We start from the raw sequence: 115343 nt of genomic DNA, 5'->3' as shown, positions 1-115343 counted from the left end.
GTCGGCGGCCGCCCGGTGGGCGCCCGGCGTGGCCCGCGCGCCGGTGGCCATGGCGACCAGGACCAGGGCGCCGTCGCCCGTCCCGAACCGTGCGGTGAGCAGCGAGTCACGCCGCGGCTCGCCCCGGTACCTGGCGGAGTCCCCGCGCACGGAGACCGCCCGCAGGGTGGACGTGCCGTAGCGCGCGCCGTCGAGGACGGTGTCGGCAACCAGGTCCGCCAGGTCGTCGGGGTCGGCGGCGGGCAGCACGGTGGGCTCGGCGTCGTAGGTGGGCGGGCCGTCACCCACATAGGCGACGGCGCGCGGCACTTCGGCGAGGGTGGGCGCGGGTGCGGACGGCGCGGGCGGTTCCGGCGCCTGCTCCGGTTCGTCGGTACGTCCAGACGGCGGCGGGCCCGCGGATTCGTCGGGCGGGCGGGGCGCCGGGACCGCGGTGGTGCGGCTCGGGGCCCCCGCGGGAGGCTTCGGTCCCGCCGGGAAGGTCACAGGACCTGCCGGAGCCGCCGGGGGTTCCCAGGGGCGGGCGACGGGGCCGGGGGCGGACGGCTCGCGGCGGGCGAACGGCTCGCCCGGAGGGGCCGACCCCGAACCCGTGAACGGTTCATGGCGGTCGGACACAGGACGGTCCTCGAACTGGTCGCCGTATATGTCCTGTTGGGCGGGACCGCCCGCAGTATCGGCGCCCCCAGGGGCAGTTCCCGTGGACGACGCGGACACCGCCGAGGCGAATCTGTCGTCGAGGGTGTCGGCCGCCTGCGCCGGGCCCGTGTCGGGTGCGGAGTCGTCGTACAGCTGACCCCACCAGTCGTCTTCCTGGCCGGAGGCCCCGGTGTACTGCTCCCCCTGCTGGCTCATGCCCCTATTGTCCACCGCACGGGCCGTACGAAAACGGTTCATCCGGAAATTCCGGCCGTCGGGCGACGGATTGAGGACCGCCGGGCGGGCCCACCCCCCACGGGAGGACCGCCCGGCGGTGTCTATGTGACTAACGCACGTCGTAGGCGCGGGCCACGGTCTGTGTGACGGAACTGTTGTTCGTGTCCGTCAGTTCGGTTTTGAGCCAGACCTGCTTGCCCGAGGCTCCCGCGTGGTTCACGGTGGCGGTCCATGCCTCCGCGCCGGCGGACGTCTCGGCCTTCGTCCAGGTCTTGCCCTCGTCGTACGAGTACGACAGGGACGCGGACTTGATCGCTCCGGGCTGGTAGCCGGCGTGCCCGGTGGCCGTGAGGGTGATCCGCTGGCCGTCCTCGGCGGCCAGCGTCTTGAGGCCGTCCTCGGGGAGTTCGTAGCGCGGGAAGAGCATCGGGATGCCCTGCGAGTACACCTCCTCGTCGAGGTGCGAGCGGAACGCCCACGTGGTCCGCGTCTCGGTGGACCGGTTCCACACCTTCGACCCGATCTTCCGGGTGTCCAGGGTGAGTTCGTACGCCGAGTCCTCGGCCGGGACCGTGAACACCCCGAACGGCCAGCCGTACTCCCCGACGACCTCGCCGTTCCGCTTCAGCTCCACGGAGCCGATGTCGCCGAAGCCGCCCTGGATTCCCGCGTGTTCGGCATCGGACCAGAAGCCGGGCGCGACCCCGATCAGATTGCCCTGCCGCTCACCGGCGAGGGCCTGCTTTCCCTCGGTGTCACGCGGAGTGCCGGGCGTGAGGACGCCGTCGTACCAGGTCTCAGTGCGGCGCTCCCCCTTCCTGTACGTACGCACCGGATCGATCATGAACTCCCCGAACGGGAAGCTGCTGGAGACCTGGTGGCCCCAGCCCGTCGTACCGGCCGAGTAGTACTCGGTGCGCTTGCCGGGGGCCGGGACGGACTCGATGTCGGCGAAGTAGACCTCGAGGCCGGTGGGGGTGACGGCGCTCGGCAGGTCCACATAGTCCGTCGCGGTGCCCATCGCGCGGTACGTCGCCTCGTTCGCTGCGAGGTCCTCGTCGCGCACCCGGTAGGTGCGGTCGTCGTGGGTCTGGCCGGTCTCAGGGAAGGCGAGGTTGTAGACGTAGGGGCTCTTGGCCGTGCCCTTCCAGGTCAAGTCGACCGGTCCGGTGGCCAGTTGGGAGAGCAGTGAGGCCGCCTCGTCCGCCGGGACGCCGAGCACCGGCAGCGGGGGTCCACTGAAGCCGGCCGACGGGTACCAGCGGCCGGGTGCCGCCCGGTGGGCGATGACGGCGAGCGCCCCGGCCTTCTTGGCGTCGGCCGCCACGGCGCCCACGCGACCGTCGTCCGGGACCTTCACGAGGGCGATCTTGCCCTTGGCTCCCGCGGCCTCAAGCTCTTGCGGCGTACCGGACTTGGCGTCCACGAGGGCCGCCTTGCCGGTGCCGTCGAGGTTGGCCGAGCCGGTCGACGCGGTCACCGGGTGCAGCGATTCGCCGCCCACCACGGCGAGTTCGGAGAGCAGGGGCGCCGCGGCGCGCCAGTAGCTGCCGTACTCGAAGGTGCCCTCGGCGGCCTTGCCCTCGACGGACTGGTAGAAGCCGCGGATGCTGCGCGGACCGGCCGCCGTGCCCGCGTGCACCCAGTTGTCGGCGCCCCAGGTGCGGGCGAAGCCGAGGGTGGCGCCGCGCACTTCGGACTTCTTGTCGGTCTTGACCGTGACGCGGTGCGCCTTGCGCGCGTCGAGCGTGACCGTCATGTCCTTCTTCACCTCGACCTGGGGGCGCGCCAGGTGGGTGAGGGAGTCGGTGAGCGTGCCGCCGCCGGAGTCCGGGGTCGCGACGAACCCGCTCAAGAAATAGGAGCCCGGACGGACTTGGTACGTCTGGTCGTTCGCACCCTCGTTGAAGCGCCGCTCGCCGCTCGCGTCGTCCGTGCCGATGAGGTCGATCGATGACGGTCCGTCAGCGGGCTTGCCCGCGCGGTCGATCAGCTTCACGCGGAGGCTGACGGTCTCGGGCTGGACGTAGAGCGAGAAGGGTGTGGAGACGGCCACTCCGTCGGCGGCCGCGAGGACGCGGCCGGTGACGTCGCCGTACTGGGCGCGCGCGAGATCGGCCGTGGGGTCGAGCTTGAGCGGGACCTTGACGCTCGCGCCCGCCGGGACCTTCACGGAACGCTCGCCGATGCGGGCGACCGATGAGCGCACCGCCGAGCCGTCGTTGCCGGTGACGCCCTTGACCGCGAGCTTCAACTCCACTTGTTTGTCCGTGGTGTTGGTGTAGGGCACGTCGACCGTCGTGCGGTCCGACGCGTCCTGCGGCCAGCCGAAGCTGCCGCCCTGCACGGCGGGCGAGCCGAGCACCTGCTGGTCGATGGCGGCCTTCGCGTCGAGCCTGCCGCCGCCCGTCTCGCGGACGTCACCGGGGATGCTGCTGTCGGCGGACGACACGAGGGCCGCCTTGATCTGCCGGGCGGTCCAGTCCGGGTGGCGCTGCTTGACCAGGGCGGCGGCGCCCGCGACATGCGGGGTCGCCATCGACGTACCGCTCATGGACTGGTACGCGTAGACGCCGCGCCCGCCCGCGGCCGCGGCGGAGATGCCGACACCCGGAGCGGCGATCTCCGGCTTGAGGGTGTGCGAGCCGGAGACGGGGCTGCGGCTGGAGAAGTACGCCGTGGAGTCGTCGCGGTCGACGGCACCCACGGTAAGGACGCTCGGTGCGCAGCCGGGCGACGAGACGGAGTTGAGGGCCGGGCCCGTGTTGCCGGCCGCGATGACGAAGAGGGTGTTCTCGGCGGACCGCGCGAGCTCCTCGGTCGCCGTGCTCATCGGGTCGCTGCAGTCGGTCTTCGCCGGGTTGCCGAGGCTCATCGAGACGACGTCGGCCTTCTCGTCGACGGCCCACTGCATGCCGGCGATGATCCATGAAGTGGCCCCCGAACCACTGTCGTTGAGGACCTTGCCGTGCAGCAGCTCGGCGCCCGGTGCGACGCCCTTCTTCTTGCCGTCGCTCGCCGCGCCGGTGCCGCCGACGGTGGAGGTGGTGTGGGTGCCGTGGCCTTGGCGGTCCTCGCCGTCCGGGGAGTCGGTGAAGTTCTTGGTCGCGCCGATGCGGCCCTTCAGGTCGGGGTGCTCGGCGTCGGCCCCCGTGTCGAGGACGGCGACCTTGGTGCCCTTGCCGTCGTATCCGGCGGCCCAGGCCTCGGGGGCGTGCACCTGCTTGGTCGACTTGTCGAGAGTGGCCTCGACCTTGGCGTCGAGCCAGAGCTTCTTCAGGTCGCCCGCGGCACGGGACTTGGGGGATGCGATGTCCGCCCAGAAGTCGGCGGCCTTCTTCTTGTCGGCCTTCAGGGCGACACCGTCGACGGGCTCAAGGACCGGGCCGCGCTCGGCGCCGCGCGGAGTGGGCGGCAGCGTCCGCGTGACGTCGACGGACTTGTCGTACACGGCGATGAGCGGCAGCTTCTTGGCGTGCGCGTCGTCATAGCCCTGCCGGACGAGCCCGGTGACGTTGAACAGCTCCTCGTCGACGCGTCCTTCGGCGATCGCGTGGACGGCGCCCTCGGGGTAGACGTACAGGTCCTTGCCGGACTGCCGCGTCTGGATCACGGGCACGGTGCCGTCGGCTCCGGGCAGCACGCTCGCCCCGGCGCGGTCCTTGCCGTCCGACGACACCAGGATCCGGTCACCGGTGACGAGCGTGACGACGGAACTTCCCTCGCCCTGTGGAGCGCTACCCACCAGTGGACTCGTGTCAGCCGCCGCACGTGGCTCGGCCACGGACGGCGCCGTGGCCGTGACGGCGAGGACGACGGCGGACGCCGCCCCCAACGCCGTACGCGATATCGGACGCATCGCTCTCCCCAGGGTTGACGGGCATGCAGGACCGCAGGATGAACCGGCCCAAAGGCCGCATTCACCGCTGCGGTTGGTGCTGCGGTGGCGTCACCTTGGCAGAGAGGCGGGTGGTACGGGGATGATGTCCTGGGGCGGGTTTACGCCGTGGCCGTTTTCCGCCACGGAGCCGTCGGAACGGATCCTCGGGGAGGGGCATCGCCGCATGCTGGCTGCGATAGGTCTGGACGAGACACATGAGTCGGCGTACCGGGCGCTGGTGGCGGTGGGGGCCGCCGACGTACCCGATCTCGCGCGGCGGCTGACGCTGGGCGAGCCGGAGACGGTGCACGCGCTGCGCCGCCTTGAGCGGCACGGCCTTGCGGCCCAGGCCTCCGGGAAGGCGGGCCGGTGGGTGGCGGCCCCGCCCGCCGTCGCACTCGGCGCGCTGCTCGCCCAGCAGCGGCACGAACTGGAGAAGGCGGAGCTTGCGGCGACGCTGCTCGCCGAGGAGTACCGCGGGCAGGCCGCCGAGCCCGCGGTGCACGACCTGGTCGAGGTGGTCACCGGCGCGGGCGCCGTCTCGCAGCGCTTCCTCCAGCTGCAGCTCGGCGCGAGCGACGAGGTGTGCGCCCTGGTGACCGGCAACCCGGTCGTGGTCTCCGGCATGGAGAACGACGCGGAGGAGCAGGCGGCGGGCCGCGGCGTCGCCTACCGCGTGGTGGTCGAGCGTTCGGTCCTCGCGCTCCCCACCGGGCTGCTCGAACTGTCGACGGCGATCGGCCGCAATGAACAGGTGCGGGTCGTGGACCGCGTCCCGACCAAGCTGGTGATCGCCGACGGCTCGCTCGCGATGGTGCCGCTGACCTCGCGCACCGCGGAGCCGGCCGCGCTCGTGGTGCACGCGAGCGGCCTGCTCGAATCCCTGACGGGGCTCTTCGAGGCGGTGTGGCGGGACGCGCTGCCGCTGCGGCTCGGCGAGGGCGGCGACACGGTCACCGAGGACGCCCCGGAGGGCCCCGACGGCGCCGACCTCGAGATCCTCTCCCTGCTGCTCGCGGGCCTGACCGACGCGAGCGTGGCCAAGCAGCTCGATCTTGGCCTGCGGACGGTTCAGCGGCGGGTCAAGCGCCTGATGGAGCTGACGGGCGTGACGACGCGGCTTCAGCTGGGGTGGCATGCGTATGAGCGGGGCTGGGTGGCGCGGTAGCGCTCCGCTGGATAGGCGGTGAGGGCGCGTGCGGGCGGGTGGGGGCTTGTCGCGCCCACGCGGCGGAGCCGCATATGTCACAGCCCCGCGCCCCTTACGGGGCACTGACGCGACCTGCGGTTTTCTCCTGGTTCCTGCACGCTTGACAGATGGCAGTGTGGGAACTCCTGCTGGTCGCGGTGGTGCTGCTGCTCGGCCTGTGCGGAGTGCTTGTGCCCGGGATTCCGGGGCCGTGGCTGGTGTGGGCCGCGGTCCTGTGGTGGGCGCTCAAGGACGCCTCCGCGGTCGCCTGGGGCGTCCTGGTCGGCGCGACCGTCGCCCTCCTGCTCGCCCAGGGCATCCGCTGGCTGCTGCCACCACGCCGCTTCCGGCAGAGCGGGGCCACGCGCCGTACGGCCGTGTACGCGGGCGGCGGGGCGCTCATCGGGTTCTGCGTGCTGCCGGTGATCGGAGCGATACCGGGGTTCATCGGCGGGATCTATCTCGGGGAGCGGCTGCGCCTGGGCGGGCACGGCGAGGCGGTGACGGCGACGCGGACGGCCATGCGGGCGGGCGGCTGGAGCGTCCTGACGGAGCTGTTCGCGTGCCTGTTGATCGCGGGGGCGTGGTTGGGGGCGGTGATCTGGGGCTGAGTGGCCGGGGCCGAGCAGCCCGGGCCGAGTAGCCGAAGCAGGTTCACATACATGTCCCGACATCGGATCTCTCCCGACTCATTGACGGGATGGCGCACCCTCTCTAGCTTTCAGCGAGGTAAAGCTCCGATGACTCGGGAGACGCGATGCCAAGACCGTCCAGAAGAACCGTGCTGGCCACCGGATCGGCGGTCGGCGGCGCGCTGATGGCCGGGGGTCTGCCCGCGCAGGCCACGGCGGCACCCCAGGAGGCAGCGGAGGTGAGGACGCCGGACCTACGACTTGATGCTCGTCAACTACCCGGCGCTAAATCGCCGGGCTTGCACAACGGGCATCACTGGCGGTGATGCTGCGTTTGCGTCCAGTCCCGCGTGCTCGGCCAGAGGGCCGTGCGGGCGGGACAGGGGCCGTTGACGGGGCCCCGCATCGCCACAACTCCCACGCTCTCGCGCGGATGTTGCGGGAGCCGTTTCGGTCCGCGTGATCAACGAATCCGCAGGACCGGCACGCGAAGCGGGCCCGAGAGACCCGGTTCGCCCTGTCTATGTGCCCGCATTCGGCGCAGGTGCGCGAGGTGTACGCCGGATCGACGTGCACCACCGGCACTCCGGCCTTACGGGCCTTGTACGCGATGAACTGCCCGAGCTGGTGAAACGCCCAGGAGTGCAGGGTGGCCCGTTGGGGCTTTCGAAGCCGTACCCGTCCGCGGATGCCCGTCAGGTCTTCCAGGGCGATTCCGCGACCGGTGCGTTCCGCCTCGGCCACCAGATGCTTCGCGATCTTGTGGTTGATGTCCTTGGCCCGCCGCGCCTCCTTGCGCCTACGCTTCTTGGCGCGACGTCTGGCGGACGGGGTGTTCTTCCTCTGCAACTTGGCGCGCAGGTCGCGCTCGCGGACCCGAATGCGATTGAGCTCGCGTCCGGCAATGATCTCGCCGTCCGACGTGGTGGCGATGTTCACAATGCCCAGATCGACACCGAGGAAGTCCACCGGGTCGGCATTCAAGGGCGCTTCGGGGACTTCGCAGGTCGCCATCAGGAACCACATGCCGTCCCGGCACACCAGATCCGACTCACCCCTCCGGCACGCCGCAAGAGTGGCCAGCTGCTCCGGCGAGGCAGTGAAGGCCACGTCCTTCACCCGCCCCGCCAGAGTCCACACCGACACCCGCCGCTCGCCCATCAGCCAGGACAGCATCCGGTCGTCATACGGCTGCGCCCCCTCGGCCCGGAAGGAGATCGGCTTCTCACTCGCCGCACGGTAGCGCTTCGAGCCAGGCCTGCCGAGGTTGCCCGCTTTCAGGTTGGCCCTCAAGGTGGCGTAGGCGTCACACGTCTTCTTGATCACGTGCTGGGCGGCCTGCGCGCCCAGACCCCACCGAGCCTTGATCTCGGCGTAGGTGTGCTCGCGCAGCGCGAAGTTCCGCTTCACACCCCGCTCGAACGCCACCCCGCTCACCCACGTCGCCGCCTCGTTACAGGCACGCAGGGTCGCCTCAAGTGCCGCCGCCTGCACGGGCGTCGGCAACAGCTTCACCTGCACCACCAGCTTCACACCCACGACGCTACCCAGTGCTTCCGGCACCGGCATTCGAACGCCGCCAGCTCCCCCGAACGTGTGAACCGAGGTGTCCGGTGCTCCGCACCGCTCACGCCAGGATGCGAGGAATCCCGAGCGTAAGCGCCCGGGATTCCTCGCAGGAACTGCTGAACTGGGGCTGCCGCACACTCCTCGAGGCATCGGAACTCCTGGGCGTGGACGACGAGTTGGCCCCGTGCTGGCGGGAGGTCGGCAGCAGGCTCGCGGCGTACCCGACCGACGCGAACGGCTACATGATCGGCGCGGACATCCCCTTCGCGAAGTCGCACCGCCACTACTCCCACATGCTCGCGGTGTATCCCCTGTACGAGGTGACGGGCCGCACGGCGGACGAACGCGCCCTGATCGAGAAGTCCCTGGCCCACTGGGTCGGCTTCGAAGGGGCCCTGCAGGGCTATACGTTCACCGGGGCCGCGTCCATGTCGGCGCTGCTCGGCAAGGGTGAGGACGCGCTGAAGTACCTCGGGCAGCTGATGGCGCGCTTCATCCAGCCCAACACCATGTACAAGGAGTCGGGCCCGGTCATCGAGACCCCGCTGTCCGCGGCGCAGTCCCTGCACGACATGGTCTGCCAGTCCTGGGGCGACGTCATCCGCGTCTTCCCCGCGCTGCCGGCGGCGTGGGCGGATCTGGTGGTGCACAACTTCCGTACGCAGGGCGCTTTTCTGCTGAGTGCGGTGCGGGAGGGCGGGGCGACGCGGTGGGTCCGGCTCGTGAGTGAGGCGGGGGCGCCGTGTGTGGTGCGGCACGGGATCTCCGGCGCGGTGGAGGTGCGGGACGGGCGTGGCCGTCCGCTGCCGTACGAGGATGTGGGCGGCGGGGCGGTTCGGATCGCCCTCCGGAAGGGCGAGTCGGCGCTTGTCACGGGCAAGGGTGACCGGCCCGATCTGCGGATCGCGCCGGTCGAGGCGAATGCGGCGGCGGCGCGGTGGGGGCTTCCGGGGGACTCCTAGGCCGGGGCGGGGTACGCGTGCGAGGCTCGCGGCATGACCGAATTCAGCGAGGCCGAGCGGGCGTACCTCAAGTCTCAGCAGCTTGGGCGGATGGCGACCGTCGATGCGGCGGGGCAGCCGCAGGCGAATCCTGTCGGTTTCTTTCCGCAGGACGACGGGACGATTCTGGTGGGCGGTTATGCGCTGGGGACGACGAAGAAGTGGCGCAATCTGCGGGGGAATCCGAAGGTTTCGCTGGTCGTGGACGACATTGTGAGTGTGCGGCCGTGGAAGGTGCGGGGTGTCGACATCCGCGGCGATGCGGAACTCCTCACGGGGCCGCACGATTTGGGCCCTCACTTCAGCGAGGAACTGATCCGCATCCATCCTCGGCGGATCCATAGCTGGGGGCTGGAGGAGTAAGGGTGGGGGTTCCTTTCCCCAACCCCACCCCTACCCGAATCCTTTCCGGCTCCGCCGGCCGCGAGCTGACCGTCGATCACCGCCTCCGGCGAGTTCGTCCTCAAACGCCGGACGGGCTGAAAAAGAGCTGCGGCCGGGCCAGAAGGCCTACCGACGGGGTGGACGACCTGCTGACGGGGTGGGCGGGCAACTTCGGGGCAATCGGGTGGGCGGGTGGGCGGGTGGGAAACTCGCCGCGAAGCGGCGGTACGGCGCCGCAGCCGACGACGACGCGTCGGCAGACCGGGGCCGCTGCCGGGCAATCGGGTCGGTGGGCGGGAAAGATTCGCCGCGAAGCGGCGGTCTGGGCGGGGTTCACGTCACCCGCAGATGCCACCCCGCGTAAGACCGCCACGGCCGCCACGTGTCCGGCACCGGCTCCTCCCCCTCCAGCGCCACATCCGGGTCACCCAGCGCCCGCATCCTGATGACCGCCACGGCCCCCGGCTCAACCGGCAGCGCCAACAGCCCCGCCTCCGCGTCATCCCGATCCGCCCCCGCGTCCAGCCGCACCCGACCATCGGCCAGCGCCGCGCCCAGCACGCCCAGAGGGCCCGGCTCCCCGGCCAGCGCCCCGGGCTCGGGGAAGACATGGGTCAGCGTGCCGCACGGCGCGTCCAGGGCCTTGCCGTGGCGCCGCACCAGCAGTGCCGCCTCCTCCCGCCCCACCAGCACCCGCACCGCGAGCTCATCGGGATCCGCCGCCCCGGGCGAACGAAGACCGGGGCGGGCAGCGACCAGCGGGGCAAGGCGCGGGTCGGAGCCGAGGCGCTCGTCCACGGCGTACGGATCCGCGTCCAGGTCGAAGAGCCGGCGCAGCCGCTGCACCGCCGTGGTGAGATCCCGCAGGTCGGTCAGGTGCAGCCGGGTGTCGAGCCAGCCGCCGACCCCGTGGTCGCGCTCCTCCACCGCTGCGATCCCCGTCCCGTACGGCAGCCGCAGCGTACGCCGGTACGTCCGTCCGCCCTGCTCACCCACGACCTGCTCGATACCGTCGACCGCCTCGCGAGCCAGCAGATCGAAGACGGCGCCCGCCTGGTACGCGCCCCGATAGGCCAGCCGCAGCGGAACACCCGCGGCCGGAGTCGCCCGCCCCGCGGCCCCCCTCCGCGGCGCCGCGTCCCGCAGCGCGGTCGGCGTCATCGCGTACACCGCACGGATGGTGTCGTTGAACTGCCGCACGCTGGCGAACCCCGCGGCGAACGCGATCTCCGTGATCGGCAGGCCCGTGGTCTGCAGCAACACCCGGGCGGTGTGCGCCCGTTGGGCCCGTGCGAGGGCAACAGGTCCCGCGCCGAGCTCGGCGGTGAGCTGCCGCTGCACCTGCCGGGCGCTGTAGCCGAGCCGTACGGCGAGACCGGGGACGCCCTCGCGGTCGACGACGCCGTCACCGATCATGCGCATGGCACGGCCGACGACATCGGCGCGTACGTTCCACTCCGCGGACCCGGGCACGGCGTCCGGGCGGCAGCGGCGGCAGGCCCGGAAGCCGGAGCCCTGGGCGGCGGCGGCCGTGGTGTAGTAGCGGACGTTCTGCCGTTTGGGGGTGACGGCCGGGCAGCTGGGCCGGCAGTAGATGCCGGTGGTCTCGACGGCGAAGAAGAACTCCCCGTCGAAGCGGGCATCGCGGCTGCGTACCGCCTCGTACCTGGTCTCTTCATCGATATCGATCACGTCATCCAGTGTGCGGCCTCCCCGGCGACCCGGCTGGCGGGAATCGGACATCACGTTGCGCGTGCCGCGCCCCGTAAGAGGCGCGGGGAACTGCGCGACCAGCCCCCACCGGCCCGCAGCTCCCTCACCGCACTCACAGCGAACCGCTCAGCGCATCCGCCCCCGCTTCGCCTCCATCGCCGCCCGCCCCTCCGCGCCCCGCATCTTCCACACGCGGCGCATGTCCGCACGGACCCGTGCGTCCGTCTTGGCGACGATCCGCTGGTTCTCGCGGATCAGCTTGCGGTAGCTGTCGAGACGGCGTTCCGGCAGTGTGCCGTCCTCCAGGGCGGCGAGCACCGCGCAGCCGGGCTCGGCGGTGTGTGCGCAGTCCTGGAAGCGGCAGTCCCGCGCCAGGTCCTCGATCTCGGAGAAGACCTGGCCGACGCCCGTTCCGGCGTCGTACAGGCCCACACCGCGCAGCCCCGGTGTGTCGATGAGGACTCCGCCGCCGGGCAGCACCAGGAGGTTGCGGGTCGTGGTGGTGTGCCGGCCCTTGCCGTCCACGTCACGGGCGGCATTGACGTCCATGACGTCCTCGCCGACCAGCGCGTTGGCCAGCGTCGACTTGCCCGCCCCGGACTGGCCGAGCAGCACGGACGTACCGCCGGCGACGACGGCCGCGAGGATCTCGACGCCTTCGCCGGTGGTGGCGCTGACGGGGAGCACCTGGACGCCGGGGGCCGTCGTCTCCACGTCCTCGACGAGATAGGACAGGCCCGTGGCGTCCGGCACCAGGTCGGCCTTGGAGAGGACGACCACCGGCTGGGCGCCCGATTCCCAGGCCAGGGCCAGGAACCGCTCGATGCGGCCGAGGTCGAGCTCGACGGCGAGCGAGACCGCGATGATCGCGTGATCCACGTTGGCCGCGAGGATCTGCCCGTCGGACCGCTTGGAGGAGGTGGAGCGCACGAAAGCGGTGCGGCGCGGAAGGAGCGTACGCACATACCTGGGATCGCCGCCCTCGGGGTCGATCGCGGCCCAGTCGCCGGTGCACACCACCTTCATCGGGTCGCGCGGGACGACGAACTCGGTGTCGGCGCGGACGGTTCCGTCCGCGGTGACCACGTCGCACTGACCGCGGTCGACGCGTACGACACGGCCGGGCAGCAGGCCCTGCGCCGCGTACGGGGTGAACTCGGCTTCCCAGTTCTCGTCCCAGCCGTAGGGCGCGAGAGGGTGCGAAGACGAAGGAGAAGCCTGCATGGATGCAGAGAGAGAAGACAAGGGGGACCCTTCACAGGGGTGGCCCCGGCGCACGCGCACGCTGGCGCGCGAAGGTGAAGAGGAAGGTCAGCCGGTGACCACGGAGGTGGAATGAACGGACTTCTCGATGCGGGCAGCGCCCATCTCAACGACAGCCATCGGTCACACCTCCTGGTACGTACGGCGGATCAGGGCCGCGTAGAGCGGCCCCTCCGGAACGGCCCCAACGATAGGCGGGCCGCAGCGCGGGGCGCCAGCCCTTTTTCGGCGGCGCGCCACGCGGCGCGCCAAGCAGCGCCCTACGAGGACGGCAGCAGGAATCCGGTCGGCAGCTCGTCCCGCGGATCGACGACCAGGGTGTTGTAGCCGGTGACGTACGCCGTGCCCTCGACCTCGGGGATGACGGCGGACTTCCCGTACACGGTGGTCGAGGCGGCGATGCGGCCGAGGAAGGTGGTGTCGAGGATGCCGTGATTGACGAGCACGGCGTTCTCGGTGAGCTCCCCGCGCGCGGCGAGGGTGGCGATGCGGGCGCTGGTGCCGCTGCCGCACGGGGAACGGTCGACCTGGCCGTCGGCGAAGACGGTGACGTTCCGTTCCTCGACGCGGCCTTCCGCCGTGGCGATCCTGTCGTGGAAGATCACGCCGTACAGGCCGTTGATCCGGGGGTCCTCCGGGTCGGCCAGGGGGTGGTTCTTGGTGACGTGGGTCTTGATCTCGGCGGCCAGGCCGATGAGTTCGGGCAGCCGGTCGCGGGAGACCTCAAGGCCGAGGGTGCGGGTGTCGACCATGGCGTAGAAGGCGCCCCCGTACGCGATGTCGGTGGTGGTCGTGCCCCGCCGGGTCGGCACCGGTACGTCCTGGGCGTGCAGGTAGGAGGCGATGTTGCGGAAGGCGACCCTCGGGTGTCCGTCCGCGGTGTCGCGGACAGTGCAGGTGACACGGCCGGAGGGGACGTCGATGACGAGTGTGCCGTCGTCGCGCAGCGGGGTGTGGCCCGTGGTGTACGCCCAGACGGCCGCGGCGATGGAGCCGTGGCCGCAGGCCGTGCTGAAGCCCTCGCGGTGGAAGAAGACGAGGCCGAAGTCGGCGCCGTCGTCGTCCGGTTCGGTGACGAAGCAGCCGTACATGTCGGCGTGGCCGCGCGGCTCGTGGGTCAGCAGTACGCGGATGTCGTCGAGGCGGGTGATGGCGTCGTCGCGCTTGTCGAGGACGGTCGCACCGCGTGGGGGCCGGACGCCGCCGAGGACGATGCGGAAGGGTTCGCCCGCCGTGTGGTAGTCGACGGTGCTGATGAGGCGGGACGGCGCGGTCATGGCTGGCCTCTCGGACGGGCGGGTGGTGGTCGCCGGTTCAGGGTGCCCGACATGGGGTGGGCGGGGGCGCGGAACGCCGTGATGAAGCGGAACGCCACGATGAAAACGTACGGCCGTCAGCACAGCACCGTACGGCCGTCGGCGCGGCACCACCGCGCACCCGTCAGCGCGGCACCACCGTCCCCCCGTCAGCGCAGCACCACCGTCCGCCTGCCCTGCACGAACACCCGGCCTTCGCAGTGCCAGCGGACCGCTCGGGCCAGCGCCGCCGACTCCGCGTCGCGGCCGATCGCGGCCAGGTCGTCGGGGGTGTGGCTGTGGTCGACGTCGATGACCTCCTGGGCGATGATCGGGCCTTCGTCGAGGTCGGCGGTGACGTAGTGGGCGGTGGCGCCGACGAGTTTGACTCCGCGGTCGTGGGCCTGGTGGTAGGGCTTGGCGCCCTTGAAGCTCGGCAGGAACGAGTGGTGGATGTTGATCACCCGGCCCGCGAGCTTGCGGCACAGGTCGTCGGAGAGCACCTGCATATAGCGCGCGAGGACGACCAGGTCGACGTCGAACGAGGCGACGGTGTCGAGGAGTTGGGCCTCGACCTCGGGCTTGGTGGCGGCGGTGACCGGCATGTGGAAGAACGGGATGTCGTGCCACTCGACGAGTGCCTGGTGGTCGCGGTGGTTGGAGACCACCGCGACCACGTCGATGGGCAGGTCGCCGCTGCGGGCGCGGAAGAGCAGGTCGTTGAGGCAGTGGCCGTAGCGGGACACCATGACCAGTACGCGGGGTCTGGCGCTGACCGGTTCGAGGTGCCAGCGCATGGCGAAGGGCGGGGCCACGGCGGCGAAGTCGCGGCGCAGGGCCTGCGTGACGTCCTCGCCGCCGGGGGCCGCGAAGCGCACCCGCATGAAGAAGTGGCCGTCCCGGCGGTCGCCGAACTGCTGGTTGTCGATGATGTCGCAGCCCTGCTCGACCAGGAACAGCGAGACGGCGTGGACGATGCCGGGGGACTCGGGGCAGTCCAGGGTGAGGACGTGCTCGGCCGGCGATGAACTCGACGCCATCAGGGCACCTCCGGGGAGCCGTACTCGCTCATCGCGTCGATGAGCCAGCGCGCGAGGTAGTCGGCGAAGGAGGCCCGCGGGAACAGGCGGTAAGTCGGTGCGCCGTCGACCTGACCCTCGACCTGCCAGAGGAGTACGGGGATGGGGCCCACCGTGGTGGACACCGCCCGGCCGGGGCCGAAGGACCGGGGGTGCAGGTCCAGCGGGCAGCCCTTCTCCAGGACCTGCCGGGCGGCCGGTCCTGTCAGCTCCAGCGTGGTGCGGTTCGCCGATACGTCCACCACCGAGCCGGGGTCCGCGCCGAGCGCCGCCCTCAACTCGGCGGCCAGAGCGGTGCCTTCGGCCTGGGAGAGGACGAGCCACTCGTCGGGGCCGAGCCAGGCGGCCGTGTGGGCACCGGCCGCGGTGGTGTGCCCGCACTGCCGGGGAAGCGGCGTCCCCAGGGTCTGCTCGATGCGGGCGGCCGCTTCGGATGCGGGGTCCACGCGCAGGTTCACCATCGTGATGAACGGCCACTCGGTCAGCGCCACGCCACGGGCGCCGGTGACCGTGGCGGCGCGCATCCGCTCGTCCAGATGCGCCAGCGGGCTGCGGCGCAGGCGCGTCGGGCCGGGGGCGGCCTCGGTCGGCTCAGCCATCTCGCTTGGTCCCTTCGGGGTCGTACAGCACGGAGTCGGCCACCAGGACGGGCACCAAGTCGTCGCCCACCGGGGCGATGAGGGTCTCGCCGATCCTCGCCCGTCCGTCGGCGACGAGGGCGAGCGCGAAGGGGCGTCCGAGTGCCGGGCTGTGGTAGCTGGAGGTGACGTGGCCGAGCATCGGCACCGGACCGTCCTGGGGGGTCAACGGCGTGTCCGCTGCGATGAGTTGGGAGCCCTCGGGCAGCCGCGTCGCGCGGTCGGCCGGCAGCAGGCCGACCAGTTGCTTGCGGTCGGTGCGGGCCGTGTCCGCGCGCGTGTACGACCGGTTTCCGATGAAGTCCTTGCGCCGGGAGACCACCCAGTCCATTCCCGCGTCCTGCGGGGTGACGGTGCCGTCGGTGTCCTGCCCGACGATGATGAACCCCTTCTCGGCCCGCAGGACGTGCATGGTCTCGGTGCCGTACGGCGTGATGTCGTACGGCCTGCCGATCGCGTCCACCTCCTCCCAGACGTCGAGGCCGTACCACGCGGATACGTTGATCTCGTAAGCGAGTTCACCGGAGAAGGAGATCCGGCAGACGCGGGCCGGGATGCCGGAGGCCAGGGTCGTCTCGCGGAAGGCCATGAACGGGAAGGCCTCGTTCGACACGTCGATGTCGGGGGCGAGCTGGGCGACGACCTCGCGCGACCGCGGGCCGACGACGGCGATCGTCGACCACTGCTCGGTCACCGATGTGCAGTGGACGTCGAGTTCGGGCCACTCGGTCTGCAGCCACTCCTCCAGCCAGTCGAGGACACCGGCGGCGCCGCCCGTGGTGGTCGTCATGAAGTAGCGGTTCTCTTCGAGGCGCAGCGTCACACCGTCGTCGAAGATCATCCCGTCGGGCTTGCACATGACGCCGTAACGAGCCATGCCGGGCCTGAGCTTCTTGAAGGCGTTGGTGTAGACGCGGTTGAGGAACTCGCCCGCGTCCGCGCCCCAGATCTCGATCTTGCCAAGGGTGGAGGCGTCCATGAAGGCCACTCCTTCGCGGGCCGCACGGCACTCGCGCGCCACCGCCGCGTCCATGTCCTCCCCCGCCCCCGGGTAGTACCACGGCCGCTTCCACTGCCCGACGTCCTCGAACAGCGCCCCGTGGGCCACGTGCCAGGGGTGGATGGAGGTCGTGCGCTCCGGATCGAACAGCTCGCCGCGCTCACGCCCGGCAAGCGCGGCGAAGGCCACCGGCGTGTAGGGCGCCCGGTAGGCGGTGGTGCCGATCTCCCCGGGGGACGCGCCCGCGCCGAGCGCCTCGGCGATCACCCCGATCGCGTTGACGCCGGACGTCTTGCCCTGGTCGTTGGCCGTGCCGAGCGAGGTGTAGCGCTTGACGTGCTCGACTCCCCGCATTCCGGCGCCGGTCGACCGCCACACGTCGGCGACGGTGACATCGCGCTGGAGGTCCACGAAGTGGGTGTCCCAGGTGGCGGGCTCTCCGTCGGGCCCGGGGACCAGCCACAGGGCGCGGGTGGCGGGGCGCGCCTCCTCGGCGGGGGCCGCGGGCACCGGGACAGGGAATCCGGCGTCCGTCGCGGCCAGCGCACCGGCCCGCCGCCCTTCGGCCAGAGTGCTGTCGAGGTCGTACGTCCCGCGGGCCGCACCCACGACGTGCTGGTTGCGTACGCTGCCGTCGGGGACGAAGGCGACCAGGTCCTCGTCCCAGCGGAGCTTGCCCTGGCGCTGGCTGTGCAGGTGCACCACCGGGCTCCAGCCGCCCGACACGGCGAGCAGGTCGCAGTCGAACGACTCGGGGGCGCCCGTGAGTTGACCGCTGCCGTCGAGCGCCTGGACGGTGACGCCGGTGAGGCGCGCGTCGCCCGTGGTGTCGACCACGGTGCTGCCCTTCAGCACCCGCACCCCGGTCGCGGCGGCGACCTCGGAGGCACGGCGGGAGAGGGTGGGGCGCGCGTCGACCACGGCGGCGATGTCGATCCCGGCGGCGTGCAGGTCGGCGACCGTGTCGTACGCGCTGTCGTTGGTCGTGGCCACCACGGCCCGCGAACCCGGGGCCACGGCATACCGGTTGAGGTAGGACCGCACGGCCGCGGCGAGCATCACTCCGGGGCGGTCGTTGCCGGCGAAGACGAGCGGGCGCTCGTGCGCGCCGGTCGCGAGGACCACCTGGCGGGCCCGTATGTGCCACAGCCGTTGGCGCGAGATGCCTTCGGACGGGTCGGGGGCGTCGGCGCCGAGGTGGTCGGTGCGTCGCTGCAGGGCGAGTACGTAGTTGTCGTCGTAGCTGCCGAATGCCGTGGTGCGGGGCAGGAGGACGGCCTCGGGGGCGGCTTCGAGTGCCGCGCGGGCGTCGGCGACCCAGTCGAGGGCGGGCTGTGCGGCGACCGTCTCGGCGCGTCCGGAGAGAAGCGAACCGCCGGGCTCTGGCTGGTCGTCGACGAGGATCACGCGGGCGCCGGACTCGGCGGCGGTGGCGGCCGCCGCGAGTCCCGCCGGTCCCGCGCCGACCACGAGGACGTCGGTGTGCACGTACTTCTTGTCGTAGACGGCGGGGTCGGGGGTCGGGTCGAGCCGGCCCATCCCGGACAGCGTGGTGGCGGACAGGCCGTCGTACAGCTCCACGGTCGTCGCGGGCAGCATGCCTTCGGAACATGAACCCCCGATCTGCACAAGGGCGTTGGGCTCCTCCACTCCCGCGGCGACGATGCCGCGCGGGCGGCCGCGGTAGAGCGAGGGGGCGGCCTCGACGATGCCGTTCGCAAGGATCGCGGATGCGAGGGTGTCGCCGGGGTGGCCGGTCAACTCCCGTCCGTCGACGGTGAAGCGCAGGACGGTGCCGCGGTCGACGCGGCCTCCGTCACCGAGCCGGAAGTGCTGCTGTTCGGTCATCGCTCTCCTCCGGCGGCCGGTGCGGCGGGGTCGGGACGCGGCTCGTCGAGCCGGTAGGTGGCGAGCACCTCGTAAGTGGCCGTGTCGCGCAGGGCGTTGAACCAGCGGCGGCAGCCGTGGGCGTGCATCCAGCGTTCGGCGAAGGGACCCTTGGGGTTGTCGCGGTAGAAGACGTACTCGGCCCACTGCCGGTCGTCGAGCTCCGCGGGCTTCTCCGGGTAGGGGACGTGGGCCTGTCCCCCGTAGTGGTATTCGGTCTCGTCGCGCGGGCCGCACCATGGGCAGGCGATCAGCAGCATCGGATCCTCCTCTCAATGGGCCACGGCGGCGGCGCCGTGTTCGTCGATCAGTGCGCCCGTGGTGAAGCGTTCGAGGGCGAAGGGGGCGTTGAGGGGGTGCGGTTCGCCGGTGGCGATGGTGTGGGCGAGGGTCCAGCCCGCGGCCGGCGTTGCCTTGAAACCGCCGGTGCCCCAGCCGCAGTTGACGTAGAGGTTCTCCACGGGCGTCGCGCCGATGATCGGCGATGCGTCGGGGGTGACGTCGACGATGCCGCCCCAGGTGCGCAGCACGTGCGCGCGGGCGAAGACGGGGAACAGCTCGACGGCGGCGGCCATCTGATGCTCGATCACATGGAAGGAGCCGCGCTGCCCGTAGCCGTTGTACGTGTCGACGCCCGCGCCCATCACCAACTCGCCCTTGTGCGCCTGGGAGACGTACACATGCACGTGATTCGACATGACGACGGTGGGGTGGACCGGCTCGTGCAGTTCAGAGACGAGTGCCTGCAGCGGATGGGACTGCACCGGCAGCCGGACGCCCGCCCGTTCGGCGAGCACGCTGCTGTGCCCGGCGGCGGCGAGCCCGACCCGCCCGGCGTGGATGCGCCCGAGGTTGGTCTCGACGCCGACGACCCGGTCGCCGTCCTTGAGGAAACCGGTGACCTCGCAGCCCTGGATCAGGTCCACGCCCATCTCGTCGGCCCGGCGGGCGAGCGCCCAGGCGACGTGGTCGTGCTTGGCGATTCCGGCCCGCGGCTGGAAGGTGCCGCCGAGCACCGGATAGCGGGTGTGGGGCGAGACGTTGAGGATGGGGCAGACCTTGGCGACCTCGTCCGGTTCGAGCCACTCGGCGTCGACGCCGTTGAGGCGGTTGGCGTTGGCGCGGCGCACGCCTTCGCGTACGTCCTGGAGCGTGTGCGCGAGGTTGAGCACGCCGCGCTGGCTGAACAGGAAGTCGTAGTCGAGCTCTTCGGGGAGCCGCTCCCACAGCTTCAGGGCGTGCTCGTAGATCCCCGCGCTCTCGTCCAGGAGGTAGTTGGAGCGGATGATCGTGGTGTTGCGGGCCATGTTGCCGCCCGCCAGCCAGCCCTTCTCCAGTACGGCGACGTTGGTGATGCCGTGGTTCTTGGCGAGGTAGTAGGCGGTGGCCAGGCCGTGGCCGCCCGCGCCGACGATGACGACGTCGTACGACGAGCGGGGTTCGGGGGTGCGCCAGAGGAAGTCGGGGTGCTCCGGCAGCGGCTCGGCGGTCATGCCGCGGCTCCGTTCGGGTGGGGCAGGTGGGGATAGAGAGGGAACGCGGCGGCGAGCTTCTCGACCCTGTCACGCAGCAGTTCCGCGCGCTCGTCGCCGAACTTCTCGTCCTTCAGCGCCTCGGCGATGACGTCGGCGACCTCGCGGAACTCCGTCGCGCCGAAGCCTCGGGTGGCCAGGGCCGGGGTGCCGATCCGCAGGCCCGAGGAGACCATCGGGGGGCGCGGGTCGAAGGGCACGGCGTTGCGGTTGACGGTGATGCCGATGCGGTGGAGGCGGTCCTCGGCCTGCTGTCCGTCGAGGGCCGAGTTCCGCAGGTCGACGAGGATCAGATGGACCTCGGTGCCACCGGTCAGGACCGTGATGCCGGCCTCGGCCACGTCGTCGGCGAGCAGCCGTCCGGCGAGGATGCGGGCGCCGTCCAGGGTGCGCCGCTGTCGCTCCTTGAACTCCTCCCCCGCCGCCACCTTGAAGGCCACCGCCTTCGCCGCGATGACATGTTCCAGGGGGCCGCCCTGCTGGCCGGGGAACACCGCCGAGTTGATCTTCTTGGCCAGGGCGGCCCTGCTGAGGATCACCCCGCCGCGCGGGCCGCCGAGGGTCTTGTGCGTGGTGGTCGTGACAACGTCCGCGTACGGAACGGGACTTGGGTGCAGTCCGGCCGCGACGAGACCCGCGAAGTGCGCCATGTCGACCATCAGGTACGCGCCGACCTCGTCGGCGATCCGTCGGAACGCGGCGAAGTCGAGACGGCGGGAGTACGCCGACCAGCCGGCGACGATCAGCTTCGGCCGGTACTCGCGGGCGAGCTCCGCCACCTCGTCCATGTCGATCCGCAGGTCGGATGCGCGGACGCGGTACGGGACGACGTCGTAGAGCTTGCCGGAGTAGTTGATGCGCATCCCGTGGGTGAGGTGCCCGCCGTGCGCCAGGTCCAGGCCGAGGATCGTGTCACCGGGGTCGAGCAGGGCGAACATCGCTGCCGCGTTGGCCTGGGCGCCCGAGTGGGGCTGCACGTTCGCGGCCTCGGCGCCGAACAGTTCCTTGACCCGGTCGATGGCCAACTGCTCGATGACGTCGACGTGTTCACAGCCGCCGTAGTAGCGGCGGCCGGGGTAGCCCTCGGCGTACTTGTTGGTCAGTACGGAGCCCTGGGCTTCCATCACGGCGGCCGGTGCGAAGTTCTCCGAGGCGATCATCTCGAGGGTCGACTGCTGACGGTGCAGCTCGGCCTCGACGGCGGCGGCGACTTCCGGGTCGATGGCGGCCAGCGGGTGGGCGAGGGAAGAGGCGACTGTGGTGATCGACGGGGCCGTCTCCATCGGGTTCGTTGCCATCTGTGCACCATCCTGAGAGCCAGCTAATGGACAACTGATATATCAGCCTGTGCGGTAAGGTATGGGAGCTCGCGGGACAGGTCAAGGGGGCATTCGGCAAGGGGGATTTTCATGCAGCAGCTGGACACCGCGCCCAAGGGCGAGGAGCTGTCCCTTGCCGAGCGCGCCTACCGCGCCATCCGTGACTGGCTCGTCATGCTCGAGATCCGTCCGGGGGCGCCGATCAACGAGGACCAGCTCGCGCAGTCCCTCGGCGTCGGGCGGACCCCGGTGCGCGAGGCGCTCAAGCGGCTTCAGTACGAGCGTCTGATCACGACGTACCCCCGGCGCGGCACCTTCGCCACGGACGTCAACATCACCGACCTGGCCCACATCTCAGAGGTGCGCCTGGAGCTGGAGCCGCTGGCCGCCGCCCAGGCCGCGCGGCGTGCCACGGCCGCGGACCGGGCGACCCTGACAGCGCTCCGGCGGGAGCTGGCCGGCGTGGACTCACGTCCCCACGACCCGGACGAGCTGATGCGCCTCGACCTCCAGGTCCACCGCGCCATCTACGCCGCCACGCACAACCCGTACCTGGAAGACACCCTGGTCCGCCACGACAACCTGGCCACGCGCATCTGGTGCCTGTTCATCGACCGGCTGCCCGGCATGACGGGGCACGTCGTGGAGCACGACCCCTTGCTGAAGGCGATCGTCGACGGCGACCCGGACCAGGCGGCGCGGCTGACCCGCAGCCACGTCGAGGGCTTCGAACGGGCCATTCGCGAGGCCATCTGAGGCCGAGGCCATTTGAGGCGGAGGCCATTTGAGGCGGAGCGCCGCCTTGTCGCCGCTGCGGGTCAGCGCCCGGTGCCGCCGAGCGGATCCGCCGGACGCAGCCGGGGCCGGCCCGCGACCTGGGGCGGGTCGGTCACCGAGCGGCCTCCTCACGGGGCCGCTCCGTCTCCGCCGCCGCCCGCGCCCGGCGCACGGCTGACGCCGGCGTCGGCGCCAGCGTCCTGCGGAGGTTCGTCCGCAGCGTCGACGCCGCGTCGAGCACATAGTTCTGCCGGACCTTCCAGGGGCTCTTGTCGCCCTGCCGGGGGAAGGCGTCGATCGACCGCTGGACGTATCCGGAGGCCAGGTCGAGCAGCGGGCGTTCGTTCAGGGCGCCCGTCGGTGTCGGCTCCACCGCCGCGTAGTCGTTCTCCCGCATGTGGTTGAGGACCTTGCACACCAGACGGGACGTGAGATCGGCGCGCAGGGTCCAGGATGCGTTGGTGTAGCCGATGCACACCGCGAAGTTCGGTACGCCCGTCAGCATCGCGCCGCGCCACACGAACTGGCGCTTCAGCTCGACCGGTTGGCCGTCGACACTGGGTGAGATGCCGCCGAACGCGAGCAGTTGGAGTCCCGTGGCCGTCACGACGACGTCGGCCTCCAGGACTCGGCCGGACTTCAGGCGGATGCCCTCGGGCACGAAGCGGTCGATGTGGTCGGTGACGATCTCGGCCGCGCCCGTCTTGAGGACCTTGAACAGATCGGCGTCGGGCACCACGCACAGCCGCTGGTCCCACGGGTCGTACGCCGGGGTCAGATGGTCGGCGACCAGCCGGTCGTCCTTGACGATGCGCTTGTTGAGGCCGGTGAGCACGCGCCGCGCCGCCTTCGGGCTGCGGCGGCAGAACTGGTAGAGGCCGATGGCGAAGAAGATGTTCTTCGTCCGTACGACCCGGTGGGCCGCGCCCGCGGGCAGTACGGCACGGATGCCGTCGGCAAGGCGGTCCCGCGAGGGCAGCGAGCCGATCCAGGTCGGGGAGCGCTGCAGCATGGTGACGTGCGCGGCGCTCTGCGCCATCGCAGGCACCAGCGTGACGGCGGTGGCGCCGCTGCCGATGACCACGACCCGCTTGTCGGTGTGGTCCAGGTCCTCGGGCCAGAACTGCGGGTGCACGACCGTGCCGGAGAACGAGTCGACGCCCTCGAACTCGGGGGTGTGCCCTTGGTCGTAGTTGTAATAGCCCGCGCAAGAGTAAAGGAAATCGCAGGTGACGGTGGTCTGCGTGCGGTGGCCGTCCTCGGCCGTGCGGTGTCCGTCCTCGTCCGTGCGCTCCAGCGTCACGGTCCAGCGTGCCGTCTCGCTCGACCAGTCGGCGGCGACGACCTTGGTGCCGTAGCGGATCCGGCGGTCGATGCCGAACTCCGCGGCGGTCTCCTTGATGTAGCTCAGGATGGACCCGCCGTCGGCGAGCACCTTCGAGTCGCGCCAGGGCTTGAAGGCATAGCCCAGGGTGAACATGTCGGAGTCCGAGCGCACGCCCGGATAGCGGAACAGGTCCCACGTCCCGCCCATGGACTGCCGCGCCTCGATGATCGCGTACGAGCGCTCCGGGCACTCGGTCTGCAGCCGGTAGGCGGCGCCGACACCGGAGAGACCCGCGCCCACGATGACGACGTCGATGTGCTCGGCCGGTGCCCCGGAGCCTACGGTGCTTGAGCCTGGGGAGCTGGAGTCTGCGCTTTGCGTCATGGTCCTCAGTGTCCGGAGGCACACCCGCCAGGAATTGACCTGGGACGACAGATCTTTGACCCTGTACGACATGTCCGTGATCAGATCGGCGGGGCTGCGCGGCTTCCGTGCCACGGTGGCGGAGCTGGGCGGTGACGCCGAGGCCTATGCCCGGCAGGCGGGCTGCCCGACCGCCGCGCTCGACACGGACGATCTACTCGTCCCCGAAGAGGCGATGGCCACGGTACTCGAGCTGGCCGCCGCCGATCTCGGCTGCCCGGATCTGGGCCTGCGGATCGCCGCCCGGCAGGACCTGGGCATGCTCGGCGCCCTCGCCCTCGCCATCCAGAACTCCGCGACCCTCGGGGACGCCCTGGAGTGCACGACGCGCTACCTCTTCGTGCACGCACGCTCGCTGAGCCTCAGCCTGGAGCCCGATCCGTACGGCACTCCGGGGGTGGCCGCGCTGCGGTACGGCGTGCGCGACGGCGTTCTCCAGGGCGTGGAGGCGCCGCCCCAGGGCATCGACCTCTCCCTCGGTTTCATGCACCGGGCGATCGGCTTTCTCGTGGGCCACCCTTACGGGCTCGGCTCCGTAGAGCTGCCGCACCCCCTCCTGGCTCCCCTCTCCACGTACGAGGACTTCTTCGGCGTACCCGTGAAGGGGAACCGCCCTGCGGCGCTGCTCCGTGTCCCGCTGAGCCTGGCCAACCGGTCGCTCGGCGGCTCCAACGCCGAGCTGCGCCGCCTCGCGCTCGCCTACCTGGACGAGCAGTCGCTCAGGGAGCGCACGGACGTGGTCGGCCGTGTCCGCGCCGTCGTCGCGCGCTCGCTGGGCACCGCGCCGCCCGAGATCGACACCGTCGCCCGCCTCCTCAAGGTCCACCCCCGGACCCTGCAGCGGCGGCTGCGCGACGAGGGCACGACGTTCGCCGGGATCATCGACACGGAACGCCGCGGCGCCGCCCGCCGCTATCTCACGACAACCGACCTCCCGCTGGGCCAGATCGCCCTGCTCCTCGGCCTCTCCGAACAGTCGGCCCTCAACCGCTGCTGCCGCCGCTGGTGGGGGGCGACGCCGCGGGCGGTGCGGCGCGGAGAGGTCGCGGGCGTCTGAGGCGGTCAGGCAGCCGGGGTGCCCGTGTCCGTGCCCGTGAGCAGTCGCGTACGGAAGAGGTCGAGGACCTCGTCGAGCGCGGCCCGGGTCGGCTGGCCCGGCTCGTCGATGAGGTGCTCGGTCAGGACGGAGTGCGGCGGCAGGACGGCATCGGGGTCGGCGTCGCCGTCGTCGAGCTCGACGGCGGTGAACGCGTCGCCGAGCTGCTCGCGCAGGAAGGCGAAACGGTCGCCCGGAACCAGCCGGTCGCCGCGGAAGCGCATCCCGAGCACCCGGAGCCCGTCCCGCTCGCAGCGGCCCTTCACCACGGCGAGCTCATCGGCGGAGATGTCGATGCCGCAGGCACGGCGGGAGTTGACCGCGAGCGGCAGCGAGGGCTGCGAGAGGACCGGGGCGAGCAGCCGCTCGTCGGTGGCCATCGCCAGGGCGAAGCCGCCGGTGAGGCACATGCCGACGGCGCCGACCCCGGGGCCGCCGCACCGCTCGTGCTCGTGTGCGGCGAGGGCGCGCAGCCAGGCGACCACGCGTGAGCTGCGGCCGGTGGCGAGCAGGGTGAACTCCCGGCTCACACAGACCTTCAGGGTGGTCGACGCCGCGTAGAGCCCTGCCTTCAGCTGCCCGTGGGTCTTGGGGTCGGGGTCGAACCCGGGTTTCCCGAACAGCACGGGGAGCACCGCCGTGCAACCGATGGCGGCCACCTGCTCGGCGAACGCGAGGACCTTGGGCGTGATGCCGGGTATCTCCGCCATCACGATGACGGCGGGCCCTTCCCCGCGCCGCAGAACCCTGCGGGTGGTGCCCTCGTGCGTGAAGAGACCCCGGGTGAACCCCGTGAGGTCATGGTCGGCCATGCGATACGCCCTTCCAACTCGGCTCCGGCCAGGGGACATTGCCGTACGACGACGACTGCCCGGGCCCGCTTCCGGCGGCCATGATGACGGAGTGACACTCAATCCGGCCACTGCGGCGATCATCGGAATGAGCCTGGGCGCCGTCGCCTCCTTCTCGGGGGCGTGGCTCACCCAGCACGCGACGAACAAAAGAGAGCGTGAAAACCGTGTCTGGACACGGTGCATGGAGGTCTACGAGGAGGCCATGATCGTCGTCCATCAGATCGGCGATCTGCGCACGGAACTCAGCGCGACAGGAGAGTTGCCGGTCGACGCCCGCGCGGCCATGGCCGGTACCCATGCCCTCGCGGCCCGTCTCGAGATCTACGCGACGAAGCCCGTCCTCGACGCCCACTGGAAGCACTTCAAGGCGATGCATGCGTGGAAGTCGGCCCTTGAGGCCTGGGACGCCCAGGAAGGGACCAATCCGCGGGCCAGCCGGGCGGACCCGCTGTGGCGGAAGTTCACCGATCGCGTCAAGGAATCGGAAGAAGCCGACCGGCAGTTCCTGAGCACCCTGCGCACGGAGGTGCACGGGGAGCGGGAGCGGCGGAATGCGCCATGGAAATGGCGCCCTTTCCGGTGAAGGAATTCGGAAGGATCTCCTCAAGCCGGTTTCCGACAAGGAATCTTGCTCGGCCACTCCCGGCCCGGATCCGATCCTGGCTACCATTGCATTTTCCACCGGCAAAGGCGCCGCACGCTTCTGGGATCGGACGGGGGACGAACCCATGACGCAGCAGAAGCACTTGATCCAGATACACCGAAGCAACGATCACTTATGCCCCGGCGTACGCCTCACCAGGTACTACGCCCTCACCGCCGCACACTGCCTCGGAGGCAACAAGGAAGAATGCAAACAGCCGGTGACCCTCTGCCTCGCGGACGGCAGGGAACTGGAGGGAGAGGTCGAGGATTTCGACCTCCTCACCGACATGGCTCTCCTGAAGATCGTCTTTCCGAAGGGCGAGCGCGTGCCGCTCCCCCACATCACGTTCGGCTTCGCGCAGAAGAACGAACCCTGGGCCGCCGCCCACCGGCCGTCCGACAACTGCGTCGCGCTGAAGGGAACCGTGAGTCACGTATCGGTCATCTACCAAAGGACAGACGGTCAGACCGCCAGCTCGCACCGCCTGTGGCATGACGGTACGTGCGACGAGGTGCACAAGTTCTACGGCAGCCCTGTCGACCGCGACGAGTCCGGCCGCTCCACCGCCGTCATCGGCCTCCTCGTCGGTCGGCCCGCCGACACGGACGCTCCGCAGGAAACCCTCTTCGCCGGGACCATAGAGGAGGCGGTGCTGAGGTTCAGGGAACTCGATTTCCAGCACCGGCGGGCCGGGCACGAGCCGTCCGATCCCGGACGTGTCTACACGGTCATCCAGGACCCGCAGACGGAGGCCAAGGCCCGCAAGGACAACACGGTGCCGTCCGCACTGGAGAGGGCCGGCGTGGCCGACTACGTGAACCTGCGCTGGCACCGGCCGTGAAGGCATGCGGGCCCGCCCGTCTCCAGGAGGGGACATGACGACGATGACGCATCTCGCCGAGGCGATAACGGCCGCGGAGGACGCCCTCCTGACGAACGGCACCGCGCGGCCGGACATCGAGGAGACCCTCACCGACTACGTCGAGCGCCTCAAGAACCGTGAACTGTCCCACCCGCCACGCAGGGGCATCACCGGACGGCGCATCCACCTCGCGCGGCTCCTCCTGGCGCTCGGCATGCGGGAACTCTCCATCGAGGTAGCCGATGTGACTCTGCAACACATGGAGCTCTCCGAGGCGGACCGGTCGTTGTTCACGCCCGACACCTGGAACGAACTCGGCTCACTGCTCGCGGAGCACGACGATCTCGACCGCGCCCTCATGGCCCTCAACCGCGCCCGCGATCGGGCCCAGTGCACGACGTCTCCCGTGCTCGCCAAGATTCTCGCCAACCTGAGCGCGGTGGACCTGCGGGCCGGCCATCTGGAGGACGCCTGGTCCTGGGCGCAGGAGGCGGTCACCGTACTGGGGAGGCACTGGAGCAGCGACCCGGAGACGCTCCTCACCGCCGAGTGGGTGCGCGTCGAAGTGGCCACGTTCCGCCACGACATGGCCGAACTCTCTGACGCACTGGAGCAGTTCGCGGAAGCCGTGGACCAGTTCACCGACCTCAAGGGCGAGAGCCATCCCAAGGCCATAGGGGCCAGGGCGGCACTGGCGGCAGCCAGGTTCCAGGAGGCAAGGGCGGGGCAGGACGACGAGCGCGGCGGCGAGCAGGAGCTCGGAGACCTGGAGATCGCCCACTTGCGCGCGTCCGCGTTCCTCGGCCCCGATCATCCGCAGACGCTGGTCGCCCAAGCAGCCCTTGCCGCAGCCGAGTTCGAGTCGGCCGAAGGAACGGAGCTCGGCACAGCGCGCCGGCAGCAGGCCATGGCGGTGCTCGAAGCGGCCACGGCCAGGGCCGCGGACACTCTGGGCCGGGCACACTCCCAGACACGTGAACTGCGCACGGCGCTCGCCGACATGCGGGTGATCACGACTCCGCCCGACCAGCTTCCGTATCTCATCGAGCACACTTACACACCTCAGGAGAACGAGGCCCGCAACGACGCCAAGCGCTGGGCGCTCCAGCGGGAGAAGAACATGATCAGGCTGATCGCGCACGCGGGCGCGTCCTTCTATCTGTCGGACCTGGCGCTCTTCCGTCCCGACATCATCAACGCCCTGCGCCGGGGCAGCTATTTCTACGCGATCATCAGCAGTCCCTGGAATGCCAGCGCCCAGTTCACCAAGCACGACGCGACGGCGGAGCGCCCCAACTCCCACAACATCGTGGACATCGTGGCCGCGAGCGACTACTACAGCAAGACCTTTCTTCCCGTGATCGAGGCCTATCGCGCACTGCGGGAAGAGTACGGATACGGAATCGAGCTGCGATTGACGCACATGGACCTTCCCGGATCGACCCTGCTCACCACGGACATGGGGTTCTTCGAGCCGTACATCACCTCGAATCCGGAGCGCAGGACCCGACGCAAGCTCAATGTTTTCGAGATGGAATTCCACAAGGACAGCAGGTATTACGGAGACAGCCGGAGCGAGTTCGAGACCCAATGGGAACTGGCAAGCCCCCTCGACCAGTTCGAGGCGAGCGAGCCGGAACACAAGGCGGCCCTGCGCGACGCCGTACGCGCACAGTCCGACGACGGGTCGCGCAAGCCGAGGGCCCGGCCCTCGATCAGGGAAGATGGAGAGCGCCGCCCCTGACGCTGCGCAGCACCCCCGCCGATCCCACGAACACCGCGTCCGGCAGCGCGTCCAGGTGCCAGAACTCCCAGCGCACACACCGCTCGGGCTCTCTGACCCGGGGCTCACCGGCGAAGTCCAGGATCTCCACGCCGATCTGCATGTGGTGGTTGGCCGCCGGGTCGGGATCGGTGACGCAGGCGACGCGGGTGCCGATCGCGCGCAGCCCCGTCTCCTCCTCAAGCTCCCGGCAGGCGGCACCGGCCAGCGACTCGCCCACTTCGAGATGGCCGCCGGGCAGCCCCCACGTGCCGTGGCCGAAGGTGTTCGCCCGCAGCCCAAGCAGTACGCGGCCGCCCGCCCGGACGATGGCCTGGACCCCTACGCGTACCTGTGTCGTCATGGCGGCCCTCTCATGCGTCGGGGTAAGTGCCGGTGAAATTCTCGGTGTTCCTTGATCCCTCGACCGGGGCCGGCGACTCGTCGGAGCCCTCCGCGATCCGGTCGAAGAAGTTGCCGAGCCGCCGCTCGCCGCCCTCGTCGATGACGACGACCTCGCAGTCGGGATCGATGAAGAAGTAACTGCCCTTACGGGTGCGGTTGCGGTACACGCGCAGGGCAACACCGCGCTCGCGGGCGGCGTCCTCGCACCGGTGGACCACGTCCTCGAACTCCTCGTCGCCGAGGGAGAGCCAGTCCCGGTTGTCCGCACCGTAATTGGTCTCGGACATTTGGTACACCTTCCACACATCGGGCAGGCAGGCGTCCTTGATCAGGTCCAGGACACGGGGCGCCCCCGCGACATTCACCCTGGTCACGACCGTGCCGAGCTTCACGTGGACGTGCCGGTGGTTCTTGCGCACCTCGCCGAGCAGGCGGAGCATCCGCTCCCGGTGCGGCGCGACGCCGGTGCGCAGCGCACGGTGCTCGTCCGCGTCGGCGGACTCCAGGGGCAGCGCGATCCAGGAGAGGCTGGGCAGCACCCGCTCCATCGTCCGCAGCGGGGCGAGGCCGTTGGTGCTCAGGACGACCTTCGGGGGGCTGCCGTCCGCGTCGGGTTCGCGCAGCACCGCGGCGAGCTCGTCGAGGTAGGAGAGCAAGGTCGGTTCACCCCCGGAAATGACGACGCCGCGCACGCCTCCGTCCTTCAGCGCGGCCGCGACCTTGAGCGCGTCGCCCCGGGACATGGAGGGGATCTCATGCCGCGGACCAAAGCAAAAGGGACAACTGAGATTGCATCGCCCAATGGGTCGCATATCGACGAAGGCGGGGATGTGCATGGAGGGACTGTAGCGATTCAAGACGTACGGGATGGGCCATTCCTGAGGGACAGTCAGGGCCCCGTCGCCCTCACGGGGGCGCGGACGAACTGACGAACCCCTGCCCGCCCTGCGCGCCCATCAAGCCCTCCCCCGGACCACACGCCCCCGCGACGCGCCCGTACGCCTCCGCGTGCACCCGGAGTCACGGACGCAAGAAGGTTGAGCGGACGGAGCGATTCCGGCCACCCGCAGCCGCCGAAACCGCTCCCATCTGGCCTGTCTTGCGGTGTACGAACTAGATGCCCCAGGCATCTAATGGGATCCGGAAAAGGGAGCCTCTCCGCTTGTGAGGTACATCCATGACGGACTCAGCCGCAGCCACATCCATCTCCTTCCCCCAAGACCGCACCTGCCCCTACCACCCGCCCGAGGCCTACGAACCGCTGCGCGAGGAGCGGCCGCTCTCCCGGGTCACCTTCTTCGACGGGCGTTCCGTCTGGGCGGTCACCGGACAGCGTGTCGCCCGCGAACTGCTCGCCGATCCACGGCTCTCCAGCGACCGCGAGAACGAGGCGTTCCCCGCGCCGACCGAACGCTTCGCCCAGGTCCGCAACCGCCGTATCGCCCTGCTCGGCGTCGACGACCCTCTGCACAACGCCCAGCGCCGCATGCTGATCCCCAGCTTCTCGGTCAAACGCGTCGCCGCGCTGCGGCCCCGGATCCAGGAGATCGCCGACCGGCTCCTGGACGCCATGGCCGAACAGGGGCCGCCGGCCGAGCTGGTCGGCGCGTTCGCGCTGCCGATGCCGTCCATGGTGATCTGCGCCCTGCTCGGGGTGCCCTACGAGGACCACGACTTCTTCGAGGGGCAGTCCCGGCGGCTGCTGCGCGGCCCGCGCGCCGATGACGTACAGCGGGCACGGGACGAACTCGACGCCTACTTCGACGACTTGATCGAGCACAAGCGGCGCACGCCGGGCGACGGTCTGCTCGACGAGCTGATCCAGCGGCAGCTCGCAGCGGGCGCCGTGGACCGCGGCGAGCTGCTCAGCCTGGCGACGCTGCTGCTCGTCGCGGGGCACGAGACCACGGCGAACATGATCTCCCTCGGTACGTTCACCCTCCTCCAGCACCCGGAGCGGCTGGCCGAACTCCGCGCCGAGCGGGCCCTGGTGCCGGCCGCCGTCGAGGAACTGCTGCGCTTCCTGTCCATCGCGGAAGGGATGCTGCGGGTGGCGAAGGAGGACATCGACGTCGCGGGCCACACCATCCGCGCGCACGACGGCGTCGTCTTCTCCACGTCCCTCATCAACCGCGACACCGCGGCCTACGACACCCCGGAGGAGCTCGACTTCCGCCGCGAGAGCCGCCACCACCTCGCCTTCGGCTTCGGCGTGCACCAGTGTCTGGGCCAGAACCTGGCCCGCGCCGAGCTGGAGATCGCCCTGCAGAGCCTCTTCGAGCGCATGCCACAGCTGCGCCTCGCGGTGCCCGCGGCGGAGATTCCCTTCAAGCCGGGCGACACCATCCAGGGGATGCTGGAACTCCCCGTGACGTGGTGACCGACAGGAGATGAGCATGCGGGTCCATGTGGACAAGGAACGGTGCGTGGGCGCGGGCATGTGCGCGCTCACCGCGCCGAGCGTCTTCACCCAGGACGACGACGGCTTGAGCGAGGTGCTGCCAGGCCGCGAGGACGGCGGCGGCGACCCCCTGGTGCGTGAGGCGGTCCGGGCGTGCCCGGTGGGGGCCGTCACCGCAGACGACTCCTAGCCGCGCAGCCGCACCGTGAAGCTCCGCCCGTACGCGTGCCGGGTCCGCACGTCGATGCGGGTTCCGCCGTGCACGCGGCGTACGCGTACGCCGTCGTCGGCCGTGACCTCCCGCAGCGAGCGGCCGCGGAGCAGGACGCTCACCGTGTCCCGGTCCATGGTCGGGTCGGACACGGCGACCGTGGTCTCGTCGCCGCGCCCGGTGCGCCGCACCAGCACGGAGGAGGGGCCGTCGAGCCGTACGCCGGCGGCCTCGTGGCGCCCCGCGGTGAAGCTGTTCGCGGCCGTCAGGCCGAGGCCCGTGTGCGTGACGGCCTGCAGCCGCACCGTGTTCGCGAGGATCTTCAGCGGTCGCCCCGAGCCGTACGACCGCAGCGCCGCATCGGCCGCGTTCGGCACCAACGCGTAGGCCAGGCACGCTGGTTGGGCCCCGGCCGCGCCGTCCACCGTCACGCCCAGGACGTTGCGCGTCACGGGCGTGTCCGGGTTCGCGGTGCGCACGACCCGGCGGCTCCGGGTCACCTGGTCGAGGGCGACCCGTACCTTCGGGGTGTCCAGGAAGACGTAGCCGACGGCGGTGCGCTGTGTGGCGTTGGCGTACCGCAGCCAGGCAAGGTCGCCCGTGCCCGCGCCGGTCCATGGGCGGCCGTCACACAGCATCCCCGTGACGGACACCTGGTCGTCCGGCGCCGCGGTGCGCGCGTCGACCGTCGTCGTCACGGCACGCCCCGCGTCGTCGCCGACCCCCGCGGCGAGCACCACGATCTCCTCGTCGAGCAGGAACCAGGATTTCGTCGCCGTCGCGTTGCGGTACACCACGAAGTCATCGGGCAGCAGCTTCTGGTCCCGGTGGGCGACATCGCTCGACTGGACCATCCCCACGGCCCCGTACGCCCCGAGCACGGCGCCGCCGGAGTGCCCTTCGGTGCCGCGCGGGAAGTAGACGTACTTGTTCTGCGACTCGGAGGAAGAGGTGAAGTTCAGGGGGTGGCCGGGGTTGTCGTAGTACGGCTTCCCGTACAGCTCGGGGACGGTGCGGCGCCGCTCGACGGGCGCGGTGACACCGGCGAGGCCGTACGGCGAGACCGTGGTGAAGTAGTCGACGCCGTACGCCTGGGTCTGGTCCTGCCCGGCGAGGTAGAGGTAGTGGGCGCCGTCGCCCTGGAACCACGGCATGAGGTTCTCGCCGCTCATGTACTCGTACTTGCTGATCCGGCCGGAGCTGCGCGCAAGCGCGAAGGCGTAACCCGGTCTGCGGTGCACGGTCTTGTCCATGGCGTTGAAGGCGACGCTGCGCGCCGCCGGGTTGAGGTCGGCGGGCGGCACCGAGGCGTCGCCGATGATGTCGGCGTAGCGGACGATGCTGACCGGGGAGACGAAGCCGGTGGGGTTGAGGGCGGTGCGCGAGGTCGCCCGGACGTGCTTGACGTAGCTCTTCAGGGCGGTGGCGTCCGCGCCGGTGGAGAGGGAGGAGAGGTCGACGACGGCCTCGACGACGACCGCGACATCCGCGTAGCCGCCCTCCGGACGCGACACCGCGCGTCCCTTGACGATCTCCATCATCCAGCCCTCGAAGACGAGCGGCGCGAAGCCGTCGCGCACCCACTTCTGGACGGTCGGCACCAGCTCATCGCCGTGCGCGAAGCCCGTGCCGTCGAGGATCTTGAGCGTCTGCACGACCCGGGTGAGCAGGCCTTTGCCGTACGAACCCGTGTACGCGACGGAGGCGTGCTGGATGAAGGAGCCGTCGGCGTAGTAGCCGTCCGTGACCCCGTGGTTCAGGTGGTACGGATCGATGGTGACGAAGACCGTCAGCTGGTCGGTGAGCGCCTTGCGGATGCGGGCCTCGCCGCCATCGGGCAGCAGCGCGCCCTGCAGGATCCGGTTGGTGGTGATGTCGGCGAGGTTGGCGCCGGTGTGGAAGCGCGAGTCGAGGTTCACGTCCCCGTCGATGCCGTTGCGCAGGTAGGCATCCATCGAGGCGACGTATGTGGCGATGAGGCCGGGCCTGTGGGTCCGCACCTCGTCGACGAGGAGCGCGAGGGTCTTGCTGATGTGCTGGGAGATGCCGATCTCCCAGTGGAACCAGTTGCCGTAGTAGCCCTTGGCCTGGTCGCCGTAGTGGCGCTCGTGGAGCCAGCCGAGTCCGTCGATCACACGGCGCTGCACGGCCGTGTTCCCGTAGAGGTCGGAGGGGGTGCCCGGGGTGCGGGTCGCCAGGGCGATCTCGTACAGCCGTTTGAAGGCCGTGTTGAGGTTGGTCTCGTCGGTGCCGAGCACGAGACCGGCGAACAGCTCGCCGTCGGCCGCGTCGTCCATCGACTTCAGGTTCGTCCGCGCGGTCTTCTCCACGGCGGCGAGCTTGGCGGCCGTCTCGGGGCGGGCGTTGGACTCGGCGGTGCCGGCGAAGACCGCCACGGTGTTGGCGATGAGCCGGGCACTGTCCTCGGCGGCTTCGGCGGCGGAGACCGGCACTGAGGGGATCACCGCCAGGAGACCGGCCGCCGAGAGGGCGGACAACAGGCGTCTGCGGGTGATCTCCATGGCGACCTCCGCCGGTGTGTTGGCGATCTGGCGTTCTGGCGGGCGGAGTCAAGCAGATGCCATGACCGGCGACAAGAGGACGTGCCGCCCCGCGCGGACCCGCCAGTGTGCCGCGCAGCGACTAGGCTCGGCATATGACGTCCGAACAGCACACATCAGGTCAGTACGCCGTCGTGGCTGTCGCGTCGTCCGCCGGCGGCATCCAGGGTCTGGGCGCGCTCCTGGGCGCTCTCGGCCCCGATCTGCCGGTGCCGGTGCTCGTGGTCCAGCACCTCGATCCACGCCACCGGACGCTGCTGGCGGAGGTCCTCTCCCGGCGCACGGAACTCGACGTCAAGCTGGCCGAGGACCATGAGAGCATCCGCCCGGGGACGGTGTATCTGGCACCGCCCGACCGGCACCTCCTCGTGAGCCCCGAGGGCGTCCTTTCCCTGTCGGACAGCGAGCTCGTGCACTTCGTGCGCCCCTCCGCCGATCTGCTCTTCGAGTCGGTGGCCGGCGCGTACGGGCCGCGGGCCATCGCCTGTGTGCTGACCGGCACCGGTGTGGACGGCGCCATGGGCGTGGACGCGGTCAAGTCGCGCGGCGGCACCGTGATCGCCGAGGATCCCGAGACCGCGCAGTTCGCGGGGATGCCGTCGGCGGCGGTCGGCACGGGGTCCGTCGACTTCGTACTCCGTCTAGAGGAAATCGCCGCGGCCGTCCGCGGACTCGTCGAGAGCAAGAGGCAGTGATGAGCAAGTCGTCCGGCGCCGGGAGCGGGGCAGCGCCCGAGCAGAGCACCGGCACCGAACAGGAGGCCGGCGGCAAGCGCGGGTCCGTGCCCGAAGTCGCCGTCAACCAGGGCCTGGAGGACCTGCTCGGCTTCATCCGCGACTCCCGGGGCTTCGACTTCACCGGCTACAAGCGGTCCACCCTGGGCCGCCGCATCCGCAAGCGGATGGACGACGTCGGCGTACAGGACTACGCGGACTACCGCGATCTGCTCGAGACCGACACCGTCGAGTTCCGCACGCTCTTCAACACGATCCTGATCAACGTCACTTCGGTGTTCCGCGACCCGGACGCCTGGGAGCTCCTGCAGCGTGAGGTGGTCCCCCAGCTGATCGCCGATCTGGGGCCCGACGAGGAGATCCGGGTGTGGAGCGCGGGCTGCTCAAGCGGCGAGGAGGCGTACTCACTGGCCATCATGTTCGCCGAGGCGCTCGGCATCGAGGAGAGCCTGAACCGCGTCAAGATCTACGCCACGGACGTCGACGAGGAGGCGCTGCGCGAAGCCCGCTCGGGCCAGTACCCGGCGAGGAACCTCGAATCGCTCCCCACCGAGCTGCGCGACAAGTACTTCGAGCGGCACGGCGGTCACTACGTCTTCCGCCCCGATCTGCGGCGCCGGGTGATCTTCGGCCGGCACGACATCACCCGGGACGCCCCGATCTCCCGCCTTGACCTGCTCGTCTGCCGCAACACCCTGATGTACTTCAACGTCGAGGCGCAGACCCAGATCGTCGACCGCTTCCACTTCGCGCTGCGCGAGGGCCGCTATCTCTTCCTCGGCAAGGCCGAGATGCTGCTGAGCGACGGCGAGCGGTTCGAGGCGCTCAGCATCCGCCAGCGCATCTTCCGGCGCCGTCCCGGCGGCAGCGCCCCGCCGTACCCCGCGATCCCCATGAAGATGCGCCCCGGCATGGGCGCCGAGATGCAGGCCGTCTCGCGGACCCGCCAGCTGCGCGACCTGATCCTCGACGCCGCTCCGGGTGCCGCCGTCGCCCTGGACGAGGACGGCCTCGTCGTCATGATCAACAACGAGGCCCGTGTCCAGTTCGGCCTCACGACCCATGACATCGGCCGCCCCTTCCAGGACCTGGAGCTGTCCTACCGCCCCACCGAACTGCGTTCCCTGATCGACCAGGCCACCCATGAGCGCCGGACGATGCGGGTGAACGGGGCGGAGCGGCGCATCGGCAGCGAGGTGCAGAACTTCGACATCGTCATCCAGCCCATCTCCGGGGGACAGGGACTGCCGGTCGCCACCAACATCACCTTCACGGACGTCACCCTCTCGACCCAGCTCAAGGCGGAGGTCAAGCGGGTGCGCGAGGACCTGGAGACCGCGTACGAGGAACTCCAGTCCACCAACGAGGAGTTGGAGACGACCAACGAGGAACTCCAGTCGAGCATCGAGGAGCTGGAGACCACCAACGAAGAACTCCAGTCCACGAACGAGGAGCTGGAGACCACCAACGAAGAACTCCGGTCCGGCAACGAGGAACTGGAGACCATGAACGACGAGATGCGGCTGCGCTCCACGGATCTGAACGAGGCCCGCGCCTTCCTCGAGGGCGTGGTCAGCAGCATCGCGGCGGGCGTGGTGGTCCTCTCTTCCGACAGCCGGGTCAGGAGCTGGAACCGCGGCGCGATCGACCTGTGGGGGCTGCGGGCCGACGAGGTCCTCGACCAGGAGTTCTTCGCCCTTGACTTCGGGCTGCCCACCGACGGTCTGCGCCAGATCGTCCGGGAGTGCATCGCGTCGGGGAAGCGGTCGGGACCGGTCGCCATCCCCGCCGTGAACCGCATCGGCAGAACCATCGACTGCTCGGTGATCTGCTCTCCGTTCGACGGGCACAACGGAGGTGTCGTGCTCCTCATGGAAGACGTCGCCGAGTCGGGCGGCGGCTGACCCCGCGAGCCGTATTCTGGTGAACATGAAGGCCATGGAAGGCAGTTCGTCGTCCGCGGACGACGGCCAGGCCGAAGCCGCCTGGCAGCGTGCCGTTCGTGCCGCCGACCGCGCGGCGCGCGAGACGGCGACCGCCGAGCGCCATGACCGGCGCTTCCTGGAGACCGGCCGTGTGTTCCACTCGGCGATGGCCGCACGGCACCACGCGGTCGCCGAGCGGCATCTGACCACGGCCCGCCTCCAGGAGTCCTATGCCCGCCGGGTGCGGGAGTGGGCGAACGGCCACGGCCCCGGGCGCCGGGAGGCCACGAGCGTCGACCGCCCCTTGTTCATGGCCGGGGTCGCGGAGGCCTGCGGCACCCCCAGCGCCGCGCTCACGCTGATGGGCGACGATCTGAGCCAGCTCGCGGTCGCCGCATCGGACCGGCCCTCGCGCGGCGCCCAGGATCTGGAGTACGTCCTGACCGCGGGCCCCGGACGGGAAGCGGCCCGCGCCGGCAGCGCGGTGTATGTGTCCGGCGCCGCCATAGAGGAGCTCTGGCCCGGCTACGGCTCCGGGCTCGCCGCCCTTGGCCTGAGCTCGGTGGCCGCACTGCCGCTGACGGTTCCGCCGCGCTGCATCGGCGCGCTGACCGTCTTCGATCCCCCCTCCGCCCTCGCCGGGTCGGGGGCGCTGGACGAGGTCGCTGCGGCGCTGACCGCGGGCGTGCTCCTCGGCCCCGACGCGGATCCCGGACTGTACGGCGGCGCCGACATCAGAGCCGCGGTGCACCAGGCGGCGGGCGCCCTGTCCGAGCAGACGGGCGGCTCGATCGGCGACTCCCTCGCGCTCATCAAGGCGCGGGCCTTCGCCCTGGGCGAGTCCCCCGAGTGGGTGGCGCAGAGCTTCCTGTCCGGGAAGCTGAAACTCCACTAGCCCAATAGCCCACTAGCCCTCTAGCCCTCGCCCCAGGGCATGCTCACCGGTTGATAGCGTCGCTCTCCTGATCATGTACACGGGGAGGGAGAGCGCCATGCCCAAGCTGCGTGACGTCCGCAGGCGTACGTGGCTGCTTGTCGCCGGGGTGACGGTGCTCGCCGTCGCGGTGGCGGGCACGGGGATCGCCGTGTCGCGGTCCATGGAGCACAGCGAGCAACTGGCCGCGGACAAGGAGCAGTTGGCGGATGCCTGCGCGGGCCTGCTCCCCGAAGGAGTGGGCTACCTGCTGCCGGACGACACGGCGGGCGAGCTGCGCGAGTACGGCACGATGCTGCGGCCGGGGCAGCAGAGCCGGGCGCTGCTCGACTGCACCGTCCGGTGGGGCGAGGACGAGGCCCAGGTTCGGGTGCGGGCGGAGGCGGTGCTGGGCCAGGCCGCCGCGCCCGGCGGCGGCTTCGCGGTGCCGCTGCCGAGCAGCGCGCTCGGCGGCGCCGGCGGCACGGACGGGATCGGCCCCCAGCAGGTGTCGGCCACCCTCCTGGCCTCCTGCCCGAAGGGGCTCACCGGGCGGGTCCGGCCGTCCGAGGACCTGCTGGTGTCCGTGGATCTGCCCTCGTCGGCCGACAACTCGTACGACGTGCCGAAGAGCGAACGGCTCGACGCGTCCCGTACGGCGGTACGCGCAGCCGACTGGGTGAGCCGGAAACAGGGCTGTGGCGGGCAGTCGCTGAACGTCCGTAAGGCAGCCGACGGCTCCGCGCTCTGCCACTGGCTCTCGCCCAAGGCGCTGAAGTTCTCGCCGGGCCGCTGGCGGTTCGACGGCAACGACAAGACGTACAGCGAGCGCGCGGGCTCCTGCGGCGGCGAGTGGGACGACACCGCGGGCTGGGCCGAGGAGCGGAAGGTCAAGGCGGCGAGCGCGGAGAGCTGGTCGGGGATCCTCGCGGCCGGTGCGTACGAGAGCCATGCCGGCTCCGGCTACGTACCAGGGAGCAGTCAAAGCACCCACAAGCCGGACAGCGAAGGACAGTTGAGGATCGAGGAGTCGGGCGACGATCCGCAGTTCGCGCTCTGGGCGCGGTCGGCTTGCGAGGCCGGGCCTACGTATCACCGCGTCACGGTAGTACCGGCCTTCGACTTCCAGCACCAGGACGCGGTCGTCCTCGACAAGCAGGACCGGCGGCGGTTCTCCGCACAGGCGCGTGCCGTACTCGACCGCTATCTGGCGGCAGCGGACGGCTGGCCGCGGCGTTCGCACTGCCGGAACACCGAGATCATGGGAGAGGTGGAGGAGTGGCAGGGCTGACCTGGCGGTCCGGCGCGGGACGGAAGCTGACCGTGGCGGCCGGGGCGGTGCTCGCCCTCGCACTGCTGGCGGGCGGGTGGTTCTGGTTCGGCGGGGGCTACGACAGGTGGGTGGCGCAGCGCCAGATCGACGAGGCCTGCGACGGGGTGCTGCCGGGCGCTGAAGTGCGTGACGTCCTTGGCGACGGGCCGTTCGAGGACGACACCGACGGCCGCTCGGAGGGTGAACTGGCCGACGCCTCGCTGCGGGTGGAGTGCTCGCTGGCCCTCGAAGTCGAAGAGGGCTCGGTCACGGTCAACGTGCACGCGGTGCCGGAACGGCGGGTAAAGGACGACGACAGCTTCGCCGCGCGGCAGCAACGGCGCGAGGACTTCACCGGCCGGTACGACGGGGTGTATCCGGAGGCGGGCACCGTGTTGCCCCCTGCCACGCTCGGCCACGGGTGGAACAGCGTCTTCAGCGCCGGCTCCGACGACGATGGCGACGCCAGTGCCACCACCGCAGTCCTCCTCGACTGCGCGCGCGGCCGCGGCGGGCTGCTCGTCACGGTCGGCGTCGAGGACGAGGGGACGACCGTCGAAGACGCCGCCCGGCGCACCGCCTTCGCCCGGATCGCCACCGCCACGGCGGCGAACGCCTCCGACCACTGGGGCTGCGACGCGGAACTCGGCGAGCGCCCGCGCACGGTGCCGCTGCCGGTGGACGAGGAGGAGAACGTGCCGCTGGCCGACGCCACCGCGTCCTGCGAGGGCGTTCCGGCGCGCGGCTCCGCGCTCTCCTGGGCATGGGAGGGCGCACGTCGCGGGACGCCGCTCGAGGTGTGCGTCCTCGGCGCCGGGCCGGTGGACACGGAAGGGCGGCCGGCACCCCGGACCTCGTCGGACATCAGCGGCCGGTACCGCCTCAGCGCCTACTACGGCCCATACGCGCAGGACGAGCGGTACGGCTACCAGGAGCGCCACGACTACCTGGAGCCGGACCGCATGCTGGGCGTGGCCCCGGCCGGACCCCTCGTGTTCGGCGGGTACTGGGCGAGCGCGGAGTGCGAGAAGGGTGGCGAGCGCGCCCTGTTCACCATCGAGCCGCCGGGCTCCGGGTCCCCCTCGTACGGCAGCGACAAGCGGGACAAGCCCAGCGCCGCCGACCGCGCCTACCAGCGCGCCGCCCTGAAGGCGTTCGCTGAGAAGTCGGCCGAGACACACGGCTGCAAGGCCCCCGTGCAGCCCTGAGCCGACCGGCCGCTCAGCCCTGCCGGGTCCCGCCGCGCTCCGCGATGTGCGGCGGGACCCCGATGTCCGGGGCGAGCGCCGGGTCCGGCACCGGAGTGCCCCAACTGGCCGTCAGGGGAAGGTTTCCGGCCCAGACTCCGAGCGCGGCGTCCGGTCCTTCGCCGTCGTCGGGCGGGCCCACGCTCGTCTTGACGGACGCCTCTTCGAGGGACAGGGCGAGCAGGGTCGTCGCGGCGAGTTCCTTGCGGCTCGGGCGCCGCGCGTAGTCCCACTGGCCGGGCGTCGCATGCTCGGTCAGCAGCCGCAGGCCCCGCAGCTTCCGCTCCGGGTCGGTGACCTTGTGCGGTACGCCGTAGATCATCGCGCTGCGGTAGTTCACACCGTGCTCGAAGACCGAGCGGGCCAGGATCAGGCCGTCGACATGGGTCACGGTCACACAGATCTCGGCGTCCGGGTCGGCGGCCATGCTGCGGCTCGCGACCGAGCCGTGCAGATACAGATGGGTGTCGTCGCGGCCGTACACGGTGGGGACCACCATGGGGTGGCCGTCGACGACGACGCCCAGGTGGCAGACGAATCCCGCGTCGAGGATCGCTTCGAGCTCCGCACGCTCAAGGCCGCCCTGCTCGCGCAGCCTGCTGTGGCGGGTGCGGCCGGTCTGCGGGAGCTGGGCGGGCAGGGTCGCGGACGGGGACGGCTGGCTGATGGTCACAGCCGGGGACACTACCGATATCGCGCTCGGAGTGCCATACCTCAGATGATTTCCACTGAGCGAGCAACCTCATTCAACGAAATCCGCACCCAGCGCGTCATTCGTCCAAACCGCTCGCCGAGAATCCAACAACCCCCGCCGCGTGAGTGTTGTGAGGCCCCGCCTCGCCGCTGTCTGATGGAAACCATGGATCTCCCCTATTTCGAGGACGTATCCCCCGGTTCCGGCTGCCTCCCGCCCCGCGCCTGGTACGCGCGGTCGGACGCCGCCTCCCTCTCCCTGAACGGCAGTTGGCGCTTCCGCCTCTCCGCCACCGCCGGTGACACCGACGACTCCTTCGCCTCCGACGGGTACGACGCCGCCTCCTGGGACGACATCGCCGTGCCCGGCACCTGGGCGCTCCAGGGCCACGGCTCGCCCGCCTACACCAACGTGAACTATCCCTTCCCGGTCGACCCGCCCCGCGTACCGACCGAGAACCCCACCGGCGACCACCTGCGCGTCTTCGACCTCCCGGACGACTGGCCCACGGACGGCGGGAACGTGCTCCGCTTCGACGGTGTCGAGTCCTGCGCCCGCGTCTGGCTGAACGGCACGGACCTCGGCGAGTTCAAGGGGTCCCGCCTTCCGCACGAGTTCGCCGTGGGGCAGCTGCTGCGCCGCGCCGGCAACGTCCTCGCGGTCCGGGTCCACCAGTGGTCGTCCGGTTCCTACCTGGAGGACCAGGACCAGTGGTGGCTGCCGGGCATCTTCCGCGACGTGACGCTGCTGCACCGCCCCGAGGGCTGCGCGCTCGACTTCTTCACCCATGCCTCGTACGACCATCGCGCGGGGACGGGCACGCTGCGGGTCGCGTCCGACGTGGCGGGGCGGGTCACCGTGCCCGAGCTGGGGATCGACGTCGCGACCGGCGACGCAGTGACGGTGGCCGTCGAGCCGTGGACGGCCGAGACGCCCCGCCTGTACGACGGGGTGCTCGCCACGGCGGGCGAGCGGATCCCGCTGCGGATCGGCTTCCGCACGGTCGCCGTCGAGGACGGTGTCATCAAGGTCAACGGCCGCCGCATCCTGTTCCGGGGCGTGAACCGGCACGAGTTCCACCCGGAGACGGGCCGCACCCTCGACCTCGCCACGATGCGCGCCGACATCCGCCTGATGAAGCAGCACAACATCAACGCGGTCCGCACCAGCCACTATCCGCCGCACCCGGCCTTCCTCGACCTCTGCGACGAGCTGGGCCTGTGGGTCATCGACGAGTGCGATCTGGAGACCCACGGCTTCACCGTCCAGGACTGGCGCGCCAACCCCGTCGACGACGACCGCTGGACGCCCGCCCTCCTGGACCGCGCCGCCCGCATGGTCGAGCGCGACAAGAACCATGCCTCGGTGATCATCTGGTCCCTGGGCAACGAGTGCGGCACGGGCCGCGGCCTGACGGCGATGGCCCGCTGGATCCGCGAGCGGGATGCCGACCGCCTGATCCACTACGAGGGCGACCGGTCCTGCGCGGACACCGACATGTACTCGCGGATGTACGCCGATCACGCCGAGGTCGAACGGATCGGCCGCAAGGAGGACGACGACGGACCGGCCTCGCGCCGTCAACTGCCCTTCATTCTCTGCGAGTACGGGCACGCGATGGGCAACGGACCCGGTGGCCTGAGCGAGTACCAGAAGCTCTTCGAGGCGCACGAGCGCAACCAGGGCGGCTTCATCTGGGAGTGGATCGACCACGGCATCGCACACCCGGAGTTCGGCTTCGCCTACGGCGGCGACTTCGGCGAGGAGCTGCACGACGGGAACTTCGTCTGCGACGGGCTGCTCTTCCCCGACCGGACGCCATCGCCGGGCCTTGCGGACTACAAGGCGGTCATCCAGCCGGTGCGTTTCGCGTACGACGGGGCTGCGGGGACGGTCCGGATCACCAATCTGCACGACTTCGCCGACCTCTCCCATCTGGCCTTCGAGTGGACGTACGTAAGTGACGGCGAAGCTGGCGAGGGCGGTGAACTGGCCGTACCGAAGGACCTGGCGGCGGGCGAATCCGTCGAACTCAAGCTCCCAGACGTGCCGTTGGAGTTCCGTGACGCCGAGACACGCCTGCACCTCACGGCGATGGTCTGCGTGGAGACGAACTGGACGAAGCTCGATCACGCCGTCGCGCGGGCCGACTTCCCCATCACCGCACGCCCCGTGCCCCGCGCCGCGACCGGAGCACGCCCCACGCCCGACACGGGCCCCGTCATGCTCGGCCGCGTCACCCTGGGCCCCGGCACCTTCGCCGCCCGCACAGGCGAGCTGCACACCCTCGGCTCCATCCCGCTGCGGGCCGCCCCGCGTCTGGACGTCTGGCGCGCCCCCACCGACAACGACGACGGGGCGTCCTGGCAGTCCGACCGGCGCAACGGCGTGCTCTGGCGCGAGCTCGGCCTGCACCGCATGCAACACCGCCTGGACGCCGTCGAGTTGACCGACGACGCGCTCACCGTCCGCACCCGCGTGGCGCCCGCCGCGCGCGACATCGGCCTGCGCACCGTGTACCGCTGGGCGTCCGACGGCTCCCGGCTGCGGCTCACGGTCTCCGTGGCGCCCGAGGGCGAGTGGCCGGTGCCGCTGCCCCGGCTCGGTGTCCGGCTCGGGCTTCCCGCCGCGTACGGGTACGCGCACTGGTTCGGCGGCGGGCCCGGCGAGGCGTATCCGGACACGGCGGCGGCCTCCGTCATCGGCAGGCACTTCATGCCGGTCGACCGGATGCAGACCCCGTATGTCCGCCCGCAGGAGAACGGCGCCCGCGCGGACGTCCGTTGGGCCGAGCTGCGCACCGCCTTCGCGGGTGACGGCGTACGCGTCGAGGGCGATCCGGCGTTCTGGTTCACGACGCGGCGCTGGACGACGGAGCAGCTGGACGCGGCCAGGCACCGCACGGATCTCGTCCCCGGCGACACGGTGTGGGTCCATCTCGACCACGGGCAGCAGGGCATCGGTTCGCAGTCCTGCGGGCCCGGCGTACTGCCCCCGCATGAACTCCACGCCGCTCCCGCGGAGTTCGCGTTCACCTTCACCGGGGTTTCCGGGTGACTCAGCACTAGACTGGGATCAACGACGAACCACGTGCCGCCTTGGGGGGAGGGAGCACCCCTTGTCACAACCGCGGCTGGGCCGCGGCCCGTTGCGGCCGCCCGCCACACCTCCTCCCCCGCCCGACGACTCCCGCCCCGGCCGCTTCGTGGGCTGGCTCGGCGGCTTCGGCTGCGCGGCGGCGGGGTACGCGGTGTTCCAGTCCCTGGTGGGCGTGTTGCCGGACGCGCTGTCCGGCGACACCGCCCGCTATGGCATCGCGGCGGTCAGCGGCATCGGGACGGGCGTCGCCGCCTGGCTCGCGGCGGCGCTGATGCGGGCCAGGGCCGGGGCGGACACCACCATCCGCGTCCCTGAACCCCGTACTCCCGCCGCCGTCGCGCCCGCCCCCGGACCGCTGACGCACCTCATGGCGGCCACCCACACGACGCTCACCGCCGAGCTCGCCGGCTTCGACGACCCGGAGCGCGGCCGCCTCACCGGCTGGGCCCACGCGCTCGACGAGCCGACCCGGCCGGTGCGTCCCACGCCGACCGGCACCGCGTACGGCCTGCACATCGCGCTCGAACTCGGCCTGTCCGACGGCCGGTTGCGTACGTCGGAACTGGTGGAGACCCTGTGGCGGCTGCGCCTCGCGGACGGCGGCTGGGCGGCCCGCTCGCAGGGCTCCACACCGCGCCCCGAGGTGACCGCGCTTGTGCTCGGTGCGCTCGCGCGGGCGGGCGCGGACCCGGTGCGGCTCGCGGCGGAGGCGACGCAGTGCTCGGCACGCTTCACCGAGGAGCTCGAGCCGTCCGGGCTCGGCAGGACCCATGTCGTGACGACGATGCTGCGCGGGCTGCTGCGCGCCGCGCCGGAGTCGCCCGCCCTGACGCGCCTTCGGGCCGAGCTGGTCGACCGGACGATCACCGATCCCCAGCGGGAGCACCGGCGTTGCTGGGGCCCGGCCCTGCGCGCCCCCGTCACGCGCCCGTCCTCGGTGCACACCGCTCAGGCGGTGGTCGCGCTCGACCGCGCGGCGCGGGTGCTCGGCGAGGACAGCAACACACGGGCCGCCCGCGAGGACGGCATCCGCTGGCTGCTCGCCTGCCCGGCCCCGGACCACGAGGACTGCGCCGACCTGCGCAACACCCAGGAGGAGGTGCGCCGCCCGCACCCCGTCGACTCCTGGCGCCAAGAGGTCCTCGCCGTACGGCACTTCACCGCCGCCTGGATGGTGCGGGCGCTGCTCACGCCGGACGCCTGGGAGATCGCCGCGGACGAGGGCCGCGAGGTGGCATGGCGTTCGCTCCTGTCGGGCGCGGTGGGCGCGGTGTGGCGGCAGCAGGACGACGGCATCTGGAACTGGGACGGGTACGATCTCGGCCGCCCGATGTGGATGACCTATCAAGGCCTTTCGGCGCTGCGGGCACATGCCGTATGGATGTATCAGCCGGGTAGGTGATCCTCCGGCGCGCTCGCGACCAGGGGGAGTGACCATGGGTGGTCGGCATGTGCACGGGGCCCGGCGGCTGCTCGAAGGGACCCTGGAGGGGCTGCCCGAGGAGGACCTGGTGCGGGCGGCGCGCACGGTCGTCGCCCGGCTCGGCGCGCCCGAGCGGCTCCCGGCCCTGGTGCGCGAGCTGGCGACGGGCGTCGGCGACCCCGCGGGCTGCGCGCTCCTCTCGTACCGCCATGTGCTCGGCTTCGACAAGCTGCTCCTGGTCGACGGCGGTCCGCGGCACATGCTGCGCGCCCACATCTGGCATCCGGGCACCCGCGCGACGGGCCGCGAGGACATCCACAACCACCGTTCCCCGCTGGCCTCTTACGTGGTGCGGGGCACCCTGGGGATGGAGCTGTACGAGCCGGTGGAGGACGCGGGCGGCGGCGGGCTCGCGGCGTCCTGGTACCGCGAGTCCCTGTCGGACGAGGAGGGCCACTGGCTCCTGGAACCGGCGGGCCCCGCGCGGCTGCGGCTCACGCAGAACGCCGAGTACGCGGCGGGCAGCGGCTACGGCCTTCCGTCGTACGCGCTGCACCGGGCGTGGTGCGCCGCGCCGGAGACGACGGTGACGCTGTTCCTGGAGACCGGGTCGGGGCGGCGGACCTACACGGACGTGTTCGCCGAGGCCGAGGCGGAGGCCGACGCGGGCGGCCGCGCGGAGGCGGTCGCCAAACGGCCGATGGAAGTCAAGGAGTATCTGGCCGAACTGGAGTCACTCCTTGCACTGATCAGCGCCAGGAGCTGAACGCCGTCGCGCTGAACGCCTGCTCCACGATGTCCCGGTTGTAGTCGTCGATCTCGACCGTGCGGATGTCGGCGGGGGCGAGCCAGCGGTACTCCTGGTCGGGCAGCGGCAGCGAGACGTCGAAAGTGAGCGGTCTGACAAGGAAGTTGTCCTGCCAGTTCTTCACCTCGTGCCCGCGATACCGGCTGACGAAGGACGACTCGCCGACCTTGCGCAGCACCTCGCCGAGCAGCCCGGTCTCCTCCTTGAGCTCCCGCAGCACACCCGCGCCCGGACTCTCGTCCGGATCGAGCTTCCCGCAGGGAACGCCCCACACCCGAGGCAGGAATCGCTCCGTCTCACTGCGCCGCACGAGCAGCACACGGCCTCGGTGGGCCACGACGGCAGCCGCCAGTCGGTTGTCGCTCGGCAAGTCCATGGCTCCCACCGTAGCGAGGATTCGCGGACCGGGACAGTCAGCCAAGGGGCTCCCGCTCCCCCTGATCGAGGCGGTACGGCGGATACACGTCCGTGAGCAGCAGGCCGTACGCCATGACGCGCGCGACCCAGCGGTGCAGACCCATGTTGAGGTCGTACATGCCCCGCGGGTAGCGGCCCGTGAAGAGCAGCGAGACTCCGGCGTAGAAGGCGAGGAGCCCGGCGAGCCCGCCGTTGAAGCGGTAGCCGCCCGACATCAGCGCGGCCACCAGGAGCTGGGGCAGGACGAGCAGCCAGCTCTTGACGAGGACCAGGCCGCGGGAGAGGTGCTCGGGGTGCGCGATGTCCAGGTGGGCCGGATAGTCGGGGACGTCCCGCAGGGTGAAGGGCGGATAGCGGTCGGTGCCGAGCGATCCGTACGCGTAGTACTCGACGCGCCAACTCCAGCGCAGCACACCGACGTTGAAGTCGAACAGCGCCCGCGGATAACCGCCGGTGATCAGGACCGCGAAGAACGCCACGACGGTGACCAGGAGGAAGCCGATCCAGAGGAAGAGCAGCACGACGTAGTGCGGTATCGCGAGCAGCCACTTCACCAGCCAGAGCCAGCGGGAGAGCGCGGGGGCGTAATCGGCCTCCAGGCGTACGGGGCTAGGCGGGTACTTGCTCGGTGCGGTCGCCGTGGGCATGGCGCACATGTCGGTCATCTCCCGTGTCGGCCCGTACGTGCCTTCTCTGCACATGTACGACCGTGAGCGGGCGGCGGCAAGGAGTGGCGCGGCGTCCGTTTCCTTCAAGACCGGGGCCGGGGCCGCTGCCTACGCTGCGAGGCATGAACACGAACATCACGCCCCGCTTCGATCTCGTCGGCCTCGTCGTCTCGGACATGGCCGCCGCCCTTGAATTCTACCGCCGCCTAGGTCTCGACTTCCCGGCCGGATCTGACCGCCAACCGCATGTGGAGGCGGCACTGCCGGGCGGTCTGCGGATCGCCTTCGACACGGAGGAGACGATCCGCTCGTTCGTCCAGGACTGGGAGCCGCCGCAGGGCGCGGGCCGCATCGGTCTCGCCTTCCACTGCGAGACACCCGGGGGCGTCGACGCCGCCTTCGCGGAGCTGACCGGTGCCGGATATCGCAGTGAGCTCAAGCCGTTCGACGCGGCGTGGGGCCAGCGGTACGCGACCGTCCTGGACCCGGATGGCAATGGCGTGGACCTGTTCGCGCCTCTAGCGTCCGCGCAGTAGTTCGCCCAGCGGCATTCCCGTCAACTCCTTGACGTCGCGGGCCAGATGGGCCTGGTCGGCGAAGCCCGCGACGGCCGCGGTCTGCGCGTACGGCACTCCTTCCCAGGCCAGGGCGAGTGCGCGCTGCAGTCGCAGCACCCGGCCGAGGGTCTTGGGGCCGTAGCCGAACGCGGCGAGTGAACGCCGGTGCAGGAGGCGGGTGTTGACGCCCGCCTCCGCGGCGGTCGCCGCGATGCTCCGCCCCGCCTCAAGGGACTTGACGACGTACGCGATCAGCGGGTCCGGCGGCTCCGCGCGGCCCGCGCGCTCCAGGGCGAGGGACTCCAGGGCGGTCACCGGGTCCCGGGCCGCGTCCATCCGCTCGGTCAGCCTGCGCGCCTCGGCGGACGGCCACAGGTCGGCCAACTCGACGCGCCGGTCGCGCAGTTCGTGCGCGGGGACACCGAGGAAGGCGGGGGCGGTGCCGGGGTAGAAGCGGATGCCGACGTAACGGTCGGCGGCCGCCTCCGGACCCGGGTGGTACGCGCGGGTGTCAGGGCCCGCGACCAGGAGCCTGCCGCCGGACCAGAGCAGGTCCATGCAGCCGTCGGGCAGGACGGGCCGCACGCTCCGGGCGTCGGCGGCGCCGGTGCGGGTCCACAGCACCGCGCCGGCCACGCGGGACGGCCGCTCGGCGTACACCATGCCTGCCACGCTACGCCGCTCGCGACCGGTGTTCCTGGGGGCTGACCCCGTACACCCGCTTGAAGGCGCTGGACAGGGCGAACGCGCTGCCGTACCCGACGCGGCGGGCGATCGCGGCGATCGTCTGCTCGCCGTCCCGCAGCAGATCGGCGGCGAGCGCGAGCCGCCAGCCCGTCAGATACGCCATCGGCGGCTCGCCCACGAGTTCGGTGAACCGCCGGGCGAGCGCGGCCCGCGAGACCCCCGCCTTCGCGGCGAGCGCGGCGATGGTCCAGGGGTGCGCCGGATCATCCTGGAGCAGCCGGATCGCCTGCCCCACGACCGGGTCGCCCATCGCCTTGTACCAGGCGGGGGCCGCCGCCTCCGGCCGCGAGAACCAGGCGCGCAGCGAGGCGATCATCAGCAGGTCGAGCAGCCGGTCGAGGACGACGTCCTGGCCCGGCTCGTCCTTGGCGATCTCGTCGGCGAGCAGCGGGGTGAGCGGGCAGTCCCACACGTCGGTGGGCAGCACGAGCAGCGGGGGCAGCGCGTCGAGCAGCCGTCCGGTGATCTCGCCGCGCGCCTGATAGGTCCCGATCAGCATCTCGACAGGACTGTCGAGCGACTGCCCCCAGGCCCGCAGACCCAGATCCTTGTACTGCCCGAACGGGGCGCCGCCCAGCGGCGTGCAGCGCTCGCCCGGCTGGATCTCGGCGAGCGGTCGCGTCGCCGGGTCGTCGGCGCAGGTGTAGTGGTCGGGGCCGCGGGCGATGGCGACGTCGCCGGGGCGGATCAGCTGGGGCGCGGCCCCGTCCTCGGGCACGATCCAGGCAGTGCCACGGACCATGATCATCACCGAGAGCGGCGCTTCGTCCGCGATGCGGACCGACCAGGGCGGTTCGAAGCACGCCCGGATCATGAAGGCTCCCCGCGCGCGCGGGCCCTCCAGCAAGCCTGCGAGTACGTCCATACCGGAAGCGTAGACGCACGCGTATGGGGGTGAGCCCCTGACGGATGGTTACTTGTGGCGCGAGGCAGTTCACTGAAGTCATGACAGAGAACGCGTTGAACACGCAGCAGGCACAGCAGTCGCAGAACAAGACGGTGTTGGTCACGGGCGCTTCCGGCAAGACCGGGCGCCGGGTCGCGGAGGCCGCCGAGGCGGCCGGGTTCACGGTGCGGGCCGCTTCGCGGTCGGGCGCGGTGCGCTTCGACTGGTACGACCCCACGACGTGGGAGGCAGCGCTGCGGGGCGCGGACGCGGCGTACCTCGCGTACCAGCCGGACGTCGGGGCGCCCGGCGCGGGCGACGCGGTGGGCGCGCTGGCCCGGCAGGCGGTGGCGCTCGGTGTGCGCCGGATCGTGCTGCTCTCGGCACGGGGCGAGGACCAGGCGGAGCCGGCCGAGCGGGCGGTGCGGGAGTCCGGCGCGCAGTGGACGGTCGTACGGGCCAGCTGGTTCGCCCAGAACTTCAGCGAGGCGCCGCTGCTCGACGGGATGCGGGCCGGGGAGCTGGTGTTCCCTGCCGGGGAGGTGCTCGAACCGTTCATCGACACGCGGGACATCGCGGATGTGGTGGTGGCGGTGCTGGGCGCGGCGGACGACCGCTACGCGGGGCAGGTGGTGGAGGTATCCGGGGGACGCTTGCTGTCGTTCCGGGACGCGGTGGCGGAGATTTCGGCGGCTGCGGGGCGGGAGATTCGGTATGTGCCGGTTTCCGCCCGGGAGTACGGGGGTGCTCTCACGGAGTACGGGGTGCCGGCGGAGGAGGCGGAATTCCTGATCGAACTCTTCGAGACGAATCTGGATGGGCGCAATGCGCGCCTCTCCGAGGGGGTTCAGCGGATTCTGGGGCGTGCCCCGCGTGACTTCGCGGATTTCGCTCGGGAGCATGCGGAACTGGGCATCTGGAAGGCGTGAACAAGATGCCCTCAAACGCCGGACGGGCTGGAGAATCCAGCCCGTCGAGGGGGTCCCCCCTGCTCTTTAAGAGCTTGGGGGAGTTTGAGGACGAACTCGGCGAAGCCGGTGATCTGCGGTGCGCTACTCCGGCGGCGGCTCCTCCTCGCCCCCGTTCCGCTTCGCATGCGTCCGCAGCCGCGACGACACATCGTCCGGCGGAAGGAACCGCGACCAGCGCTCGGGGAACTCGGAGGGCATGTCCGGATCGTCGGGGTCCGCCGCTTCCCGCGCGGCGGCGGCGCGAGCAACCATCTCCACCGCCCGCGCCTCACGGATCCGCTCATTCGCGGCCCGCGCCGCCGCCGTGGCGACGGACGGCCACACCCGGTCGATCGCCGCGTTCACGGCGGCGCCCACGAGGACCGCGAACGCCGAGACGCCGATCCACAGCAGCACCGCCACCGGCGCCGCCAACGAGCCGTAGATCGTGGGGCCTTCGACCGTGCTGGTCAGGTAGATGCGGAGAAGGAAGCTGCCGAGGACCCACATGCCGAGGGCGATCAGCGCGCCCGGCATGTCCTCCACCCAGGGCGAGCGCACCGGCACTGACACGTGGTACAGCGTCGTGAGGAAGATGATCGACAGGAGTATCACCACCGGCCAGTACACGATCTGCACCACCGTCGTGGAGCCCGGCACCAGTTGGACCACCGCGTCGGGCCCCGCCACCATCAGCGGCAGCGCCACCGAACCGATCAGCAGCGCCACGATGAACAGCCCGAAGGCGAGCAGCCGGGTCTTGACGATGCCGCGCGCGCCGTCGAGGCCGTACATGACCGTGATCGTGTCGATGAAGACGTTCACCGCGCGCGAGCCCGACCACAGGGCGAAGAGGAAGCCGATGGAGATGACATCGGGCCTGCCGACCCGCATCACGTCCTCCAGTATCGGCTGCGCGATCTGGCTGACGCCCCTGTCGGACAGGACCGTGCGGGACGCCTCCAGGATGTTGTTCTCCACGCTGGCGATCGTGTTCGCGCCGGTCCAGCGGTCCACGTACGCGAGCAGGCCGATCAGGCTGAGCAGCAGCGGCGGCACGGAGAGGAGGGTGAAGAACGCCGCCTCGGCCGCCAGGCCCAGGATCCGGTATTCCACGCATGAGTTGACCGTGTCTTTGAGCAGCAGCCAGGCAGTCCTGCGCTTGGAGACGTTGCTGTAGAGAGCGCGGGCCCGGTTCCAGCGGCCCGACGGCCGCCCGGGTGTTTCTTTTGCCTGGTGCACCTCCTTACCGTAGCGGCATGGCAGCCACCACCCACACCGTGACCAACCAGGCTCCGCCCCTGGTGGGATATGACGTCTTTACGGCGGACCGGGCACTTGTAGAGGGAATCGAACGGCATCTCGACCCCGCGCTGCTCAGTACCGCGCAGGAGCAACTCTCCGAACTCGGGCGCGCGGCGGGCTCCGCGCAGGCGCGGGAATGGGGCTTCCTCGCCAATGAGAATCCGCCCGTTCTGCACACCCATGACCGATACGGCCATCGCGTCGACGAAGTCGCCTTCCATCCCTCGTGGCACAGGCTGCTCGGAAAGGCCGTCTCGTCGGGGCTCACCACCGCGTGGGTGCGGCCCGGCGGGCATCTGCGGCGCGCGGCCGGATTCCTGGTGTGGTCGCAGGTGGAGGCGGGTCACGGCTGCCCCGTGTCGATGACGCACGCGGCGGTGCCGGCGCTGCGGGCCGATCCCGCGCTCGCCGCCGAGTGGGAGCCGAAACTGACTTCTCTGGTGTACGACGAAGGTCTTCGGCCCGCATCCCAGAAGGCCGGAGTGCTCTTCGGCATGGGGATGACGGAGAAACAGGGCGGCAGCGACGTACGGACGAATACGACGCGTGCGCGGGCCCTTGCCGAGGAAGGCACCTATGAGCTGACGGGGCACAAGTGGTTCTGTTCCGCTCCTATGTCCGACGGATTTCTCGTGCTCGCGCAGACCGACGCGGGACTCACGTGTTTTCTCGTACCGCGTGTGCTCGCGGACGGAACGCGTAACGCCTTTGCCATTCAGCGGCTCAAGGACAAGCTGGGCAATAGGTCGAACGCGTCGAGCGAGGTCGAGTTCGACGGGACGTGGGCGCGCCGGGTCGGCGAGGAGGGGCGCGGGGTGCGCACCATCATCGAGATGGTGGCGGCGACGCGGCTCGACTGTGTCGTCGGCTCGGCGGCGATCATGCGGCAGTCCGTCGCGCAGGCCGTGCACCACGCCACGTACCGCGAGGCGTTCGGCGGCAAGCTCGTCGACAAGCCGCTGATGCGCAACGTCCTCGCGGATCTGGCCCTGGAGTCGGAGGCGGCCACGACGCTCGCGCTGCGGCTCGCGGCCGCGTACGACGACGGGAGCGAGCAGGAGCGGGCGTTCCTGCGGATCGCGGTGCCGGCCGCGAAGTACTGGGTGACGAAGCGGTGCACGCCGCACGCGGTGGAGGCGCTCGAAGTCCTCGGCGGCAACGGCTACGTCGAGGAGTCGGGTATGCCGCGGCTGCTTCGCGAGTCGCCGCTCAACTCGATCTGGGAGGGCTCGGGGAACGTACAGGCGCTGGACGTGCTGCGGGCGTTGCAACGGGAGCCGATGGCGCTGAACGCCTTTCTCCAGGAGGTCGGTTCGGCCCGCGGCGCCGACTACCGCCTGGACGGCGCGATCAAGGGCCTGCTGACCGAACTGGCCGATCTGGAGGGCGTCGAGGCGCGGGCGCGGCGGCTCGTGGAGCGGATGGCGACGGTGCTGCAGGGCTCGCTGCTCGTGCGGTACGCGCCCCCGGAGGTGGCCGACGCGTTCTGCGCCTCGCGGCTCGGCGGGGACTGGGGCGCGGCGTTCGGGACGCTGCCGCACACGCTCGATCTGGCGGCCGTGGTGGAGCGTGCCGCCCCGCGCGAGGACTGACCGAGGTCACGGGGGAGGACTGACCGGGGGCACGGGGGTGGTGCTGCGCCGACACGGCACCACCCCCGCTTTCAGGCCCCGTTGAGGAGCGTGAACGCCGCGCGAACGGCGTTGGGCCAAGCTTCGACTCCCGCACGGCTGTTCGCGAGGGTTGCATGAGGTTGCAAGTCAATTGTTTATTACCGAACTAATACCCTTGCGGGCGTCGAAGGGGCACGATTGAGTACGGGCCCCGACTGAGTACGGGCCCCGACGCACTGGTCTGTTCGGGAAGGACTCAGTGATGACCGCGACGTCGACGATCAACCTCGCGAGGATCGCCACCATGGACTGCACGCAGGCCGCGCGGCTGCTCGCGCATGTCCGCCACGCGGCGCTCTCCGGGCAGCGGCCGCGCGTGATGCCGCGTCCGGTGATCGGTGAGTCCTGGGGTCGCATGCTGAACGACGGGGTCGATCCGGACCGGGACTTCAGGTCCCGGCTGCTCAGCGTCGAGGAGCTGGAGGAGCGGCGCCGCACATCGCCCCTGGTAGAGGTCCTTCCGCTGCTGCGGAACGCGCTCGTCTCGGTGGCGGACGCGGCGCATCACATCATGGTGGTCTGTGACGCCGACGGCCGGGTCCTGTGGCGCGAGGGAAACTCCACGGTGCTGCGCAAGGCCGACTCGCTCGGCTTCGAACTGGGCGCCGACTGGGGCGAGAGCATCGTCGGCACGAACGGCATAGGCACGCCGCTCGTGGTGCGCAGGCCCGTGCAGGTGTTCTCCGCCGAGCACTTCGTGGAGACCCACCACGCGTGGACGTGCACGGGCGCGCCCATCACCGATCCCCGCTCCGGCCGGCTCATCGGCGTCGTGGATGTCAGCGGCCCGCTCAACACGATGCATCCGGCGACGCTCGCCCTGGTCGACTCGGTGGCCAAGCTCGCCGAGGCACGGCTGCGGGAGAACCATCTGACGACGCTCGACCGGCTGCGGACGGTGGCGGCGCCGGTCCTGGCCCGGCTCGACGGTCGCGCCGTCGCGGTGGACGGCGACGGCTGGACGGCCGCGGTCACGGGGATGCCGCCGATGGACCGGATATCCCTGCCCAAGTCCCTTGCCGCAGGACACACTTGGCTGCCCTCGCTCGGCACCTGCGCGGTGGAGCCGCTGCCCGGCGGCTGGCTGCTGCGCGTCGAGGAGGAACCACGGCCGCTCGCCGCGACCCGTGTGGTCCTCGACGTGAGCGGTCCGCGCCGCTGGTCGGTCACCGTCGAGGGCGGCGGCGTCGGCAACTGGACCCACGAACTCAGCCCGCGCCACGCAGAGTTGCTCTACCTCCTCAGTACGCATCCGAAGGGGCGCAGCGCGTCGGACCTGGCCGAGGACATGTTCGGCGACCCGGCTCGCACGGTGACGGTCCGCGCCGAACTGTCCCGCGTACGCCGCTACTTGGGCGGTCTGCTCGCCCACCGCCCGTACCGCTTTCCGGAGGACGTGGACGTCGAGGTGCTGCTTCCCGACCGCCCGGCGAACCTGCTCCCGCACTCGACGGCGCCCACGGTGCGCAGGGCGCGACGGGTCCCGGAGCCTTGAACGCCGAGCACCGGATGGCACGGCCCCGCCGCCGGGCAGACCCTCCCGACGGCGGAACCCCACCGACTCACTCACTCAGTCAGTCAGTCAGTCACACGCCAGGTATCTCCCGAGCCTGGAACGCCTTGCGCACCGCGTCCGCCGCGCCCTTGCCGTACATCTTCTGCGCGGTCGCGATCGTCGTCACGGCCGCGTCCTCGAAGCTGGTGTCGGGCGCGAAGCCGAACTGGGCGTTGACGATGATCCGGTCCGCGGTGCGGGCACCGAGCTTGCCGCGGATGTCGAAGAGCGCGCGGGACCAGATCTCACCGTCCGCGTGCACCTCGCCCTCCCGGTCGGCGTACGTCTTGTCGCTGTCGATGCGGCGCAGGCAGTGCGGGGCGTCCGAGTACGAGGCGGAGTCCCAGTCGGCGACACAGGCGAGGTCCGCCTTCGCGGGCCAGCCGTACTTGGCGTCCGCGTACGCGCCGACCGACACCGCCAGATAGTCGCCCCAGGCCTCGCCGATCGACCCGGCTTCCAGGGAGGTGCCGAAGCCGGGCACCTGTGCGTGGTGGACGGCGTGCCCGTACTCATGCACGACAACCTCCGCGTCCTCGGCGTCGTCGACACCGCCCTTGCCGAAGCGGATCTCGGCCTTCTTGTCCGTGAAGAAGGAGTTGTCCGCACCCCACTGGTTGATACGGACGGGCTGGGCACGGTCGTTGGCACCCGGAAGCTCGGTCCCAAAGCCGAGGCTCTGCAGATACTCCTGCGACTCATTCACCCAGAAATACGCCATGACCTGCTCGAACTGGTCATCGTGGCGGGTGTACGTCCCGGCGTCCGCGATCTTGGCGGAGGCACCGGTGTCGGATCTGACGTACGCCCACTTCCCGTTGAGCCCGCCGCTCGCGTCGAGATGGCGCAGGGCGGCGGTGGCATAGGCGCTCTCGGGAACGGAGCTCGCGGAGTCCTTGTCGTCGGCGAGGGTCTGGTCCCCCGACGACTGGACGGGGTTGACCATGAAAACGCGGGCCTGCGGGTCGGCCGAGGCCGAAGCGGGTGCGGCAAGCGTCGCGAGGGCCACGGTGACGGTGGCCGCGGCGAGCAGGCCGCGGGGTGTGCGGCGGACCATGGAACATCCTCCAGGTAGAAGAATGCGGGGGGTGGCAGAGCGCTGCGGGATCTTCCCGCATCCCGAACCCCTTTGGCCAGGGTGCGCGGCTCATGATTCGCTGACCCGCATGAGCATCACTGTCACCACGTGGTCCCTGGAGCAGACCGCTCCCACCGATCTGCTCCCCGCCGCCGCGCCCGAGGGCGACGACCTGCGGATCGTCCGGGCCGAGATCCCCTCCCCCGAGTTCAGCCGCTTCCTCTACGCCTCCGTCGGCGGCGACATCCGCTGGACGGACCGGCTCTCCCTCTCCTACGACCAGTGGCAGGAGGAGCTCGGGAAGCCGGGCGTCGAGACCTGGGTCGCGTACGAGAAGGGGACGCCGGCTGGATACGTCGAACTGGCGGCGCAGGAGGGCGGTGTCGTCGAGATCGTCTACTTCGGCCTCATCCCCGCCTTCCGCGGCCGCCGCATCGGCGGCCACCTGCTCTCGCAGGGCATCCGCCGCGCCTGGGACCTGGCCGAGCGGTGGCCGGAGCTGACGCCGACGAAGCGGGTGTGGCTGCACACGTGCTCCAAGGACGGGGAGCACGCGATGGACAACTACCTGCGGCGCGGCTTCAAGCTTTTCGATACGAAGGTTGAGCAGGAGCCGGATGTGGCTGCGCCGGGGCCTTGGCCGGGGGCGTAGCTGAGGCAGGGGGCGGGAACGCGGGGCGGGTTCAGGGAGGCGAGGGTCCACCGCTCCGCAGGCCGGCGACGACCAGGTTGGCCACCTGACCGGTGGTGAGGTGCTCCCGGTGGGTGGGGTAGGCGGCCGTCCGGCAGGTGATGAGCATCCCGGCCCGGGGGTACTACCTCGCCACGTCCTTGATCCAGTGCACCACGGCGTGCCGAGCCGCCGCCGAGAGCTCGTCGAGGCCGTCCAGGTATAGGGTGACGCGCCCGGCGAGCAGCCGTAGCGGGCGCCCGCCCTGCTCCTCCCGCACCGCGGAACCCGCCCGCCTGAGGTACATGCTCTTGCCCGAAGGGACCGCGAAGGGGATCGGCACCTCGTGATGCCGGAGGTGCAGCTCGGCGGAGTACCGCCGCAGGAAGCGCCGCTCACCACCGCAGGTAAAGAGGAGCCGCCCGGGCAGTGCCTTCAGGCCGCCCGAGAAGGCATCCTTGAGTACGCCCGTGATAGGGGAGATGGGCGTCCGAGTGACCCACGTCACTGTGTCTCATCAGGTGGGACGAGAGTGTCCAGATTACGGGCACTGGTGGACTGGGTCTAAAGTCCCGTGACACGCTTCCGCCATGGATCGCACTGGAATTGCCTTGGTGAGTCGACGTCACGTCGATCTCTGCCGCATGTCCAGCGCCATGTGTCCGGCGAGCTGACAGCACCAGCGCCGACGACTCCCCCTGCTTGACCGATTTCTTGCGCACCGCCGCGCCCTTAGCGCGAAGTGTGCAGGTCAGAGCCGCCCTCAGCCCGCCTTGAAGGACGTATAGCCATGGCTGCCACCCCTGAAAACCCCACGACTGCCGCGCCCAAGCGCAAGGTGAGCCGTCACCGTGGTGAGGGCCAGTGGGCCGTTGGCCACTTCACGCCGCTCAACGGCAACGAGCAGTTCAAGAAGGACGACGACGGTCTCAATGTGCGGACACGCATTGAGACGATCTACTCGAAGCGTGGGTTCGATTCCATCGACCCCAACGATCTTCGCGGGCGTATGCGCTGGTGGGGGCTCTACACCCAGCGTCGGCAGGGGATCGACGGCGGCAAGACCGCGATCCTTGAGCCGGAGGAGCTGGACGACGAGTACTTCATGCTGCGGGTGCGGATCGACGGCGGACGGCTCACCACCGAGCAGCTGCGTGTCATCGGCGAGATCTCGCAGGAGTTCGCGCGCGGCACCGCCGACCTCACCGACCGGCAGAACGTCCAGTACCACTGGATCCGCATCGAGGACGTCCCCGAGATCTGGGAGCGGCTGGAAGCCGTCGGGCTCTCCACCACCGAGGCCTGCGGTGACACGCCCCGCGTCATCCTCGGCTCGCCCGTCGCCGGTATCGCCGAGAACGAGATCATCGACGGCTCCCCCGCCATTGATGAGATCCAGCGCCGCTTCATCGGCAACCCGGACTTCTCCAACCTGCCGCGCAAGTTCAAGTCCGCGGTCTCCGGATCGCCGCAGCTCGACGTCGCTCACGAGATCAATGACATTGCTTTTGTCGGCGTCAACCACCCCGAGCACGGGCCCGGCTTCGACCTCTGGGTCGGCGGCGGGCTCTCCACCAACCCAAAGCTGGGCGTGCGGCTCGGTGCCTGGGTGCCGCTCGACGAGGTGCCGGACGTGTACGGCGGTGTCATCGGCATCTTCCGTGACTACGGCTACCGGCGCCTGCGCAACCGCGCCCGGTTGAAGTTCCTGGTCGCCGACTGGGGCCCGGAGAAGTTCCGGCAGGTCCTGGAGGACGAGTACCTCGAGCGGAAGCTCGTCGACGGGCCCGCGCCCGAGCAGCCGACCGGCACCTGGCGCGACCACCTCGGCGTGCACAAGCAGAAGGACAGCCGCTTCTACGTCGGGTTCGCTCCTCGTGTCGGCCGTGTGGACGGCACCACCCTCACGAAGATCGCCGAGGTCGCCGAAGCCCACGGCTCGGGACGGCTCCGCACCACCGCCGAGCAGAAGATGATCGTGCTCGATGTCGAAGAGGCGCAGGTCGAGTCGCTCGTCGCCGGGCTCGAAGCGCTCGATCTGCGGGTCACTCCCTCCCCCTTCCGGCGCGGCACCATGGCCTGCACCGGCATCGAGTTCTGCAAGCTGGCGATCGTCGAGACCAAGGCGCGCGGCGCCTCGCTCATCGATGAACTGGAGCGCCGCATCCCGGAGTTCGACCACCCGATCACCATCAACATCAACGGCTGCCCGAACGCCTGCGCCCGCATCCAGGTCGCCGACATCGGCCTCAAGGGCCAGCTGGTCCTGGACGCCGACGGCAACCAGGTCGAGGGCTTCCAGGTGCACCTGGGCGGCGCGCTCGGGCTCGAAGCCGGGTTCGGCCGCAAGGTCCGTGGCCTGAAGGTCACTTCGGCCGAGCTGCCCGACTACGTGGAGCGGGTCCTCAAGCGCTTCGAGAAGGAGCGTGCGGACGACGAGCGCTTCGCCACCTGGGTCGCGCGCGCCAGCGAGGAGGCCCTCTCATGAGCGAGCGTGCCGCCCCCTTCCACTGCCCCTACTGCGGTGACGAGGACCTGCGTCCCAACGAGACCGGCCACGGCGCCTGGGAATGCGCCGCGTGCAACCGGGCCTTCCAGTTGAAGTTCCTCGGGCTGCTCGCCCGTGGGGTTCAGCGCAACAGCGGTGGAGGGGAAGAGATATGACGGCTGTTCAGGCTACGGAACAGCGTACGAACGACGAGTTGAAGGCGCTCGCCGAGCAGGCCGGGCGGGATCTGGAAGACGCTTCCGCGCTCGAAATCCTCCAGTGGGCCGTCGACACCTTCGGCACCCGCTTCTGCGTGACCTCCTCCATGGAGGACGCCGTCGTCGCCCACCTCGCGTCGCGCGCCCGCCCCGGCGTTGACGTGGTGTTCCTCGACACCGGCTACCACTTCCCCGAGACCATCGGCACCCGCGACGCCGTCGCCGCCGTGATGGACGTCAACGTCATCACGCTCACGCCGCGGCAGAGCGTCGCCGAGCAGGACGCCGAGTTCGGCGCGCAGCTGCACGACCGGAACCCCGACCTGTGCTGCGCCATGCGGAAGGTCAAGCCCCTTGAGGAGGGCCTGACTTCGTACGCCGCGTGGGCGACGGGCCTGCGCCGCGACGAGTCCCCGACCCGGGCGAACACCCCGGTCGTCGGCTGGGACGAGAAGCGGCAGAAGGTCAAGGTCTCGCCGATCGCCCGCTGGGCACAGGACGACGTCGACGCCTACGTCACCGAGCACGGCGTCCTCACCAACCCCCTCCTCATGGACGGCTACGGCTCCGTGGGCTGCGCGCCCTGCACCCGCCGCCTCCTGGAGGGCGAGGACGCGCGCGCCGGACGCTGGGCCGGCAACGCCAAGACCGAGTGCGGGATCCACTGATGACGGCCACTCGGACAAGCGCTCAGGACCAGACACACGCTCAGGACCAGACACACCCTCAGGAGAAGCACGTGACCACCGGAGCCACCATCTGGCTCACCGGTCTGCCCAGCGCGGGCAAGACCACCATCGCGTACGAGCTCGCCGGCAAGCTGGGCGAGGACGGCCACCAGGTCGAGGTGCTCGACGGCGACGAGATCCGCGAGTTCCTCTCGGCGGGCCTCGGCTTCAGCCGCGAGGACCGGCACACCAACGTGCAGCGCATCGGCTTCGTCGCCGAACTGCTCGCCCGCAACGGCGTGAAGGTCCTGGTGCCGGTGATCGCGCCGTTCGCCGACAGCCGCGAGGCGGTGCGGGGACGCCACCAGAAGGGCGGCACTCCGTACATCGAGGTCCATGTGGCCACGCCGGTCGAGGTCTGCTCCGTACGCGATGTGAAGGGTCTGTACGCCAAGCAGGCGGCGGGCGAGATCTCCGGGCTCACCGGGGTCGACGACCCGTACGAGGCACCCGAGTCGCCCGATCTGCGCATCGAGTCCCAGGACCAGACCGTGCAGGAGTCCGCGGCGGCCTTGCGCGCGCTGCTCATCGAAAGGGGTCTGGCATGACGACCACCGTGGCCACCGTGACCGAGGGGACGGACAGCCCGTACGCGCTGTCTCACCTGGACGCCCTCGAATCCGAGGCGGTGCACATCTTCCGTGAGGTGGCGGGCGAGTTCGAGCGGCCGGTGATTCTGTTCTCCGGCGGCAAGGACTCGATCGTCATGCTGCACCTGGCGCTGAAGGCGTTCGCCCCCGCGGCGGTGCCCTTCTCGCTCCTGCACGTCGACACCGGGCACAACTTCCCCGAGGTCATCGAGTACCGCGACCGCGTGGTCGCCGAGCACGGGCTGCGGCTGCACGTCGCCTCCGTGCAGGACTACATCGACGCCGGGAAGCTGCGGGAGCGGCCCGACGGGACGCGTAACCCCCTCCAGACCGTGCCGCTCACCGAGAAGATCCAGAGCGAGAAGTTCGACGCGGTCTTCGGCGGCGGGCGCCGCGACGAGGAGAAGGCGCGCGCCAAGGAGCGGGTGTTCAGCCTCCGGGACGAGTTCTCGCAGTGGGACCCGCGCCGCCAGCGCCCCGAGCTGTGGCAGCTCTACAACGGCCGGCACGCCCCCGGTGAGCACGTCCGCGTGTTCCCGCTGTCCAACTGGACCGAGCTGGACGTGTGGCAGTACATCGCCCGCGAGGGCATCGAGCTGCCCGAGATCTACTTCGCGCACGAGCGTGACGTGTTCAAGCGTTCCGGCATGTGGCTGACCGCCGGCGAGTGGGGCGGCCCCAAGGACGACGAGACGGTCGAGAAGCGGCTCATCCGCTACCGCACCGTCGGCGACATGTCCTGCACCGGTGCCGTCGACTCCGACGCCACCACGCTGGACGCCGTGATCGCCGAGATCGCCGCTTCGCGGCTGACCGAGCGCGGCGCGACGAGGGCCGACGACAAGCTCTCCGAGGCCGCGATGGAAGACCGCAAGCGCGAGGGGTACTTCTAAACATGACCAGCACCACCGAACCCGACAAGGCACAGCCGCTCTCCACGGAGCAGCTTTCGGCCACCACCCTGCTGCGGTTCGCCACCGCCGGGTCCGTCGACGACGGCAAGTCCACCCTGGTGGGCCGGCTCCTGCACGACTCCAAGTCGGTCCTCACCGACCAGCTTGAGGCCGTCGAGCGGGTCTCGCTCGGCCGCGGCCAGGAGGCGCCCGACCTCGCGCTGCTCACCGACGGTCTGCGGGCCGAGCGCGAGCAGGGCATCACCATCGACGTCGCGTACCGCTACTTCGCCACCGCGCAGCGCCGGTTCATCCTGGCCGACACGCCGGGCCATGTGCAGTACACCCGCAACATGGTCACCGGCGCGTCGACGGCCGACCTGGCCGTGGTCCTCGTCGACGCCCGCAACGGCGTCATCGAGCAGACCCGCAGGCACGCCGCCGTCGCCGCGCTCCTTCGTGTCCCGCACGTCGTGCTCGCGGTGAACAAGATGGACCTCGTCGCGTACGAGGAGACGGTCTTCGCGAAGATCGCCGAGGAATTCACCGCGTACGCCGTCGGGTTGGGCGTCCCGGAGATCACCGCGATCCCGATCTCGGCGCTGGCCGGCGACAACGTCGTGGAGCCGTCCTCCAACATGGACTGGTACGGCGGCCCCACCGTCCTCGAGCACCTGGAGACGGTCCCGGTCAGCCACGACCTGACCTCCTGCCACGCGCGCCTGCCCGTCCAGTACGTGATCCGCCCGCAGACCGCCGAGCACCCGGACTACCGGGGCTACGCGGGGCAGATCGCGGCCGGCACCTTCCGGGTCGGCGAGTCCGTGACGGTGCTGCCCTCGGGGCGTACGTCGAAGATCGCGGGCATCGATCTGCTCGGTGAGCCGGTGGACGTGGCCTGGACGCCGCAGTCCGTGACGCTGCTCCTGGAGAGCGACATCGACATCTCGCGCGGCGACCTGATCGTGCCGAGCGGCGACCAGCCGCCGACCACGCAGGACATCGAGGCGACGGTCTGCCATGTGGCGGACCAGCCGCTCGCCGTCGGCCAGCGGGTGCTGCTCAAGCACACCACGCGTACGGTCAAGGCGATCGTCAAGGAGATCCCCTCGCGGCTCACCCTCGACGACCTCTCCCAGCACCCCGCCCCGGGACAGCTCGTCGCCAACGACATCGGCCGGGTCCTGGTGCGCACCGCCGAGCCGATCGCGCTCGACTCGTACGCCGCTTCGCGCCGCACCGGTTCCTTCCTGCTGATCGACCCGGCGGACGGCACGACGCTCGCGGCGGGCATGGCGGGCGATGCGTTCGCCACCGGCGACGAGGCGGCCGACGAGGCCAAGCCGGCTGCCGACGACGAGGGTTGGGACTTCTGACCATGATCTCGATCGACTACTTCTCGACCTTCGCGAAGGAGGGCGGCCGCATCGGCAGCGGCGCCCTCGGCAGCGGTCAGGGCGGGGTCGGGCGATGTGCGGCATGACGTACGCGCACCGCTTGCGCGCCCTCACCCCCCACGAGATCGAACTGCGTAGACGAAAACCTGCCGACCTTCCCGGCCACGACCTGACGGCGTAGACACGACCCGACGGCGTGCGATCCGGGCCGACGAGAGGATCCCCTCCCGTGCCTGCCAGCTTCCGCACTCCACGCACCACCGGCGGCCGACGCGCCCTGGCCGCGGTCACCGCCCTGCCGCTGCTCGCGGTGGCGCTCACCTCCTGCGGTTACGGTTCCGAGTCGACCGACAAGAACGACAAGGCCAATGTGGCCGCCGGTGCGAAGAAGATCGAGGGCCTCGACGAGGTCAAGATCGGGTACTTCCCCAACCTCACGCACGGCACCGCCCTCGTCGGCAAGCAGGAGGGCCTCTTCCAGAAGGAACTGGGCGCCACCAAGGCCGAGTACGCCCAGTTCAACGCCGGCCCCTCGGAGATCGAGGCGCTCAACTCGAAGTCCATCGACATCGGCTGGATCGGCCCGTCCCCGGCCATCAACGGCTATGCGAAGTCCCAGGGCAAGGGCCTGCGCATCATCGGCGGCGCGGCCTCCGGCGGCGTCAAGCTGGTGGTGAACCCCGACAAGATCAAGTCCCTGGACGACGTCAAGGGCAAGAGCATCGCAACGCCGCAGCTCGGCAACACACAGGACGTGGCCCTCCTCAACTGGATCAAGGAGAAGGGCTGGAAGGTCGACCCTGAGAGCGGCAAGGGCGATGTGTCGGTGGTCCGCACCGACAACAAGATCACCCCGGACGCCTACAAGTCCGGCTCCATCGACGGCGCCTGGGTGCCGGAGCCGACCGCGTCGAAGCTGGTCGCCGAGGGCGGCAAGGTGCTGCTCGACGAGAAGGACCTGTGGCCGGACAAGAAGTTCGTGATCACCAACATCATCGTGCGGCAGGACTTCCTCGAGGAGCACCCGAAGGTCGTCGAGGCGGTGCTTCGCGCCTCTGTGAAGACCACCAAGTGGATCAAGGACAACCCGCAGAAGGCGAAGGCCGCGGCCAACGCCGAGCTGGAGGCGGCCTCCGGCAAGCCGCTGCCGGCCGAGGTCATCGACCCGGCGTGGAAGTCCATTGACTTCACCAACGACCCGCTCGCCGAGACGCTCGGCAGCGAGGCCGGGCACGCGGTCAAGGCGGGCCTCCTCGAGAAGCCCGACCTCAAGGGCATCTACGACCTGAGGCCGCTGAACAAGGTCCTGAAGGCGGCGGGCGAGCCCGCGGTCGAAGACGCCGGTCTCGGCGTCAAGTAAGCCCGGAATCCGACCAGTTCCCAGGAGGTGACGACCATGGCAACCGCAACCACCCTCGCCAAGGCGGCGGACAGCACCGAGACCAGCGGGTACGCAGCCCGGATCGAGCACGTCTCGAAGTCCTTCGCCACACCCGCCGGTCCCCAGCTCGTCCTGGACGACATCACGCTCGATGTCGCTCCCGGCGAGTTCGTCACCCTCCTGGGAGCCTCGGGCTGCGGAAAGTCGACCCTGCTCAACCTGGTGGCCGGGCTCGACAAGCCGTCCGTGGGCGACATCACCACGGACGGCCGCCCGGCCCTCATGTTCCAGGAGCACGCCCTGTTCCCGTGGCTGACCGCGGGCAAGAACATCGAACTCGCCCTGAAACTGCGGGGCGTGGCCAAGGCCGACCGGCGCCCCCGGGCCGAGGAGCTCCTCGAACTGGTCCGCCTGGGCGGCGCGTACGGCAAGCGCGTGCACGAACTGTCGGGCGGCATGCGCCAGCGCGTGGCGCTGGCCCGCGCCCTCGCCCAGGAGAGCAAGCTGCTCCTGATGGACGAGCCGTTCGCCGCGCTCGACGCCATCACACGGGACGTCCTGCATGACGAACTGACCCGCATCTGGCGGGAGACGGAGGTCTCCGTCCTCTTCGTGACGCACAACGTCCGCGAGGCGGTCCGGCTCGCCGAGCGTGTCGTGCTGCTCTCCTCGCGCCCCGGCCGGATCGCCCGGGAGTGGACGGTGGACATCCCGCAGCCGCGCCGCATCGAGGACACGGACGTCGCGGAACTCTCCGTCGAGATCACCGAACAACTGCGTGGGGAGATCCGCCGCCATGGCCAGCACTGATACGAAGACGGCCGACGGCGGCGCACCGGACGCGCTCGCCAAGCCGACCGGGCACGGGGACCTCGCGGGGCTCGAAGCGGGACTTGACGCGCTGGAGACGACCGTCTCCGGCCGCACCCCGTTCCGCAGGACCTTCGTGGACAAGATCCTGCCGCCGGTCATCGCCGTCGCCGTGATCCTGGTGGTGTGGCAGGCGCTGGTCTCCTTCAAGATCGTCGATGATCCGAGCAAGCTGCCCACGCCCGCCGACGTAGGGCAGGAACTGCGCAGCGCCTGGCTCCAGGGCAAGCTGCTCGACTACATCTGGACGTCCGTCTCCCGCGGGCTCTTCGGCTTCCTGCTCGCCCTGGCCATCGGCACGCCGCTCGGCCTGCTCGTCGCCCGGGTGAAGTTCGTGCGGGCGGCGATCGGCCCGATCCTCTCCGGCCTCCAGTCCCTGCCGTCGGTCGCCTGGGTGCCGCCCGCCGTGATCTGGCTGGGCCTCAAGCCCGAGGCGATGTACGCGGTGATCCTGCTCGGCGCCGTCCCGTCCATCGCCAACGGCCTGGTCGCCGGCGTCGACCAGGTGCCGCCGCTGTATCTGCGGGCGGGCCGCACGCTGGGCGCGACGGGCTTCCGGCACACCTGGCACATCGTGTTCCCGGCGGCGCTCCCCGGCTATGTGGCGGGCCTCAAGCAGGGCTGGGCCTTCTCCTGGCGCTCCCTGATGGCCGCGGAGATCATCGCCACCCACCCCGACCTGGGCGTGGGCCTCGGCCAGCTCCTGGAGGCGGGCCGCACCAACAGCAGCATGTCGCAGGTGTTCCTGGCGATCCTGCTGATCCTGATCGTCGGCATCGCCATCGACCTGCTCATCTTCAGCCCGCTGGAGCGGCGCGTGCTGCGCGGCCGCGGCCTGCTCACGAAGAGCTGATTGCCATGCGTGTTCCCGCCCGCCCCGCCCTCGTCGTGGTCGCCCACGGCAGCCGCGACCCGCGGCATGCCGCGACGGTGCGTGCCCTGGTGCGGCGCGTGCGGGTGCAGCGGCCGGGGCTGCGGGTGGAGACGGGCTTCCTCGACTTCAACTCGCCGTCTGTTCCCGAGGTGTTGGAGTCCCTGGACGCGGAAGGTGTGCGCGATGTGGTCGCGCTGCCGCTGCTGCTCACCCGGGCGTTCCACGCGAAGGCCGACATCCCGGCGGTCCTCGACCAGGCCCCGCCCCGGCTGCGTATCCGGCAGGCGCCGGTGCTCGGTCCTTCGCCGCTGCTCCTGACCGCCCTGGAACGGCGGTTGTACGAGGCGGGCCTGACGCCCGCCGACAAGTCCTCGACCGGGGTCGTGCTGGCCTCGGCGGGGTCCACCGACCCGGAGGCGATCGCAGTGATCGCTGAAATCGCGCGGGAGTGGCGGCACACCGGTTGGTGCGCCGTGCGGCCTGCGTTCGCCTCCGCATCTCTGCCCCGCACCGAGGACGCGGTACGCGCGCTGCGCGCGCAGGGCGTCCGGCGCGTGGCGGTCGCCCCCTATGTCCTGGCCCCCGGATTTCTGCCGGACCGGATCGCCCGGGGTGCCAGGGATTCCGGCGCCGATGTTCTCGCGAAGGAACTCGGCCCTTCGCCCGAGGTGGCACGACTGCTCATTCAGCGATACACGGAGGCGCTACTCCGAGAGCGTATGGCGGTCAGCGCCTGAATTATCGCGGACAAACAGCGAATCCCCGCCTCGGGCCCAATTGCCCGGAGACGGGGACTCTTTTCCGTTTCGCTTTTCAGCGGCGCGGCGAATTGCCTACTTCACCTTGAAGATCTGCCCACCGCTGACCTTGCTGTTGCACTTGGACGTGCCCACCCAGGTGCCGCTCGACTTACGTCCCTTGTAGGCGCCGAGGCAGAGCTTGCTCTTGACGTTCTGCGGGTTGAAGTACGCGCCCGGGTTCGAGCTCACGTACTGCCACTTCTGGGAGGCCGAGCTGTTGCACTTGGTGACGTGCGACAGCCAGCCGCTCCTGCCCATCCGCTCCGTCTTGGCGCCGTCGAGGCACAGCTTGGTGTTGGTGGCGGGGTGCAGCTTGGCGACCGCCCTGCCGTTGTACTTGGAGAAGTCGATGCGCCAGAGCTGGTACACACCGCCGGTGCACCCACGGACCCGCTCGCGCTTGCCCTTCTTGGTGCTCGCCTTCGCCTGCACGCTCAGGCAGATGTTCTTGCCGTGCTGGAACTTGAGCGAGCGCCAAGAACCCGCCGCCTGGGCTTCACCGGCACTTACGGCACCGGCGGCCAGGCAGAGAGAAGCCGTGGAAGCGAGCACGGCGAAACGCTTTCTTGCAGCCATGAGGAAGACCCCCGTCTGTTCAGTTCTCATTGACAGAGAAATTTCTATCAACAAGATCCTTTACAGACAAGGGAGTTCATGGAATTACACTTCCACTACACGGATACTTGAGGTTCTTCTGAGCATGGCGAAAAGCCGAGCGAAGAACTGCCGGAAAAACGGCGGCATTTCGCCCGTGGCACCGTCGACGCGGACGTACAAGCACCAGGTTTTGGACCCCGCGCCGGAGTTGGCGCGGCTTCAGCTGCGGCGCCATGACGAGCCATGTGCGGCCGGGCGGGTGGCGCGGGCACTCGCGCTGGCCTAGCTTGTGGGTCCATGACCCTCACCAGATCCCGCACGCTCTGGCTGCGGACCGAGCCCCTGCACGCCGTGATCTACTTCGAGGAAGGCTGCCGCGCCATGGGCCGGGCGCTCGGCCTCAAGGGCTTCTGGATGGGCTACTTCGCGGCCCGCACCGCCCCGATGGGCCCCGTCGAACCGGGTGCCGCGACGGCCGCGCTCGGTGTCTTCGCCCCCGGCATGGTGGCGCGCGCCCTCCCCTCCGCCTGGCAGTACGCGCACCCGGGCCGGATCGTGGAGGAACGCGCGGCGTACTCGGAACGGGCCCTGCGCTCCCTCGTCCCGGACATCGAGAAGCGGGCGGCCGAACTCTGCCCGCCCCTCGCGGCGATGGTCGAGGACGCCCCGTCGCCGGCCCGCCCGCTGTTCACGGCGAACCGCGAGGTGAGCGAGCGCACCGACCCGGTGCAGCGCCTGTGGCAACTGGTCACCTGCGTACGGGAGTTCCGGGGCGACGCACATGTCGCGGCGCTCGCCGACCACGGCATCGACTCCTGCGAGGCGCTGGTGCTCGCCGCGGCGACGGACCGGGTGGACCCGGGGACCATCCGCCAGGACAGGGGCTGGAGCGAGCAGGAGTGGGCGGAGGCGGTGGACCGGCTGCGCGGGCGCGGCCTGCTTGACGGCGAGGGGCACATCACCGAACACGGGCGCACCGAACGGGAGTCGATCGAGGACGCCACGGACCGCCTGTCGGCACGGCTGCTCCGCCCGCTCGGCGCACGCGACGCGGACACCCTGCTTGCCGCCCTCGAACAGCCCGTGCGGCAGATCATCGCCGCCGACGTGCTGCCCTTCCCCAACCCGATCGGGCTGCCGCGACCCACCGGGTGAACTCCCTTGCTCAACGGCAGAGTTCATCCCCGAGCCCGGTCCGGCTGTACCGCACGCTGCGGCCATGACGCGTGCGGCCGAGCAGCCCGGCGTCGTACAGGACCGCGAGGTGCTGGCTGACCGCGCCCGGGGTGACGCCGAGGCGGTGGGCCAGCTCGGTGGTGGATGCGGGCTCGGCGAGCAGGAGAAGGAGCCGGGCCCGCGCCCGGCCGAGGAGGCGGATCAGAGCGTCGCCGGTGACCGGGGGCGGCTCCTCGGAGATGGCGGCGCGGCCCCGCAGGGGGTAGAAGAGCAGCGGCGGCAGGGAACTGTCGATCATCGGCTGGGCGCCGCCCGCGAAGAGCGTCGGGGCGAGGACCAGGCCACGCCCGGCGATCCGGATGTCGTCCGAGTGCCATGGCCGCATGCCGCCCCGCTGGACGAGGCAGAGCACGTCGCCGGTCCAGGAGAGGCGCGGGTCGAGGCTCGCGAAGAGGGCCCCGGTGCCCTGCTCGGCGAGCACCCTCCCCCGATAGGCGAGATCGGCCTCCATGAGGCTCTGGACGCGGGGCCACCAGTGGGGGGCGAGGCAACTGCTCCAGTAGCCGTCGAGGGCGTCGGCGATACGGGTGAGGAACGCGGCGGGGTCGGCGAGTCCCTCGGCCACCACCGGTGGCATGGGGTCGAACTCCCCGTACGCGGCGGCGAATTCGGGGGCGAGCAGCTCGGGCGGGGTGGCTCGAAGCAGCGCGAGCTCCTCGGCGAAGGTGGACCGGGCGCGGGCCGGGCGCGGGGTGAGGAAGTCGGGCACCCACAGGCGCGGTGTGACGAGGGCGGCCAGGAGCTCGGTGTCCTGCCGTTCGAAGGCGGGGCGCAGCCGCCGCAGCCAGGGCCGTTGATGCGGGTAGCGCGCAGGGTCCCGCCAGGAGCGGAGCGAGAAGGCCGCTTCCTGGAGCGGTGAGTACGCGAAGGACGTACGGGCGAGATCGTCGACGCCGAATCTGAACGTGATCACCTGGCCCGCTCCCCTCCCCCTGGTCCGGCCTGGTTCGACCGTTTAGGTGCACGCTAAATGAATGCCGCCGGGGTGGTGGCGGCGGGTTGGGTGAGCGCATGAGCACTCCATCACGCGAGACGACGGAGCCGGAACCGATAGGGCAAGCGAACCCGGCGACTCCGGAACCAACAGGCCGTGCCACCAAGGCCGCAGGGTTCCTCCCCGCCGACCCGATTCTGCGCCGCCTCTCCGTCCTCACCTTCCTCAACGCCTTCGGCAACGGCCTCTATTACCCCATCGGCGTCCTCTACTTCACCCGCGTCGTCGGCATCGACGCGACCGCGGTCGGACTCGGTCTGACGGTGGCCGGTGTGGTCGGCGTGCTCGCCGGCGTACCGGCGGGGCGGGCGGCCGACCGCTGGGGCAGCAGGCGCGTCGGGGCGCTGCTGTGGGGCGGGACCGGGCTCGCCACCCTCAGTTACGTCTTCGTGGGGTCGTACGCGGCATTCCTCCTTGCCGTGGTCTGCACGACCGGCCTGATGCAGGCGAGCCGGGGCGTCATGGGTGCCGTCTTCGCCGAGGTGCTGCCCGGTGCGACACGTGTGGAGTCCCGCGCCTACCTGCGCATGGTGACGAACGTGGCCATGGGCGTGGGCGGCGCGTGCGGCGCGCTCGCCCTGCAGGCGGACACCCGGGGCGCGTACACCGCGGTGATCGTGACGAACGCGCTGACGTTCGCCGCGCCCGCGCTGATGGTGGCGCGCCTGCCGCTCGGGGCCCACCGGCGTGACGTGCCGGCCGCCGCCGTGGAGGCGGGCAGCCGCTGGCGGGCGGTGCGGGATCTGCCGTATCTGGCCGTGACACTCCTGAACGCGGTGCTCGTGATCCAGTACACGCTCCTCGAAGTGGGCCTGCCCCTCTGGATCGTCGAGCGCACGGACGCACCGCGCTGGACGGCGGCTCTCCTGCTGATCGTCAACTGTGTCCTGGTGGCGCTGCTCCAGGTGCGGATGAGCCGGACCGTCTCCGATGTGCCGGGTGCGGTACGGGCGATGGGCAGGTCGGGGGTGCTGCTCGCGGTGGCCTGCGCGGTGTTCGCGGTGTCGGCCGGGCTCCCGCCGGTGTGGGCGGTGGTGGTCCTGGTGGTCGGCGCCGTCATCCAGGTGCTCGCGGAGGTCCTCTCCTCCACCGGGGGCTGGACCCTCGGCTACGAACTCGCCGACGCGCGCGCCCACGGCGTCTACCAGGGAGTCTTCAACTCGGGTACGGCGATCGGCCTGATGGCGGGCCCCGCCCTTGTCACCCTGACGGCGGTCCGGCACGGCCCGGTGGGCTGGGTGGCGCTCGCGGTCCTGTTCGCGGGGGCCGGCCTCGCGATGCGTCCCGCGGTGCGGTGGGCGCAGCGGGACGGGGAGTGGCGGGGAGAGGCCGCGAAATAGCCAACAGGGGCGCATCCCGGCCATCCGGTTGCGAACCGTCACTCCTGCCCCTACCGTCACGCCGATGACCCCCGTACTGCGTTCAGCACGCCTGCGTCTTTCGCCCTATGTCGCCGCCGACGAAGGGCAGTTCGTGGCCCTTCTGCAGGACGAGGCCGTGGGCCGCTGGTTCGGGGACGGGATGCAGAGCGCGGATCAGACGCACGCGCTGTTCCGGCGGATCTTCTCTCTCGTGTACGCGGAGAACCACTTCCCGATCTGGGCGGTGCGGCACGAGGGGCGCTATGTCGGCCACGCGGAGATCAAGCCGTCGCCCGAGACCTGGCTGGACGGCCACGAGATCGTGTACGGCCTGTCGCGGGACAGCTGGGGGCTCGGCCTCGGCACGGAGCTTGCCGGTCTGCTCACTTCGTACGGCCATGAGACCTTGGCCCTTGCCGAGGTGCACGCGACCGTCGACGCGCAGAACACCGCATCGCTCGCCGTCCTCAAGCGCCTGGGCTACGAGCAGGGCCGCGCGGTCCCCGAGGACAACGGCCGCACCACGCTCCTGATGACCTCCCGCGTCCCGGCCCCGCGGCCGAAGGACGTCAGCTGAAGTCGAGGCCTCCGGTACGGGTCCGCTTCAGCTCGAAGAGGTCCGGGCAGCCCGCCAGGACGCGGAAGCTGTCGAAGAGCCGCACCGCGTCGTCGCCGCGCGGAATCGCCCGCAGGACCGGGCCGAACCAGACGGTGCCGTCGACGTGGAGGGTGGGCGTGCCGACGTAGGCGCCGGCCTCCGGGTCCCTGCCCCCGTCGTGGCTGAGCCGCAGCACGTCGTCGTACGCGCGGTCGTGCGCGGCGGCCGCGAGCCCGGCGGGCAGTCCCGTCTCGGCCAGGGACTCGGCGACGACCTGGTCGAAGTCCTCGTACTTCTCCTGGTGGATGCGGGTGCCGTAAGCCGTGTAGAGGTCCCGCAGAACGCCCTCGCCGTGCTCCTTGGCCGCGGCGGCCGCGACCCGGACGGGGCCGATCGACTTGTCGACCAACTCGCGGTACCAGTCCGGGAGTTCGTTGCCGGTGTTGTGGAAGTAGAGGCTCATCACATGGAAGCGGAGGTCGAGCTCGCGGGCGCGCTCGACCTCCAGGATCCATCGCGATGTGATCCAGGCGAAGGGGCAGGCCGGGTCGAAGTAGAAGTCGATGCGGGTGTCGGTCGTCGTCATGTCCTCGACACTAGTGACCAGTGGCGCACGCCCCTGGGCCATTTCCCCTCTGCCCATCTGGGCCAATTCCGCGCTATCCGGCGGATGCCACCAGCGCCACGAGGCCGGCGACCGGCATCGAGCCCGCGGTACGTCGCTCGCGCGCGAAGGTGTTCGCGATGTTCTGCAGGGCGTCGTTCACCGGCGTCGGCACACCGTGCAGCCGCCCGAGGAGGGCGATCTCGCCGTTGAGATAGTCCGCCTCGATGGTGCCCGTGCCCCGGCTCAGGCTCTGCCAGGACGATCCGCCGCCGCGCTCCGAGCGGTCGAAGGGCTCGAAGCGGATACGGTCGCCGCGGGCCTCCTTCTGCTCCTGCTCGCCGACCGCCTCGATTCCGGCCGCGGCGAGCACCGCCTCGCCCTCGGCACGGGCCCGCCGGAAGAGCTCGATGGCCTCGTCGCTGGTGATGAGACCCGTGACGGCTTCGATGGAGTTGGCCAGGTTCGAGAGGAGTTTCCCGTACTTCCAGCGCATCACGTCCGGCACGACGGGCGCGATGAGCTTCGACTTCTCCAGATCGGCGGCGATCAGGCGGGCCGTCTCGTCCTCGCCCGTCGGGTAGCGGCCGATGTGCAGCATGCCGGTGTAAGGAACACCCGCCGCGGAGACCGCGCCCGGCTCGACATGGGTCGCGGGCAGCCAGACGCAGACGCCGTACACCCGCCGGAAGCGGCGCAGCGCGATGCGTTCGCTCTCCACGCCGTTCTGCGCGCAGACCAGCGGAAGGACCTCGGCCGCCGTTCCGCCGCCCGCCACCGGGCGGCCGCCCCAGGCGTCGACGGCGGCCTGGCAGTCCTGTGTCTTCACCGCGAGGAACAGGACGTCGTCCACCCTCAGCTCACCGAGGTCGGCGGGCTGCCGGACGACGGGCAGCCGGTGCGTACGCGTCCCGTCCGGCGTGCTGACCCGCAGTCCGCTCTCCACGAGCGCGTCATGGTGCGCGCCCCGCGCGACGAGAACCACGTCGTGCCCTGCCTCGGCGAGCCGCCCGCCCACGGTACCGCCGATCGCCCCTGCTCCGATGATGATGTAGCGCATGCCGTCGAGCCTCGCACAGGGGATCCGGCCACTCCAGGCCACGTGGGTAAAGATCAGACTTCCGCCGCGGCTTCCTCGCTGAACGGGGTCCCCTGATGGAACCAGAGCAGCCACTCGCCCTCGTACCGCCGCCACAGCGAACTGCGGTGCGCCAGACGGCCGTTGCTGTCCGTGTCGAAGGTCAGGTGCACCACGTCGTCCGCCAGCCGAACGCCCCGCATGCGCGATGCGATGAGCGGGCGGGCTCCCGCCTCGGTGCTCTCGGTCAGCGCCTTGATGATCGACGCCCGGTCCCAGCGGGCCCCCGAGGCGCCGAACTCGGTGAACTCAGGGTGCAGCAACTGTCCGAGGAGCTCGGGCGACGAGCGGACCTCGGGGGCGAGCAGGCGCAGTTCGGCCTCGATGGCCGCGTCCACGGCGGCCGTGCGGTCAGCGGTCATGGTGCGGCTCCCCGGCGATCCCGGTCGTCCCGGTCATCTCGACCAGCTTGGCGACGGTGTTCCAGTTGCGGCTCGTGGCGACGACGCCCTTGAACAGGGCCGGGCGCGAAAGGACCTCGCCCAGCTTGGAGCGGCCGAGGCCGTCGGGAGCGTAGAGATAGAGCGCGCGGTCGCCGAGCCGGAACTCCTCCGGCAGGAAGGCCGCCGGGTCGATCCCGTCGAGGCGTGCGGCGTCGACCGGCTCGGAGAAGTACGTGACGTGCAGCTGCTTGCCTTCGAGCGATTCCGCGGGGAAGGGGCAGGCGTCCGCGACCGCCTTCAGATACGGGCCGCCGCGCACCAGGACGTCCACGGGGAAGCCGAAGTGCTGCTCGATGGCCGCACCGACCCGCACCGCCAGAGCGTCCTCATCGCCGGTGTCACTCGTGAAGACCGCGTTGCCACTCTGCAAATAGGTGCGTACGTTGCCGAGACCGAGCCCGGCGAGCAGCGTACGCAACTCCCCCATCGGCACCTTCTTCTTGCCGCCCACGTTGATGCCGCGGAGGAGCGCCGCGTACGCCTTGACCGTCATCCGCACACCATAGGACGGCCGCCGCGCCCCGTGGGGGTGGGCGCGACGGCCGTCGGTTCACTGGGTGTTACTCAAGGGAGCAACACAAGGGCGTTCGCCCTGTGCCCTACTCGACCACCTTGAGCAGCTTGTTGGGCGTGCCCTCGCTCGGGTTCGAGATCTTGTCCGGGGTCGCACCGTCGGTCAGCGCCTTGGCGACGGCGTCCGGCTTGGCGTCCGGGTGGGCGGCGACGTAGACGGCGGCGGCGCCGACGACGTGCGGGGTGGCCATCGACGTACCGGAGATGGTGTTGGTGGCGTCGTCACCGGTGTTCCAGGCGGACGTGATGTCCGAACCCGGGGCGTAGATGTCCACGATCTCACCGTAGTTGGAGAAGTCAGACTGCTCGTCGTCCTTGGTGGAGGAGGCGACCGTGATGGCCTCCTTCACACGGGCCGGCGAGCCCTGCGAGGCGTCGGTCGACTCGTTGCCGGCCGCGACACCGAAGGTCACACCGGCCGCGATGGCCTTCTGGACCGCGGCGTCGAGGGCCTCGTCGGCGCCGCCGCCGAGGCTCATGTTGGCGACCGAGGGGCCCTGGTGGTTCTTGGTGACCCAGTCGATGCCCGCGACGACCTGCTCGGTGGTGCCGGAGCCCTGGTCGTCCAGGACGCGGACCGCGACGATCTTCGCCTTCTTGGCGACACCGTGCGCCTCACCGGCGATGGTGCCGGCGACGTGCGTGCCGTGGCCGTTGCCGTCGTCGGCGTTGTCGTCGTTGTCGACGGCGTCGAAGCCGGAGACGGCGCGGCCGCCGAAGTCCTTGTGCGAGACACGGACACCGGTGTCGATGACGTACGCGGTGGCGCCCTCACCGGCCGCGTCCGGGTACGTGTACTTCTTGTCGCCCGCGGTGTCCGCCTGGTCGATGCGGTCCAGGCCCCACGACGGCGGGTTGTCCTGGGTGGCGTCGATGGTGAACTTCTTCGACTGGACGACCTTGCCGACGGCCGGGTCGGCGGCCAGCTGCTTGGCCTCGGTCTCGGAAAGACCCTTGGCCGAGAAGCCGTTGATCGCGGAGGAGTAGTTGCGCTTGAGCGAACCGCCGTACTCCTCGGCCAGGTCGGACTTGGCGTCCTTGTTGGCCTTCTCGTCCAGCATCACGATGTAGCTGCCGGCGACGGCACCCTTGGCGTCCGCGCCGTAGACCTTGCCCTCGGCGGGGGTGGCCGCACCGGCGAAGGAGGTGGCGAAGACGGTCACACCGATCGCGGTTGCGGTCGTGGCTATCGCAGCGGTGAGCTTCAGCGTGCGAGCGCGCTTGTGAGTTGCCATGAAGAGGGGTCTCCTCGTGGTGAATGTGGGGGGATGTGGGGGATTTCAAAACTTCACTGCAACACCTGCTGAGATCCGGAAGATCTCCGGGTGTTGGGACGAAACACTGTCTGATTGACGCGCGCAGATCAATACCTACATACACCTGTGACTTGTTCAACAAGGTTCTGTAATAACAAAACGGACCCCTGTCCGCAGATCGGACACCGAGCTGCCGAAGCGCCCCAAGTGCCCTTAGATGTAAGGGGATTGTTACAGCCACCTCACACTTGACTCGACGTGGCCGGTCCGTAACAGAGATGAACTCAAACGCCGGACGGGCTGGATTTCCAGCCCGTCCGGCGAATTCCCCGCAAGGTCCCCTATGCCGCGGCCACGACCTTCCGCTCCTCGAAGGAGTCGATGGTCCGCGTGAAGTCACGCGTGGACAGCAGCAGCTTGTAAATGATGGCCAGCTCGAAGACCAGCAGCAGCGCCCCGGAGACAATCGTCGCCGGCAGCACCACGTCGAAGAGCGGCCCGATCATGAAGACACCCATCTGGAACTCGATCCCGCTCACCAGATGCGTACGGATCCGGTGCCGCAGCAGGAAGGACCGCGCCCGCAGATACGCGGGGAACTTGTGCCGGAACTCCTGGTGCAGGTCGATGACCTGAGGCTTGGCCACGGGGGCGGCCTCCGGCGCCTCCGGAATCCCCGCCTCGGACCGCGCCTTCTGCAGATCCTGCTCCACGTCGGCCTCGGGATTGTCCCGCAGCAGATCCTCCATGAAGGCGAGCTCGGCCTGGTTCTCCGCGCGCCGCGCGGCCTTCAGGCGCACCTTGATCTGCTTGCGCATGGAGTGGCGGATCTTGAAGATCTCGAGGGAGTTGATGTAGCGCAACGTGTCGAGTCCGACCACGGCGACCGCGGCCCAGATGTACAGGGACTCGCCGGTGCGGTCGTACTGACCCCACATCAGCGCCACCGCACACGCCATCACGCGGATCCGGTCGAAGACGAAGTCGAGCCAGGCGCCGAACACCGAACCGGTGCCGGTGAGTCTGGCGACCTTGCCGTCCATGCAGTCGAGGATGAAGCTGAGGTGGTAGACGACGGCGCCGGCGATGAGCCACTGCCAGTCACCGAGCGCGAAGAACGCCGCGGAGCCGAGCCCCAACAGGAACGCGCCCCAGGTGATCTGGTTCGGTGTGATCCGTGTACGCATGGCCGTCAGTCGCACGAGAGGCGTGGCGACCGGGTCGACAAGCAGCACGGTCCACCACGCGTCGCGCTTCTTCTGAGTGATGCGGCGCACCTCGTCGAGGGGCGGTATGTCTCGTCGCATGGGGTCAACTTCCTGGCGTTCGTGGAAAGTTCACCTCACGCTAAGAAGCGATTGGTTCAAGGAACAAGAACCTGCCCGTGCAACCTTTCACCGGGGGTAACGGTCAACCTTTCAGGGCGAGTCAATGGCCCCACCAGAACAACCCTGCGTTACCTGAGCGTTATCGAATGACCTGGGCGTTACCGAAACGCTTCACAGAGCGTTACGCTCCAGCGCCTTCGCCAGCTCCTCCTCGATGAGGTCGGCCGCCATCTTCGTACCGCCCTCCCCGGCCATCCCGGCCTGCACCTCGCCGAGCCTGCGCGCCACTTCGGGGTCCCCGACAAGGGTGAGCACGGCCTCGCGCAGGGCGGCCGCGGTGGCCCCCTCCATCGGCAGATGCCGGGCCACGCCGAGAGCCTGCAGCATGTCGGCGTTGCCGAACTGGTCGGCGGCCTGCGGCACCGCGACCATCGGCGTCGCCGTGGCGAGGCCCTCCTGGCTGCCGCCCGCGCCGGCGTGGGTGATGAAGGCGTCGGCCTGCTTGAGGACCGCGAGCTGCGGAACCCAGGTGCGCACCTCCACGTTCGCGGGTACGTCCCCCAGCTCGGCCGCGTCGACATGCGCGCCGATCTGCAGGACCACGTGCCAGCCCGGCAGGTCCCCGAACGCCTCGATGCACTCGCGGTAGAAGCCCGGCTGCTTGGTGAAGGACGAGCCGAGCGAGACCAGGAGCACCTTCTCCGCGTCCGCGGGCCGCTGCCAGTCGCCCTGCGCCGCACGGTCGCCCTGGCAGGCGCCGACGAAGGTGTGCACGCTCTCGTCGACCCGGTCGGCGTTCGGCTGGAGCGCCTTGGGGATGAGCACGAGCGAGCGGGGCGGGCGGCCGACGAAAGGGTCGGGGTGCTGGGTGACCCCGTTCGCCTCCAGCCAGGCGTGGAAGCGCTCGTAGTAGGCCTGGCCCCGCTCGGACGCCTTCAGCCCGGCGTACATGGGCTCGGCGACCTCTTCCTCGTAGCCGTCCCAGGCCGCCAGGTTCGGCGAGAGCGAGACCTCGGGCACGCCCCAGCGGCGGGCCAGGACACGCGCCGGATAGGAGGTGATGTCGTGCAGGACGAGGTCGGGCTCGTCGCCTTCGTACGCCGCCGCCAGCTGGGGCAGCGTCTCGACCGCCTCGGTGAGGAACGGCTCGATGTTGTCGATCAGTTCGGTCCCCCAGGCCTCGGGATCGGCGTCCGGGCCCGGCAGCGTCGTCATGTACAGGACGGGCTCGGCGCCGGTCTCTGCGACCTTCTCGGCGAAGAGGTGCGGGATGGCGTAGGTGACGCGGTGACCACGGGCGACGAGCTCTCGGATCACTTCGAGGCTCGGGTTGACGTGCCCGTGGGCGGCGATGGAGAACATGGCGATATGGGCACGCTGGCGTGAGGTCATGCACCGACTCTAAACGAGACGATACGTCTCGTGCAACACTGCTCGATATCCGTGCCGCTCCGCGTGGCGGTGCCGCGCCCCGTAAGGGGCGCGGGGAACTGCGCGACCAGCCACGACGAACCTGCAGCCGAAGCCAGTTCCCCGCAGCGCTTACCTCTGATACCGCGCAAGCACCAAGTTGCCGTCCTTCACCAGGCGTTTGCGCAGTTCGTCCAGGCCGATCGCCCCGCTGTAGTACTCCTGGAGCGCCGGGGTGGCCACCTTGTCCTTCCACTCCGGGTAGCCCCGCACGGACTGCGCCGGTGCCGGTCGCAGATCCTCGGCGAGGGCCGTGCCCGCGGCCCAGTCGTCCTTCTTCGTACGCAGGGCGGGGTCCTTCAGCGCCTCCGTGCCCGTCGGCAGCATCCAGTCGCCGCGCGCGAGTTTCACCATGTTGTCCGGCTGCAGGAAGAAGTCGATGAACTCGGCCGCCTCCTTCTTGTGCGGGCTGTCCTCGGAGACGGACAGGGTCTGCGGGCTGACGCCCTGCGCGAGCCCCTCCGCGCCGGCCGGGGCGGGAAGGACCTGCCAGTCGAAGCCCTTGGGTGCCTGCTGGACGATCTGCTGACGGTAGGAGAAGCCGAGCGGGACCATCGCGTACTTGCCGCCGAAGAAGCCGGGCAGGGTGTCGGAGCCGCCCATGCCGAGAGTCGTGCCCGACGCGCTCTTGTCGTTGTCGACCTGGTCGTGGACCGTGCGCGGCATGATCTCGTCGGCCTCGTCGAATCGGACGTCGACCTTGCCGTCCGCGCCCCGGTGGAACATCTTCCCGCCGGTCGAGAGCGAGAGGTTGAGCGTCGCGGAGACCGGCTCCTTGAGCGGCCAGGCGACGCCGTACTTCCCGTCCGTGCCGTCACCGAGCTCCTTGGTGACCGCCCGGAACTCCTCCCAGCTCCACGGCTTCTCCGGCGTGGGGATCCGTACGCCCGACTTCTTGAGCCACTTCGCGTTGGCGATCAGGACGCGCGGTTCCTGCAAGAACGGCACTCCGTAGACCTTGCCCCCGAACGTCGTCGTCTCCCAACTGCGCTTCGGGATGTCGGACTTGAGGCGCGCGGGGAGCAGGTCGCCGATGTCCGCGAGGTAGCCGCCGTACGCGAAGTCGGCGAGGTCGTCCGACGCGTCATGGATGATGTCCGGCGCCTCGCCGCCCTCGAAGGAGGTGAGCAGCTGGTCGTGAACGCTGTCCCAACTGCCCTGGACGTACTCGACCTTGACGTCCGGATGGGTGGCGTTCCACTCCTTGACGAGCGCCTTGTTGGCGTCGACGGACTCCTTCTGCCAGGCCAGGGACTGGAACTGAAGGGTGATCTTCCCGTCGTCGTCCCCGGAATCACCGCTGCAGCCGGTGAGCAGCAGCGCGAGGGCGGTGGCGGCCGCGGTCACCAGGCGTGGGCCGAGGCGTGCTGCCGTGCGCATCAGGCCTTCACCGCCCCTGCCAGCATGCCGCCCGTGATCCGCTTCTGGATGATCGCGAAGATGACGAGGGAGGGGATGGTCGCGAGGAACGCCGCCGCGGCGAGCGGGCCGAGGTCGGCGACGCCCTCCGTGCCGATGAAGCGGTTGAGGATGACCGGCAAGGTCTGCTTCTCCGGGGTCTTGAGCAGGACGAGTGCGAAGAAGAACTCGTTCCATGCGGTGATGAAGGCGAACATCGCCGTGGCCACGATGCCGGGCGCGAGCAGCGGCGCGACGACCGAGACGAACGTACGCACCTTGCTCGCGCCGTCCACGGCGGCCGCCTCCTCCAACTCGGCGGGTACGGCGCGGACATACCCGACGAGCATCCACAGCGCGAAGGGCAGCGACCACACCACGTACACCATGATCAGGCCGAGCAGCGAGTTGATCAGGTGCAGGTTCTTCAGGATCAGGAAGAGCGGAATGATGATCAGGACGAACGGGAACGCCTGGCTGATCACCACCCAGCCCGTCGCCGCCTTGGAGACGCGATTGCGGTGCCGCGCCATGACGTACGCCATGGGGGTCGCGATGACGACCGCGATCAGGGACGCGCTGAGCGCCGCGATCAGGGAGTTGCCCGCGGCCTGGAGGAGCGGCTGCTCGTCGAAGGCCTGCCGGAAGTTCTCCAGGGTCGGGTCCTTGGGGATCCAGGTGGGGTGCAGACTGCCCAGTTCCCGCGCGGGCTTGAAGGCCGTGGAGATCAGCCAGAGGAACGGGAAGGCGAGGAAGACCAGATAGGCGGCAAGCGCCGCGTACTGCGCGGCGCGCGTCGTCTTCTTCGTACGCATCATGCCTCGTCGCCTCCCTTCAGACGGCCCACGAGGTAGAAGGCGAGGATCACGGAGATCACGGCGACCATCACACAGCCCATGGCCGCGGCATAGCCGAACTGGCCGTAGCGGAAGGCTTCTTCGTAGGCGAAGAGCATGGGCAGGCGGGTGCGGCCGCCGGGGCCGCCCTGGGTAAGGACATAGACCAGGGCGAAGGAGTTGAAGTTCCAGATGAAGTTGAGCGCCGTGATGGCGAGGGCGATCGGCTTGATCGCCGGCCAGGTGACGGTGCGGAAGCGCCGCCAGGCTCCGGCGCCGTCCATCGCGGCGGCCTCGTGCAGTTCGCGCGGGGTGTTCTGCAGTCCGGCGAGCAGCGCGACGGTGGTCTGCGGCATGCCTGCCCAGACCCCGACGACGATGACGGCGAAGAGCGCGGTGGCCGTCCCCGTCAGCCAGTCCTTCCCTTCCCCCAGGCCGAAGTTGGAGAGCGTTTCGTTGAGCACGCCCGCGTCCGGGTGGTAGACGAGCCGCCACATGATGCCGACGACCACCTCGGGCATCGCCCACGGGATGATCGCGAGGGCTCGCGCGAGCCAGCGCATCCGCAGCGGCTGGTTGAGCAGGAGCGCAAGGCCGAGCGCGAGGAAGAACTGCGGCACGGTGACGCCGAACGCCCACAGCAGGCCGATCCGGAACGAGTCCCAGAACAGCGTGTCGTGCAGCAGGTCCTGGAAGTTGAGGACGCCGACCCACTGGGTGGGTTCGGTGCGGCCCGACTGGGAGTCGGTGAAGGCGAGCGCGATGCCGTAGAGCAGCGGGCCCACGCTCAGGATCAGGATCGGGATCAGCGCGGGCAGCACCAGGAACCAGGCGCCGTGGTCCGTCCGTCCGGGGCCGGGTGCGCGCTTCTTCGCTGACCGCTTCGTTGCGGTCGCCAATGTCACGGAATCGGCTCCTTTGGGCGGCTCATCGAGGTATGGCCGCCCAGGCGGCCCCCGTCATCGTGCTGAGGGGATCTTGATACGTCAAGCAGGTGCGCAGGGCTCACGGGCCGCCCTCGCACGCCACTTGGCCAGTGCGAATGCGAGACTGTCGGCGAACGAGGCACGTGGTGCGGGAGGCAGTGGATGGACGAGGCACGGGCACGGGACGTACTGGGCGCGGCGGGTCTGGAACGGGACGCCGAGCTGCTCGCCCTCGGCGAGAACGCGGTGTTCGGCAGCGGCGAGCTGGTCGTCAAGGTCGGCCGCGCCGCCCCCGAGCTGCTCGACCGCGCGCGGCGTGAACTGCGCGTCGCCCAGTGGCTCGAGGAGTCCGGTGTGCCGGCGGTCCGGGCGGCGGAGGGCCAACCCCGCCTGGTGGACGGTCATCCGGTGACGCTCTGGCACCGGCTTCCGCCGGCCGCCCGGCCCGCCGAGCCGCGCGACCTCGCCGCACTGCTGCGCCTTGTGCACGCACTGCCCTCCCCCTCCTTCGAACTGCCGCGCCGCGAGCTGCTCGGCGGTGTCGAGCGATGGCTGCGGCTCGCCGGTCCAGCGATCGACCGCGAGGACGCGGACTATCTGCGGGAGCGGCGGGACGGCTTCGCCGCGGCCGCAGCCGCGCTCACCCCGCAGCTGCCGCCAGGACCCATCCACGGGGACGCGCTGCCCCGCAACGTCCTCGTGGGCCCCGAAGGGCCGGTCCTCGCGGACCTGGAGACCTTCTCCTCCGATCTGCGGGAGCACGACCTGGTGGTGATGGCGCTCTCCCGCGACCGGTACGGACTGCCCGCCGATGCGTACGACGGGTTCGTCGCCGAGTACGGGTGGGACGTACGGGAGTGGGAAGGGTGCGCGGTGCTCCGGGGAGCCCGGGAGACGGCGAGCTGTGCGTGGGTCGCCCAGCACGCGCCGGCCAATCCGAAGGCCCTGGCCGAGTTCCGGCGCCGCGTCGCCTCGCTGCGTGACGGGGACTCAGCCGTGCGGTGGTATCCCTTCTGAGCTTCCGCTCGCCCCCGGACGCCGCTCTCACACGCCGGACGTGCTGAACTCCTCGCGCAGCGGCCAGGTGCCGTCCACCACCGCGTCCGCATTGCCCTTGCGGCGCAGGAAGTTCTGGAAGTCCGCCGCCCACTCCGCGTACCACTCGATCTGGCGGCGGTGCAGCTCCGCCGGGCCGAAAGCCGCCAGCTTGGGGTGGCGGCCGGCTATCGCGATGGCGAGCCGCGCCGCGGCCAGGGCGTCCGATGTGGCGTCGTGCGCCGACTCCAGGAGCACGCCGTACTCCGTACAGACCGCTTCGAGGTTGCGCTTGCCCTTGCGGTAGCGCTCGACCGAGCGGTCGATCGTGTACGGGTCGATGACCGGTGCGGGCTCCGATCCGCCAAGCCGCTCACGCAGCGAGGGCAGACCGTGCCGCCGCAGCTCCGCGGAGAGCAGGCTCAGATCGAACGTCGCGTTGTAGGCGACCACCGGCACGCCCGTCTGCCAGTACGAAGTGAGGACGCCCGCGATCGCGTCGGCGACCTCCGCGGCCGGTCTGCCGTCCGTCGCCGCCCGTTCGTTCGAGATGCCGTGGACCGCCACCGCGTCCTCGGGGATCTCCACCCCCGGATCCGCGAGCCACTCCCTGCGTCCGAGCACCTCGCCGGCCCTGACCTCGATCACCGCCCCCGTGACGATGCGTGCCTCGCTCGGATCCGTCCCTGTCGTCTCCAGGTCGAAACCGATCAGCAGCTCCCGGTGCCAGCCCATGGCCGCCCCCTTCTCTGTGGTGCGTTCCCCCAATGACCACCACGATCCCACGCGCCACTGACAATCAGAGGGGCGCGTTCCGCTTGGCGGCGCACCGTGGCTGCTCGGCGGATCAGGAGACCGGCCGCGAGTCCGCCCACGCCAGTTCGAACTCCTCCCGGTACGTCTCGAAGAGTCCGCTTTCGCCCGGATCGCCCGCTTTCACCACCCGGCGCCCGCCGCGCAGCACGAGCACCGGCGCCTCCATCCCCCGCGTCCTGCGCAGATACGACTGGACGACCGCGACACCGTCCGCGCCGTCCCCGTCGACCAGATAGGCGGTGAAGCGCGGCGTCTCGTCGAAGACCTGGATCTCGAAGGCCCCCGGGTCGCGAAGCCGGGCCCGCACCCGGCGCATGTGCAGGATGTTCATCTCGACGGAGCGGCTCAGCTCGCCCTTCTTCAGGCCGAGCTCGCGCTCCCTGCGCCGGACCGCGCTGCTCGCCGGGTTGAGGAAGAGCAGCCGCACCCGGCAGCCGGACTCCGCGAGCCGCACCAGACGGCGGCCCGAGAAGTTCTGCACCAGGAGGTTCAGGCCTATCCCGATCGCGTCGAGGCGCCTCGCCCCGCCAAAGATGTCCTCGGCCGGGAACTGGGTGAGGAGCCGCACCCGGTCCGAGTACACGCCCACCACATCGGCGTACCGGTCGCCGACCAGGGACTCCACGGCGTCCACGGGCAGCCGGCGCGCGGACGGCGCGTCGGTGCCCGCGCCGAGTATGTCCAGAAGCCTGGACGACGCACGCTCCGCCTGGGCGAGCACCGCCTCGGACAGGGCGCGGTTGCGCGATACGACGTTCCGGGTGACTTCCAGTTCGTCCAGGGCCAGTTCGACGTCGCGGCGGTCGTCGAAGTAGGGCTCGAAGCACGGCCAGTGCTGCACCATCAGCTCGCGCAGCTGGGGCAGCGTGAGGAAACTGAGCACGTTGTCGTCGGCCGGGTCGAGCAAGTAGCCCTTGCGGCGGCTCACTTCGCGTACGGCGACGGCGCGCTGCACCCACTCCTGTCCCGCGGGCCCCGCGGCCGCGACCACCCAGTCGTCGGCGTGGACGGGTTCGTAGATGGGACGGAGCACAGCGGCCACGACGGCACGCAGCCGCTGCTCCACGAGGTTCAGCCAGATGTAGGCCCGCCCGGCGCGCTGGGCGCGCGTACGCACCTCGCGCCAGGCGTCGGCGCCCCAGTCCAGTTCGGGTCCGATCTGAGATCCCATCTCCATCGGCCGCGCCAAGGACACCGCTCCGGGCGGGCCGTCCGCGGAACCCCCCTCGTGACCCTCGTCACCAGGGGGCAGTTCCCGCCCTCCCGAGCTCACCCAGCGCACCCCTTCCGCTCCCCCGAGCACTCCCCCGTTCAACGATCAAGGAAGGGTACTCCGGGAGCGGCGGCCGGTGCAGCAGGATGGGGAGGGTGCTTTCTCAACTACCGCCTTCTGTATTGCCGTTCTGGTCGGCGAGGTCAGCGGGAGTGAGCGGATTCATAGCGGTCACGTCGCGCGGGGCCAGCGAGAAGCCCTGCCAGTGGACCGGCATGGGCTGCTGGTCCTCGTCCCGTGCGATGTGGTGGAAGCCGACGTTGACCCAGGTGACGGGGTGCTTCAGGGTCTCGCCGTTCACCCACTTGTCGACGCTCTTGGGACCGCAGTTCTCGGACAGATTGTCGCTGGTGTACTTCTCGCACTTCTTGTACTCGGTGAAGTACACGTCGTGGTTGCTGTAGTTGCGGCCGGGGTGCTTGACGCTGTGGCCGGGCACGATCTCGTACGAACGGGGATGTCCGTCCTCGTTCTTGCCCGCCGTGCTCACCACGCGCCACCAGCGCATGCCCTTGATGTCACCGATGAGTTCCTTGGTGATGGGCGTACGCGTCGTCTTCGTCTTCGGCTTCCCGTTCCCGGTGGGCGGCGTCACCTTGGAGTCGTACTGCTCGACCTTCGACTTCGGGGAGCCGTCCAGGCCGAAGTTGAGCCGCCAGGAGACGTTGTGGCTGTGGCTCTCGGCGTAGTCGCGTGCGCCCTTGCCGATGGGCCAGCCCTTGCCGTCCGTGCCGTCGAAGTCGCCGGGCGAGAGGCTGCCGGTGGCGCCGACGTTGGAGGTGATGGTGCCGTCCGAGGAGAAGCGCCACTCGGTGATGTACTCGTACCAGGACGCCTGGTTGACCGTGTAGATCAGCAGGTCCTTGCCCTGCGCCTGGTAGACCTTGTTCGGGTTCTGATAGATGTCCGGCGTCATGCGGTACGCGTGGCCCCGCGCGCGCGTGGTGGTGCACAGGCCCTTCACCTTGCCGCCGGGTATGGGCGATCCCGCCACCTTGACGGTCTTGATGGTGCCGCCGGGACACTCGGCGGGCTTGAGGGGCAGCAGGTCCGTGCCGAAGGAGGCGCCGGTGATGTCCTGGTACTCGTCCTCGCCGTCGTCGTAGGGGACATGGACCTGCGCGAGCCGGGCGCTGGTGAGGACGGGGATCGGCTTGGGCTCGTTCTTCGGCTGGTACGAGATGTTGTCGAGGACGAGACCGGCGTTGGTGTTGTAGTGCCAGCACATCCGCCAGGTGGTGCCGCCGTCGACGGTCTGCTCGATGCGGTAGTCGGCGCTGCAGGCCGGCGCGGGGGCCGCGGGGGCGTCCTTGGCGGACTTCGGGGCGGCACCGGCCGGTCCTGCCGCGGCCATGACGGTGCCCAGGAGCGCGGTGACCGCAAGCCCGATGGCGGCGCGCTTGCGGGCGCGCGTGAGTCTGTTCACGTGCATACGAATTGAACTCCCTCGTGCGGGAAGTGAGATGGGGCCGCAGCGGGTCGCTGCGGGCCGCTCAGCGAAGGCGGGTGACGGTGCGGGCGCTCAGGTCGACGATCAGGTCACGGGTGTCGATCCAGGGGCCGTTGACGACCTTGCTGACGATGCTGAGGCAGCGGTGTTCGCCGCACTTGGCGAGCCCGGCGGGCAGTTGCTCGACGGTCTCCTTGTGGAAGACGAAGGCGCTGAGCCGCAGTTGGTCGGGCGAGGTGAGCTCCTTGCCCATGGCTTTCTTGTAGTCGCTCTTGAGGTCCTTGCCGAGCGGGTCGGCGATCAACAGCTGGGCGGCCTCGTTCAGTTCGTCCCTGGCCGCGGGCGGCTGGACGCCGTGCGAGGTGTCGGTGTCCTCCACCTTGCCGGTGTCGAGGTTGACCGTCCTGGTGACGAGAGCGTCGTCCTTGTAGTCGTAGTAGACGATCTCCGCGCGGCGCGGCCGCTCGGCGTCGGCGGCCTCGGTCGGGTCCGCCTCGCTCAGGTTGTTGCTCAGGAGCTGCGGGCCGCGGTCGCCCTCCACGTCCCTGGCCGACCTCCGCAGATCGCCGCCGCCCATGGCGATCTTCTCGGCCCGTTTCATCTCGTCGTCGGTCAACGGATCGCTGCCGATGCCTTTTTCGCCCTCTTCGGGAGCGGCCTCGACGACGCCGTCCTTGGGCACGGCGTTCTGCTGTGCCGCACCTGCGGCCGCACTGCGGTCCTGATCCCGGGACTCCCCCGCCCCGGCCGTTCCCGGCAGTGTTACTCCCACCATGACGGCGGTGGCCGCCACGGCGACCGCGGCACCCGCCATCATCTTCCCCAGATGGCGTCTGACTATTTCGCGCACATCCTCCCCCTACTTCCCCTGGTGTCCCCACGAATGGGCATACGAGTATGTGGTCGGCCCGTTAGACGGCCTCAACTCCTGGGTGGTTGCCCCACTTTCGGGGAGACTCTGGCCAAAGTGACCCCGGGCCGAGGGGGCCGTAGTGGAAGAGTCATATGCATGCAGGTGTGGCCAGGGCAGGCGTATCCACTGGGTGCCACGTACGACGGCGCCGGGACCAATTTCGCGGTCTTCTCCGAGGCCGCCGACCGCGTAGAGCTCTGCTTGTTGCACGACGACGGCTCGGAGACCGCCGTCGAGCTGCGCGAGTCCGACGCGTTCGTGCTCCACGCGTACGTTCCGGGCGTGATGCCGGGGCAGCGCTACGGCTTTAGGATTCACGGCCCGTACGCGCCCGCGCGCGGGCACCGCTGCAACTCCGCGAAGCTGCTGCTCGATCCGTACGCACGGGCGGTCAGCGGACGTGTCGACTGGGGCGAGGAGGTGTACGGCTACCGCTTCGGGGCCCCGGACAGCCGCAACGACATGGACTCGGCGCCGCACATGATGACCTCCGTGGTGGTCAATCCGTACTTCGACTGGGGCGACGACCGGCCGCCGCGCACCCCGTACAACGAAACGGTGATCTACGAGGCCCATGTGAAGGGCCTGACCATGCTCCACCCGGAGCTGCCCGACGACCTGCGCGGCACGTACGCGGCGCTCGCGCATCCGGCGGTCATCGACCACCTCACCCAACTGGGCGTCACGGCGATCGAGTTGATGCCGGTCCATCAGTTCGTGAACGACCACCGCCTGGTCGACATGGGCCTGAACAACTACTGGGGCTACAACACCATCGGTTTCTTCGCGCCCCACAACACGTACGCCTCCTGGGGCGACCGGGGCGAGCAGGTACTGGAGTTCAAGCAGGCCGTGAAGGCGCTGCACGAGGCGGACATCGAGGTGATCCTGGACGTCGTCTACAACCACACGGCGGAGGGCAACCACCTGGGGCCGACACTCTCCTTCAGGGGCCTGGACAACGCCTCGTACTACCGGCTCTCGGACGACCAGCGCCACTACACGGACACCACGGGGACGGGCAATTCGCTCCTGATGCGCTCCCCGCACGTGCTCCAGCTGATCATGGATTCGCTGCGGTACTGGGTCACGGAGATGCATGTGGACGGCTTCCGCTTCGATCTCGCGGCGACGCTCGCGCGGCAGTTCCACGAGGTGGACCGGCTTTCGTCGTTCTTCGATCTGGTGCAGCAGGACCCGGTGGTGAGCCAGGTGAAGCTGATCGCCGAGCCGTGGGACGTCGGCGAGGGCGGCTATCAGGTGGGCAATTTTCCGCCGATGTGGACGGAGTGGAACGGCAAGTACCGCGACACGGTGCGCGACATGTGGCGCGGCGAACCGCGCACGCTCGCGGAGTTCGCGTCGCGTCTCACCGGCTCCTCGGACCTCTACCAGGACGACGGGCGGCGCCCGCTGGCGTCGATCAACTTCGCCACCTGCCACGACGGCTTCACGCTGCACGACCTGGTCGCGTACAACGACAAGCACAACGACGCCAATGGGGAGGGCAACCGGGACGGCGAGAGCCACAACCGGTCGTGGAACTGCGGCGCCGAGGGCGAGACGGAGGATCCGGACGTCCTCGAGCTGCGCGAGCGGCAGATGCGCAACTTCATCGCGACGCTGATGCTCTCCCAGGGCGTGCCCATGCTCAGTCACGGCGACGAGTTCGCGCGGACCCAGGGCGGCAACAACAACGCGTACTGCCAGGACAACGAAGTCGCCTGGGTGCGCTGGCCGCAGGACGGCTGCACACAGCTGGCGTTCACGCGCGCGATGGCGTGGCTGCGCCGCGACCACCCCGTCTTCCGGCGCAGGCGGTTCTTCCACGGCCGTCCGGTCGAAGGCACGCACGACGAGCTCTCCGACATCGCCTGGTTCACCCCGGAGGGCGAGGAGATGACGCAGCGGGACTGGGACGCGTCGCAGGCGCGGGCGCTGACGGTGTTCCTGAACGGCAACGCGATCTCTGAGCCGGGCACGCGCGGCGAGCGGATCGCCGACGACTCGTTCCTGCTGATGTTCAACGCGTCGGATCAGCCCCTGGAGTTCGTGGTGCCGGTCAATCACGGCCGCCAGTGGCAGGTCGTGGTCGACACCGCGCGCTCGGACGGCGTGCCTCCGGACACCGGCCCGAAGGCGGGGGCCGGCGAGCGTCTCACCCTCGCCGACCGGAGCCTCACGGTCCTGCAGCGCCCGGCGTGACCTCGGCGGTGCCGCCGGCGCGGGTCCCCGGGCGGGCGATCAGCGCGACCAGGAAGGCGACGGCGGCGGCCGCGCTGCCGAGGGCGAACGCCGCGCCTGGGCCGTGCGACTCGGCCAGGCGTCCCGCCACGGCGAGCGTGACCGCCTGGCCGCCGACGAAGGCGCTCGCGGCGAACGTCATCCCCTCGGCGAGCCGTCCCGGCGGGCAGGCGCGCTCGGTCAGGCCGAAGCCGGTGATGAGGTTCGGGGCGTAGACGGCGCCGAACACGGTCACCACGAGGTACAGGCCCGTCATGCTCTGCGTCCACACCAGCGGCAGCGAGAGGAGCGCCGCGGCGGCCGTGGCGAGGCGCCAGCGCGCGTACAGGCCGAACCGCTCGGGCAGCGCGGCCATGGAGAGCCCCACGACGGCGCTCATGACCCCCATGGCGGCGTAGACGAGCCCCGCCTGGCCCGGCTGCCCCAACTCCTCGGTGAGGGCCGTGATGCCCGCTCCACAGGCGCCGAGCAGGACGCCCAGGAAGACGAGCCCGACGCGTACGACGTAGACCTCGCGCGGGAGGCGTCGGCGGCCCTCACGCCCGCGCGCCGCCTTCTGCCCGGCGGCGGGCACCGTCCGCCCTGTGGGGTGCAGCGCGAAGCCCGTGCCGCAGACGGCGACCAGGAGCGCGGCCGCCGCGAAGGCGTACGCCGGGTGGGCGGCGACGGCGGCGAGGCCCACCAGGGCGGGGCCGAGCACGAAGGACAGCTCGTCCATGGTGCTCTCCAGGGACAGCACGGTGTTGACCAGACGGTCGTCACCGCCCGCGCGGCGGACCAGCGGAACGGCGCGCGCACGGGCCAGCGGGCCGATCCCCGGGATGCTCGCACCGGCAAGGACCGCGAGGACGACGAGGGCGGGCGTGGACAGCTCCAGGAGGGCGCCCAGCGTGTACGCGGCGATCGCCACGGCGTTGAGCAGCGAGAAGGCGAGCACGACGGCACGCTGGCCGCGCCGGTCCGCGAGGCGGCCGACGAACGGGCCCATGGTCACCTGGCCGAGAGCGAGCGCACACGCCACGACGCCTCCGGTGGCGAGCGATCCGCTGGTCTCCGTCACCAGCAGGACGCTGCCGAACTGGATCATGGCCACGGGGAGCCTGCCGAGGAACGAGATCACCGGAAGGGCCGCTCCGGTGTGCCCGATCACTTCCCGGTAGGTGTCCAGGAGCCCTCGTGCGCCCGGCGTGTCCCGTTCACTCTGTGCGTCCCGTGCGACCTGTGCCTTCGTAGCCATCGTCCGAAGCTAGCGACGACCTGGCGGCCGAACGCATGAGTCGATGGCACGAAAGCCCGCCAGGCGGGTACGTACGTTCGCATGACGCCAGAGCGCTCAGTGCCCGTGGTTCCGCCTCCGCCGACCGCCACCTACCGGCTGCAGCTGCAGCCGGAGTTTCCGTTCGCGGCCGCCGAGGCGGCCGTGCCGTATCTGGCCGCGCTCGGTGTCTCGCATCTGCATCTGTCGCCGGTGCTCGAAGCCGTGCCGGGGTCCGCGCACGGCTACGACGTCGTGGACCACGCGCGCGTGCGCGGCGAGCTGGGCGGCGAGGAGGGGCTGCGGGCGCTCTCGCGCACCGCGCGGGCGCACGGCATCGGTCTGGTCGTGGACATCGTGCCCAACCACATGGCGGCCGTGCCGCGGCACAACCACGCCCTCTGGGAGACCCTCCGGGAAGGCCCTTCGTCGCCCTGGGCACGGTGGTTCGACATCGACTGGGAGGCGGGCGAGGGCCGGGTGCTCCTGCCGGTCCTCGCGCGGGGCATCGGGGACGAGCTGGAGCGGCTGCGGGTCGACGGGGACGTCCTGCGCTACCAGGAGCACGCGTTTCCGCTCCGGGAAGGCACCGAGGAGCTGCCGTTGCCGAAGCTGCTGGACGCGCAGTGGTACCGGCTCGGATGGTGGCGCCTGGCTCGTACGGAGCTCAACTACCGCCGCTTCTTCACCATTTCGGACCTCATCGGGGTGCGGGTCGAGGACCCGGAGGTGTTCGACGCGACCCACGGGAAGGTGCTCGGACTGCTGCGGGAGGGGGTCGTGGAGGGGCTGCGGATCGACCACCCCGACGGCCTCGCGGACCCGGGGGCGTACCTCCAGAGGCTGCACGAGGCCACCGGCGGGCGCTGGACGGTCGTCGAGAAGATCCTCGCCGACGGGGAACGCCTGCCCGCCGCGTGGCCCGTCGCGGGCACCACCGGGTACGACGCGCTGCGCCACCTGGACGGCCTGTTCACGGACCCCGCGGGCGCCGGTGAACTCCTCGGCCAGTACCGGCGGTTCACGGCGCCGCCCGCCGACCGGGGCGGCGACTGGGGGGCCACGGTGCGGCGGGCCGCGTACAAGGTCATCACCCATGAGCTGGCCGCCGAGACCGACCGTCTCACCCGCGATGCGGCCGCGCTGTGCGCCCCGCACCCCGCACTGCGCGACCACGCGCCGTGGGCGCTGCGCTCCGCGCTCCAGGAGCTGCTCGTGCGGCTTCCGGTCTACCGGCCGTACGTCTCCGGGGGCGCCGAACCGGCCTCCGTCCTGACGGTGGCGGCCGCCGACGACGCCAAGGCCGCGTTCACCGTGCGCGAGGAGGCCGAAGCCGTCGATGTCGTACGGGACCTGGCGCTCGGCAAGATCGGGTCGGGTCCGGGAGTCGACGCCTTCCGGGCGCGGTTCGCGCAGACGTCGTCGGCACTGCGGGCCAAGGCGGTCGAGGACACCGCGTTCTACCGGCACGCACCGCTCCTGTCGTCCGCGGAGGTGGGCGGCTCTCCCGAGCGTCCCGCGGTTGCCCCGGAGGCCTTTCACGCGTACTGCGCGCGCGTGCAGCGCGACTGGCCGTACACGGGGACGGTGCTCAGCACGCACGACACCAAGCGCAGCGCCGATGTGCGGGCGGGCATCGCCGTGCTCACGCAGTGCCCGCAACGGTGGGCCGACCTCCTGGCCGAGGTCACCGAGCAGACCTCGCGCGTGGGCGGCACCTGCGCGCCCGATCCCCAACTGGCGTGGGCCGCCTGGCAGACGGCCGTCGGGTTCGGCTTCCCCTACGACGAGCGGCTGCAGCAGGCGCTGCTCAAGCATGTGCGCGAGGCGGGCCTGCACACGAGCTGGACCGAGCCGAACGAGGCGTACGAGAAGGCCGTGACCGCGTTCGCGGAGGCGGGTCCTTGCGGGCCGCCGCTCTACACGGTGGCGGAGTTCGCGGCCGGGCTGCGGCCGCATGTGCGGGCGAACGTCCTCGGGGCGACGCTGCTCCAGCTGACGATGCCGGGGGTGCCCGACCTGTACCAGGGCACGGAGGGCGAGTGCCGCACCCTGGTGGACCCGGACAACCGGCGGCCCGTGCGGTTCCAGCCGCACGTCCTTGAGCACCTGGAGGAGCACCGTGACCACTGGGACCTCTCGGAGGAGAAGCTGGCCGTGACGGCGGCCGCGCTGCGGCTGCGCGGCCGGCGCCCTGAACTGTTCGGCGGCGCGGCGACGTACGAGCCGCTGTCGGTGCGCGGCCCCGGCGCGACGCACTGTGTCGCCTTCGCCCGCTCCGGAGAGGTGGTGACGGCGGTGACGCGCCTCTCCCTGCGCCTCACGGACGCGGGCGGCTGGCGCTCGACGGAGCTGGTGCTTCCGGAGGGTCGGTGGACGGATCTGCTCACTCCGGGGCGGGAGTTCACCGGGCACGCGCGCGTGGCGGAGCTTTTCGGGGAGCTGCCGGTGGTGCTCCTGGAGCGGGTCAAGCGGGTCGGTCCGGACGTACGAGAAGCTTCCGGGGAGCCCGGGTCGTCAGTCCCTGGGGAACCGGCCTGAAGCCCGGCGCCCAGCGCAGGCCCGGCATGACGTCGAGCAGGGCCTGCAGGCCCCGTCGGGCGGTGAGGGCGGCCAGGGTGGTGCCGAGGCAGGGGTACGGGACCCCGCCGAGCGCGAGGCTCTCCGGTCCGCGCGGAAGATGTCGTAGCGGTCGGGGTCGGCGAAGCGGTACGGGTCGCGGCCCGCGGCGCCGACGAGGCAGGCCACGACGGCGCCCTCGGGGAGCGTGGTGCCGCCGACGGCGATCGGCGCGGTCGCCCGTCGCAGCACCACGGGCGTGGGCGGATCGCGGCGCAGGGACTCCGTCCAGGCGCCCGGTATCAGTTCGGGCCGGGCGCCGACGAGGGCGAACTGTGCGGGGTGGTCGAGGAGGTTGGCGAGGAACGAGGCGAGCGCGAGGGCGGTGGCCTCGCCGCCGCCACCGATGAGGGTTCCGGCGAGGCGCGTGACGGTCTCGTCGGACAGCGGCCGCCCGTCCACCCGGGCGCCGCACAGCACGGACAGCAGGTCCGCCCCGGGGTGGGCACGACGCCGCGCGATGAGCGGGCGCAGCAGGCCCGCGAGCTCCGGGTGCCCCTCCGCGTCGCCGACCCCCGTGAGGCCCGCACGGCACCACTCCTGGACGCGCGCGGCGTCTTCGTAGGGCAGCCCCAGCGCGGCGACAGCGGCCGCGGCGGGCAGCCACCCGCAGAACTCGGCGACAAGGTCGACCTCCCTGCGCCCCGCGATGCGCCGCGCAAGAACATAGGCGGTCCGCTCGACCGCGGCGTCGACCGCCGCGACGGCCCGCCGCCCCACGGCGTTCCCGGGGCCCCTCTCCGGGGGCGGCGCACCGAACCGCACATCCCCGAGCACGCCCCGCACATCCACGTACCGACTGACGAGCCAGGCCCCGAAAAGCTCGTCCCGAACGAGCGGGAAGTCCTCCCGGAGGACGCGATAGAACGGATACGGATCAAGCTCGACGCCGGGAGACAGCAGACTGGGCGTGGCAACTACAGCCCGTCCGTCGCTCGACGACGAACCCGGCGGAGGCAATCCAGCCCGTCCGGCGTCCGACGACGAACCCGGCGGAGGCATTCCAGCCCGTCCGGCGTTTGAGGACGAACTCGGCGAAGCCGGTGACAGACGGTGCCCAAGAGGGGCCGAGCTGCCAAAGCCGGACGGGGACTGCACCGCCGGGGGTATCCCGCTCACGCCTGGAAGGCTACGCACCGCCGGCTACCGCCTCTGGCTCAGCGCGGCGGGTGCCGTGCGTTGGGGTTTCAGGGGACTTCCTGGGGTATCAGGGGACCACCACGGGCCACCGCACGCAGTTCCCGTACGACCGTTCGGGTGAGGCGAGCACGCAGGCCAGGCGTGGCGCGGTGACACCGCTGCGCCGGACGCTTGACACCCGCCCGACCCCGTGGCGTACTGCCCAATGCGTCAGCGGACAAGACGGGGGTGAGTCAACTGGCGGAGCAGCGCTATCCCAATGTGGCCGAACTGGTGCTGTCCGCAAGGGAGTTGGCGGCACACCGCCCCGAGTTGAGCACACTGCGTCAGGTCGGCGCATCGCGCGCGGGCCGGCCCCTGTACCTGCTGTCCGTCGGACGCTCCCCGCACGCCGTCCTGGTCGTCGCGGGCGCGCACTCCAACGAACCGGCGGGCGGTTCGACGCTGCTGCACCTCGCGGAGTGGACGCTGCGGGACCAGGGCCTGCGCGCCGACACCTCCTGGCACTTCCTCCTGTGCGCCGATCCGGACGGCGCGGCCCTGCACCGCACGCCCGCCCCGCGCACCCTCCTCGACTACCACCGGCACTTCTTCCGGCCCGCAGGACCGGAGCAGCCGGAGTGGTCGCCCTCCGTGCTTCCGCCCGACCGGCTGCCGCCGGAGACCCGCGCCCTGACCGGCGTCATCGACGAACTGCGGCCCTACTTGCAGGTGTCCCTGCACGGCACCGACCTGGGCGGCAGCTGGGTGCAGCTGACCAGGGACATCCCTGGGCTCGCCGAGCCCTTCGCCAAGTCGGCGGCCGAGCTGCACATCCCGGTCGAGACGGGGGCGTCGGACGCCGCGGGCTGGCCGGTGTCGGGACCGGGCGTCCATGTGCTGCCGGGCCCCGGCTCGGCGGCCGCCTATCCGAGCCTGCCCGAGGACGCCCGGCACACCACCTGGCATCACGCGCACCGCTACGGCGGCCTGACCGCGATCGTCGAGGTCCCGATGTGGGCGAGCGACCTCGTGGACGACATCGCCGTCCATCCCGCGCCCGTGCTCGCGCTGCGCGGCATGGCACAGCGGCTGCGCCACGACGCCCGTCTCGTCGAGGAGATTCTCGGCGACGCGCTGCCGCGGCTGCCCCGGGCGCAGGGTCCGCTGATGCGCGCGGCGCGCTGGGCGCTCGACCTGGTGCCCGGCCTCGCCGACGACTGGGACACGCTGCCGCCCGCGGGGACCTCCATGGCGTACATCGGCAGCGTCGACGCCTTCGGGCGCCGGCTGCCGCTGCGGGCGGCCGCGATGGCGCTGCGGGTCCTGGACGCGGCGGGCGACCAGGCCGCTCCCCGGCTCGAACGGCTGGTCGTGCACTGGAGCGACGCGTTCGCCGAGCGGTTCAAGGCCCGTTGGGTACCGGTCGAGCACCAGGTCGAGCACCAGTCACGGACGACGGTCGCGGCGGCACGGCACGCGCGCGTGCGGGGCGACTGACCCGACCAGCCCTCCGCTTCAGGAAACAGCGAGCCGGAACGACATCGTCCCGAAGCTCACCTGATCGCCGTCCTGCACCACGGCGGCGCCGATCACCCTGCGGCCGTTCACGGACGTGCCGTTGGTCGAGCCGAGGTCGCGAAGGACCCACATGCCGCCCTGCCGGCTCAGCTCGGCGTGCACCCGTGACACCGTGTCATGGCTCAGCCGCAGGCCGTTCGCCGGGTCACGGCCGATCCGCAGCGGATGCGGATTGCCCGGCACCGGAAGCAGCAGCTTCGGCAGCCGCTCGGCCTGCCAGGCCCTGCGCAGCCGGACGGTGAATCCGGATACGGCGCCGACGGTGCCGAACACGAGGCGCGAGAAGCGGCCCTCGGAGCGCAGATCGGCGGTGAGCGCCGCGAGTTCGTCGGGCTGCCGGGCGGCCAGCGCGAGCTCCATGCGCCGCACGAACGTCTCGTGCGACAGCTTGCCGAGGGCAGCGCCTTCTCTGAGCACGTCAAGCGCCCTGTCGCGCTCGGCATCGGTCAGCCGCGCGGGGTACGTGTGGATCTCAAAGGACGACGTCACCCTGGTGATTGTCGGGCAGGTCGGCCGGGGTGTCCAGAAAACGCGGAACGACCGCGGGACGATCACTTCTGAAGCACGATGGTCGGGCGTACTGACGGACGGGACAGTATGACGGGCAGGACGACGAACGAGGGGGAAGTGTCAGTGGAGTTCGAGGTGTGGGCACCGGAGGCCGAGCGGGTCACGTTGCAGTGCGACGACGCCACGCACGCGCTGGAGCGCGCCGACGGCCGCCCCGGATGGTGGACGGCGGAGGTCGCGGCGCAGGACGGGGCGCGGTACGGCTTCTCGCTCGACGGGGGTCCCGTCCTGCCCGATCCCCGCTCGCGGCGCCAGCCGGAAGGACCCGACGGGCTCAGCGCGGTCGTCGACCACGAGCGGTACGCGTGGCGCGCGCCGTGGACGGGCCGCGCGGTGCGGGACGCCGTCCTGTACGAGCTGCACGTGGGGACGTACACACCGGACGGCACGCTCGACTCGGCCGCCGGGCGGCTCGGCCATCTCGCGGAACTGGGCGTATCCCACGTGGAGTTGATGCCGCTCTGCCCGTTCCCCGGGCGGCACGGCTGGGGATACGAGGGCGTGTCGCCGTGGGCCGTGCACGAGCCGTACGGCGGCCCCGAGGCACTGAAACGATTTGTCGACGCGGCGCACGCGCACGGCATCGGTGTCGTGCTCGACGTGGTGCACAACCACCTCGGCCCGTCGGGCAACCACCTGCCCGCGTTCGGGCCGTACTTCACCGAGACCCACCACACTCCGTGGGGCGCCGCCGTCAACCTCGACGCACCCGGCTCGGACGAGGTCCGCGCGTATCTGATCGGCAGCGCGCTCGCCTGGCTGCGCGACTACCGTCTGGACGGTCTGCGCCTGGACGCGGTGCACGCGCTGCGGGACACGCGCGCGTGCCACTTCCTGGAGGAGTTGTCCGCCGCCGTGGACGGACTCTCCGAAGAGCTCGGCCGACCGCTCGCGCTGATCGCCGAGTCGGATCAGGGCGACCCGCGGACCGTCACCCCGCGCGCGGAGGGCGGCCTGGGCCTGGACGCGCAGTGGAACGACGACTACCACCACGCGCTGCACGCGGCGCTCACCGGTGAAGCGCACGGCTACTACGCGGACTTCGCCGAGGCACCCTTCGCCGCGCTCGCCAAGACGCTGACCGGTGGCTTCTTCCACGACGGTACGTACTCGACGTTCCGGGGGCGCCGGCACGGCCGCCCCGTGGACCGCGCCCGGACGCCCGGATACCGCTTCCTCGGCTATGCGCAGACCCACGACCAGGTGGGCAACCGCGCCCAAGGAGACCGGCTCTCCGCGACGCTCTCCCCCGGTCTGCTCGCCTGCGCGGCCGCGCTGACCCTCACCGGGCCGTTCACGCCGATGCTGTTCATGGGCGAGGAGTGGGGCGCGGCCACACCCTGGCAGTTCTTCACCGACCACACCGACGCCGAACTCGCGGACGCCGTGCGCCGGGGCAGACGGCGGGAGTTCGCGGAACACGGCTGGGCGGAGGCGGACATCCCCGACCCGCAGGACCCGGCCACCCGGAACCGCTCCTGTCTCGACTGGGCGGAGCCGCTGACCGACCCCCACGCGCGCGTGCTCGCCTGGCACCGCGAACTGATCGCCCTGCGGCGCTCCCGCGCCGACCTCATCGACCCGGACCTGGCGGCGGTCCGGGTCGCGTACGACGAAGGGGCGCGGTGGTTCGCGGTCCGGCGCGGCGATCTGCGGATCGCCGTGAACCTCGGCAAGGAGGCGGCCGACGTCCCCGTGGGCGGCCGGGGCGCGCGGGTGCTCGCCGCGTGGGAGCCGGTCACGGCGCCGGGCGCGGACGGGCTGCTGCGACTGCCCGCCGAGTCGTGCGCGGTCGTCGCGACGCCATGAGCCCGAAGGCCGGGGTCAGTCGACGATCGCCAGCTCGCGAGCGGTGGCGTTGAGCCGCCGACCCCCGTCATCCGTGACCGTCACGATGTCCTCGATGCGCACTCCGAAGCGGCCCGGCAGATAGATGCCGGGCTCCACGGAGAAGCACATGCCCGGCACGAGCGGCAGTTCCTCGCCCTCGATCATGTAGGGCGGCTCATGGGTGGTGACGCCGATGCCGTGCCCGGTGCGGTGGATGAAGCGATCGCCGTAGCCGAACTCGGTGATCACCGCGCGGGCCGCCCGGTCGACGTCCTGGCAGGCCGCCCCGGGCCGCACCGCCGCACAGCCCGCCGCCTGCGCCTCGCGCACCACGTCGTGCACCCGCCGCTCCTCGGCATCGGGCTCGCCGACGTGCACCGTGCGCGAGGTGTCCGAGCCGTAGCCGTGCATCAGGCCGCCGAAGTCGAGTACGACCATGTCGCCGTGCTCGATGACGCGATCGCCCGCCTCGTGGTGCGGATTGGCGCCGTTCGGTCCCGAGCCGACGACGGTGAAGTCGACCTGGGAGTGCCCGAACTGCCTGAGCAGATCGGCGAGATCGGCCGCGACGTCGGTCTCCTTGCGGCCCGCGAAGCGCACCTTCTGGATCTCTTCGTACGTCGCGTCGGCGGCGGCACCGGCCGCCGCCATGCGCTCCAGTTCCGCGGCGTCCTTGACCGCGCGGAGCATGGGGAGTGCTTCGGTGAGGGACGCGTAGGAGGTGCCCGGCAGCTCCTTCTGGAAGCCGATGAGGTGCATCGCCCAGGCGTTGTCGCTGATCCCGAAGCGGCCGTCGGCGTCGAGCAGCGGCGCGGTCACGGCGTAGGGGTCCTTGCCGTCGGTCCAGTCGCGCAGGGAAAGCGCGCCCGCGCCCGCGGCCCGTTCGGCGTCCGGGGCTTCGAGCGTGGGCACCACGAGCACCGGGTCCTGGCCCGCGGCGAGCACGAGGACGGTGAGCCGCTCGGTGGCCGCGGTCGGCTGATAGCCGGTGAGCCAGGCGAGGTCGGGGCCCGGCGCGACGAGCAGCCCGGCGAGCCCCGCGTCCGCCGCGGAGGCCGCGGCGCGCTCCATGCGGGCCCGGTAGTCGTCGGCGGTGAAGGGCGCGGGGGCGCCGGTGGTGCCGGTCATCGGGTTCCTCCAGGGCGGCTCGCTGCGGGCGTACGGCGTGGTCCTGCTGCCGATCCTGCCCGCACCGCCGCGCGTCCGCGAGGCGATTACCCGCTCCCCCCGGCCGTGCTCACGTCACGAAACCGGGCGTGACGGACAAGGACTGCAGGTCGCCCCTCTCGTGGCGGACGGTCAGCGTGACGCGCCTGCCCGGATCCGCGGCGGCCACGGCGGCCGCGAGACCCCTGGCCGAGCCGATGCGGGTCTCGCCGAAGGCGAGGAGCACGTCGCCGCGCACCAGGCCCGCGGTGTGGCCGGGGCCGGGGCTGTGCACGCCGACAAGGAGCGCTCCCGGGCCGCCGGGCGCGTCCACGGCCTCCACCCCGATGGCGGACCGCGCCACGGCCGGCCCCGGCTCCTGCCCCTTGCCCGACTCCTTGCCGGACTCCTTGCCAGGCCCGCTGCCCGGCTCCTTGCCCGGGTCCTTCTCCGGCGGCTTCGCGGGAACGCCGGGCTTGGACGGCCCCGGCGCCGCAGGACCACCCGGAGCTCCCGGCCCGCCGCCGGGCGCACCCGCCGCCTTCTGCATCTCGGCGAGCTTGCTCATGCCGATGACGGTGGCACTGACCGTGCCGAGGCCCACGCCCGACAGCACGAGGACGGCCGAGCAGAGCACCCCGAAGAGCAGGGTCCGCAGCCGCCGGCCACGCCTGCGGGCGGCATGCGGCCGCCGCCCGGCACCGGGCCCGCCGCCGCCCGCGCCGGGTGTCCGGGCGGCACCGCCGAGCCGCCGCCTGATTCCGACGCCGAACCTACGGCCGCTCCCGGAGTCCTGCCCGGGCATCGGCTTGGGACGCAACGCAGTCTGTTCCATGGCTCGCCTCCGGCCACAGCCCTACCCGGCGTGACCCCACGCGACGATTCCCGAAAGGGTGATGTCGGGCCCGCTCGTTCGGGGTTGCGTGCGGCAACGAAAGACAACTCCTGATGAGGGTCTGCTGTCAGTTGCCGCTGTTACTTTCGAAGCATGACCGAACGTGCACTCCGTCTGCTGCGACAGGACCCGCGTCTGGCCGAGCTGGCCGCGTTCCCTTTCGCATTCGACCTGTCCCGTACGGACCACGTCGAAGAGGTGCGCCTCGCATCCGGCGGTCCGCTGGAGGCGATCGCGGGGGACGACTCCGGGGGCACGTACTTCGTGTGCGCGGACGGATCCGTCCTGTACGCCGACTCCGAGGGGTCGGCCGGGGTCATCGGGGACAGCGTGGACGAGGCCCTGGAGATCCTGGTCGGCCTGCCCGGCTGGCACGACTACGTGCGGCTCTCGCCGGACGACGGCGAGGCGCGCATCCTGGCCGAAGTCGCCGACACCGAGGGCGACTTCCGCGAGGACTGCGTGCCCGAACTCGACGCACACCGCGCCGAGCTGCGGGCCGCGCTCGGGTTCCCGGAGCGCTCGCCCGTGCAGCTCGTCGCGCGCCTGCACGCCGCGCTGCTGCGCACCGAGCCGGACCACCTCCTGCTCAACGCGGTCGAGCACCTCGCGTACCGGCGCCTCGACCCCCATCCGCGCCCGCCCCTGTGGGAGCAGGTGCTCACCAGGGGGCGCACGGACCTGGCCCTGCTGCGGACCGGCGACCGCGCGACGTGGGACGCGGTGGCCGGAAACCGCGCGCGCCGGGTGGCGGCGCTGCGGGCCGCCCAGTACGACCGGCGGAACACGGACCGCGCCCTCCTGCGCCATCTCCTGAAGCACGAGGCGAGCGCGTCGATGTCCGACGAACTGCGGCTCGCGGTCGTCCTGGTGGGTCTCTACGGCCTCGCGGAGGACCTGCCCCTGCTGCGGGAGGTCCACGAGACGACGTACGACACGTGGTGCGGCCTCGCCGGACTCCCCGAGGAGGCGGACCAGGTCCGGGCATGGGCGCGCTCGTTCGACGATTCCAACTTCGGGGTGGATCCCGACGACGAACCGGAATCCACCTGGCTGGAGCTCGCGCGCGACCTGGGACTGATCGAGACGGCCCGCACCTACCTGATCCGCGAGCTGGACGACACGGGTCCTGACGCGGCCCAACTCACCTTCCTCAGCGTCGAGTTGGCGCTGATCGGCGACTACACCCAGGCGATACGGGCCCAGCGGCTGCATGTGTCGCTGCAGGACACCGAGCACGGCCGTGCGGCGGCACGATCGCGCCTCGCCGAGCTGGAGCGGAAGGCGATCGACGGGGCGGCGGCGGAATCGTAGGTTTCCCCGCACGAGCCCGTCCGGCGCCTCTAGGCTGCGGGACTGAACTCGGCTCCGGAAGGGGCCTGGACCGGCTCCGGGGAAGGAATCGCCTACATGACCGAAGCGCCGCTGCCCGCGGAGCTGCTCCTGGACCGGGACGCCTCCGACGATCTGCGGCACGAGCTCGTGTCGGCGCTCGAAGGCCTGGGGGTCCGTACGGCACGGGTGCGCCGCGCGGTCGACCACCGGGGCGCGGCGGACATCCCCTGGATCATGCTGGCCTCGCTCCCCCTGCAGGCCTTCCTCAGCGGGCTCGGCGCGGAAGCGGTCAAGGACTCGTACACGGCGTTCAAGAATGTCGTACGCCGGTCGTCGGGCGAGGCCGATCCCGCTCCTCCCCGGCCGCTGGTCCTCCAGGACCGGGGCACCGGCCTGCGGGTGGTCCTGGAGCCGGGGCTGCCGGGTGAGGCGTACGACCAGCTCCTCCGCCTCGATCTGACGGGGTTCAGCGAGGGGCCGCTGCACTACGACCGCGAACAGGGCCGCTGGCGCTCCGAGCTGGACGAGGCGGCCGGCTGAGCCGCCGCCGGGAACGGGGAGAAGCGCCGTGGGCCAGCCGCACGTCGACGTGAGCCGCGCTGAACAGGCGTGCGCCGCCGGGGAGTCCGCCCTGGAGCGCGGCGACAGGGCCGGTGCCGAGCGTGAGTTCGGGGCGGCGCTGGCCCTGGCAGGTGACGGGGCTGACGCCGGCGTCCAGGCGCGGGCCCACATCGGTGCCGGCCGCCTCCGCCTGGCCGCGAAGGAACCCGGAGAGGCCGCCGCGGAGTTCCGGCAGGCTCAGGAGCTGCGCCCTGACGAGGCGGGCCCCCTCCACTGGCTGGGTTGCGCGGCGGCACACCGGTCCGCGTACGAGAGTGCGGATGCGCACTTCACCTCGGCACTCGGTTGCGTGCCGCCGCATCACCGCTCGCTCGTCCAACGTGCGTACGTACGTGTGCGATTGGGCCGTCACGACGAAGCGCTCGAGGACCTGCGAACCGCTGCCTCACAGGACGGCTCACTCGACGCCGAGGCACGCCGGGTGATGGCCGCGCTTGCGGGCGCGACCACTCAGGAGGTGGCGCCTGCGCCGCACGAGAGCGAGTCCGTGCCGCGGTACGCCGTCGCGCTGGTGCTCGGCGGACGGCGCGAGGCGGCCGTCGAACTGCTCGACGAGGCGACCCGGCGGAACCCCGCCGACCACCGCATCACCCACACGCTCGCCATCGCTCTCCTCAACTCGCCCACCGGGCAGGGCGAGGCGGCCGCACGGCGCTGGGAGCGTGCCGTGGCCGCCTGGGGCGCGCTCCTGTACGACGACGCCTTCTGGGCGCACCGGCGCGCCTGCGCCGCGGCGAGGTACGGCGTACCGGTCGATGCGGCGCTCGACGCGGAGCTGCGGGCCGACTTACGGGAGCTCCTTGAGGGACGCATGCCCGACGACGCGGAGGGCCGGGTCTCGCCGGGGTCCCTGTTGCGACGGGAGGCGGACGCCGCGAGGGTCCTCGCGGGGGTGGGCGGCTTCCCCACCGGGCACGGCGACCCGCTGGCGTGCGGGCCGTTACGCATCGCGGAGTTGCGCATGGTCGCGGAGTTCGGGGTGTTCGCGGCGGGGGGCGAGCCCGCGAGGCCGGACTTGAGAGCCGCAGGAAGCGAGACCCGCGGGACGGACACGACCGCCGCAGGGGGTGAGACCGGTGGCGCGGGCGCGACCGCCGCATGGGGTGAGACCGCCGGGGCAGACACGACCGCCGCAGCGAGCGAGCGCGGCGGGGCAGACACGACCGCCGCAGGAAGCGAGACCCGCGGGACGGACACGGCCGCCGCAGGGGGTGAGACCGGTGGCGCGGGCGTGACCGCCGCAGAGACCGAGCCCGCCGGGGCAGACACGACCGCCGCAGCGAGCGAGCACGGCGGCACCGCGGGCAGCCCCGCTCACCAGTCACGCGCGCACGCCGCAGGCGGCGAGACCTCCGGGACAGACACAGGCGCCCAGGACGGCCGCACCGCACCGCCCCCGCACACCGGGGCCTCCACCCTCACCCACGCCTTCTCCGAACTCGGGCTCGCCCAGCTGCTGTTGAAGCAGGAGCAGCCCGCCGAAGCCCTCGGCGCGCTCGCCGAGCTGCGGTGTCCCGGCTGTCGGGAGCGGCAGCGGCAGCAGGGCAGTGGTGTGGGTGCCGCCGTGTGTGATCCGGGGTGTGGCCGGTTCGACGAGCTGAACCCCGCCTATGCCGGGTACCCCGACAAGCACCGTCGTCTCGCGCTGGACGCCCGCGGGCTCGCGCTGCGGGCGCGGATCGATCTGGGGCGTGGTGAACTCACCGCGGGGCGGCCGGACTTCGGTGCCGCAACCGCGTCCTGGCGGCGCGCCCTCGTGCACAGCAGGGAACTCGACCGCTACCAGGAGATCCACCGGACCGTCGTCGACCTCGCGCTGAGCGCCGCGCGGGCGGCGCATCGCGCGGGCGATCTGACGCGCGCCGTGACCACGCTCGAAGCGGTGCGCGAGATCACCGGAGCCAACGAACGTCGCCGCCTGGAAGGGCAGTTGGCCCGGCTGCTCGCCGACCGTGGCGTCGCCGCCGCCAACCGGGACGGCACACTGCTCGACGGGCCCGCCGCCGACCTGCGGCGTTCCGTCGCGTTCAATCCGCATCTGCTGCGGGCCCAGGTCAGTCTCGGCGTCGTACTGCGCGGCCTCGCCGCACGCCGCTGGCACTCGGGGAGCGCCTCCGGGGCCCGCGCGACCCTGCGGGAGGCGATGGATCAACTCGCCGCCGCGCTCGACCACTTCCCCGGCGATCCCGAGCTGACCGAGCAGCACGCGGCGGCGGTGGCCGACCTCGGCCACGTCACGGCGGGCCAGCACGAGCACGTGCACGAGCACGAGAGCGGGAGGTGACGGCGCCGCCGATGCTCGCCTACGAGGAACTCCGCATCCGGGTCCGCCCCATCGGCACGTCCCGCTACCTCGTCACCGCCAACGGCCCGGCGTGCGCGACCGAGGTGATCGCAGTGAACGGCGAACCCGCGGCCTTCCGCGACCAGTGGGACGAGTTGATCGAGACCGAGCTCGGTCTCGCGCCCCTGAGCGACCAGCACACCGTGAACCAACTGCGTGACCTGGGACGCGGGGTGTTCCGGCTGCTGTTCGGCGAGTGCGATCAGACTGTCCCGTCGGGATGCGCTCCCTCCGACGCGAACGACGCGCGCGGCGGCGACCGCCCGCAGGGTGTCGGCGCCTGCGTCGGCCTCGCCCTGGAGCGTGCGCAGCGGATGCGGCCGGCCCGCGGCCTCCGGATCCGCTTCGACCTGCCTCAGGAGCTGCGCGATCTGCCCCTGGAGTCGCTGTGCGCGCCGCCGGGGATGCCGCAACAGTCGCTTGCCCTCAACCACAGCTATTCACTGGTGCGTTCGCTGCCCGGAGGACCGCTGGGCCGGCGCCTCCCCGACGCGGCGGACGAGCCGAGCCTGATCCGCCTCCTGGTGGCCTGCGCCTCGCCCGACGACCCCGGACTCGCCCCGCTTCGTGCCGACGCGGAGGTGGCCGCGCTCCGCCAGGAGCTGCCGGAAGTGGCCGTACAGACCACGGTGTTGGAGCGGACGACCCGCGAAAGCCTGGAGGCCGCGCTCGGCGCCGAGTCCGATCTGCCGACCGCGGTCCTCCTGATCGCACACGGGACGTACGACCAGGAACTCGGCAAGGGCGTGGTGACCCTGGAGACCGAGAGCGGCGGCATCGACCGGGTGCCCGCGGACCTGCTCAGCGGGATGCTCCTGAAGGCACCGGGGCTTCGCCTGGTCGCCCTCAACCTCTGTTCCGGCGCGGACAGTTCGCTCACCGAGCCGTTCTCCGGTCTCGCCCAGGCGCTGATCGGCGGGGGTGTGCCCGCCGTGGTCGCGATGCGGGGGCGGGTCAGTGACCTGTCGGCGGGGCAGTTCGGCCCGGAGCTGTTCAAGGGGCTCGCGGCGAACCGGACCATCGACGAGGCCATGGGCGCCGCGCGCCGCCGCATCTCGCATCTGCCGGGTCACACGGCAGTGGAGTGGGCGACGCCCGCGCTGTTCCTGCACGAGTCGTGCAGGCAGGGCTGGCTGTTCAAGGCGCGGGAGGTGCGGGACGACGGTGGCGCCGTCGCGGATCCACTGCGGGAGGGCGCCGACGCGCTGCGGTCGTTCCAGAACCCCTTCGGGCACGTCGACTCGACGGTGCTCATCGGGGCGGCACGGTTCCAGCGCGACCTGGGGCAGTGGGCGCAGGTGCAGCGGATACTGCGCGCCGAGACCCGCCAGTTCGAGGACGAGCAGCGGCGGCTGCGCGCCGAGGCGTCGTTCGAACTGGCCTGGGAGGACCTGGAGAAGCTGTGTGGGCTGCTCGCCGCGGAGCTGGACCCCGACGCGGCCGCCGAGCGTTTTGCCGCCCTGCGCGACGCGCTCCCCGCCGCGCCGGCCGCGTGCATCGCCGCCGAGGTCGAGCGGCTGCGGCAGCTGACCGCCCTGGCCGAGCGGGCCCGCGCGGCGGAGGCCGCCGGTGACTGGGCGGAGGCGATCGCCCGCTACGAGGAGCTGCTCACCGCCCGCCCGTCGGGCATCCGGGACACGGCCGACCGCCTGGCCGCGGCACGCGACGAACTCCACGTGGCCCGCACGGTGGAGACCGCCGAACAGGCCGCACGCCAAGGAGATTGGGCGAACGCCGCCACCGCGTACGCCGATGTGCTCGCCCGGCGGCCCGGCCACCAGGGCGCCGCCGGGCGCGCGGCGTACGTGAACGGCAGGGCGGCGCAGGACGCCGAGGACTGGGGCGCGGCCTGGTCGGCGTACACGGCGTGCGCGGGGCTCGACGACGCGGCGGCGAGGGCGGCGTACGTCCAAGGGCGGGCGGCGGCGGACGCGGAGGAGTGGGATGCGGCAAGGAGGTTGTTCGGCAAGGCTGCGACGGACGGGGCCCTGGCGGAGATTTCCGCCCCCGCTGGCCCCGACCTCCGCTCCTGGCTCGCCTACGCGGCGGCACGCGCCGCCGAGGACGCGGGCGACTGGGGAGCCGCCGTCGAGGAGTTCACCGCATCCGACGGGTTCCGGGACAGCGGCGTACGGCTGTCGTACGCGCGAGGCAGGCGGTCGGCGGACGACGGCGCCTGGCCGGACGCCCTGGTCGACCTGGAAGCCGCGGCAGCTCAAGGCCGCGACGCGGAGCCGTGGCTGAGCGAGCTGCGGGAGCGGATGTACCGGGAGGCACTGGAGGCGGCGTCCGGCGGCCACTGGTCCGACGCGCTCTCGGCGCTGGACCTGCTGCCCGCCGGGTTCCACGACGTGCGGTCGCGCAGGAGCTATGTTCAGGGCCGGGTGGCCGCCGCAGACGGCGACTGGGCGCAGGCGGCGGAGGCGTTCGCGCAGTGCGCCATGGACGCAGGGGCGGAGGCGAGACCGGAGGCAGGACCGGACGCGGGACCGGACACGGACGCAGAGCCCGGCGCGGGACCGGGCACAAAGTCGGACGCGCCCCGCTGCGGATACGACGACGCCGGGGAGCTGCGGAGCTACGCCCTGGGGCGCCTCCACCAGAACGAAGAGCGCTGGCAGGAAGCCCTGGGGGGCTTCGCCGAACTGTCCTCGGACCTCCTCGACGTACCCGACCGTCTCCTCTACAGCCGCGGCCGCGCCGCCGACGCCCGATCCGAGTGGTCCGGCGTGATCGACGGCTTCGGCCGGCTCCCCGACACCTACGCACACGGCGAGGTCCGCGACCGCCGCCGCTACGCACGCGCACGCGTGGCCTCCGATCTGCGCGACGACTGGTCCGCCGTACTGAGCCTGCTGGCCGAGGTGCCCGACACCGGCCGTGACGGCGCGGTGGGCCGGCTGCGCCGCAAGGCGGAGGGTCGCCTCGCGGAGGCTGCGGGCGACTGGGCGGGGGCCTGTGAGATCTACGCACGGGCCTTGCCGGAACAACTCGACCCCGACCAGGAACCCCGCCACCTCCACCGATACGCCCTCGCCCGCACCCACGAGCTCGGAGGGCTCTGGGACGACGCCCTCGCCGGATACCGGGCGCTGCCTGACAGCTGGGCCGATGTCGTCGTCCGGCGTGGATACGCCGAGGCGCGGATCGCCGAGCAGGGGGCCGTGAGCGCGGCCGAGTGGCAGGGGGTCGTGGACGCGTTCGCCGCGGTGGCGGCGGGGCCCGGGGAGTTCGCCGATGCCGGCCCGCGCAAGCGGTACGCGCTCGTGCGGCTCGCCGAGGCCGAGGGGGACTGGACGCAGGTCCGTGCGGAGGCCGACGCGCTCGGTGAGCATCGGGACGCGGCGTCGCTCGGTGCGTACGCCCGGGGCCGTATCGCCGCATCCCACCAGGAGTGGCAGCAGGCCGCCGACGCGTTCCGCGCGTGTGCGGGGCACGGGGATGCGGAGGCCCGACTCGCCTATGTGGAAGGGCGGTTGCTGGAGGGCGCGGGGCGGTGGAGCGATGCCGTCGCCGCGTACGAGCGGGCCGGCGGCGGCCTCGACCGGGCCGATGTGCGGTGCCGCAGGCTGCGGCGGCTGCTCGAACTGCTGCCCTGGGCCGACGGCCTCACCCGCGCCCCGCTGGTCGCCGACCCGTTCGCGTCGAGCGACCCCACGTATCCGTACTTCGCGCTGCGGGACGCCGGCGTCGATCCCGGCTCCTCCATGGACGCCGTCAGCGACGCCTCGTACACGCTCCTCGAACGCGGCGGCATGACCTGGTCGGAGCGGGTCGCCTGGGACCGGCTGCGGCTTCCGGGGCGGCGGCTCCAGCTGGACGCGCTGCTGTACCGGTGGCACTCCCCCGCCGCGCTGCGCGACGCGATGGCTGAGCTCTCGCCGGACGACGGGGCGGGGCTGCTCGGCGACCTGTGCGAGCGGTTCCCCGAGGACGCGCCGCTGCTGCTCCTGCTCGCCAGGGACCGGGAGGCCGCGGCCGCCGAGTGGGAGCGGCGGCTGCGGGACGCACCCGGCGACATGGCGGTCGTCCACGGCCTTGCCGCGGCCCGGCTCTGGCAGGCGCAGGAGCTGGAGCAGAGCGGGGCGTGGGAGCACGCCGTGGGGGTCTGGGAGTCGGCGCTCGCCTACTGGGCCGCACTGCTGAGCGACGACGACTACTGGGACGGCTGGCGTGCCGAGCGCGCCGCCTGCTACGGCCGGGCGCTGCCGGGCGAGGACATGGCCCAGCTGCGCCTTGAGCTCAGCCAGCACCTCTTCGGGCAGCTGTCCGCGCACGAGCAGCGCCACACCGAGCAGGAGCGTCCCGAACAGGCGGCCGCTTACGCGGAGTTGGCCTCTCTGCTGGAGGCCGAACTGGGTGCCGCCCGAGTCCTCAAGGACATGGGCGGTCTGCCGAACGTGCCGGGCGCGGGCACCGCACCGCTCGCCTGCGGGCCCCGCTATCTGCGGCTGCTGCGCCTGGAAGCCCCCCTCGGCGCGCTGGCCGCCACCCTGGACGCGGCGGCCCAGGAAGGGAAGGACCCCGGCGAGTACGCGGTGCGGCAACTCCGTTGGGCCTTCTCGGAGTTGGCGCAGGGCTTCGTCCTCTGCGAGGTGCACAAGTTCGACGGCGCACTGCGTGCCCTGCCCGCCTTCGCCACCCTCACCACGCTGCCCGACGACTGCACGGGCCCGGCGTCGGCGGCCGCTCCGGACGCGCACATCGAGGCCTGCGGCCACTGCCAGGACGTACTGCTCCGCAATCCGGCGTACGTCCAACTTCCGGATCGGCACGCCAAGTTCCTCCAGGACGGTGTGGAACTCGCTGTGCGGGTGCGCCTCTCCCTCGCGCGCACCGCCCTGACGGACGGCGAGGGGGGACTCGACCGCGCGCTCGAGGAGTGGGCGGAGCTGGTGCTCGTATCGCGCCGGGCCGGCATGCAGGCCCGCGCCAAGAAGGCGATCGTCGGCACGGTGCTCGGCCGGGTCGAGGCGCTGGTCGACACGGGCGGCGCGCAGCGCGGCGAGTGCCTGGACGAGGCCGTCCAACTGGTCGAGCGGGTACCGGCGGCCCTGCACCCGCTCGACCGCGACCTGGTGGACCAACTGAACGCCCGGCTCTCGGCATTGCTGTCCATGCGCGGCGTCTGGCGCGGCTACACCCGGACCAAGTACGGCATGCACTCCGACCCCTACGGTGCGGAGACCGACCTGCGGCGCGCCCTGCAGCTCAACCCGGCGTCCGGCCACGCCCGCGACAATCTGGCCCGCGCTCTGGTCTTCACCCTCGACGCGAACACCACCACGATCCCGGGCCGCCTGAAGATCCTCCACGAGGCCCTGGGGCTCCTGGACGTGGGCCTCGGGCAGGCCCTGACGCACGGCTACCGGGAGACGCTCGGCGAGGCGCTCGACGAGCTCGAGCGGCTGCTCGCCCGGGACCTCGGGGTCGAGGGGCTGCGCGAGCTGATGCTCAGCGTCAGCGAGGAGGAAGCGCCGGACGAGAGCGAACTCGGCGTCTGGGCCGCTGTGTTGACGGACTGGGCAGAGGATGCGCTGGCCCGGGGCGACATCCGCCGCGCCCTGCACCATCTGATACGCGCCACCCGCGCCGACCCGATGAACGGACGCATCCGGCGGGCGCTGCTCGACACGGTGCGGCGCTGGTTCGACGAGCTGACCGCCAAGAACGAGGGTGAGGAGAGCGAGGCGCCGTGATCAAGGATCCGGAGACGAACTGGGACGGCGGCCCGTTCCCCTACGACGCGATCGCCGAGGTCGGCGTCACCCCGTGGACGACCCACGCCGCCCTCCAGGACATCCCCTTCGAGCTGCTCGCCCGGCACCTGATGACACCGGTCGCCCAGCGGGCGTGGGACGACCTGAGGAGCGTACGCCGTCGGATGCTGGCCGAACTCCTCCTGTACGACGTGGACTTGGCGGACGACATACCGACTCCGGAGGCGACCACCCGCCCCCTCGACGACCTCATCGCCTTCGACGTCTGAACCGACCGAACCCCAGAATCACTGAGGAGCCGCCTTCGATGAGCGCGCAGGACCCGGCCCCCGCGGCCACCGCCGCCCGTCTCGCCCACGAGAAGTCCGTGGCCATCGCCGCGCGGGACGCCGCCCACCGCGCGCTGACCGAGCAGCTGCTCCTCGTGCTCGCCGACACCCTGGACTCCTTCGACCGGCTGCTCGCCGACGCGGCGGCCGCCGACCCGGAGTCGTACCGCAGGAGTCTGGAGCTGATGGCCCGCCAGGTGGAGACGGCCATGGCCGGGCAGGGGGTCGAACCGGTCGGGCTGATCGGCGAGCGGGCCGAGCCCGCGACGCACCATGTGGCCGAGGTCCGCGCCGCGCCGGGGGCGGCCGACGACGAGGTCCTGGAGATCGTGCAGCGCGGATACCGGTACCGGGGGCAACTGCTGCGTGCCGCCCGGGTAGTTGTCGCCGTGACCGGCGACGCCGAGCAGGAGACGGAGCGTACATGAAGGCCATCGGCATCGACCTCGGCACCACGAACAGCGCGGTCGCCGCCCACGATCCGCACAGCGCGGACATCGTGGTGCTCACCAACAGCAAGGGCGAGCGGCTCACCCCGTCCGTGGTGGGCCTGGCGACACGGCAGGGCAGGCCGCCGCAGCCGCTGGTCGGCGAGGACGCGCTGAACTGGGCGATCAGGCAGCCCAAGGACACCGTGGTGTCCGTGAAGCGCCTGATGGGCCGGCACCTCACGGACACCTCGGTGGCCGAGGCGCGCGGCCGGCTGAACTACGAGATCGTGGCGGGGCCCGACGACGACCCGCGCGCCCATGTGGTGCTCGGCGAGGAGACGCTGACCCCCGCCGAGATCTCCCGGATGATCCTGGAGAAGCTCGTCCAGGACGCGACGCGGACCCTCGGCGAGCAGGTGACACACGCCGTGATCACCGTGCCCGCGTACTTCCGCGACGCGCAGCGGGCCGCCACGCGCGAGGCCGCCGAGCGGGCGGGCCTGGTGGTGAAGAAGATCGTGGACGAGCCGACGGCCGCCGCGGTCGCCTTCGGCCTGAACAAGCCGGACGGCGAGCGCAGCCGGGTCCTGGTCTACGACCTGGGCGGCGGCACCTTCGACATCTCGGTCCTGAACGCGGTCAAGGACCGCGATGGCAACAGCCAGTTCCAGGTGCTGCGTTCGGCCGGCGACATCTGGCTCGGCGGTGACGACTTCGACCTCGCCGTCGTCGACCGGATCATCGCCTGGATGCGCGATGAGCACCATGTGGACCCGTCGGACGACAAGGCGTTCCTCTTCCAGGCGAAGAAGGCGGCCGAGCGCGCCAAGCGGGAGCTGAACGACCAGGACGAGACGTACATCGTGATCCCGGCGGCCTACCGCAGCCAGAAGGGCGTGCTCGACGTCGAAATGGCGCTCACCCGGGCCGAGTTCACCGCGATGATCGCGCCGCTGGTGTCGAAGACGATGGACCTGGTGACCCAGACCCTCGGCCGCTACGAACTGGCCACCACGGACATCTCCGACGTGCTCCTGGTGGGCGGCGGCACGCTCACCCGTCCGGTGTACGAGGCGGTCGAGGCGTACTTCGGCAAGGACAAGGTCCGCAGGAACATCGGCCCGATGGAGTGCGTCGCGCTCGGCGCGGGGGTGCTCGCCGAGACGCTGGACGGCGTGGAGTGCCCCGATCCGGAGTGCGCGAAGGTCAACGAGGACTCCGCACAGGCCTGCGTGGACTGCGCCCAGAGTCTGGTCAACGCGCGGCCGGTCGGTTCGACGGGGCTTTACGAGTCGACGCCGATGGCGATGGGGATCGCCGCCGTCAAGGGCTCCCGGCGCGATGTGTTCGTGGAGATCATTCCCGCCGGGTCGCCGTATCCGCTGCCGGAGCCACGACAGCGGACCTTCCACGCGACCGACAGCCGCCGCATCCGCGTCCCGGTCTACGAGGGCGACAGCAAGGTGGCGAGCGAGAACCACGAACAGGGCGTGGTGGAGTTCGATCTGCCGCAGGAGATCGAGGTCAACCGGCACGTCGACGTGTCGTTCAACTACTCCTCCGACCGCATCATCACCGTACGCATCAGTGTGCGCGGCACGGACATGACCCTGGAGGCCACCCCGAACCGGGAGCGGCCGCTGACTCCGCCGCCCGAGACGGGCGCGGAGGTCGACAGCCATGTGCTGCGCGAGGAGCTGGGGTACGCGGAGCGGGAGGCCGACGACTTCCTCAAGCGGTTCGGCACCTATGTCGAGCCCGTGCAGGCGATGAAGGTGCGCCGGGACATCGAGCAGGCCCAGCAGGCCGCAGCGATGGGCGACAGCGGCGAGTACAAGCGGCTCACCGAGCTGCTGCTCGACGACGTGTTCCACCAGTGCGGTCTGGCCAGCCAGTTCCGGCAGGCCGAGCTGGCGTCGGAGGGGGCGCCGCGGGACACGGTCCGGCAGATCAACGAGGCGGTCGACATCGTCAAGCAGGCCCACCGGCAGGGCAATCGCGTACAGACCGCGCAGCAGGCCCGCAATCTGCGGAGTCTGGTGGCGGTCGCACAGGCGGAGCGCCGGGTGCAGTCGCTGCCCGACCGGCCCGACTACGGCGGGATCCTCCAAGTCGGGGAAGACACGGTCGACGGATGACGTCAGGACAGCGGCGGGCCCCGGTGCATCTGGGGGTCGACTTCGGCGCCACCGGCCTGCGCGCGCTGTTCGCGCCGCCCGGTGAGCCGGCGCGGCGGCTCGACGCGCCCGCCGCAGGATGGCCGTGGCTGCTGTGCGAGCCCGCCGTGACGGGGGTGCTGCCCGTGGCCTTCCCCAGCCTCAAGAGCCGGGTCGGCGGCCGGCGCCGCGGTCCTGTCCCCGGCACGTCGACGCGGCCGGAGGAGCTGGTGTTCCGGCTGCTGCGGCTGCTGCGGGAGCGGGTGGAGTCGGAGACGTCCGGGACCGTCGCGCAGACCGTGATCAGCGTGCCCGCGTCCTACCAGTCGGCGCAGCGGTCGGCGCTGCGGGACGCGGCGCTGGAGGCGGGGCTCGCGCCCGCGCGGCTGATCAGCGACGCGATGGCCGCGGTGATCGGGCACACGTCGGAGCGGGACAGCGGCACCTTCCTCGTCTACGGGATGGGGTACGAGGGGTTCGAACTCGGCCTGGTGCGTGGCGTGCGGGGGCACTACCGCGCGCTCGGGCACGAGGGCGCGACGACGTCGGGCGGGCGCGCCTTCGACGGGGAGATGCTGGGCGCCGCCGTACGGCTGCTGCGCAGGCACCGGGGTCCGGGCTCGGTGGCGGATCTCGACGCGAAGGTGTGGTTCGGGCTGCGGGCGCGGGCGCAGGAGGCCCGGGAGGCGCTGAGCGTGCCGGGGAGTCCGGGATCCGCCGAGCTGTCCCTGGACGTGGGCGGTGGTCCGCCGCTGGAGGTTCGGGTCACCCGGCCGCACCTCGACACGTTCCTCGACCGGCATGTGCGCAGGACGCTCGACCGTGCGACGACGCTCCTCGACCAGTCGGGGATGACGTCGGCGGACGTCGACACGGTGCTCCTGACGGGCGGCGGCACCCTGATGGAGCAGGTCGCCACGGGGGTCGCGGCGCTCGGCCGCGGGCCGGTGCAGGCGCCGCCCGACCTGCTCGCCCTGGGGGCTTTGAAGCATGCGGTGCGGCTCGCGGGAGGCGCGGCGGCTGCCGGGTCCGCGGTTCTGGAGGAGGGGCCGCTGCAGCCGGCGGACCCGGCCGACGACACCCTCGCCGACGCACCGGCGCTGACGGCCACGCTGGTGGGCGACGCGGCGGCGGAGCGGTCAGCGCCGCAGCTGGACGTGGCGCGGGCGCGGCTGCTCGTGCGGCAGGGGCGGCCCGACGAGGCGGTGACGCTGCTGCGGAAGATCGTCGCGGAGGCGGAGGCGCTCCTGTCGGAGCTCGCGCCCGCGGTGCCGTACGCGACGGGGGCCGCCGTCATCGCGCAGCCGCTCACGCCGCCGGTCGAACCCGCGTCGGAAGCACCGCTGCCCGCCCCGGACGCGGCGCCGACTCCACCACCGGCCGACCGGATCTCGATGCGTCAACTGGCGTGCGCCGAGACC

General features: G+C 71.1%; 96 protein-coding genes and 1 pseudogene (2 of these 97 only partly in view). 51 read left to right on the top strand and 46 right to left on the bottom strand.

From position 1 onward, the window contains the following. Together OG453_RS30050 and OG453_RS30045 are read right to left on the bottom strand one after the other, a co-directional pair. Positions 1–855: the 5' portion of a protein phosphatase 2C domain-containing protein gene (locus tag OG453_RS30050; protein WP_266871695.1), read on the bottom strand. Its footprint begins 675 nt before the window's first position; 855 of the gene's 1530 nt are visible here — the first part of the coding sequence; its start codon is at positions 853–855; its stop codon lies off the left edge, out of view. A gap of 130 nt (positions 856–985) precedes the next feature. Further along, positions 986–4735, bottom strand: coding sequence for a S8 family serine peptidase (locus tag OG453_RS30045; protein WP_266871693.1), 3750 nt, complete (start codon positions 4733–4735; stop codon positions 986–988). 205 nt (positions 4736–4940) lie between these two features. Between OG453_RS30045 and OG453_RS30040 the strand changes: the two genes are divergently transcribed. Further along, a complete protein-coding gene (locus OG453_RS30040) occupies positions 4941–5924 on the top strand; it encodes a LuxR family transcriptional regulator (protein WP_266871692.1) in 984 nt (327 codons plus the stop codon). Positions 5925–6073: 149 nt separating this feature from the next. Beyond that, a complete protein-coding gene (locus OG453_RS30035) occupies positions 6074–6556 on the top strand; it encodes a DUF456 domain-containing protein (protein WP_266871691.1) in 483 nt (160 codons plus the stop codon). A 306-nt stretch (positions 6557–6862) separates the two neighbouring features. Here the strand turns inward: OG453_RS30035 and OG453_RS30030 are convergent, their stop codons facing one another. Next, the gene (locus OG453_RS30030) at positions 6863–8110 is read right to left on the bottom strand and encodes a transposase (protein ID WP_266871690.1); all 1248 of its coding nucleotides are present in this window, start codon (positions 8108–8110) and stop codon (positions 6863–6865) included. A gap of 128 nt (positions 8111–8238) precedes the next feature. Between OG453_RS30030 and OG453_RS30025 the strand changes: the two are divergent. Continuing rightward, a pseudogene (locus OG453_RS30025) lies at positions 8239–9108 on the top strand (Tat pathway signal sequence domain protein); the annotation flags it as partial. Positions 9109–9141: 33 nt separating this feature from the next. Further along, entirely contained in the window at positions 9142–9510 is a 369-nt protein-coding gene (locus tag OG453_RS30020; RefSeq protein WP_266871689.1) for a PPOX class F420-dependent oxidoreductase, read from the top strand. A 354-nt stretch (positions 9511–9864) separates the two neighbouring features. Here the strand turns inward: OG453_RS30020 and OG453_RS30015 are convergent, their stop codons facing one another. The 9 genes from OG453_RS30015 to glyA form a co-directional block, all read right to left on the bottom strand. Further along, positions 9865–11274 (bottom strand): bifunctional transcriptional activator/DNA repair enzyme AdaA, encoded by a 1410-nt coding sequence (locus OG453_RS30015; RefSeq protein WP_266871688.1) that lies wholly within the window; start codon positions 11272–11274, stop codon positions 9865–9867. A gap of 96 nt (positions 11275–11370) precedes the next feature. Next, positions 11371–12468 carry a ribosome small subunit-dependent GTPase A gene (gene rsgA / locus OG453_RS30010; RefSeq protein WP_266871687.1) on the bottom strand — a complete coding sequence of 366 codons (1098 nt, stop codon included), beginning with the start codon at positions 12466–12468 and terminating at the stop codon, positions 11371–11373. Between the two features lie 299 nt (positions 12469–12767). Next, positions 12768–13784, bottom strand: a complete 1017-nt coding sequence (locus tag OG453_RS30005; RefSeq protein ID WP_266871685.1) for a proline racemase family protein — start codon at positions 13782–13784, stop codon at positions 12768–12770. Positions 13785–13972: 188 nt separating this feature from the next. Beyond that, on the bottom strand, positions 13973–14842 hold the full coding sequence (gene purU / locus OG453_RS30000) for a formyltetrahydrofolate deformylase (protein ID WP_266871684.1): 870 nt from the start codon (positions 14840–14842) through the stop codon (positions 13973–13975). After that, a complete protein-coding gene (locus OG453_RS29995; RefSeq protein ID WP_266871683.1) occupies positions 14842–15480 on the bottom strand; it encodes a sarcosine oxidase subunit gamma in 639 nt (212 codons plus the stop codon). The genes purU and OG453_RS29995 overlap by 1 nt, the downstream gene beginning before the upstream one ends. Further along, on the bottom strand, positions 15473–18367 hold the full coding sequence (locus OG453_RS29990) for a sarcosine oxidase subunit alpha family protein (protein WP_266871682.1): 2895 nt from the start codon (positions 18365–18367) through the stop codon (positions 15473–15475). Before OG453_RS29990 ends, OG453_RS29995 begins: the two co-directional genes overlap by 8 nt. Then, on the bottom strand, positions 18364–18666 hold the full coding sequence (locus OG453_RS29985) for a sarcosine oxidase subunit delta (RefSeq protein ID WP_266871681.1): 303 nt from the start codon (positions 18664–18666) through the stop codon (positions 18364–18366). The genes OG453_RS29990 and OG453_RS29985 overlap by 4 nt, the downstream gene beginning before the upstream one ends. A gap of 12 nt (positions 18667–18678) precedes the next feature. Beyond that, on the bottom strand, positions 18679–19899 hold the full coding sequence (locus OG453_RS29980; RefSeq protein ID WP_266871680.1) for a sarcosine oxidase subunit beta family protein: 1221 nt from the start codon (positions 19897–19899) through the stop codon (positions 18679–18681). After that, positions 19896–21221, bottom strand: a complete 1326-nt coding sequence (gene glyA / locus OG453_RS29975) for a serine hydroxymethyltransferase (protein WP_266873177.1) — start codon at positions 21219–21221, stop codon at positions 19896–19898. Before glyA ends, OG453_RS29980 begins: the two co-directional genes overlap by 4 nt. Before the next feature lie 126 nt (positions 21222–21347). Between glyA and OG453_RS29970 the strand changes: the two genes are divergently transcribed. Then, positions 21348–22013, top strand: coding sequence for a GntR family transcriptional regulator (locus OG453_RS29970; protein WP_266871679.1), 666 nt, complete (start codon positions 21348–21350; stop codon positions 22011–22013). A gap of 133 nt (positions 22014–22146) precedes the next feature. Here the strand turns inward: OG453_RS29970 and OG453_RS29965 are convergent, their stop codons facing one another. After that, positions 22147–23745 carry an NAD(P)/FAD-dependent oxidoreductase gene (locus OG453_RS29965; protein ID WP_266871678.1) on the bottom strand — a complete coding sequence of 533 codons (1599 nt, stop codon included), beginning with the start codon at positions 23743–23745 and terminating at the stop codon, positions 22147–22149. A gap of 70 nt (positions 23746–23815) precedes the next feature. Between OG453_RS29965 and OG453_RS29960 the strand changes: the two genes are divergently transcribed. Further along, positions 23816–24841 (top strand): AraC family transcriptional regulator, encoded by a 1026-nt coding sequence (locus OG453_RS29960; protein ID WP_266871676.1) that lies wholly within the window; start codon positions 23816–23818, stop codon positions 24839–24841. Positions 24842–24846: 5 nt separating this feature from the next. Here OG453_RS29960 and OG453_RS29955 read toward each other — a convergent pair whose 3' ends face one another. Beyond that, positions 24847–25692 (bottom strand): dienelactone hydrolase family protein, encoded by an 846-nt coding sequence (locus OG453_RS29955; protein ID WP_266871675.1) that lies wholly within the window; start codon positions 25690–25692, stop codon positions 24847–24849. A gap of 91 nt (positions 25693–25783) precedes the next feature. On the opposite strand from OG453_RS29955, the gene OG453_RS29950 reads away from it, so the two are divergent. From OG453_RS29950 to OG453_RS29940, 3 genes are read left to right on the top strand one after another with little or no spacing between them, the layout of a single operon-like run. After that, a complete protein-coding gene (locus tag OG453_RS29950; protein ID WP_266871674.1) occupies positions 25784–26317 on the top strand; it encodes a hypothetical protein in 534 nt (177 codons plus the stop codon). After that, positions 26286–27221, top strand: coding sequence for a serine protease (locus OG453_RS29945; protein WP_266871673.1), 936 nt, complete (start codon positions 26286–26288; stop codon positions 27219–27221). The genes OG453_RS29950 and OG453_RS29945 overlap by 32 nt, the downstream gene beginning before the upstream one ends. A 34-nt stretch (positions 27222–27255) precedes the next feature. Beyond that, the gene (locus OG453_RS29940) at positions 27256–28986 is read left to right on the top strand and encodes a hypothetical protein (RefSeq protein WP_266871672.1); all 1731 of its coding nucleotides are present in this window, start codon (positions 27256–27258) and stop codon (positions 28984–28986) included. Here OG453_RS29940 and OG453_RS29935 read toward each other — a convergent pair. Together OG453_RS29935 and OG453_RS29930 are read right to left on the bottom strand one after the other, a co-directional pair. Further along, the gene (locus OG453_RS29935) at positions 28958–29368 is read right to left on the bottom strand and encodes an NUDIX hydrolase (RefSeq protein ID WP_266871671.1); all 411 of its coding nucleotides are present in this window, start codon (positions 29366–29368) and stop codon (positions 28958–28960) included. The genes OG453_RS29940 and OG453_RS29935 overlap by 29 nt on opposite strands. Positions 29369–29378: 10 nt before the next feature. Beyond that, positions 29379–30221 (bottom strand): radical SAM protein, encoded by an 843-nt coding sequence (locus OG453_RS29930; RefSeq protein ID WP_266873176.1) that lies wholly within the window; start codon positions 30219–30221, stop codon positions 29379–29381. A gap of 365 nt (positions 30222–30586) precedes the next feature. Here OG453_RS29930 and OG453_RS29925 point away from each other — a divergent pair, with 365 nt between their 5' ends. Then, positions 30587–31789 carry a cytochrome P450 gene (locus OG453_RS29925; RefSeq protein WP_266871670.1) on the top strand — a complete coding sequence of 401 codons (1203 nt, stop codon included), beginning with the start codon at positions 30587–30589 and terminating at the stop codon, positions 31787–31789. 16 nt (positions 31790–31805) lie between these two features. Beyond that, positions 31806–32000 (top strand): ferredoxin, encoded by a 195-nt coding sequence (locus tag OG453_RS29920; RefSeq protein WP_266871668.1) that lies wholly within the window; start codon positions 31806–31808, stop codon positions 31998–32000. Here the strand turns inward: OG453_RS29920 and OG453_RS29915 are convergent. Beyond that, positions 31997–34543, bottom strand: a complete 2547-nt coding sequence (locus OG453_RS29915) for a polysaccharide lyase family 8 super-sandwich domain-containing protein (protein WP_266871667.1) — start codon at positions 34541–34543, stop codon at positions 31997–31999. The genes OG453_RS29920 and OG453_RS29915 overlap by 4 nt on opposite strands. A 134-nt stretch (positions 34544–34677) precedes the next feature. On the opposite strand from OG453_RS29915, the gene OG453_RS29910 reads away from it, so the two are divergent. The 5 genes from OG453_RS29910 to OG453_RS29890 all read left to right on the top strand — a co-directional run bounded on the left by OG453_RS29910 (position 34678) and on the right by OG453_RS29890 (position 40674). Continuing rightward, the gene (locus OG453_RS29910; protein WP_266871666.1) at positions 34678–35277 is read left to right on the top strand and encodes a chemotaxis protein CheB; all 600 of its coding nucleotides are present in this window, start codon (positions 34678–34680) and stop codon (positions 35275–35277) included. After that, on the top strand, positions 35277–37220 hold the full coding sequence (locus tag OG453_RS29905; protein WP_266871665.1) for a CheR family methyltransferase: 1944 nt from the start codon (positions 35277–35279) through the stop codon (positions 37218–37220). Before OG453_RS29910 ends, OG453_RS29905 begins: the two co-directional genes overlap by 1 nt. Positions 37221–37245: 25 nt before the next feature. Then, entirely contained in the window at positions 37246–38136 is an 891-nt protein-coding gene (locus OG453_RS29900) for a GAF domain-containing protein (RefSeq protein WP_266871664.1), read from the top strand. A gap of 97 nt (positions 38137–38233) precedes the next feature. Next, complete coding sequence (locus OG453_RS29895; RefSeq protein WP_266871663.1) at positions 38234–39445, top strand: hypothetical protein; 1212 nt, start codon at positions 38234–38236, stop codon at positions 39443–39445. Further along, entirely contained in the window at positions 39433–40674 is a 1242-nt protein-coding gene (locus tag OG453_RS29890; protein WP_266871662.1) for a hypothetical protein, read from the top strand. The genes OG453_RS29895 and OG453_RS29890 overlap by 13 nt, the downstream gene beginning before the upstream one ends. A gap of 13 nt (positions 40675–40687) precedes the next feature. Here OG453_RS29890 and OG453_RS29885 read toward each other — a convergent pair whose 3' ends face one another. Further along, the gene (locus tag OG453_RS29885; protein WP_266871660.1) at positions 40688–41386 is read right to left on the bottom strand and encodes a pyridoxamine 5'-phosphate oxidase family protein; all 699 of its coding nucleotides are present in this window, start codon (positions 41384–41386) and stop codon (positions 40688–40690) included. Between the two features lie 186 nt (positions 41387–41572). Between OG453_RS29885 and OG453_RS29880 the strand changes: the two genes are divergently transcribed. The 3 genes from OG453_RS29880 (at position 41573) to OG453_RS29870 (ending at position 46695) form a co-directional block, all read left to right on the top strand. Further along, complete coding sequence (locus tag OG453_RS29880) at positions 41573–44464, top strand: glycoside hydrolase family 2 TIM barrel-domain containing protein (protein ID WP_266871659.1); 2892 nt, start codon at positions 41573–41575, stop codon at positions 44462–44464. Positions 44465–44525: 61 nt separating this feature from the next. Continuing rightward, positions 44526–45908: a hypothetical protein gene (locus OG453_RS29875; protein WP_266871658.1), complete on the top strand. Its 1383-nt coding sequence runs from the start codon at positions 44526–44528 to the stop codon at positions 45906–45908. Positions 45909–45942: 34 nt separating this feature from the next. Next, the gene (locus tag OG453_RS29870; protein WP_266871657.1) at positions 45943–46695 is read left to right on the top strand and encodes a hypothetical protein; all 753 of its coding nucleotides are present in this window, start codon (positions 45943–45945) and stop codon (positions 46693–46695) included. Here the strand turns inward: OG453_RS29870 and OG453_RS29865 are convergent. Both OG453_RS29865 and OG453_RS29860 read right to left on the bottom strand, forming a co-directional pair. After that, positions 46679–47113 (bottom strand): NUDIX hydrolase, encoded by a 435-nt coding sequence (locus tag OG453_RS29865; RefSeq protein ID WP_266871656.1) that lies wholly within the window; start codon positions 47111–47113, stop codon positions 46679–46681. The genes OG453_RS29870 and OG453_RS29865 overlap by 17 nt on opposite strands. 37 nt (positions 47114–47150) lie before the next feature. Beyond that, entirely contained in the window at positions 47151–47810 is a 660-nt protein-coding gene (locus tag OG453_RS29860) for a DUF4389 domain-containing protein (protein WP_266871655.1), read from the bottom strand. Positions 47811–47956: 146 nt separating this feature from the next. On the opposite strand from OG453_RS29860, the gene OG453_RS29855 reads away from it, so the two are divergent. Next, positions 47957–48358: a VOC family protein gene (locus OG453_RS29855; RefSeq protein WP_266873175.1), complete on the top strand. Its 402-nt coding sequence runs from the start codon at positions 47957–47959 to the stop codon at positions 48356–48358. On the opposite strand, the gene OG453_RS29850 is transcribed toward OG453_RS29855, so the two are convergent. Next, entirely contained in the window at positions 48341–49042 is a 702-nt protein-coding gene (locus tag OG453_RS29850; protein ID WP_266871654.1) for a helix-turn-helix domain-containing protein, read from the bottom strand. The two genes, OG453_RS29855 and OG453_RS29850, sit on opposite strands and share 18 nt — an antisense overlap. 10 nt (positions 49043–49052) lie before the next feature. After that, complete coding sequence (locus OG453_RS29845) at positions 49053–49991, bottom strand: AraC family transcriptional regulator (RefSeq protein ID WP_266871652.1); 939 nt, start codon at positions 49989–49991, stop codon at positions 49053–49055. Between the two features lie 80 nt (positions 49992–50071). Between OG453_RS29845 and OG453_RS29840 the strand changes: the two genes are divergently transcribed. Continuing rightward, positions 50072–50941 carry an NmrA family NAD(P)-binding protein gene (locus tag OG453_RS29840; RefSeq protein ID WP_266871651.1) on the top strand — a complete coding sequence of 290 codons (870 nt, stop codon included), beginning with the start codon at positions 50072–50074 and terminating at the stop codon, positions 50939–50941. A gap of 123 nt (positions 50942–51064) precedes the next feature. On the opposite strand, the gene OG453_RS29835 is transcribed toward OG453_RS29840, so the two are convergent. Then, complete coding sequence (locus tag OG453_RS29835) at positions 51065–52204, bottom strand: YihY/virulence factor BrkB family protein (protein WP_266871650.1); 1140 nt, start codon at positions 52202–52204, stop codon at positions 51065–51067. Positions 52205–52221: 17 nt separating this feature from the next. On the opposite strand from OG453_RS29835, the gene OG453_RS29830 reads away from it, so the two are divergent. Further along, positions 52222–53859 (top strand): acyl-CoA dehydrogenase family protein, encoded by a 1638-nt coding sequence (locus tag OG453_RS29830; protein ID WP_266871649.1) that lies wholly within the window; start codon positions 52222–52224, stop codon positions 53857–53859. Positions 53860–54142: 283 nt separating this feature from the next. Next, positions 54143–55435 carry a GAF domain-containing protein gene (locus tag OG453_RS29825; RefSeq protein WP_266871648.1) on the top strand — a complete coding sequence of 431 codons (1293 nt, stop codon included), beginning with the start codon at positions 54143–54145 and terminating at the stop codon, positions 55433–55435. A 91-nt stretch (positions 55436–55526) separates the two neighbouring features. Here the strand turns inward: OG453_RS29825 and OG453_RS29820 are convergent, their stop codons facing one another. Next, entirely contained in the window at positions 55527–56552 is a 1026-nt protein-coding gene (locus OG453_RS29820; RefSeq protein WP_266871647.1) for a M36 family metallopeptidase, read from the bottom strand. Positions 56553–56661: 109 nt separating this feature from the next. Here OG453_RS29820 and OG453_RS29815 point away from each other — a divergent pair, with 109 nt between their 5' ends. Continuing rightward, positions 56662–57225 (top strand): GNAT family N-acetyltransferase, encoded by a 564-nt coding sequence (locus tag OG453_RS29815; RefSeq protein ID WP_266871646.1) that lies wholly within the window; start codon positions 56662–56664, stop codon positions 57223–57225. Between the two features lie 163 nt (positions 57226–57388). Here OG453_RS29815 and OG453_RS29810 read toward each other — a convergent pair whose 3' ends face one another. Beyond that, a complete protein-coding gene (locus tag OG453_RS29810) occupies positions 57389–57751 on the bottom strand; it encodes a hypothetical protein (protein ID WP_266871645.1) in 363 nt (120 codons plus the stop codon). 82 nt (positions 57752–57833) lie between these two features. On the opposite strand from OG453_RS29810, the gene OG453_RS45180 reads away from it, so the two are divergent. From OG453_RS45180 to OG453_RS29760, 11 genes are all read left to right on the top strand, one after another. After that, a complete protein-coding gene (locus OG453_RS45180; protein ID WP_323178717.1) occupies positions 57834–57917 on the top strand; it encodes a putative leader peptide in 84 nt (27 codons plus the stop codon). A gap of 116 nt (positions 57918–58033) precedes the next feature. Beyond that, positions 58034–59731, top strand: coding sequence for a nitrite/sulfite reductase (locus tag OG453_RS29805; RefSeq protein WP_266871643.1), 1698 nt, complete (start codon positions 58034–58036; stop codon positions 59729–59731). Then, positions 59728–59907 (top strand): hypothetical protein, encoded by a 180-nt coding sequence (locus OG453_RS29800; RefSeq protein ID WP_135335604.1) that lies wholly within the window; start codon positions 59728–59730, stop codon positions 59905–59907. Before OG453_RS29805 ends, OG453_RS29800 begins: the two co-directional genes overlap by 4 nt. Further along, positions 59904–60617 (top strand): phosphoadenylyl-sulfate reductase, encoded by a 714-nt coding sequence (locus OG453_RS29795; protein WP_266871642.1) that lies wholly within the window; start codon positions 59904–59906, stop codon positions 60615–60617. Before OG453_RS29800 ends, OG453_RS29795 begins: the two co-directional genes overlap by 4 nt. Beyond that, positions 60617–61225, top strand: coding sequence for an adenylyl-sulfate kinase (cysC, locus tag OG453_RS29790; protein WP_266871641.1), 609 nt, complete (start codon positions 60617–60619; stop codon positions 61223–61225). The genes OG453_RS29795 and cysC overlap by 1 nt, the downstream gene beginning before the upstream one ends. Further along, positions 61222–62160 carry a sulfate adenylyltransferase subunit CysD gene (gene cysD, locus OG453_RS29785; RefSeq protein WP_266871640.1) on the top strand — a complete coding sequence of 313 codons (939 nt, stop codon included), beginning with the start codon at positions 61222–61224 and terminating at the stop codon, positions 62158–62160. Before cysC ends, cysD begins: the two co-directional genes overlap by 4 nt. A gap of 2 nt (positions 62161–62162) precedes the next feature. Next, complete coding sequence (locus OG453_RS29780; protein ID WP_266871639.1) at positions 62163–63536, top strand: sulfate adenylyltransferase subunit 1; 1374 nt, start codon at positions 62163–62165, stop codon at positions 63534–63536. Positions 63537–63786: 250 nt separating this feature from the next. After that, the gene (locus OG453_RS29775; protein ID WP_266871638.1) at positions 63787–64917 is read left to right on the top strand and encodes an ABC transporter substrate-binding protein; all 1131 of its coding nucleotides are present in this window, start codon (positions 63787–63789) and stop codon (positions 64915–64917) included. Positions 64918–64953: 36 nt separating this feature from the next. Continuing rightward, positions 64954–65748 carry an ABC transporter ATP-binding protein gene (locus OG453_RS29770; RefSeq protein ID WP_266871636.1) on the top strand — a complete coding sequence of 265 codons (795 nt, stop codon included), beginning with the start codon at positions 64954–64956 and terminating at the stop codon, positions 65746–65748. After that, positions 65735–66661, top strand: a complete 927-nt coding sequence (locus OG453_RS29765; RefSeq protein WP_266871635.1) for an ABC transporter permease — start codon at positions 65735–65737, stop codon at positions 66659–66661. The genes OG453_RS29770 and OG453_RS29765 overlap by 14 nt, the downstream gene beginning before the upstream one ends. Positions 66662–66666: 5 nt before the next feature. Beyond that, a complete protein-coding gene (locus tag OG453_RS29760; RefSeq protein WP_266871634.1) occupies positions 66667–67419 on the top strand; it encodes a sirohydrochlorin chelatase in 753 nt (250 codons plus the stop codon). A 96-nt stretch (positions 67420–67515) separates the two neighbouring features. Here the strand turns inward: OG453_RS29760 and OG453_RS29755 are convergent, their stop codons facing one another. Then, entirely contained in the window at positions 67516–68058 is a 543-nt protein-coding gene (locus OG453_RS29755; protein ID WP_266871633.1) for an RICIN domain-containing protein, read from the bottom strand. A 318-nt stretch (positions 68059–68376) separates the two neighbouring features. On the opposite strand from OG453_RS29755, the gene OG453_RS29750 reads away from it, so the two are divergent. After that, a complete protein-coding gene (locus tag OG453_RS29750) occupies positions 68377–69234 on the top strand; it encodes a hypothetical protein (RefSeq protein ID WP_266871632.1) in 858 nt (285 codons plus the stop codon). A 10-nt stretch (positions 69235–69244) separates the two neighbouring features. Here the strand turns inward: OG453_RS29750 and OG453_RS29745 are convergent, their stop codons facing one another. Continuing rightward, positions 69245–70228, bottom strand: coding sequence for an ArsR family transcriptional regulator (locus OG453_RS29745; protein ID WP_266871631.1), 984 nt, complete (start codon positions 70226–70228; stop codon positions 69245–69247). 98 nt (positions 70229–70326) lie between these two features. On the opposite strand from OG453_RS29745, the gene OG453_RS29740 reads away from it, so the two are divergent. Both OG453_RS29740 and OG453_RS29735 read left to right on the top strand, forming a co-directional pair. After that, on the top strand, positions 70327–71649 hold the full coding sequence (locus OG453_RS29740) for an MFS transporter (RefSeq protein WP_266871629.1): 1323 nt from the start codon (positions 70327–70329) through the stop codon (positions 71647–71649). Positions 71650–71713: 64 nt separating this feature from the next. Further along, the gene (locus tag OG453_RS29735) at positions 71714–72247 is read left to right on the top strand and encodes a GNAT family N-acetyltransferase (RefSeq protein WP_266871628.1); all 534 of its coding nucleotides are present in this window, start codon (positions 71714–71716) and stop codon (positions 72245–72247) included. Here OG453_RS29735 and OG453_RS29730 read toward each other — a convergent pair. The 10 genes from OG453_RS29730 to OG453_RS29685 all read right to left on the bottom strand — a co-directional run bounded on the left by OG453_RS29730 (position 72240) and on the right by OG453_RS29685 (position 82219). Further along, positions 72240–72854, bottom strand: a complete 615-nt coding sequence (locus tag OG453_RS29730; protein WP_266871627.1) for a DsbA family protein — start codon at positions 72852–72854, stop codon at positions 72240–72242. The genes OG453_RS29735 and OG453_RS29730 overlap by 8 nt on opposite strands. 73 nt (positions 72855–72927) lie before the next feature. Next, the gene (locus tag OG453_RS29725) at positions 72928–73932 is read right to left on the bottom strand and encodes a ketopantoate reductase family protein (protein WP_266871626.1); all 1005 of its coding nucleotides are present in this window, start codon (positions 73930–73932) and stop codon (positions 72928–72930) included. 53 nt (positions 73933–73985) lie between these two features. Further along, entirely contained in the window at positions 73986–74372 is a 387-nt protein-coding gene (locus tag OG453_RS29720; protein WP_266871625.1) for a DUF4440 domain-containing protein, read from the bottom strand. Beyond that, positions 74362–74946 (bottom strand): DUF1697 domain-containing protein, encoded by a 585-nt coding sequence (locus OG453_RS29715; protein WP_266871624.1) that lies wholly within the window; start codon positions 74944–74946, stop codon positions 74362–74364. Before OG453_RS29715 ends, OG453_RS29720 begins: the two co-directional genes overlap by 11 nt. Positions 74947–75052: 106 nt before the next feature. Further along, complete coding sequence (locus OG453_RS29710; RefSeq protein ID WP_266871623.1) at positions 75053–76261, bottom strand: S8 family peptidase; 1209 nt, start codon at positions 76259–76261, stop codon at positions 75053–75055. A 362-nt stretch (positions 76262–76623) separates the two neighbouring features. After that, a complete protein-coding gene (locus OG453_RS29705) occupies positions 76624–77589 on the bottom strand; it encodes a CDP-alcohol phosphatidyltransferase family protein (RefSeq protein ID WP_266871621.1) in 966 nt (321 codons plus the stop codon). A gap of 192 nt (positions 77590–77781) precedes the next feature. After that, positions 77782–79002, bottom strand: coding sequence for a macrolide-inactivating glycosyltransferase (mgt, locus tag OG453_RS29700; RefSeq protein WP_266871620.1), 1221 nt, complete (start codon positions 79000–79002; stop codon positions 77782–77784). A 150-nt stretch (positions 79003–79152) separates the two neighbouring features. Then, positions 79153–80460, bottom strand: coding sequence for a sugar ABC transporter substrate-binding protein (locus tag OG453_RS29695; RefSeq protein WP_266871619.1), 1308 nt, complete (start codon positions 80458–80460; stop codon positions 79153–79155). Further along, on the bottom strand, positions 80460–81293 hold the full coding sequence (locus OG453_RS29690; RefSeq protein WP_266873174.1) for a carbohydrate ABC transporter permease: 834 nt from the start codon (positions 81291–81293) through the stop codon (positions 80460–80462). Before OG453_RS29690 ends, OG453_RS29695 begins: the two co-directional genes overlap by 1 nt. Continuing rightward, entirely contained in the window at positions 81293–82219 is a 927-nt protein-coding gene (locus OG453_RS29685; protein ID WP_266871618.1) for a carbohydrate ABC transporter permease, read from the bottom strand. The genes OG453_RS29690 and OG453_RS29685 overlap by 1 nt, the downstream gene beginning before the upstream one ends. Positions 82220–82402: 183 nt before the next feature. Here OG453_RS29685 and OG453_RS29680 point away from each other — a divergent pair, with 183 nt between their 5' ends. Then, complete coding sequence (locus OG453_RS29680) at positions 82403–83257, top strand: phosphotransferase enzyme family protein (protein ID WP_266871617.1); 855 nt, start codon at positions 82403–82405, stop codon at positions 83255–83257. Between the two features lie 27 nt (positions 83258–83284). Here OG453_RS29680 and OG453_RS29675 read toward each other — a convergent pair whose 3' ends face one another. The 4 genes from OG453_RS29675 to OG453_RS29660 form a co-directional block, all read right to left on the bottom strand. Then, entirely contained in the window at positions 83285–84010 is a 726-nt protein-coding gene (locus OG453_RS29675; protein ID WP_266871616.1) for a 3'-5' exonuclease, read from the bottom strand. Positions 84011–84122: 112 nt separating this feature from the next. After that, positions 84123–85364, bottom strand: coding sequence for an SAV2148 family HEPN domain-containing protein (locus OG453_RS29670; RefSeq protein ID WP_266871615.1), 1242 nt, complete (start codon positions 85362–85364; stop codon positions 84123–84125). 103 nt (positions 85365–85467) lie between these two features. Next, a complete protein-coding gene (locus tag OG453_RS29665; protein WP_266871613.1) occupies positions 85468–86796 on the bottom strand; it encodes a copper amine oxidase in 1329 nt (442 codons plus the stop codon). Positions 86797–86857: 61 nt separating this feature from the next. Beyond that, positions 86858–87664 carry a Tat pathway signal sequence domain protein gene (locus tag OG453_RS29660; protein WP_266871612.1) on the bottom strand — a complete coding sequence of 269 codons (807 nt, stop codon included), beginning with the start codon at positions 87662–87664 and terminating at the stop codon, positions 86858–86860. 159 nt (positions 87665–87823) lie between these two features. On the opposite strand from OG453_RS29660, the gene glgX reads away from it, so the two are divergent. Beyond that, positions 87824–89932 (top strand): glycogen debranching protein GlgX, encoded by a 2109-nt coding sequence (gene glgX / locus OG453_RS29655; RefSeq protein ID WP_266871611.1) that lies wholly within the window; start codon positions 87824–87826, stop codon positions 89930–89932. Here the strand turns inward: glgX and OG453_RS29650 are convergent. Next, entirely contained in the window at positions 89907–91208 is a 1302-nt protein-coding gene (locus OG453_RS29650) for an MFS transporter (RefSeq protein WP_266871610.1), read from the bottom strand. The two genes, glgX and OG453_RS29650, sit on opposite strands and share 26 nt — an antisense overlap. Before the next feature lie 81 nt (positions 91209–91289). Here OG453_RS29650 and treY point away from each other — a divergent pair, with 81 nt between their 5' ends. Beyond that, positions 91290–93767 (top strand): malto-oligosyltrehalose synthase, encoded by a 2478-nt coding sequence (gene treY / locus OG453_RS29645; RefSeq protein WP_266871609.1) that lies wholly within the window; start codon positions 91290–91292, stop codon positions 93765–93767. Here treY and OG453_RS29640 read toward each other — a convergent pair. Then, positions 93744–94637, bottom strand: coding sequence for a cytochrome P450 (locus OG453_RS29640; RefSeq protein WP_266871608.1), 894 nt, complete (start codon positions 94635–94637; stop codon positions 93744–93746). The two genes, treY and OG453_RS29640, sit on opposite strands and share 24 nt — an antisense overlap. A 576-nt stretch (positions 94638–95213) precedes the next feature. Between OG453_RS29640 and OG453_RS29635 the strand changes: the two genes are divergently transcribed. Further along, positions 95214–96464, top strand: a complete 1251-nt coding sequence (locus OG453_RS29635) for a M14 family zinc carboxypeptidase (RefSeq protein WP_266871607.1) — start codon at positions 95214–95216, stop codon at positions 96462–96464. A gap of 18 nt (positions 96465–96482) precedes the next feature. On the opposite strand, the gene OG453_RS29630 is transcribed toward OG453_RS29635, so the two are convergent. After that, a complete protein-coding gene (locus tag OG453_RS29630) occupies positions 96483–97034 on the bottom strand; it encodes a DUF1707 and FHA domain-containing protein (protein ID WP_266871606.1) in 552 nt (183 codons plus the stop codon). Positions 97035–97178: 144 nt separating this feature from the next. On the opposite strand from OG453_RS29630, the gene treZ reads away from it, so the two are divergent. Further along, positions 97179–98924 (top strand): malto-oligosyltrehalose trehalohydrolase, encoded by a 1746-nt coding sequence (gene treZ / locus OG453_RS29625; protein WP_266873173.1) that lies wholly within the window; start codon positions 97179–97181, stop codon positions 98922–98924. A 15-nt stretch (positions 98925–98939) separates the two neighbouring features. Here the strand turns inward: treZ and OG453_RS29620 are convergent, their stop codons facing one another. Further along, positions 98940–100073: an aminopeptidase P family protein gene (locus OG453_RS29620; RefSeq protein WP_266871604.1), complete on the bottom strand. Its 1134-nt coding sequence runs from the start codon at positions 100071–100073 to the stop codon at positions 98940–98942. Between the two features lie 109 nt (positions 100074–100182). Then, complete coding sequence (locus tag OG453_RS29615; protein WP_266871603.1) at positions 100183–100926, bottom strand: PDZ domain-containing protein; 744 nt, start codon at positions 100924–100926, stop codon at positions 100183–100185. Positions 100927–101079: 153 nt separating this feature from the next. Here OG453_RS29615 and OG453_RS29610 point away from each other — a divergent pair, with 153 nt between their 5' ends. The 8 genes from OG453_RS29610 to OG453_RS29575 all read left to right on the top strand — a co-directional run. After that, positions 101080–102300, top strand: a complete 1221-nt coding sequence (locus tag OG453_RS29610) for a hypothetical protein (protein ID WP_266871602.1) — start codon at positions 101080–101082, stop codon at positions 102298–102300. A 96-nt stretch (positions 102301–102396) separates the two neighbouring features. Continuing rightward, positions 102397–102861, top strand: coding sequence for a hypothetical protein (locus OG453_RS29605; protein WP_266871601.1), 465 nt, complete (start codon positions 102397–102399; stop codon positions 102859–102861). A gap of 28 nt (positions 102862–102889) precedes the next feature. Then, entirely contained in the window at positions 102890–105226 is a 2337-nt protein-coding gene (locus OG453_RS29600) for a hypothetical protein (RefSeq protein ID WP_266871600.1), read from the top strand. After that, entirely contained in the window at positions 105223–110985 is a 5763-nt protein-coding gene (locus OG453_RS29595) for a CHAT domain-containing protein (RefSeq protein WP_266871599.1), read from the top strand. The genes OG453_RS29600 and OG453_RS29595 overlap by 4 nt, the downstream gene beginning before the upstream one ends. Beyond that, positions 110982–111275 (top strand): hypothetical protein, encoded by a 294-nt coding sequence (locus OG453_RS29590; protein WP_266871598.1) that lies wholly within the window; start codon positions 110982–110984, stop codon positions 111273–111275. Before OG453_RS29595 ends, OG453_RS29590 begins: the two co-directional genes overlap by 4 nt. A gap of 38 nt (positions 111276–111313) precedes the next feature. After that, positions 111314–111763, top strand: coding sequence for a nucleotide exchange factor GrpE (locus OG453_RS29585; protein ID WP_266871596.1), 450 nt, complete (start codon positions 111314–111316; stop codon positions 111761–111763). Beyond that, a complete protein-coding gene (locus tag OG453_RS29580) occupies positions 111760–113904 on the top strand; it encodes an Hsp70 family protein (protein WP_266871595.1) in 2145 nt (714 codons plus the stop codon). Before OG453_RS29585 ends, OG453_RS29580 begins: the two co-directional genes overlap by 4 nt. Beyond that, positions 113901–115343, top strand: partial view of an Hsp70 family protein gene (locus OG453_RS29575; RefSeq protein ID WP_266871594.1) — the 5' portion only. 408 nt of this gene lie beyond the right edge of the window; 1443 of the gene's 1851 nt are visible here — the first part of the coding sequence; its start codon is at positions 113901–113903; its stop codon lies beyond the right edge, outside the window. The genes OG453_RS29580 and OG453_RS29575 overlap by 4 nt, the downstream gene beginning before the upstream one ends.

The sequence above is a fragment of the Streptomyces sp. NBC_01381 genome, from assembly GCF_026340305.1.
GTDB lineage: Bacteria > Actinomycetota > Actinomycetes > Streptomycetales > Streptomycetaceae > Streptomyces.
This window is presented reverse-complemented; position numbering and strand designations above follow the sequence as displayed.

Coding starts and splice junctions, on each gene's coding strand:
- OG453_RS30045 (WP_266871693.1), bottom strand. CDS start 4,735: ATGCGTCCGATATCGCGTACGGCGTTGGGGGCGGCGTCCGCCGTCGTC.
- OG453_RS30040 (WP_266871692.1), top strand. CDS start 4,941: ATGCTGGCTGCGATAGGTCTGGACGAGACACATGAGTCGGCGTACCGG.
- OG453_RS30035 (WP_266871691.1), top strand. CDS start 6,074: ATGGCAGTGTGGGAACTCCTGCTGGTCGCGGTGGTGCTGCTGCTCGGC.
- OG453_RS30020 (WP_266871689.1), top strand. CDS start 9,142: ATGACCGAATTCAGCGAGGCCGAGCGGGCGTACCTCAAGTCTCAGCAG.
- OG453_RS30015 (WP_266871688.1), bottom strand. CDS start 11,274: ATGTCCGATTCCCGCCAGCCGGGTCGCCGGGGAGGCCGCACACTGGAT.
- rsgA (WP_266871687.1), bottom strand. CDS start 12,468: ATGCAGGCTTCTCCTTCGTCTTCGCACCCTCTCGCGCCCTACGGCTGG.
- OG453_RS30005 (WP_266871685.1), bottom strand. CDS start 13,784: ATGACCGCGCCGTCCCGCCTCATCAGCACCGTCGACTACCACACGGCG.
- purU (WP_266871684.1), bottom strand. CDS start 14,842: ATGGCGTCGAGTTCATCGCCGGCCGAGCACGTCCTCACCCTGGACTGC.
- OG453_RS29995 (WP_266871683.1), bottom strand. CDS start 15,480: ATGGCTGAGCCGACCGAGGCCGCCCCCGGCCCGACGCGCCTGCGCCGC.
- OG453_RS29990 (WP_266871682.1), bottom strand. CDS start 18,367: ATGACCGAACAGCAGCACTTCCGGCTCGGTGACGGAGGCCGCGTCGAC.
- OG453_RS29985 (WP_266871681.1), bottom strand. CDS start 18,666: ATGCTGCTGATCGCCTGCCCATGGTGCGGCCCGCGCGACGAGACCGAA.
- OG453_RS29980 (WP_266871680.1), bottom strand. CDS start 19,899: ATGACCGCCGAGCCGCTGCCGGAGCACCCCGACTTCCTCTGGCGCACC.
- glyA (WP_266873177.1), bottom strand. CDS start 21,221: ATGGAGACGGCCCCGTCGATCACCACAGTCGCCTCTTCCCTCGCCCAC.
- OG453_RS29970 (WP_266871679.1), top strand. CDS start 21,348: ATGCAGCAGCTGGACACCGCGCCCAAGGGCGAGGAGCTGTCCCTTGCC.
- OG453_RS29965 (WP_266871678.1), bottom strand. CDS start 23,745: ATGACGCAAAGCGCAGACTCCAGCTCCCCAGGCTCAAGCACCGTAGGC.
- OG453_RS29960 (WP_266871676.1), top strand. CDS start 23,816: ATGTCCGTGATCAGATCGGCGGGGCTGCGCGGCTTCCGTGCCACGGTG.
- OG453_RS29955 (WP_266871675.1), bottom strand. CDS start 25,692: ATGGCCGACCATGACCTCACGGGGTTCACCCGGGGTCTCTTCACGCAC.
- OG453_RS29945 (WP_266871673.1), top strand. CDS start 26,286: ATGCGCCATGGAAATGGCGCCCTTTCCGGTGAAGGAATTCGGAAGGAT.
- OG453_RS29940 (WP_266871672.1), top strand. CDS start 27,256: ATGACGACGATGACGCATCTCGCCGAGGCGATAACGGCCGCGGAGGAC.
- OG453_RS29935 (WP_266871671.1), bottom strand. CDS start 29,368: ATGACGACACAGGTACGCGTAGGGGTCCAGGCCATCGTCCGGGCGGGC.
- OG453_RS29930 (WP_266873176.1), bottom strand. CDS start 30,221: ATGCGACCCATTGGGCGATGCAATCTCAGTTGTCCCTTTTGCTTTGGT.
- OG453_RS29925 (WP_266871670.1), top strand. CDS start 30,587: ATGACGGACTCAGCCGCAGCCACATCCATCTCCTTCCCCCAAGACCGC.
- OG453_RS29920 (WP_266871668.1), top strand. CDS start 31,806: ATGCGGGTCCATGTGGACAAGGAACGGTGCGTGGGCGCGGGCATGTGC.
- OG453_RS29915 (WP_266871667.1), bottom strand. CDS start 34,543: ATGGAGATCACCCGCAGACGCCTGTTGTCCGCCCTCTCGGCGGCCGGT.
- OG453_RS29910 (WP_266871666.1), top strand. CDS start 34,678: ATGACGTCCGAACAGCACACATCAGGTCAGTACGCCGTCGTGGCTGTC.
- OG453_RS29905 (WP_266871665.1), top strand. CDS start 35,277: ATGAGCAAGTCGTCCGGCGCCGGGAGCGGGGCAGCGCCCGAGCAGAGC.
- OG453_RS29900 (WP_266871664.1), top strand. CDS start 37,246: ATGAAGGCCATGGAAGGCAGTTCGTCGTCCGCGGACGACGGCCAGGCC.
- OG453_RS29895 (WP_266871663.1), top strand. CDS start 38,234: ATGCCCAAGCTGCGTGACGTCCGCAGGCGTACGTGGCTGCTTGTCGCC.
- OG453_RS29880 (WP_266871659.1), top strand. CDS start 41,573: ATGGATCTCCCCTATTTCGAGGACGTATCCCCCGGTTCCGGCTGCCTC.
- OG453_RS29870 (WP_266871657.1), top strand. CDS start 45,943: ATGGGTGGTCGGCATGTGCACGGGGCCCGGCGGCTGCTCGAAGGGACC.
- OG453_RS29865 (WP_266871656.1), bottom strand. CDS start 47,113: ATGGACTTGCCGAGCGACAACCGACTGGCGGCTGCCGTCGTGGCCCAC.
- OG453_RS29860 (WP_266871655.1), bottom strand. CDS start 47,810: ATGTGCGCCATGCCCACGGCGACCGCACCGAGCAAGTACCCGCCTAGC.
- OG453_RS29850 (WP_266871654.1), bottom strand. CDS start 49,042: ATGGTGTACGCCGAGCGGCCGTCCCGCGTGGCCGGCGCGGTGCTGTGG.
- OG453_RS29845 (WP_266871652.1), bottom strand. CDS start 49,991: ATGGACGTACTCGCAGGCTTGCTGGAGGGCCCGCGCGCGCGGGGAGCC.
- OG453_RS29840 (WP_266871651.1), top strand. CDS start 50,072: ATGACAGAGAACGCGTTGAACACGCAGCAGGCACAGCAGTCGCAGAAC.
- OG453_RS29830 (WP_266871649.1), top strand. CDS start 52,222: ATGGCAGCCACCACCCACACCGTGACCAACCAGGCTCCGCCCCTGGTG.
- OG453_RS29825 (WP_266871648.1), top strand. CDS start 54,143: ATGACCGCGACGTCGACGATCAACCTCGCGAGGATCGCCACCATGGAC.
- OG453_RS29820 (WP_266871647.1), bottom strand. CDS start 56,552: ATGGTCCGCCGCACACCCCGCGGCCTGCTCGCCGCGGCCACCGTCACC.
- OG453_RS29815 (WP_266871646.1), top strand. CDS start 56,662: ATGAGCATCACTGTCACCACGTGGTCCCTGGAGCAGACCGCTCCCACC.
- OG453_RS45180 (WP_323178717.1), top strand. CDS start 57,834: ATGGATCGCACTGGAATTGCCTTGGTGAGTCGACGTCACGTCGATCTC.
- OG453_RS29805 (WP_266871643.1), top strand. CDS start 58,034: ATGGCTGCCACCCCTGAAAACCCCACGACTGCCGCGCCCAAGCGCAAG.
- OG453_RS29800 (WP_135335604.1), top strand. CDS start 59,728: ATGAGCGAGCGTGCCGCCCCCTTCCACTGCCCCTACTGCGGTGACGAG.
- OG453_RS29795 (WP_266871642.1), top strand. CDS start 59,904: ATGACGGCTGTTCAGGCTACGGAACAGCGTACGAACGACGAGTTGAAG.
- cysC (WP_266871641.1), top strand. CDS start 60,617: ATGACGGCCACTCGGACAAGCGCTCAGGACCAGACACACGCTCAGGAC.
- cysD (WP_266871640.1), top strand. CDS start 61,222: ATGACGACCACCGTGGCCACCGTGACCGAGGGGACGGACAGCCCGTAC.
- OG453_RS29780 (WP_266871639.1), top strand. CDS start 62,163: ATGACCAGCACCACCGAACCCGACAAGGCACAGCCGCTCTCCACGGAG.
- OG453_RS29770 (WP_266871636.1), top strand. CDS start 64,954: ATGGCAACCGCAACCACCCTCGCCAAGGCGGCGGACAGCACCGAGACC.
- OG453_RS29765 (WP_266871635.1), top strand. CDS start 65,735: ATGGCCAGCACTGATACGAAGACGGCCGACGGCGGCGCACCGGACGCG.
- OG453_RS29760 (WP_266871634.1), top strand. CDS start 66,667: ATGCGTGTTCCCGCCCGCCCCGCCCTCGTCGTGGTCGCCCACGGCAGC.
- OG453_RS29755 (WP_266871633.1), bottom strand. CDS start 68,058: ATGGCTGCAAGAAAGCGTTTCGCCGTGCTCGCTTCCACGGCTTCTCTC.
- OG453_RS29750 (WP_266871632.1), top strand. CDS start 68,377: ATGACCCTCACCAGATCCCGCACGCTCTGGCTGCGGACCGAGCCCCTG.
- OG453_RS29740 (WP_266871629.1), top strand. CDS start 70,327: ATGAGCACTCCATCACGCGAGACGACGGAGCCGGAACCGATAGGGCAA.
- OG453_RS29735 (WP_266871628.1), top strand. CDS start 71,714: ATGACCCCCGTACTGCGTTCAGCACGCCTGCGTCTTTCGCCCTATGTC.
- OG453_RS29730 (WP_266871627.1), bottom strand. CDS start 72,854: ATGACGACGACCGACACCCGCATCGACTTCTACTTCGACCCGGCCTGC.
- OG453_RS29725 (WP_266871626.1), bottom strand. CDS start 73,932: ATGCGCTACATCATCATCGGAGCAGGGGCGATCGGCGGTACCGTGGGC.
- OG453_RS29720 (WP_266871625.1), bottom strand. CDS start 74,372: ATGACCGCTGACCGCACGGCCGCCGTGGACGCGGCCATCGAGGCCGAA.
- OG453_RS29715 (WP_266871624.1), bottom strand. CDS start 74,946: ATGACGGTCAAGGCGTACGCGGCGCTCCTCCGCGGCATCAACGTGGGC.
- OG453_RS29710 (WP_266871623.1), bottom strand. CDS start 76,261: ATGGCAACTCACAAGCGCGCTCGCACGCTGAAGCTCACCGCTGCGATA.
- OG453_RS29705 (WP_266871621.1), bottom strand. CDS start 77,589: ATGCGACGAGACATACCGCCCCTCGACGAGGTGCGCCGCATCACTCAG.
- mgt (WP_266871620.1), bottom strand. CDS start 79,002: ATGACCTCACGCCAGCGTGCCCATATCGCCATGTTCTCCATCGCCGCC.
- OG453_RS29695 (WP_266871619.1), bottom strand. CDS start 80,460: ATGCGCACGGCAGCACGCCTCGGCCCACGCCTGGTGACCGCGGCCGCC.
- OG453_RS29690 (WP_266873174.1), bottom strand. CDS start 81,293: ATGCGTACGAAGAAGACGACGCGCGCCGCGCAGTACGCGGCGCTTGCC.
- OG453_RS29680 (WP_266871617.1), top strand. CDS start 82,403: ATGGACGAGGCACGGGCACGGGACGTACTGGGCGCGGCGGGTCTGGAA.
- OG453_RS29675 (WP_266871616.1), bottom strand. CDS start 84,010: ATGGGCTGGCACCGGGAGCTGCTGATCGGTTTCGACCTGGAGACGACA.
- OG453_RS29665 (WP_266871613.1), bottom strand. CDS start 86,796: ATGCACGTGAACAGACTCACGCGCGCCCGCAAGCGCGCCGCCATCGGG.
- glgX (WP_266871611.1), top strand. CDS start 87,824: ATGCAGGTGTGGCCAGGGCAGGCGTATCCACTGGGTGCCACGTACGAC.
- OG453_RS29650 (WP_266871610.1), bottom strand. CDS start 91,208: ATGGCTACGAAGGCACAGGTCGCACGGGACGCACAGAGTGAACGGGAC.
- treY (WP_266871609.1), top strand. CDS start 91,290: ATGACGCCAGAGCGCTCAGTGCCCGTGGTTCCGCCTCCGCCGACCGCC.
- OG453_RS29620 (WP_266871604.1), bottom strand. CDS start 100,073: ATGACCGGCACCACCGGCGCCCCCGCGCCCTTCACCGCCGACGACTAC.
- OG453_RS29615 (WP_266871603.1), bottom strand. CDS start 100,926: ATGGAACAGACTGCGTTGCGTCCCAAGCCGATGCCCGGGCAGGACTCC.
- OG453_RS29610 (WP_266871602.1), top strand. CDS start 101,080: ATGACCGAACGTGCACTCCGTCTGCTGCGACAGGACCCGCGTCTGGCC.
- OG453_RS29605 (WP_266871601.1), top strand. CDS start 102,397: ATGACCGAAGCGCCGCTGCCCGCGGAGCTGCTCCTGGACCGGGACGCC.
- OG453_RS29585 (WP_266871596.1), top strand. CDS start 111,314: ATGAGCGCGCAGGACCCGGCCCCCGCGGCCACCGCCGCCCGTCTCGCC.
- OG453_RS29580 (WP_266871595.1), top strand. CDS start 111,760: ATGAAGGCCATCGGCATCGACCTCGGCACCACGAACAGCGCGGTCGCC.